The following is a 113,678-nucleotide window of genomic DNA, read 5'->3' as shown; positions in this document are numbered from 1 at the left end:
GACCTTCGCCGCCGCGCTGTACGGTGTACGGTGCCACGCGCGATGATCTGTAGCAGATGTCGGCCGAGCCTGCCCTTATCGATGTATTGAACGCCATGCAGCGGCGCATGCAGTTGCATGGCTACCGGCAGCGCTGGCCGAGGCGCAGCAGTTGCTGATCCGCCTTGGCGTCTACGGCAATAACACGGCCGCGCGCAAGCTGCATCTGCGGCTGGGATGTCAGGTACAGGCGAAAGAGAAGGTGCAAGAGCAGCTGGTGTGGAGTGCGGCGCCATGCCGCTGACCTTCGACGTGGCCCGCATGCAGCACGGCGTACATGCGAAATATGGCACGGCCTTCCACGGCGATCCGCCGGTGAGCAGGACGGCCGCCAACCTGGCCAGGGTACATCTGTTTCACTCGCAGGCAATGCCGGCAGCGGCCTTGCGGATCAGCGACGCCACCGCATGGGCTTGCGAAATGTAAATGGCATGGCTACCGACAACTTCGACCACCTTCGAGCCCGCTCGTTGGGCCATCTCGCGCTGCATCGCCGGTGCAATCATCTTGTCGCTGGTCGCGACCAGATACCAGCTGGGCTTGTTCCTCCAGGCTGGCGTTTCGACCACGCCAGTCAGCGCGGCCAAGCCCCAGGGTACTTGCGATGCCGCCATGAAGTTGGCCTTACCCTTGGGTACATCGGCCGCGAAGGCAGCCGCAAACTTTTTCTGGTCGAGCAACAGGAAACCATCGCGTGGCGGCAAGATTGGCGGCAGCGGTGCGCCAGGCGGGGCATTCTTCAGCAAGGAATCGACAGACTCGCCCTGGTCCGGCACGAAGGCCGCGATGTAAACCAATGCCCTGACCTTGGGGTCGTTCCCCGCTTGCGTGACCACGGCGCCGCCATACGAATGACCCGCCAGGACCACGGGGCCCGGCACTGCGGCGATGACCCGCCGGGTCGCGGCCACGTCGTCCGCCAGCGATAGGGTTGAGTTTTGCACAATGGCAACATGGCAGCCATCGTTACGCAGCACCCGGTAGACCTCTTCCCAGCCCGATCCATCGACAAAACCGCCATGCACGAGCACGATCGTTGCCGACCCAACACTTGTAGTTTCATCCACGTCAGCCTCCCAAGGAAGTTGAAGGCGATGACAGACCCGCCTCCTCCAGCTTATCGCTGGATACCTGGCGGTCCATGCGCTGGATCAAGGGCAGATGACACGGGCACCTCATGCGGGCCCCGAAACGCAAAAAGCCCAACCGTTCAAGGCTGGGCTTTCTGCTACTACATGTTCTGGCTCCCCGACCTGGACTCGAACCAGGGACCTGCGGATTAACAGTCCGTCGCTCTACCAACTGAGCTATCAGGGAAAAGAGGCCGCATTTTATAGGGTAAATTTTGCGATGTCCAGATTTCCCCCGAAAAAGGTGTATTTTCCTGCCTCACCTTGCCCGGCGGTCAGCCAGGATGCTCTTGCGGATAGTAGTCAAATACCAGCACGCGGCCCAGCCATGGCTTGAGCTGTTCGACAAAGGCCAGGTGGGCCGGATGGGTCAGATACACGTCGCGCGCGCCGGCGTCATCGAAGGTCAGGGTAAAACAATCGGTAAAGCCATCATCGAGGCCTTCCGGGCTGACGTTCGGTCCCCATTCAAATTGCCGCACGCCGGGAATGCGGTGTTTCAGCTGGGAGAACTCGTAGACGAGTTCGGCATGCTTGGCGGAGGTGATGCCATCGAGGAAGTCGCACAGGACGATGTGGCGCAAGGCAGAGGTACAAGTCATGGGAAGGGGCTCCTGAAGTGATGCATTCAGGATAGCGCAAAACGCGATCACGCACAGGCCAGCCCTGCTGAGGGCGCCGGAAAACAAAAAAGGCCATGTTTTTCAACATGGCCTTCCGCATTCTGGCTCCCCGACCTGGACTCGAACCAGGGACCTGCGGATTAACAGAACGAGGCTCCGGGAAACCTATGGTCAGGAAGTTCATAATTTACAACAAGTTTTCGGCGCGCCGTCGTACCAGTCCTGAGACACCGACCTGATACCGAAACCGACTGACAGACACCGAAATCAGGGTAGCTAAAACCTGAATCAAGTCAACGGCTTAGCTCCTCCGGTGTTCGTTTGCTCGCAGAATTGACCCACTCTGTTTGAGCCGCCTTCCACTGCCTGGCAAACGCCGCCACGCGGTCGTATGACCCTGCATAGCCCAGCTCTTTCAGGTCCTCATGGATCTGCTTCAAATTGCGCCGCTGCGTACGCGGCTTAAATCGATCAATCATCCGAGACGCTGCCGGCATTCCAGTACCTTACTGCACCGACTATTATATTTTAACCTTGGAAAGCTCAAACGCCCTCTCCAGAACTGACCGTAACGTCGCATTACGTGCATGCGCCTCGTTAGAAGCGTTTTCGGATAACTCCGCGTCGTTGCCACCAGCAGGTTGTTTCATGAGAGCAAGCGGCCCCCACTGTTCTGTCTGCTCTTGATAAAGACTGTCGATACTCTCTCTAAAACCTTCACGATAAGCAGATTTCTCCACAGGAGGTAGTTCATCGAAATAGTCCATAATACCCTTGAATATGTCCCGATTGTCGCCTCCATTCGTTACTTTGGCATACAACTGAGAAAAGTATGTTTCATCCTGCTTGCTCAGCTCACCATAAGCGGCATATCGCTCGGCATCCGTATAGGTACCATTATCACTGTAAACAATCGCGCTTAGGTCGTTTCGTGCCATTCCGCCAAATGGATTCGGAACATTTTTGGTTGGAATTTGAGATAGGCCGATGGCGTAGTTTAATGATTCCTGACCTAATTTCGAACGCTCAGAATCGTCAGTCTTGGGGAGGAGGTCCTCTTTATTGTAGTTCCGGCCTGCAATAAGCTGTCCAAAATTATAAACATCAAGCTGTCCCTTGACGTATGAGTCTTTTAACTCTTTATTGGAGATTTGAACCGGTGGCTCATCCTCGCTATTTAAGCTGTAAAGCGCTCGTGCAGCGTCGGATATTGATAAGGTGACGGCTGCGTTCGAATTGGGGGCCAGCGCAGAAGTGCTGTCGGAATTTTCAGAGGAAAATTTATCTCGTATAGGAATGTAGGCCGGAATAGGCGCCGTATAAGACTTAATCGCTATGCTCATAGTATCCCTAAAAAATTCACCTGGTAAGATCTTTCAACTGGCGATCTTGAGAACTGCAGAATTACGTGATTTCAAAATGGATAGAGTCAGCGCACAAAGCGCTCCGAGCTCTGTGATTTAGGCATCACAAGCAGCGTTAGAAGAGTCAATACTGTTCCCGTGCTGGTCCGGCATGGGACTTTTGAGCTCAGGTTCAACGTCTTGCTGCCAAGGTACTTCTTGCGTCAGAAGATAAGCAAGCTTCATTTTGAAACCAATTCGTCACCCTTACCATTACTTCAGACCGGCCATCGAAACTGGTAGCGCTGCTTTTCAACACAAGACTCATCATGCTTGACATATCAGAACCAAATTTCCAACATTCGGCGCTAAATCCAACCTAGGAGTACCTCTATAACGTCACACGCGTAGATATCTTTAGCCCAGCAGGCGTCATACAGATGTTGGCCACCAGCTGTCGGCAGAAAAGACTATACCGCTGTAACCTAATTTGCTCGGACACCTCGATAGGTGGAAAATATACCACCTGAGGAGTTAGACATGACAACAAGAAAACGTAGGGTATTCGATACCACCCTGAAACTTGAAGTAGTGTGCATGATCGAGGAGCAGTGTCAAAGCGCCCAGAACATCAGCGAGACCATGAGCATCGGCCAGACGGCGATCCGGCGATCCGGCGGTGGTTGACCAATACAGTGATGAACAGAACGGTCAGCCGGGCATTGGCAAACCGCTCACCGCCGTGCAACAAAGGATAAGGCAGCTGGATCAGGAAAATCAGCAACTGCACCAGGACGAATGCAAAAAGCCCAACCGGGTAAGGGCTGGGCTCTAGGTCTTACAAAAATTCTGGCTCCCCGACCTGGACTCGAACCAGGGACCTGCGGATTAACAGTCCGTCGCTCTACCAACTGAGCTATCAGGGAAAAGAGGCCGTATTATATAGGCCAAACCTGGCACTGTCCAGATTTCCATAGGGGAAATCTTATCTTGCCCCAAGCTAAGTAGGTCGCGGGAAATTATTGTGAAGTTATGACAAACAGAACCGGATGCTCTGCAAGGCGCCCGCTGCGACGCAGTGCGAGCACTGCTAGCAGCGGGCAACGCCGCAGAGCGCCGATTATGGAAGTCAGAAAACACAATAATTTATTACGCCCTACCCTACTTTAGGCACTGGCGCCGCAAAAACAAAAAAGGCCACGTTTTTCAACGTGGCCTTCCGAATTCTGGCTCCCCGACCTGGACTCGAACCAGGGACCTGCGGATTAACAGTCCGTCGCTCTACCAACTGAGCTATCAGGGAAAAGAGGCAATATTATATGTCGGTTGCTTCGTATTTGCAAGACTCGTACTGCATCTCGACAAACACGGCCATCGCCGACTTTCCACTGCCATCAGCGCCACACTTGCATGCAGCGCCGAAGAAGCAAGATCTTAAAGCACTTTGGCGATCGCGTCAATGACGATGTCGATATTGCGCGAATTCAACGCTGCCACGCAGATACGGCCCGTGTCGACGGCGTAGATCGATTGCTCGCGCAGGGTCGCCACCTGCTCCTTGGTGAGACCGGAGTACGAGAACATGCCGATTTGCTGGCGCACGAATTCGAAGTCGTGGCCTGGTGCCTTGACCTTCAGTTTTTCCACGAAGGCATTGCGCATTTCACGGATGCGCACGCGCATGCCGGCCAGTTCCTCTTCCCACAGCTGGCGCAGTTCCGGCGTGGCCAGGACGGTGGCGACCACCTTGCCGCCGTGTACTGGCGGGTTCGAGTAGTTGGTGCGCACGACGCGTTTCAATTGCGACAACAGACGGGCCGCTTCGTCGGCGCTCGATGCGACGACGCTCAGCGCGCCCACGCGCTCGCCGTACAGCGAGAACGATTTCGAGAACGAGTTCGACACCAGCAGCGGGCCACCCGCGTCGGCGAAGCGGCGCACCACGGCGCCGTCTTCGGCGATGCCGTTGGCGAAGCCTTGGTAAGCCATGTCCAGGAACGGCACCAGGCCGCGCGACGTAACGACGCTGATGATCTGATCCCACTGGGCCACGCTCAGGTCGGCGCCGGTCGGGTTGTGGCAGCAGGCGTGCAGCACGACGATGGAGCCGGCAGGCATGGCGTTCAGGCTGGCCAGCATGCCATCGAAATTCACGCCATGGGTGGCGGCATCATAGTACGTGTAGTTATTCACGACGAAACCGGCGCTTTCGAACAGCGCGCGGTGGTTTTCCCAGCTCGGGTCGCTGATGTAGACTTGCGCACCCGGCGCGAAGCGCTGCAGGAAGTCGGCGCCGATCTTCAGTGCACCCGTGCCGCCGATGGCTTGCACGGTGATGGCGCGGCGCTCTTGAATAACGGCGCTATCGGCGCCAAATACGAGTTCTTGCACCGCCTTGTCGTAGGCAGCCAGGCCTTCGATCGGCAGATAGGTGCGTGGCGAAGCCTGTTCGATCAGGATGGCTTCTGCCTTGCGTACGCAAGCTAACAGAGGCACTTTACCGTTGTCGTCATAATAGACGCCAACGCCCAGATTGATTTTGGCGGGATTCTGGTCCGCGTTAAATGCTTCGGTGATGCCCAGGATCGGGTCGCGTGGGGCCATCTCGATGGCGCTAAACAGACTGGCAGAAACAGTTGGGTTCGTCATGATAAGATTGGATTCGATTGGAAGCAGGTTCACAGCGGAGTTGTAGACAGCGCCCCAAAATACAACGCCAGGGCCGCCAGCAGAGCACTATTCTAACAAAGGTCTGATTCACATGCCCGAATTATCTACCGCCAGCGAGGCGGAAAGCGCAATTATCTCTTTCCCGGATTCCCCCTTCAAGCTGCACCAGCCCTTCTCTCCGGCCGGTGATCAGCCGGCGGCGATCGCCCAGTTATCCGAGGGGATTGCCGACGGACTGGCCTTCCAGACCCTGCTGGGCGTGACCGGCTCCGGCAAGACCTACACCATGGCCAACGTCATCGCGCGCATGGGCCGGCCCGCCATCGTCTTCGCCCCCAACAAGACGCTGGCGGCGCAACTGTACAGCGAATTCCGCGACTTTTTCCCGCAAAATGCGGTCGAATACTTCGTCAGCTACTACGATTACTACCAGCCCGAAGCCTACGTGCCGCAGCGCGACCTGTTCATCGAAAAGGACTCGTCGATCAACGAGCATATCGAGCAGATGCGCCTGTCGTGCACCAAATCGCTGATGGAGCGGCGCGACGTCATCATCGTCGCCACCGTCTCGGCCATCTACGGTATCGGTAACCCGAACGAATACCACCAGATGATCTTGACGTTGCGCGTAAAAGACAGAGTCAGCCAGCGCGACGTCATCGCGCGCCTGATCCAGATGCAGTACACGCGCAACGAGGTCGACTTCGGCCGCGGCACCTTCCGCGTGCGCGGCGATACCATCGACATCTTCCCCGCCGAGCATGCGGAACTGGCCGTGCGCCTGGAAATGTTCGACGACGAGATCGAATCGATCCAGCTGTTCGACCCGCTGACGGGCCGCGTACGGCAAAAAATCCCCCGCTTCACCGTGTACCCGGGTTCGCACTATGTGACACCCCGCTCCACCGTGCTGCGCGCCGTGGAAACCATCAAGGACGAGCTGCGCGAGCGCCTCGAGTTCTTCCGCAAGGAAAATAAACTGATCGAAGAGCAGCGGCTGGAACAGCGCACGCGCTTCGACCTGGAAATGATGGCCGAAATCGGTTTCACCAAGGGCATCGAGAACTACTCGCGCCACCTGTCCGGCGCGCTGCCGGGCGAACCGCCGCCCACCCTGGTCGACTATCTGCCGCCCGACGCATTGATGTTCCTCGACGAGTCGCACGTGCTGACGGGCCAGCTGAGCGCCATGTACAACGGCGACCGCTCGCGCAAGACCAACCTGGTCGACTACGGCTTCCGCCTGCCGTCGGCGCTGGACAACCGGCCCTTGAAATTCGAGGAATTCGAACAGAAGATGCGCCAGACGGTGTTCGTCTCGGCCACGCCGGGCGACTACGAAAAAAACCATTCCGACCAGGTGGTCGAGCAGGTGGTCCGCCCCACGGGCCTGGTCGACCCGCAGATCATCGTGCGCCCCGCCAGCACACAGGTGGACGACCTGATGTCGGAAATCGTCGAGCGCATCAAGAAGGACGAGCGCGTGCTGGTGACCACGCTCACCAAGCGCATGTCGGAGCAATTGACGGAATACCTGGGCGACCATGGCATCAAGGTGCGCTACCTGCACAGCGATATCGAAACGGTGGAACGCGTGGAAATCCTGCGCGACCTGCGCCTGGGCACCTTCGACGTGCTGGTGGGGATCAACCTGCTGCGCGAGGGCCTGGACTTGCCGGAAGTGTCGCTGGTCGCCATTCTCGACGCGGACAAGGAAGGCTTCTTGCGCTCCGAGCGCAGCCTGATCCAGACCATCGGGCGCGCCGCGCGTAACCTGAACGGTACGGCGATTTTGTACGGCGACCGCATCACGGACTCCATGCGCCGCGCCATCGACGAGACGGAGCGCCGCCGCGCCAAGCAGATCGCTTTCAATACGGCCAACAACATCATCCCGATCGGCGTCAAAAAATCGATCCGCGAAATGATCGACGGCGTCTACAGCCCGCAGGAAGCGCGCGACAACCTGCAAGTGGCGCAGGAAGCGGCGAAGTTCGAAGCCATGAGCGAAAAACAGGTCAGCAAGGAAATCAAGCGCCTGGAAAAACTGATGCTCGACCACGCCAAGAACCTGGAGTTCGAAAAGGCGGCGCAGGTGCGCGACCAGTTGCACATCCTCAAGCAGCAGCTGTTCGGCGCGCCGGGCACGGACAATGTGGCGTCGATACTGGGCAAATGAATACCACGCCATGCGTAGGTCGGATTAGGCCCTGCGGGCCGTAATCCGACAACATTGTTGGCGCTGGTGGTGGTGTCGGATTACGCGCGGAGCGCTAATCCGACCTACGCGGCGACCCGACCTGCCGGTTTTCAACGTTCCTGAACAAACGCCGTCAGCGCGTCGACCAGCGCGGGCGCCAGCGGCAGCGCGGGATCGCCATACGACGGCATTTGCTGCGCCAAATCGCCACTGACCATTTTCAATACATGGTTCATGCCCGGCACAATCACCAGTCTGGCAGCCGGTGCGGCGGCCGACAAGGCCTGCGCGTCGGCCACCGACACCTGCAAATCGGTCGCCCCCTGCAGTATCAATACCGGCATGCGCAAGGCGCCAACCGCCGCGCGCGGATCAACCTTCAGCGACGAAATCAGATACGGCTGCACCGAAGGCCGGTACAGCGCCAGCAAGGCTGGCGGCACGTCGCTTACCTGCTCGCCCCGCTTAAGCGCCAGCAGGATGCGCTCGTTTTGCGCATACAGCTCGGGCGGCAGACGCGGCTTCAATTGCACGCGCAGGATATCGTCGAGCGCCTTGCCGGCGCCGGCAATCAGCACACAGCCATCAAGCTGCGCTTTCTGGCAAGCCACCATCGCGATCAGCGCCCCCTCGCTATGCCCGGCCATCAGCACATTCGTAAAGCGCGGGTCGGCGCGCAACTGACGCAACCACGCAGTGGCGTCATCGATATAGTCGTCCAAGCGCAGGTCGGCTTCGCGCAGCCCAGCCGATGCACTGGCGCCGATCCCGCGCTTGTCATAGCGCAGCGTAGCGATGCCATTGCGCGCCAGCGCGTCGGCCAGCATGCGCAACGTATTATTCTGGCCCGGCAGCATTGCGCTATTGCCATTGCGATCGGTCGGACCGGAGCCCGCATGCAGCAGCACCACTGGTACTTTCCCTTGCCCATCCGGCATCGACAGCGTGCCATGCAAGACGCCGCCAGCCACCGCCAGCGCCACCTCCTGTTCACCTCCGGTGGCGGCGCGTACCGGCAAGCACACCATCAAGACCAGCATTCCCAGCATCCATCGCAACATCGCCCCCTCCTGTCAGTGCATTTCCAGTTGATCTTTATCCAGCCGCTTGTACTGCACGAGCGAGTACAGGATGGCCAGCGGCGCCCAGGCGAACACCAGCACCAGCAGCAGCCAGCCCGGTGCGCCACACGCCAGCGCGGCCAGTCCCAGCAAGCCGCTGCCCACCATCAGCCTGGCGGCCAGCCGGTGCGTGGCATACCAGACGCGCTCACTGGCCAGTGTCCACGGGGTGCGGATACCCAGATAAAAATTGCGCCGCACCTTGCCCATGGGATTACCTGCCAGGATCAGCATCACGCACAGGCCCGCCGGTACCGCCCGGCCGATGGGCACCGCCACGCCAGCGGCACTGGCCAGTACCAGGCCATGTACATACGCCAGCAGGCCCAGCACGACGCCGAAGCTGTAGTAGAAGGTCGACTCGAACGGCTGCACCTCGAAGCGGCGCGGCGACAGCGAGGGCAGCACGAGCGCCAGCATCAGCATGCACGCCATCAGGCCCGGCCCGAGCAACCACAGCACCGCGCGCGGCGCATAGCCGTCCACCTCGCCGCGGTAATTCCAATGCACGGCCACCACCTCCGGCAACTGCGGCCATGCATACAGGGTGGCCGCACTGACAGCCACGATCATCAACAGGCCCAGGGCGATAAAGCGCGCTTTCATCATTTGCTCTCCTTGTGGTCGGTATCGGTCAGGTCCAGCATCCAGGCCAGTACGTCCTGCAGCACCGTCGTATTCAAGCCATACCAGATGGTCTGCCCTTCGCGCCGGCGCGTGATCAGATCGGCATCCGCCAGCACCGCAAAATGATGCGACATGGTCGGCTTGCTCATGTCAAACCGGGCGGCTAGGTCGCCGGCCGTCATTTCACCGGTCCGCAGCAGCCGCAGTATCTCGCGCCGCGCAGGATCGGCGATGGCCTTGAAGGCGCTGTTGGTGGCACTCATATTGAGACAAACATCTAATTAGATAACCATCTAAATATAAAGACAAGTGCGACGGAGGTCAAGCGATTTCCAGCGCCCGCCCCGTCCCTTCGCCTACTCCGGCAGCGAGTAATCGATGTCGTAGAAATGCTGACCGTTTTCAATGCGGATGGCCAGCGTGCCGCTGATGCCCGTCAGCTGCCCCGTGCCGGAATGCGGCACGATGACGATGGACAGCGCCTGCCGGCCCTCGGCCATCGTGCCCGCATGCTGCGCCACGAAGCTGCCCTGCCTGCCCTGCAGCACGCCCGTGATGGCTTCCATCGCGACATAGCCGGCCGCGCCTTGGGTGTCGGTCACGGCATTGAGCATTTCGCCCTTGGCCGTGGCGATCAGGTCGCCCGCATACACCTTGTCAAGCAGCACCCTTCCCAAAATCGTACGCCCCGCGCGCTGCGGCGCCGTGGCCGGCGTCATGCTGATGCTAAAACTTCCCGTAGCGTGCGCGTGCATGCGATGATCTCCCTCTGTAGACGAGGCGGCGCCGGCTGGCGCCACCGATAGACAACATGCGGCCAGCATCAGGCCCGACCAACTGTTTAATTTCATGATTCCCTTCCGATCAGTGCGAGAGGGCCAGCTTAAGGCCGCGCAGGAGACAAATATTGGATAAAACCGACAGCACGATGAATCTGCTCGCCGCGCGCGGCCAGGCGCCGAAAGGCGTCGTCGACCCGCAGGCGGCGGCGCGCCGCATACGCCTGGCAACCTATCCACCGGCTGCCGCGCTGGCGCCGTTTGTCGACTACTTCTGGGTGGTCGAATGGGACAGGCGGGGCTGTGCTCCGGAGACGCAGCGCGTGCTGCCCTACCCAAATGCCCATCTGGTCTTCGACCTTGGGCGCACCGCCATCCATGGCGTGGTGCGCGGCGCCTTTGACCGGCCGTTGATCGGTGCCGGCAAAGTATTGGGCGTGCGTTTCGCGCCAGGCGGCCTGCGCCCGTTCATCACGCAGCCACTGTCAACCTTCACCGACACGACCATCGCGGCCGATGCGCTGCTCGGCATGCCGGCAGCCGAAGCCGAGGCGCGGGTGTTAGGCGAGTCCGACGATCTGGCCATGGTGGCGCAGGCACAGGCACTGCTGCTGGCAAAACAGCCGCAGGTCGATGATGCCGCCCTGCTGGCCGCCCGCTTGACTGCCGCGGCGGCGGCCCACAACGGTCCGGCGAGTGTGGCGCAGCTGTGCGAAACCATGGCCATTGGCGAACGCAAGCTGCAGCGCCTGTTCGCCAACTACGTGGGCGTGCCGCCGAAATGGGTGATCCAGCGCTATCGCCTGCAGGAGGCGATCTGGCGCCTGGCGCAGCCCGATGCGCCCGACCTGGCCAGCCTGGCGCATGCACTGGGGTTTTTTGACCAGGCCCATTTCAGCCGCAGTTTTGCGGAACTCGTGGGCAGCACGCCGTTCGACTATCGCCGCTCGCAGCTGCCCAAGTCAGTCTAAGCAGCCGCGTTGACGTCGTCCATGTACGCTCGGATGATGCTGGCGAAATCCACATCGGCCGTCAAGCCCAGCGCTTCGGCGCGGGCCGTGTCCCAGGCGCCAGGCCAGCTCTTCACGATGCGCTCGATGGCGGGATCGGGCGCGTAGCTGATACGAGCCGTCACGTCGCTGCCGGCCACGTCTTCAAGTGCTGCGACCATCTCACCCACGCTCACGCTCAAACCTGGCAAATTCACCGTGCGGCTGGCGCCAAACATTTCGCCCGCCAGTTCGTGGCCGGCGATCAGGGAGGCGATGGCGCCACGCGGCGACAGCAGCCACAGACGCAGATCGGTGGCCACGGGGCAGACGGCCGCCTCGCCGTTCAACGGTTCGCGGATGATGCCGCTGGCGAACGACGACGCCGCCTTGTTCGGCTTGCCGGGACGCACGCTGATGGTCGGCAGGCGCAGCACGCGCCCGTCGACAAAGCCGCGGCGGCTATAATCGTTGAGCAGCAATTCGCCGATGGCCTTTTGCGCGCCGTACGACGACTGGGGATTCAGGGCCGTCGTATCCTGCACCACGTCCGGCAGCTGGCCGCCATACACGGCCACAGAGCTGGTAAACACGACCTTCGGCTTGTGCCCCAGTTCGCGGCAGATGTCGAGCAGCAAACGCGAAGCGTCCAGGTTGATGCGCATGCCCAGTTCAAAATCAGCTTCCGCCTGGCCACTGACGATGGCGGCCAGGTGGAAAATCGAAGTGGTCTGCGTGTTGATGGTGGCGCGCATCAGGGCACCGTCAGCGATATCGCCCGTGACCACCTTGACGCGCACATCGTTGAAGTCATGCGCGGCCACCACGTCGACCAATACCAGCTCGCTGATGGTCTGCAACTGGCCATGGCTGTCCGTCAGCTGGCCTTGCGCCAGCAACTGGCGCGCCAGGCGCTGTCCCAGGAAACCGGCGCCGCCGGTAATGAGTACTTTCATCTTCATGCTCCTTGTTTGTTGTTGTAAGCGGCAAGCCAACCCAGGCCATCCTCGGTGCGTCCGCGCGGACGGTATTCGCAGCCGATCCAGCCCTCGTAGCCGAGTTCATCGAGCAGCCTGAATAAATACGGGTAGTTGACTTCGCCATCGTCCGGTTCGTTGCGCGCCGGGACGCTGGCGATCTGCACATGGCCGATGCCGTCGAAGTTGTTCTTGAACGTCATGGCGATATCGCCCTCGACGATCTGCGTGTGGTAAAAATCCATCTGCACCTTGACGTTGGGTGCGCCCGACTCCAGGCGCAGCGCATGACCCTGCGCCTGCGTGACGAGGAAATAGCCGGGCATGTCGCGCCCGTTAATCGGTTCGATCAAGAGTTCAATGCCATGCTCGCCCACGGCCTTCGCCGCGTACTGCAGGTTGGCCAGGTAGGTGGCGCGGTGGAGCGCGAGGTCGGCGCCCAAGGGCAGCAGGCCCGCCATCATGTGCACGCGTGACGTACCCAGTGCCAGCGCATACTCGATGCCACGCGTCACGCCGGCACGGAATTCCGCTTCGCGGCCCGGCAGCGAGGCGATGCCACGCTCGCCGGCCGCCCAGTCGCCCGGCGGCAGGTTGAACAGCACATTCTGCAAGCCGTGCTCGCGCAGCCAGCTGGCTACCTCCTGCGGTGCGTAGTCGTAAGGAAACAGGAATTCGACACCCTGGAAGCCCGCTTGCGCGGCGGCGGCAAAGCGCTGCGGGAAAGGCACTTCATTGAACATCATGGTCAGATTGGCGGCAAAGCGGGGCATGCGTATCTCCTGGATTTCTTATATATCGAGTTTGAATGTGTGTTTCAGGTCCGCGATCTGTTCCGCGTCGAGCGGGCGCGTGGGCACGTCGCGCAGCAGCAGGAACAGCTTGGCCGTCTCTTCCAGTTCCTCGGCCGCGTACACGGCCGCTTCCAGGCTGGTGCCCGAGACCACGGGACCGTGATTGGCCAGCAGCACGGCCGAGTGCTTGCGCGCCATGGCGCCGATGGCGCCGGCCAGCGCAGGGTCGCCCGGACGGTGGTAAGGCACGAGCGGCAAGCGCCCCACCTTCATCACAAAGTATGGCGTGAGCGGCGGGATGCAATCGTCATGATTCAGGCCGCACATGCAGGACACGGCCGCCGAATGCGTCGAGTGCAAATGCACGATGGCGCTGGCGCTGCCCCGTTCCTGGTACATGGCGCGGTGCAAAAACGCCTCTTTTGACGGCGGCGCACCGCTGAGCAACTTGCCGTCCCAATCCAGCTTGGACAGCTGGGCGGGATCGAGCCGCCCCAGGCTGGCATTCGTGGGCGTGAGCAGCCAGCCGTCGGACAGGCGCACGCTCAGGTTGCCGCTGCTGCCCGCCGTCAGGCCCCGCTCGAACAGGGACTTGCCGAAATCGACAATCTGCTCGCGCTGGCGCATCTCTTCCGGAGAAGTATGAAACGCAACGGTACTCATGCCAGCACCTGCCAGGCCTTGCTGAAGAAATCGACCGTGCCGAAATTACCGGACTTGAGGGCCAGTGCCAAGGGCGCCATGCCATCGTCGCCCGGCGCCGACAAGGCTTGCGTCCAGGGCACGCCGGGGTCAATCTCTGGCCCGATGCGCAAACCCGCCACGCCCAGCGCCTTGACGACGGCGCCCGAGGTTTCGCCGCCGGCGACGATCAGCTGGCCCACACCGAGGCGCACCAGCCCTTGCGCGATGGCGGCCAGGGCTTCCTCGACGAGGGCGCCGGCCCGCTCCACGCCCAGCTGCGCCTGCACGGCGCGCACGGCGTCCGGCGTGGCCGTGGCATAGATCAAGACAGGGCCTTGCGCCAGATGCGCGCCAGCCCATTCCAGCGCCTGCTCCACCACGGCGTCCACCACTTCGCCTCCCGCGGCAAGCTGCAAGGGGTCGACGTGGAATGACGGGGCGCTCTCGCGCAGGTGCGCCACCTGCTGCTGCGTGGCCACCGAGCAGCTGCCCGAAATCACGGCGCGAAATCCGGAGGCCGGCGGCAAGCGCCCTGCCTGTCCCGCAGGCGATGGCGACAACTGGCCCCGCTGGCGGAAATTCTGCGGCAGTCCCAGCGCGATGCCGGAGCCGCCCGTAATCAGTTTCAGGTCGGCGCAGGCCGCGCCGATGGCTTCCAGGTCGCGGTTCGAGACGGCATCGACGACGGCAAAATGGCAGCCCTGGCCGCGCAAGTCCGTGAAGCGCTGGGCGATGGCGGCGGCGCCCTTCTCCACCACGGAGAAATCGGCCAGGCCCACCTTGGCTTGCACCTGCTGCTGGAGCACGCGCACCAGGTTGGAATCCGTCATCGGCGTCAAGGGATGCTCGCGCATGCCTGACTCGGCCAGCGGCACGTCGCCGACGAACAAATTGCCCTTGTAGATGGTGCGGCCATTCGCGGGGAACGCGGGGCAGGCAATCGTGAAGTCCGTGTCGAGCGCCCGCAGCAGCGCTTCGGCCACGGGACCGATATTGCCGCGTGGCGTGGAGTCGAACGTGGAGCAGTACTTGAAGTAGAACTGGCGGCATCCGGCCTGCTGCAGCCAGGCCAGCGCGGCCAGCGACTCGGCCACCGCGTCTGCAGGTGCATTCGTGCGCGACTTGAGGGCGATGACGACGGCATCGATGTCGCCAGGTGGCGGCCCTTGCGGCACCCCGATCAATTGCACCGTGCGCATGCCGGCCTTGACCAGCATGCCGGCCAGGTCGGTGCCACCCGTGAAGTCGTCGGAGATACATCCCAGTAGTACGGTCATGATTGTTCCTTCTTGATTCAGTTACGCTTTCGCTGGCAATGTAATTCCAGGGAAAAGCTTGATGACGGCGGAGTCGTCCTCGCCGCCAAAACCGGCGGCCGACGCCTGCATGAACATCTGGTGCGCCGTGGCCGACAGCGGTAATGGAAAAACGCTTTTTTTCGCGTAGTCGAGCACGATGCCCAGGTCTTTCACAAAAATATTCACGGCCGACAGCGGCGTGTAGTCGCCCTTCAGGATGTGCGGCACGCGGTTCTGAAACATCCAGGAACTGCCGGCGCTGTTCGAAATGACTTCGTACAGGGCATCCGGATCGCAGCCGGCACGCAGGCCCAGCGCCATCGCTTCGGCGGCGGCGGCGATGTGCACGCCGGCCAGCAGCTGGTTGATCATCTTGACCTTCGAGCCTTGCCCCGGCTGCTCGCCCAGACGGTACAGTTTGGCGCAGATGGCATCGAAAACGCCGGCGCAGACGTCAAACGCATCGGGCGTGCCGGCCGCCATCACCGACATTTCGCCGGCAGCCGCCTTGGCCGCGCCGCCTGAAATGGGCGCGTCGATGAAGCGCAATCCCATGGTCGCCAGGCGCGCGCCGAGCGCTTCGGCAAACTCCGGCGCCACGGTGGCACAGGCGATGACCACGCTGCCCGGTGTCAGGGCGCTGGCCGCGCCCTGCTCTCCAAACAGTACGGCTTCCGTCTGCTGCGCATTGACGACGACGATCAGCAGCGCCTGCACCTGCGCCGCCAGCGCGGCAGGCGACGCGGCAGCCCTGGCGCCCAGCTTCACCAGCTTTTGCACGGTCTCGGGCCGCACATCGCAGGCATGCACTTCAAAACCGGCGCGCAGCAGCGATTGGGCGATGCCCATGCCCATGGCGCCCAGGCCGATCACGCCCACTTTTTCGATTGTTGCAGTCATTGTTTACTCCATTATTTATTTACGAGCTTGGCCGGCACACGCATGATGATGAAGGCGCCAAACACGAGGATGCCGGCCAGCAGGTAGATGGCAATATCGGTCGACTGGGTCAAGTCCTTGATGGAGCCGATCATGTACGGCGCCGCGAAACCGGCCAGGTTTCCCACCGAATTGATGGCGGCGATGCCGGCAGCGGCCGAGACGCCACCGAGGAAGGCCGTCGGCAAGCTCCAGAACATGGGCGAGGCAGCCAGGATGCCACCGGCGGCGATCGTCAGGAAGAAGATGGCCCAGCCCGTGTTGTGGGCGCCGGCCAGCGCGCTGCAGACGATGGCGGCAGCGCCCACCACCAGCGGGATGGCCATGTGCCAACGGCGTTCGCGGTACTTGTCCGAGCTGCGGCCCAGCAGGATCATGGACGCCACAGCTACCGAATACGGAATCGCGGTGAACAGGCCGATATTGAGCACGCCCGTCACGCCGGCCGCCTTGATCAGGCTGGGCAGCCAGAAGGTCAGCGAATACTGGCCCATCACGCAGCAGAAATAAATCAGGGCCATGACCCAGATGCGCGGATCGGCGAACATGGCGCGGATCGACGGGTGCGATACCTTGCCCTGCGCTTCCGTGGCGATACGCTGCTCGAGGATGACTTTTTCGTCTTCCGTCAGCCACTTCGCGGCGCGGATGCTGTTATCCAGATACAGCAGCACGGCCACGCCCATCAGCGCGGCGGGAATCGCTTCAAGCACGAACATCCACTGCCAGCCCGCATAGCCGTGCCAGCCGGCGAAGGTTTCCATGATCCAGCCCGACAGCGGGCCGCCAATCAGGCCCGCCACGGGAATGGCGGCCATGAAGGTGCACACCATGCGCGCGCGGCGCTCGGATGGATACCAGTAGGTCAGATACAGGATAATGCCCGGAAAGAAGCCCGCCTCGGCGATGCCAAGCAGGAAGCGCATGACGTAGAACTGGGTCGGCGTGGTGACGAACATGAAGGCGCCCGAGATGATGGCCCAGGTAATCATGATGCGGGCGATCCACACGCGCGCGCCGATCTTGTGCAGCATCACGTTGCTGGGCACTTCGAACAGGAAGTAGCCAAGGAAGAACACACCCGCGCCCAGACCGTACACGGTTTCGGAAAACTGCAGGTCGGCCAGCATTTGCAGCTTGGCGAAGCCCACGTTCACACGGTCGAGATAAGCGACGATGTAGCACAGCATGAGGAAGGGAATGATGCGCCAGGTCACCTTGCGGTAGACGGCGTCGTCGATGGTTTTCTGGCTTGCGGCGGCGCCGGCCGGCTGCCCGGGCAATGCTTGTGATACTTCCATACTTGTCTCCTGATCGCTGGGGGATCGACCGTGCCGGGTTTTTATGGTCCACCGGAGGTGGCTGGCAACTTGTCTAAAATTTGTATGGATGTATATTATGTGTGTGTTTTGTGTGTGTCAAGCTGTATATTCCATATAATGGCAAGCAGGCAAGCCCCATGAGAACCGTTAGCGCAAGGATGCACCCGATGGACCGCACGTTCAGCTTTACCCTTCCCGCACCGGAGCCCGCCGCGGGCAGTTTCACCACCGGCACCCTGGGTGCCCGCGTGGCGGCCCGGCTGCGCCAGCAGATCCACCACGATGGCCTGGCCGGCGGCACGCGTTTGCCATCGGAGCAAGCCATGGCCAGCCACTTCGGCGTGAGCCGCACGGTGCTGCGCGAAGCCATCGCCCTGCTGCAGGCGGACGGCATCGTCGCCACGCGCAAGGGCAGCGGCACCTTCGTGTGCACGCAGGATGGCGCGAAGACGGGCGAACGGGGCGACGCGCTGACGGAGCAATCCGTGCAATCGCTGCTGAACCTGATCGAGGTGCGGCAGGGCCTGGAGGCTGAAATCGCCGCGCTGGCGGCCGTGCGGCGCACGCCGGGCCAACTGGCCGATATCGAACAAGCGCTAAGGCGCATCGAGGAAGCCGTGGCGGCCGGTGTCGACGGCGTGGAAGAAGACGTGCGCCTGCACCTGTGCATCGCCGAGGCGACGGGCAACCCCTATTGGCCAAAATTCGTCGCCATGTTCGCCGACCCGATCCGCTCTGCCGTCAAGGTGACGCGCGCGAATGAAGCGCGGCGCACGGACTTTTCCATCGAAGTGCGGCGCGAACATGAAAAGATCGTGCTGGCGATCGCCGATGGCGACCCGCAGCGGGCGCGCCAGGCGGCCATGGAACACATGCAGCATGCGGCCGAACGCGTGCGCCTGGCCGACCGCGAATTCTGGCGCGGCGACGGCGGCGCGCTGGCGCGTACCCTGGGGCGCGATCCCATCATGCAGAAATAGCCTGCTTCCGTTCAGGGATAGCTTGGCCGGCGCATCTGGAACAAGCTGTCCGGAGCGATTTCAAAATAATCGGCCGGGCCACCGCCACGCAAGATAGGAGCAGCTGCGGCCGTGTCGTACACACCGTCCACGAGCAGATGGCGCGCGATATGCACGCCCACCACTTCCCCCAGCACCAGCCAGCTGCCGACGCCGTCCCCATTCAATCCTTGCAGCTCGATGATCTGCGTGCGCCGGCATTCGAAGGACACGGGACTTTCGGCCACGCGCGGCACCTTGACAAGACGCGCGGCAGCCGGCGTCAGGCCGGCCAGCGCGAATTCGTCGACCTCGGGTGGCGCCGGCGCGCAGCTGGTGTTCATCGCCTCGGCCAGCGGACGCGTCGCCAGGTTCCACACGAATTCGCCCGTCTGCTCGATATTGCGCAAAGTATCCTTGCGGCCGATGCTGGAAAAACCGATCAGCGGCGGCGTGTAATTGAACGCATTGAAAAAACTGTAGGGCGCCAGATTGAGCACGCCTGCGCTGCTGCGCGTGGCGATCCAGCCGATCGGACGCGGTCCCACGATGGCGTTGAAGGGATCGTGCGGCAGGCCGTGGCCCTGCGCAGGTTCATAAAAGTGAATGGGGTCAAGCACGCGCGCTCCTGAAGTCAAAAGAAATCAAAGGCACCCGGGGATGGAATGCCTGGAACGACAGCTTACTGGAATTGTTTCCGACCAGCCACCCTGCCCCATCAAAGCTCAAGGACATGTTTGACAGCCCATTCATGAGCTTGGGCGATGTCGAGATGCAGGCTGGCAAACGACATCTTCAGCAAGCGCTCTGGCAGCGCCCAATCCCATTTCGCGCGCCGCAAATTATGTTCCTTGTGCAGCAAGATCTCAATAGCGGGCGGTGCCTCGCTGGCGAAGGCCAGCAAGCAACCAGCCACGCGCTGTTCGCTTGCATCGTCGACCTTGACGGCAGGGCCTTGCGCTGTCGCTGCCAATCCCTGCGATTTCAGCACCAAAGCAATCGCCTCATTGGCATGGTCTCCCAGCCACGTAAAAAGAAAAACACAGCCACCGATCGTCAACAGCGGCTTACGCGCCAATCCGCAACGTTGAAACGTTTGACAACCTTCCAACATGAGCTTTTTCGCGCCCTCATCCATAAAGGATGGCGGCAAGCCTGACTGGTACAGTTCGCGCATGCGTTCTCTGACCTTGGTATGGACATATCCGCCACTGCCATTGAACAAGGGCGCACGACCTGTATTTGTTTTACCAACAAGAATAGTCTTGCTATCGTCGTCTATATCTTCCACCACCCAGGTCCTGCCCGCAAAAAGTATGTAGTCGCCCACGCTGACCGAACTCGATACGGGCAGGGAACCAAGTACCCGGCTTGCATTGACGATACGGAACTCATCCTCCGTGGCGAACGCCGCATAAAAAGTGTAGTGATTAACCAGGCGTTCTCCCTTGGAACCATGCAATAGCAGGCCTGATGCCTCCTGCTGTAATAGCTCTATTTTCCCCATGTGGCGCAACAACTCGGCAAAGTCATTTTTTTCGGTACTCGCAAATGGGCCTCTGGCGCAAAGGATACGATAGGCATCGGCTGCCTGGATGCCACCGTGCTGGGCAATCAGCGACAACAACTGCTGAATGAGGGTCGAAAAATGCAAGCCATGCGTTCTTGGCGGCTCGATCCAGCCGTCCAGCATCAAGCTGACCATCGCGCCAAATTCCAGCGTTCCTTCCCTTAATTGGTCCATCAACTCGGATTCGACATGCAATTCACGTTCGGTAACATAACCGCGCAAAATGGCAGATTCCCCCGCACGCCGCCCGGAGCGCCCCATGCGCTGGCGCATGCTGGCCACCGATGGCGGCGAGCCGATCTGCGCCACGCTCTTGACAGCGCCAATGTCAATACCCAGCTCGAGGGTATTGGTACAGATGGCAGTGGCGCAACCTTCCTTGTTTTTCAAGGCAGCCTCTGTTTCCTCGCGAATTTCACGCGACAGGCTGCCATGGTGGGGCCAGAACTCATTCGGTGCCTTGGCGACCTCACATAGCCGGCGCAACGCATATGTGTATTGTTCGACTTTGCCTCGGCTATTCGGAAAGATCAGGTTATTGGATCCTCGCAGCTTTGCGAACAGGTCTTGCACAATCGACAGTTCGGAGGCGGATTCACTATCCGCATCTTCGTCCGGCGGTGGCGCCACGTCGAGATAGCCCTTGATAAGTATGTTTAACGTGCCACGGTCCGCTTGCGATTCGATGATATCGACCGCTGCACCGCTATGCGGACGCAAAAAATCTGCTCCCAGCCGCAGATCACCCAACGTTGCAGACAAGCCTATGCGCGGCACCGTACGCCCCGCCGCCTGCTCGATACGCAGCATCAGCGCTTGCAATTGCTTGCCCCGTTCCGTACCGATAAAAGCATGCAGTTCATCGACCACGATGTAACGCAGGCGTGCAGCGATGCGCGGCATCTGGAAACCGCGATTGCACAGCATGGCCTCCAGTGACTCGGGTGTGATCAGCACCACTCCAGACGGCTGTTTGAAAAACCGTGTCTTTGACGACGATGAAATATCGCCGTGCCATGGCCAGACGGGTATTTCCAGCGTCGCGCACAAGCGCTCCAGCCTGCCGAACTGATCGTTGATTAATGCCTTGAGCGGGCTGATATACAGGCACAGCCCATGCTCTTCGCCAGCCTTCAGCATATTGCTCAGCACAGGAAAAAAAGCCGCTTCAGTCTTGCCTGCGGCAGTGGCGGCAGCAATGATGACATCGCTTCCACCACCGCTGATCGCAGCAATCGAGCGCTCTTGCACATCGCGCAACTCGCTCCAGTTCTCCGCCCAGATCCAGCGCTGGATGCGCTCGTCGAGCAGGAAAAACGACGACGAAAGCTGGCCAGTCATAGGTATCAGAGCTTGAACGACGCGAGCTCGTCGTCAGCCTCGACCTCGCTATCAGACACACCGGCCATATCAGGCACGACCTCAACGGCACCTAACAATTGCCGCCATGAAACGCCAGGATTTTGCTCCAGCACTGCCAGCAAGTTGACAAAGGCTGTGATGGTCGTGCGCGGCGTGCGAAAGTAACTGTCGCCGAGGCGCCGCGCGCAATGCTCCATAAAAGCCGGTAACGCTTCATCGGGCAGCAGATATTTCTCAGCGATGCCATGTGCGTGCACGTGACGCAGCTTGTCCAGCAGCACATAAAAGTCTTCGGGACGCAAGCTCGCCAGCCTCAGCACGGGGCCGCTGTAATCGACCAGGCCGGCAACGGCAAAGGTATTTTCCGCCAGCCGGCTTTGCAGGGCCGGATAGCTGAACAGGCCGCGCCGCGTATCGAGAAGAAATTCCGGCGTACCGCCCAAAATGAATCCAAGTCCTACCGCCGTGCCTTGCAAGGTGTCGTTCAGGATACGCAGTATCTGCTCATAGTTGGCGTTGCGCGCCGGCGTATTGGCCAGCTTGTACAAATTGACCAGTTCATCAAGACAGACGACAAAGCCGGCGTAACCAGCCAGTCGCACGAAGCGGGCGAACAGCTTCAACTGATCGTAAAAAGAGGCATCGTCCACAATGGAACGCACACCCAATGCCTGGCGCGCTTCAGTCTTGGTATTGAATTCACCGCGCAGCCAGCGAATCGCATCGGATTTCAATACCTCGTCACCGGCCTCGAACCCACGACAATATGCCGCGATCACATCAGCAAAATCAAAACCGTTGACCATCTCCGTCAAATGTTCAAGCTTTTGCCGTATCACTTCCTCGGTGCTGGCACCTTGCGCCAGCGCCTCGGTTTTGGCGTTGGCAATGAACCGTTCGACGATGCCTGCCATGGCGCCACCATCAGGCTTGGTGCGGGTCGACAGATTACGCATCAATTCCGCGTACAACGAGCGTGCCTGGCCACCGGTCGCATGCAGGCGCCGGTCGGGATTCAGGTCGGCGTTGGCGGTCACTAGTTTTTTCTCCATCGCTACAGAACGTATCAGGTTAAGAAAGAAAGTCTTGCCAGCGCCGTATTCACCGATGATAAAGCGTATCGTCGAACCACCGTCGGCGATACGCTCAAGATCTGCCACCAGCGTCTCGATCTCTGGTTTGCGGCCAACCTGGATCAGGTGTTGGCCAGCACGTGGCACCACGCCCGCGCGCAAGGACTGGATCACCGCGTCGCGGTCTTTGGGACGAATGGCTGAAGCGTTCATTGAGCAAGTCTTTCAAGAATGTCGGGATTGATGTCGATGGGATCGTCGCCTTCGGTGCAGGGCATGTCGAACGCGTCGAAGCACGCTTCGTTGAGCCGCTCCAGGGCCCCATCAAGCATGACGCCTGCATCGTGGGCGATGAATTCCAGCTCCGAGCGCTGCCACGAAGCGCGCGACAGCAGGTGGCGGGAAAACGCGGCATGCATGGAGTCCAGCCCAGGTAATCCGCCAGGACTGTCGAGCGGCGGCAGCGCGACTTCAGAAGTCGCTTCGTCCTGAAAGATATCGCCCAATAGTGTTGCCACCTGTTGACTGTCTTTTTGTAATGCCGCAATGCGTGCGAGATCCAGCACAAAGCCGCCTGGCGACACACTTGAACCGTTTGCTGGCGGATGTGCTGTCGCGGCTGCATGTACTTGACTGTACATTTTTTCATGCTCAACGCCCAACAGTGTGCAGACCCTTTCCAGCACGGCGATTTCCTGGCGTGTCGCCGGTGCTCCCACCATCGTGATGATGCAGTCAGCACAGGCATTCCGCGCGGCCGGAGAGAGGGCCGCAATACGACGTTTGAAGGAACTCAGCGCGACCGGTTGCAGCAGAATAAGGCGCGCCATCAGGCGGCGCTGCTGGTGGGGCGTCAAGTGGCTCCAGGCGGCGATCTGTGCCTGGCAAAGTGGCCATTTATGGTCGGAATACACGCCTTCCGACTGCGCCATGGCAATCAGCAACTCCAGACTCAGCAAGGCAGTCTCGTAAAACGTCGCCTCGCCCGCTTCTTCGGACGCCGCTGCGCGGTAGAGCGCCACCCGTTCGGGCAAAGCTGCGTTGCCCGTCATGCACAGGATGTCCGGCTCCATGGCAATCTGCTGCGCCAGCAATGCCGCAGTCAAAGCACGCAAACTGTCTTTGCCGATCCCGTCTGATTCACCGAAATGCCGTGCCAGTTCATTGATAGAGATCACCAACACCGTCTCGCCCACACTCGCAATCACGTAACAAAGCGCTTGCTTCGCCGTCTCGGGCCATATTGAATATGGCAATAATACCCAGGCATCCAGCGTTGCTCGCCGGTCTGGACGATGCTCGATGAAACGACTATAAGCGTCCAGTTCCGCCGAACAGGCATCGATCAGCTTTTGCAGCGTTTGTCGCGGAGCACTGGCGACGGTAAGGTCGGAAATATCGCCTAACACTAGCTTCCTGCCAGCGCCGTCCTGCAATCCAGGGGACGCGGGCGAATACGGCAGGCACAGCTTGTGCGACGTCGAAACAAGCGCGATACCATCGCCATGCAGCCGCCTATACATCAGGCGAAACAAGCTTTCAAATTCTGCAGGACAGCGGCTTGCCGCCGTGCGCAATATCAGCGCCGGATCGTAACGTATCCACGCCCAGGCCAGATCTACGGTCAGTAACATCTTGTCACGACATGCTTGCCCGAGCGCCACCTGCAAATGCAGGGGCATGCCATCTTCAGGCGGCAGATCCGGTATAGGCTGCAGATATAACCGCTCAGGGCTGCTTGCCAATTGCAGAACTTGTAAAAGAGACATGCAATGACGCGAAAACAATCCGGACGTACCGCCATAATGTTTATGCAGCCGTGTGAGCTCCTTGATAATCTGCGGTATTTCCGCGTGAATGGCACGGTGATTTTCCGCATCGATCAATACTCGCCGTTCCAGTCCATAAAAGAAGGCGAATACATAAGCGATATCGGCGTCTGGACTACTACGCCCATCGGCAAGCCAACGCAAATAAGCACCACGCTGCTGAGGCAAGACATCCGCATAACTCGACCAGTAGAAATTCACGGAAGTCGCATAGTCGCTCGCGAAATCGACGCTCTTGCGAGGATCGATCAGGGCGGGATCATCCTTACCGTTATTTCCTGGCAAGCTTTGCCCAACATAAATCATCCCACCAGAAATCACCAGGCCGCCAATCTCCACACTTTCATGACGCCCTATCCATTGAGCGACAGGGGTATGCAAGGGCAGCGGCGGGGGAATGCGGTAGCCAGATGGATCACCCAATAGAACCTCGCTTGTTTTTTCCTGACATGTTGTTGCTGGCGGCACAAAATCACTTACGATGCTCGCCGTGGGCAAAGATGCGATCGATGAAACTGGCGCCTCTGTCGGGAGCTGCACTGAACTGGATAGCAACTCAGGCTGCGCAGAGCGCCGCAATTTCGAGTTGCGCGCGAGATAGCGGCACCCCACATACAGCGCACCGGCAATCAACGACAGCAGCAAAGCTGGGCTCATCAAATGGTAAGCGGCTAATGCCAGCAATCCAATGAAAAACATCCAGCGCCATAATGAGACACACTCTAACAAAAACCGGAGTCTTTTCTTCCACGCCACATTCTTCTTTCGGCCATGAATACAGGTAAATTAAAGGTAATTCAATGAAAGTAAGATGCTTTATTGTATAGAAATGTTTGCATCAGCGAATGCTTATCTTGCCTTGCGGATTTTTTTGCAACGTCACATCCACTGCCCGCTGGTTATACAAGCACGCAGCGCCACAATTGTATGGCACGCGGCACGCGGCCTCGCTTATGATGAGGCAACTCAACCCTTATCATTGCGCTACCGCCCATGCATACCCTCACGCTGCACCAGAAAGTATTCTTGCTCCTCTTGAGCATCGTCACCATCGGCTTCGGCACGATACTGGCGCCGTATGCGGGGGCCATCTTCTGGGGCGTCGTCCTGGCGATCCTGTTCGCGCCCGTGTACCGCTGGCTGCTGCGGAAAACCAGGGGCCGCGCCGGCCTGGCGTCGCTGCTGACCTTGCTGCTCATCGTCGTCATCGTCATCCTGCCGCTGTCGCTCATTTCCGTGTCGCTGGTGAACCAGGCGGCCAGCGTCGTGGAGATGGTACGTTCGGGCGAAATCACGGTCGGCATGTTCTTCAATAAAATCATGGCGGTACTGCCGCAATGGTCGATCAACTTGCTCGAGCGCTTCCACCTGAGCAGCTTGGCCAGCCTGCAGGACAAGCTGGCCGAGGGCGCCACACAGGTGAGCCAGGTGGTGGCGGTGAAAGCCATCAATGTGGGCCTGTACACCTTCGAATTCCTCACCAGCCTGTGCATCATGCTGTACCTGCTGTTTTTCCTCATGCGCGATGGCTCCACCCTGTCGGCCCGCATCAAGGGCGCCGTGCCGCTGAGCCGCAAGTACAAGCAGCGCCTGTTTACCAATTTCACGACGGTGATCCGCGCCACCGTGAAGGGCAACATCCTCGTGGCGATCGCCCAGGGTGCCCTCGGCGGCCTGGCATTCTGGTTCCTCGACGTGCCAGCCCCCCTGCTGTGGGCCGTGCTGATGGCTTTCCTGTCACTGCTGCCGGCCGTCGGCGCCGCCCTCGTCTGGGCGCCCGTGGCCGTCTACTTCCTGGCCACGGGCGCCATCTGGCAAGGTGCAGGCCTGGCCGCCTTCGGCGTCTTCGTCATCGGCCTGGTGGACAACGTGCTGCGTCCCATCCTGGTGGGCAAGGACACCAAGATGCCCGACTACGTGGTGCTGCTGTCGACCGTGGGCGGCATGGCCCTGTTCGGCCTGAACGGCTTCGTCATCGGCCCCGTGGTGGCGGCCCTGTTCATCGCTTCGTGGGATCTGTTCGTCTCGGCCAGCGAATTCCAGGCCGAGGATTGAGGCGTGACGGCCTGACATGACGGCTTGACAAGATCCTCGCGCAGGCGCGTTTTACAGTACCCTGGGGAGCACAATCCGCGCTCTGCCCGAAACCTGTTTACAGCGCTGTTGCAAATTTGCATACTAATGCCACCTTCATCACCGTAAGCGTGACACTGATGCGCATCAACCTGGCACCACAGGAACATGATTTCTCTCTCGGCCAGCGTGCCCATGGCCGGTACATCGCCGCGATTATTCTGCTGCACCTGGCGCTGTTCTGGGCGGCCACGCGGCCCGCACACACAGGGATCGAGCACGATGACCGGGTCTGGCTACAGCTGATGCCGCCACTGCCGCCAATGAAAAGGTTCATTCCACCCGCCAAGCCCAATCCGGCGCCGGCGCGTCCGCCAGCCCTTCCATCGAGCGCGGCAAGCGTGTCGCCACCGAAGGAGGCGACGGCACCGGTGCAGGACCAGCCGCAAGACGATGCCCTGCCGGCAGAACCGGTGCCTGCCGCACCCAAGGCCACCCCCCTCACCCTGGCGCAACAGGCGCTGCAGGCAGCCGGCGCCATCGACCGCCAGCTGCGCGCAGAGCATCCGCAGGAGTTCGTGGCGCCGCCCGAGACGGCGCACACGCGCCTGGCGAAAGGCTTCGCGGAAGCGCATGCGGCGGTCAAGCCGAAGTGGTTCGAAGCGGCGCGTATCGAACTGTGGAGCGCACCAAACGATCCCAAGCGCATCTACCGCGTCATCACGGCGACCGGTGAATACTGCATCTATTTGCCGGACAAAGGCAACATGACGCTCAACCTTAGCGCGCGCTCCGGCTACGCCGGTTTTGGCGAAGGGACTGCGGCGCCGTGTCCCATCCGGTTTTAATAGCGGTCGATAGCGGGCAAGGCGCCGTTTCAGCCGAACACGGGGCGGAAAAAACTGCGCTCATAGCTGACGATGCAGCGCGTCTCCTCCGCGTAGCGGAAGGCGGCCTGGCACTCGGCGTCTTGCATGGAGTCGCTGCGGTACTGTTCATACAGGGCCAGGCTGGGAAAAGAGAACATGGCCAGGGCGACGTTGCTGGCGCCTTCGGACGGTAAAAAATAGCCATGGTGCTGGCCGCCGAAACGTTCGACCAGCGGTATCCACAGCTTGCCGTAGGCTTCGAATTCCCGCAATTTATACGGGTCGATGATGTAGCGCAAATAACAGGTGATCATGCGGTTTCCTTGTGAAGGTTCAACTCCATCAACATGCCAGCTTCCCAGGAGCCGATGGCGGCCAGTGGCGAAGCAGGCAAGAAGTCCAGTGCGCAGGGATATATAAAATCTTCCTGCGCCAGCACGCCGAGCCCGGGCCAGCCATAAAACAGCAGCTTGCCCTTGCCGATGCGTCCCAGCGCGCTGCCGTCGGGCAGCCAGCGCAAGGCGTTGCCCGTGCCGCCGCCCGCCTCCACGGGCACCTTGGCCAGACAGCGACCGTCGGCCAGCGCGTACACGGACAGATACTGCGTGCCGCCCGCGTGGTGCAGCACGGCCAGAGACTCCCCGTCCGGTGACGGCGCGCACGACATCATGCCTGGCAGCGACAGCACCACCCGCCCTCCTCCCGCCTGCAGGGGCCAGTCCCACACGCTGCAGTAATCGGGCGGCTGCACCTGCCCCTCGTCCACCGATTTGACGCCATGCTGGAGCAGCAAACGCCGCCCGCCATCGATGGTGTAGACTCCCCGCAGCATCTCGCCCGGATGCTCCTGCGTAAAGAGCGTCTCGCCCGTTTGCGCCGCGCGCATCCGCAGACGGCCATCCCAGCCGCCATCGGCCAGATACTGCCCGCACGGCGACCATGCGGGACCGCAGCCTTCGCCATCCTTCTTGTTCTGGAAGTTCAGCAGCAACTGACCCACCTGCGCATCCACCACGGCCAGCTGGCCCGTCGTGCTCTTGATGGCCAGCCGGCTGCCATCGGGCGAGAAGGCCATGCCCGACATGTGCGCGATGAATTTTCCGCGCCACAGCTTGGTTCGCGCCGCCACGTCCCACAGGACCAGGTCGCGGCCCAGCACGGCCAGGCGCGTGCCATCGGGCGAAAACCGTACGCCGTAGCTGCAGCCCAGCTTCAGGGGTTTCTGCGTTGCCGTCATGGGCGCGCCAGGCGGTACACCACGCTGTCGAGGTCGTAGTGGCGTTCCATGCCCACGTATTGCATACCCAGGCGCGTCATGACCTTGATCGAGGCGGCATTGTCCGGGTGCGCCACGGCCACCACTTCGGGCGCGCCGACGACGTCGAAGGCATGCGCGACGATGGCTTGCGCCGCTTCGCTGGCATAGCCCTTGCCCCAGCCAGAGCGCGCCAGGCGCCAGCCGATTTCATGCGGCTTGGCCTTGTCGCCGCCGATATGCTGCAGGCAGGCCAGCCCCACCAGCACCTCATCTTCGGTACGCATCAAGGCCCACCACGAATAACCCCATTCGACCCAGCGCCCCATGATGCGGGCAACGGCGCCGCGCGTGTGCTCTTCCGTCTCCGGCTGGCCCGCATTCAGGTAGGTCATCACTTCGGTATCCGAGTTCATGGCGTGCATGGCATCGTAATGCTTCTCGGTGACGGGTTCGAGGCGCAGCCGCGCCGTGTGCAAAATGGTCATGCCAGACTCCTTCAGACGAAAAAAAAGACGATACATGATCGTCTTTTTTTTGCAAGAGCGCACGCAATTACTTGCCTGCTTCGCCCTTCTTGATCCACGCCGCCAGTTGGTGCGGACGCAGGCCGTCATAGTCTTCGAACGGCTGATGGATCCACGGGTTGTGCGGCAGTTCGTCGAGGAAGTAGTCTGGACGCACGACGGAGCAGCCTTTCAGCCAGATCACGGCCGATTTGACTTCGGTCACGTCAGGGAAGTTTTCCTTCAGGTGACGCGTGACCTTGTCCAGCGTGACGCCCGAATCGGCCAGGTCGTCGACCAGCAGGATGCGGCCGGCCAGCGGGCCCTTGGTCATGGTCATGTACTTGGCGATATCGAGGTCGCCGCGCACGGTGCCTGCGTCTTCACGGTAGGAGCTGGTCGACAGGATGGCCAGCGGCAAATCAAAAATGCGCGAGAATACGTCGCCAGGACGCACGCCGCCGCGCGCCAGGCACAGTACCTGGTCAAATTTCCAGCCCGATTCGTAGACCTTGAGCGCCAGGCGCTCGATCAGGCGGTGGTACTCTTCCCAGTTGACCCAGAGATGTTGATCGTTCGATTGTGGGGTAGTCATGATAGTGAAATCTTATTATTAGCGTGATTAAAAAAATCCGCCTTGCGGCGGATTGTGTCCAGCAGCTTACTCGAATGGGTGGCGCAGCACGATCGTTTCTTCACGATCGGGACCGGTCGAAACCATGTCCACCGGTACGCCGACCAGTTCTTCGATGCGCTTGATGTAAGCGCGCGCCGTCGCTGGCAAGGCCGCCAGCGATTTCGCGCCGACCGTGCTTTCCGTCCAGCCTGGCATCTCTTCGTACACCGGTACGCAACGTGCGGCTTCTTCAGCGCCCGATGGGAAGATGTCCGTGGCCACGCCGTCGATGGTGTAGCCGGTGCACAGTTTCAGCGTTGCGATACCGTCCAATACGTCCAGTTTGGTCAGGCACATGCCCGTCACACCGTTGATCTGCACGGAACGGCGCAGCAAGGCGGCGTCGAACCAGCCGCAGCGGCGGGCACGGCCCGTCACGGTGCCGAATTCATGGCCGACTTGCGCCAGGTGGTGGCCGACGCCTGCATCCGTTGGCAGTTCCGAAGGGAACGGACCGGAACCGACGCGCGTCGTGTAAGCCTTGGTGATGCCCATGATGTAGTGCAGCATGCCTGGGCCTACGCCCGAACCGGCAGCGGCATTGCCGGCCACGCAGTTCGACGAGGTGACGAACGGATAGGTGCCGTGGTCGACGTCGAGCAGGGAACCCTGCGCGCCTTCGAACAGCAGGTTCGCGCCGGCCTTGTGCGCCTTGTACAGCGCGCTCGACACGTCGGTGACCATCGGACGCAGACGCGGCACATAGGCCAGCGCGTCGTCGAGGGTCTTCTGATAATCGACTTTCGGTGCTTTCAGGTAGTTTTCCAGCACGAAGTTGTGGTAATCGAGGTTTTCGGCCAGCTTTTCAGCGAAGCGCTTCTCGTTCAGCAGGTCGGCGATACGGATCGCGCGGCGCGCTACTTTGTCTTCATAGGCCGGGCCGATGCCCTTGCCGGTGGTACCAATCTTCGCATCGCCACGCTTGACTTCACGCGCCAGGTCGATCGCGGTGTGGTACGGCAGGATCACGGGCGCCGCGTCCGACACTTTCAGGCGCGAGGCGACTTCGACGCCGACAGCTTCGAGCTTGTCGATTTCGCGCAGCACGTCCGGCACGGAAACGACCACGCCGTTACCGATGTAACAGGCGACGCCTGGACGCATGATGCCCGAAGGGATCAGTTGCAGCGCGGTTTTCACGCCGCCGATGACCAGCGTGTGGCCTGCATTGTGGCCGCCCTGGAAGCGCACCACACCTTGGGCGTGATCGGTCAACCAATCGACGATCTTGCCTTTACCCTCATCGCCCCATTGGGTGCCGATGACAACGACGTTCTTTGCCATAATTTTCTTTGACATCACTCAACCTAAGTTTTTAAGAATCCAGCTACTACCATTATCGGCAAGTACCAGCACGCGATCGCACTCGAACTCGTCTTGTTCATTACTGTGACCCGGCATACTCTGGATCACGACCTCGCCCGCCTTGCGCAACTCGGCGATTTTTTCCTTCAATTCTGGCGCGCTGCCCCACGGCGCGCGGATCGAATGCTTCCGTTCCGCGGTCGGCAACAGGCGCGCCAGTTCGCGCAAATCGAGCGAGAAGCCGGTCGCGGGACGTGCCCGGCCGAACGCTTCGCCGACGTGGTCATAACGGCCGCCGCGCGCAACCGCGTTCGGCAAGCCAGGTACATACAGCGCAAACATCGCGCCGCTTTCATATTGGTAGCCGCGCAGGTCGGCCAGGTCGATCGCCACTTCGGCGCGGCCTAAAGCGGAACCGGCCAGCGCGGCCAGCTCGGCCAGCGCCTTCAGCACGCCCGGCAGCGGCGGCAGCACTGCGCGCGCACGCGCCAGCACGTCGATGTCGCCGTACAGGTTCGGCAAGGCCAGCAAAGCATCGCGCGTGACGGGATCGTAGGCGGCAGTCAGCGCACGCAGGCCCGGCGCATCCTTCGCGCGCAGCAAGGTGTACAGCGCAGCCTCGTCGCGCACGGCAGCGGCGTCTTGCGCAATGATAGCGCGCAACAGGCCGACGTGCGACAAATCCAGGCGGACAGAGTCGAAACCGGCCAGTGCCAGCGAAGCGAGCGCCAGTTCCTGGATCTCGGCATCCGCTTCCAGGCCGGCATGGCCATAGATTTCGGCGCCGATCTGCAGCGGTTCGCGGGTGGCATGCAGACCCGACGGACGGGTATGCAGCACGCTGCCGGCGTAGCACAGGCGGGTCACGGTGGCACGGTTCAGCAGGTGCGCGTCGATGCGCGCCACTTGCGTCGTCATGTCGGCACGCAGGCCGAGCATGCGGCCCGACAGCTGATCGACCAGTTTAAAGGTGCGCAGGTCGGTATCCTTGCCAGCGCCGGTCATCAGCGATTCCAGATACTCGAGCAGCGGCGGCATCACCAGTTCATATCCGTACAAACGGAAATTATCCAGCATGAGGCGGCGCAGCTCTTCGATCTTGCGCGCTTCCGACGGCAGAACATCGGCAATATTTTCGGGCAAAAGCCAATTCGGCATGAGGGAGCGAGATACGGAAGAAAGTTGAAAAAATGCATCATGCGAGGCAGCGGCGAGCGCGCCAGGCAAGAGGCCGAACCTGATATTTTACGCGAAAACACGGGCCTTTAGGGACAAGTTCTCCGAATAGCTGCCACACAGCCCTAAAAACACCGCATTTTACGCCTTCCCGCAACAGCCTGGGCGCACCAAAAAAAAACGGGGCCGGCATTGACGCCGGCCCCGCTGCTGCTGCCACCCGTCCTTGCGGCCAGGTGCAGTCTGGATACTGCCTTACTTCTTGGATGGAGCGGCCGTGCCGTTACCCTTGAAGTACTTGAAGAATTCCGAACTCGGATCGACCACCATCACGTCGCCCTTGTCCTTGAAGGTGGCGCGGTAGGCTTCCAGGCTACGATAAAACTTGTAGAACTCCGGATTCTTGCCAAACGCTTCCGCATACACCTGCGACGCCTTGGCATCGCCCTCGCCGCGGATCTTCTCGGCTTCGCGATACGCTTCGGCCAGGATCACCGTGCGCTGCTTGTCGGCGTCGGCGCGGATTTTCTCGGAGTCGGCCGAACCGGTCGAACGCAGCTCGTTGGCCACGCGCACGCGCTCGGACTTCATGCGCTCGTACACGGAGTTATTGATCTGTTCGACGTAATCGACGCGCTTCAGGCGCACATCGACGATGCCCACGCCGATGGCCTCGGCCTCGGCCGCCACCTTGGCCTTGATCGCCTGCATCACCTTGCCGCGCTCGCCCGAGATCACTTCGCGCACCGTGCGCTTGGTGATTTCATCGTTCAGGGCGGCCTTGACGATTTGCGACATGCGGTTGCGGGCGCGGCTTTCATCGCCGCCGAAGCTGCGGAAATAGGTCTTCGGATTGACGATGCGCCACTTCACGTACGCGTCGACGAGGATATTCTTCTTCTCGGCCGTGATGAAGCGCTCCGGCTCCGGCGTATCGAGCGTCAGGATCCGCTTGTCCAGGTAGATGACGTTCTGGAACGGCGGCGGCAGCTTGAAGTACAAGCCAGGTTCGCTGATCTCATCCTTGACTTCACCGAGGGCGAAGACGATTGCATACTTGCGCGCGTCGACCACAAACACGGTCGAAGACAAGAGCATGATCGCGATAAAGCCCGCGATCAGGGCGGCAACGATACGGTTCATTAGCGGCTCTCCCGTTCACGCGAAGAGCGGCTGTCGCGGCGCTGATTGACTTCTACTGTCGGCATGGCTTCCTGTGGCAAAACGGTGTTGGCTGCGGGTGTCGCGGCAGCACGGGCGGCAGCAGCGGCAGCATCGGTGGCAGCCGTCTGGGCGATCAACTTGTCGAGCGGCAGATACAGCAGATTGCTGCCCGTCTTGGCATCAACCATGACCTTGCTGGCACTGCTGAACACTTGCTGCATCGTTTCCAGGTACATGCGGTCGCGCGTGACGGCCGGCGCCTTCTGGTACTCAACCAGCACCTGCTTGAAGCGCGAGGCATTACCTTCGGAGTTCTCGGTCACCATGGCCCGGTAGGCCTCGGCTTCCTGCACCAGGCGGAATGCTGCGCCGCGTGCTTTTGGAATGACGTCGTTGGCGTAGGCCTGGCCTTCATTCTTCTGGCGCTCACGGTCCTGACCTGCCTTGACGGCATCGTCGAAGGCGGCTTGCACCTGCTCCGGCGGCTGCACGGCCTGCATCGTCACGTTGTTAATCAACACGCCAGCCTTGTAACCTTCAAGAATCTGCTGCATCAATTTCTGCGTGTCGAAGGCCACTTTTTCGCGGCCTTCATACAGCACGAAGTCCATCTTGCTGCGGCCGACCACTTCGCGGATCGCCGTCTCGGCGACCTGGCGCAAGGTGTCTTCCTGGTCGCGCAGGCTGAACAGCCATTCCACGGGATCTTTCAGCGTGTACTGCACCGCGAACTGGATGTCGATGATGTTTTCATCGTCCGTCAGCATCAGCGATTCGCCAGTCTGCTTGTTGCGCAGCGACTGGCGGTAACCCACTTCCACCGTGCGCACCTGCGACACATTGACGGTTTCATCGGTCTGGAACGGATACGGCCAGCGCCAGTTGAGACCGGCCGGCGCCGTGCGCGTGTATTGGCCAAACGTCAGCACCACGCCGCTCTGGCCCTCTTGCACGATGAAGGCGCCGCTGGCGAGCCAGATGAAGACGGCGATCACGCCGACCACGCCGGCGGTGATGCCCGCGCCCTTCATGTCGGGACGCGGGCCGCTGCCGCCACCGTTGTTATTGCCGCCGTTGTCGGGACGGTTCTTCTGTCCGAAAAAGGCGTTCAGGCGCTGATTGAAATCGCGCCACAACTGATCGAGGTCCGGCGGACCTTCGCCGGGTTTTTTGCCTTCTTGGGCTTTCTTGCCGTCGTCCTTGCGATTGCCCCAGCGGGGATCGTTCAGGGACAACTTCAAGCCTGTTTTTTTGAGTAGGGAGACAAGCATAACTATCGTGTTCCGACTTGGGAGTGGGTGGAAATCCTATCGTCCTCGCCAGGCTCTTCGTCCTGGTCCGGGGCGGCGCCATCGTGCTGGTCGTACTGACCGTCCAACTGATCTTCCTGCGGTGCTGCATCGTTCTGATACAGGTGCGCCGAACCAGGCGCCTTCCTGGCCATCTCGACTATCGCATCGCGCAGCAGGTCGAGCCCGCTGCCCTTCTGCGCACTCACGAACACGCGACTGATCGTAGCATATTCGTCGCGCTCCACCGAAGGCTCCAGCCCGGCCGCGTCGATCTTGTTCCACACGAGGATTTGCGGAATGTGATCGGCGCCGATCTCTTTCAAGACCAGATTGACCTGCTCGATCTGCTCCATGCGTACCGGCGACGCGGCGTCGACGACATGCAGCAGCAAATCGGCATGGATGGTTTCTTCGAGCGTGGCGCGGAAAGCGGCCACCAGTTGATGCGGCAATTCGCGCACGAAGCCGACCGTGTCGGAGATCACCACGTTGCCCACTTCCTGACCCAGGTAAACCCGGCGCGAGGTGGTGTCGAGCGTGGCGAACAACTGGTCGGCAACATACACGCCGGCCTTGGTCACGGCATTGAACAGGGTCGACTTGCCGGCATTGGTATAGCCGACCAGGGACACCGAGAATGTGTGATTGCGGCCGCGTGCGCGGCGCTGCGTTTCGCGCTGCTTGTGCAGCTTTTCCAGGCGCGCGCGCAAGGCCTTGACACGGTCGCCGATCAGCCGGCGGTCGGTCTCGAGCTGCGTCTCGCCGGGGCCGCGCAAGCCGATACCGCCCTTTTGCCGCTCAAGGTGGGTCCAGCCGCGGATCAGGCGCGTGGCCAGATGCTGCAGCTGGGCCAGCTCGACTTGCAGCTTGCCCTCGTGGCTCTTGGCGCGCTGCGCAAAGATGTCGAGGATCAGGCTGGTACGGTCGAGCACCCGCACATTCAGGCGCTTTTCCAGATTGCGCTGCTGGGCAGGTGAGAGGGCGTGATTGAAGATGACGATTTCCAGGCCATCGTTGACGACGACGTCGCCAATTTCATCGGCCTTGCCGCTGCCGACGAAATACGCGGAATCGGGACTGGAACGCTTGGCCGTGATGGTGGAAATCGGGTCCGCGCCAGCCGAACGCGACAACAGCATGAGTTCTTCCATGCTGGCGTCGAAGTCGCTGTGACCGAAGTCAACCCCGACTAGTACGGCGCGCATGATGGCATCAAACAAGTTGCGGCGGACGCCGACGCCGATGCAAACGCATCAGCGCCGCTGGCGCGGACGGAGGCGATGGAGGGTGAAAGGCGCTGGGCCTTCAAGCTCAACGCTTTACTCCGCTTCAGATTCAATATTGAGATTGACGGCACGGGCCGGCACCACTGTCGAGATGGCATGCTTGTACACCATCTGTGTCACCGTATTGCGCAGCAATACGACATATTGATCGAACGATTCGATATGGCCCTGCAATTTAATGCCATTGACCAGGTAGATCGAGACAGGAACATGCTCTTTGCGTAATGCATTGAGGAATGGGTCTTGTAACAGTTGCCCTTTGTTGCTCATAACAGCTCCGTTGTTTATGTTGTTGTGTAAGAATTGGAGGCGACTCGCTTGATTTCAAGTGCTCTCACACCTTTCAAAGAAAGAAAGATGCGTCATAGCTACTGTAACCTGTTTTCGCGATCGCTGTCGCGCATGGCGCATTAACACTTTATTATTTCCGTGCAAACAGCCATGAATGGTTGTCGGCGCCGCATTATCTCTGCGGCGCCTTAATATGCACTTAATCCAGCAATGAACTCATTACTTGCTTGGCGTGCGTGCAAACGGGTTTTTACCCGTGCGCAGTTCGATGCGCAGCGGCGTGCCAACCAGCGCAAACGTATCGCGGAAATGTTTTTCCAGATAGCGTTTGTACGGATCGCCGACGGCATCGAGCGCATTGCCGTGAATGACGATCACAGGCGGGTTCATGCCGCCCTGGTGGGCGTAGCGCAGCTTCGGACGGATCGAGCCCTTGCGGCGCGGCTCCTGCTTCTCCACAGCCTCGATCAGGGCGCGCGTCAGCTTCGGCGTCGACAGGTCGCACATGGCGGCTGCATACGCGGCGTTGAGCGACTTCATCAATGGACCGATGTTGGTGCCCTTCAGCGCCGAAATGAAATGCATCTGCGCGAACGACAGGAAATCGAGCTTGCGGTCGATATCGATCTTGATCTCGTCACGTTCGTGCGATTGCAAGCCATCCCATTTATTCACGGCCACCACCAGCGCGCGGCCCGACTCCAGAATGAAGCCGGCGATATGCGCGTCTTGTTCGGAAATATCCTGCTGCGCGTCGAGCATCAGCACGACCACGTTGGCTTCGGAAATCGACTGCAGGGTTTTCACCACCGAGAATTTCTCGATCGCTTCAAACACCTTGCCACGGCGGCGGATACCGGCCGTGTCGATCAGCGTGTATTGCTGGCCATCGCGTTCGAACGGAATCTCGATCGAGTCACGCGTCGTGCCCGGCATGTCGAAGGCAATCACGCGCTCTTCGCCCAGCAGGGTGTTGATCAAGGTCGACTTGCCCACGTTCGGACGGCCGACGAGGGCGATCTTGATGCCGCGGTCGGTCTTTTCCAGCTCTTCAGGCTCATCCGGACGCTGCGCGAAGGCCAGGTCCAGCATCACTTCGACGAGGTCGTTGACGCCGTCGCCGTGCGCCGACGAAATCGCATACGGATCGCCCATGCCCAATTCATAGAATTCGGACACGACGGCCGTATAGCGCATGCCTTCGCTTTTGTTCACCACCAGCAAGACCGGGCGACCGCTCTTGCGCAGGAAGTCAACAATGGTCTTGTCATGCGGGGTCAGGCCTTGACGGCCGTCCACGATGAACACCACCACATCGGCCTCGGCCACGGCCTGCTTGGTCTGCAGTGCCATCTGGTGCATGATGCCTTCCTTGGCGACGGGTTCGAAACCACCCGTATCGATGACCAGGAAGGGACGTTCGCCGACACGGCCTTCGCCATAGTGACGATCGCGCGTCAACCCAGGCAAATCCGCCACCAGCGCATCGCGCGAGCGGGTCAGACGATTGAATAAAGTCGATTTCCCAACATTGGGTCGACCTACTAGTGCAATTACCGGCTTCATTGTATTACTCGACCGCGAGAGCGGTCACTGTCCCTGATTGGGTTTGAAAAATCAAATTCGAACCGGCAACAACGGGAGCCGAAACAATCGGGCTACCATCGGTGCTGACACGACCTATTAATGCGCCATCTTCCCGTGACAGGAAGTGGATATAACCTTGATAGTCACCGACGGCGACGCTGCGGCCGAAGGAGGCCGGCGTCGACAGGCGGCGGCGCGCCAGCGCCTCATTCTTCCAGGCGCTCTGGCCGCCTTCGCGGCTGAATGCCACCACGGCGCCCTGGGCGTCGGCGGCAAACACGAAACGCTGGTCGACGGCCACGCCCACATCGGACGAGAACGGCTTGGTCCAGCGCGGCACGCCCGTGGCGGCATCGAAGCAGCCCGCCTTGCCCTGGTACGTGACGGCGCACACTTCGCCCTCGAACACCACCGGCGTGCCGGCGATGTCGGAGACGCGCTCCAGTTCGGTAGCGCCGCGCGGTTCGCTGACGACGATCTCCCAGCGTACCACACCGGTGGCCGCCGTCAGTGCCAGCAACTTGCCGCCCGGCTGGGCCACGTAGACATTCGCGCCGCCCAGCACCATGCCCGGCGCATTGCGCAGGGTCAGTGCCGGCGTGGCACGCTGCACCGTCCACTTGCGCTCGCCCGTCTTGGCATCGAAGCCGACGATGCGGTTATCCACGCTGCGCACCACGACCACGCCCTGCCCCACGACGGGCGCCGCCAATACTTCGCTGGACGCCTGTGCCTTCCACAGCTGCTTGCCATCGGCATCAAACGCCAGCACGACGCCCTTGGCAGCGCCCACGGCCACCACGCTGCCGTCGCTGCCGGCGCTCGACGTGATGTCGCTGCCAGCCTTGACGCGCCAGGTTTCACGGCCGCTGGCCGCATCCAGGCGTGCCAGCGCGCCATCGGCATTGACCACGTACAGGCTGTTGCCGGCCAGCGCAGGCGTAAACGCGTACACACCGGCCTTGCCGATCGAATACTTCCAGGCGTCGCGCACGGCAATGCTCGATTTTAACTCGACCAGCTTGGCCGGCTCGACTTTCGGGTCTTTCGAGGCGAACGGGTTCCAGGACGAGCAACCGGCCATCAGGGCCAACAGACTTGCAGCTACCAGCTTTTCAGTGACACGCATAAGTGTTATCCAACCTTTTTCTTGTACTTGTAAGGGCAAGGCAGGCGGCGCACAACGCCGCGCGGCCGCACCATCAGTGTGCCTGTCAGGCGGCGGCCTTGTCAGCCTTGGCCTTGTCTTCCGGCACCGTACCGCCAATCGCTTCCAGTTTGACCTGGATCAGTTGACGGCCTGGATTATTCTTGTCCGTCGCGGCTATCGCGGCCAGGTAGGCGGTGCGTGCATCGGCCAGCTTGTTTTGCGCCACCAGGATGTCGCCCTTGCGGTCGGCCACGGCGCCGGCAAATTGCGCCACGGAAGCCGTCGCCAGCACTTTCAACGCTTCATCGTAAGCTTTTTCGTCCAGCAAGACACCGGCCAGGCGCAGCTTGGCGATGGCCTTGTACTCTTCCGTGCCATGCTCGGCTACCCATTGCAGCTGGGTCTTGGCCGTTTTCAGGTCATTCGCGTCGAACGCCACCTTGGCCGCGGCCAGCGCGCTCATCTGCGCATACGCCGTGCCGCTGAAACGCGATTGCATGTCGCCGGCCGCGCGCATCACTTTGACCGTGTCCTTGGCGGCGATGGCGTTTTGCAGTTCGTCGTACAGCTGGCCCGCTTGCGCAGCCTGCGTGCGCTGGTAGTACTGCCAGCCAGCCCAGCCGCTATAGCCTGCCAGCGCCACGATCAAGACCCAGGAGGTCAGATTGCCATTGCGCTGCCACCAGGCCTTCAGGGTTGCCAGTTGTTCTTGTTCTTCGTGATCGTATGCCATGGGTCGTCAGTTTTAATGAGTAGTTGATCGAGGGTAGTACGGTCTTGCTTCAAATCAATGGTGGTGATGCACGTGGCCGCCAGGACCGTGGTCGTGGCCGCAATCGTGGTCGCCGATGATCTGGTCCACCACGTAATCGACGACATCGTCGAACGGCACCGTGCTCTGCTGCGCGCCTGCATCGGCTTCGCGCATGGCTTTCACCGTAGCGACGTTATTGGCGATTTCATCGTCGCCCATGATCACGGCGAACGCCGCGCCGCTGGCATCGGCCTTTTTCATTTGCGTCTTGAAGCTGCCGCCGCCGTTGCTCGCTGCGCAATGTAGCACAACGTCGAGGCCCGCATCGCGAATCCGCTCGGCCAGCACGAAAGCTTGCAAGCCTGCCTGCTCGCCCTGGTGCACCAGATACACGTCGCACTGGGCCGGCGCTTCCGGCTCAGCCGCATCCTTCATCAGCAGCACCAGGCGTTCGACGCCCATGCCGAAACCGACGGCTGGCGTCGATTTACCACCGAACATTTCCACCATGCCGTCATAGCGGCCACCGGCGCACACCGTGCCTTGCGCGCCCAGCTTGTCGCTGACCCACTCGAACACCGTGCGGTTGTAGTAATCGAGGCCGCGCACCAGGCGTGGATTGATGGTGAACGGGATATTGTTGTGGTTCAAGATCTTCTGCACGCCGTGGAAGTGGGCCAGCGATTCCTCGCCCAGGTAGTCCAGCAGCTTCGGCGCGCCATTGACCAGGTCCTGCATGGCAGGATTCTTGGTGTCGAGGATGCGCAGCGGATTGCTGTGCAGGCGGCGCTTGGCTTCTTCGTCGAGCAGCTCGCTGTGGCTTTCCAGGTAGGAGATCAGGTCGGCGCGGTGGCGCAGGCGCTCGTCCGCGTCGCCGATCGAGTTCAGTTCCAGGCGGATGCCTTCCAGGCCCAGGTCATCCCACAGGCGGCGCGACAGCATGATGATCTCGGCGTCGATATCCGGGCCCGTAAAACCGATGGCTTCCACGCCGAACTGGTGGAACTGGCGATAGCGGCCCTTTTGCGGGCGCTCGTGGCGGAACATCTGACCCTTGTACCACAGGCGTTTCGGGCCTTCGTAGACGAGGTTGTGCTCGACCACGGCGCGCACCACGCCGGCCGTGCCTTCAGGACGCAGGGTCAGGTTGTCGCCGTTCATCGAATCGGTGAACGAGTACATTTCCTTTTCCACGATATCGGTCACGGCGCCGATGGCGCGCGCGAACAATTTCGTTTCTTCCACGATCGGCGTGCGGATCTGCTGAAAACCGTAGCTTTGCAGCACGGACTGCGCCGTATTTTCAAACAATTCCCACAGCGGGGCGTCAGCGGGCAGCACGTCATTCATGCCTTTCACGCCGGTAATTTTCTCTGCTTTTTTATTTTCGGACATAGTGTTCTTCTTTGCTTTAACTTGATTGTCGGATTACGCGCGTAGCGCTAATCCGACCTACGCTGCTGCGCCATAATGGCTTTTAACATAATTGAGGACGATGTCCTGGAATTCCTCGACGATGCGTTCGCCGCGCAGGGTGATGACTTTTTCGCCGTCGACAAACACGGGCGCGGCTGGCGACTCGCCCGTGCCGGGCAGGCTGATGCCGATGTTCGCATGCTTCGATTCGCCGGGGCCGTTGACGATGCAGCCCATGACGGCCACGTTCATCGCTTCCACGCCCGGATACGATATCTTCCATTCCGGCATCTGCTCGCGCAGATACGTCTGAATGTTGTCGGCCAGTTCCTGGAAAGTGGTCGACGTCGTGCGGCCACAGCCCGGACAGGCGATCACCATCGGCGCGAACTTGCGCAAGCCCATGGTTTGCAAAATTTCCTGGCCGACGATGACTTCGCGCGTGCGGTCGCCGCCCGGTTCAGGCGTGAGCGAGATGCGGATGGTGTCGCCGATGCCCTCTTGCAGCAGCACGGACAGCGCCGCGGTGGACGCCACGATACCCTTGCTGCCCATGCCCGCTTCCGTCAGGCCCAGATGCAGCGGATAGTCGCAGCGCTGCGCCAGCTCGCGGTACACGGCGATCAGGTCTTGCACGCCAGAGACCTTGCACGACAGGATGATCTTGTCGCGGCCCAGGCCCAGCTCCTCGGCGCGCACGGCATTTTCAATCGCCGACGTCACCAGCGCTTCGTACATGACGGCTTGCGCCGGCCATGGGTCGCTGCGGCCCGCGTTTTCGTCCATGATGCGCGCCAACAAGGCTTGATCCAGGCTGCCCCAGTTCACGCCGATGCGCACCGGCTTGTCGTACTTGCAAGCCGCTTCGATCATTTGCGCAAATTGCGTGTCGCGCTTGGCGCCCTTGCCCACGTTACCCGGATTGATGCGGTACTTCGACAGCGCGCGCGCGCAATCGGGGTAGTCGTTGAGCAGGGTGTGGCCGTTATAGTGAAAATCGCCCACCAGCGGCACGTCGATGTCCATCTTGTCGAGCTGCTCGCGGATATACGGCACGGCCGCAGCCGCTTCCGGACGGTCCACCGTCAGGCGCACCAGTTCCGAACCGGCACGCGCCAGTTCCTTGATCTGGATCGCCGTGCCGATGGCGTCGGCGGTATCCGTGTTCGTCATCGACTGCACCACCACGGGGGCATCGCCGCCCACCCAGATCTGGCGCTGGCCGTGCGCGATCAGCACCTTGCGGCTGTCGCGGCGGCCGGAAGGACCGGAGCCGATCGCTGTTTTCGAGGTAGCCATAATATTATCTTCTGAGTTTGCTTGAACGGTTACTGCAATTATTTGATGCTGACACGGGAAATCGTGCCACCGGCAACGGTCGGCAGATCCAGTTTGGCACCGCGCAAGGTTGCCTGCACGGCACCCGGCTTGCCCACCACCAGGGTGGCCGGTCCCGCGATATCGAACGTTTCCGTGCTGCCCGCCTTGACCATGCGCGAAATTAGCGGCGAGCTGCCTGGGCGGCGGATTTCCACCCAGGAATCCTGCTCCACCTTCAACACCAGCGTATTCGCGCCTACGGCAGCGGCGGCAACGGGCGGCGTGACGGCGGCCGTCGTCGCTGGCGGCGTCGCCGGAGCAGCTGCTGGCGGCACGGCGGCGGCAGGCGCCGAAGCCACGTTGTTGGCAGGCGCGCCCGTCTGCGTATCGTTGCCTGGCGGCGGCGGCACGGAAATCAGCGGCACGGACGGCGACTGCACGGGCGTCAAGTCCTGGCCCGGCTTGATCAGGGTCGTTTCCACGGGCCCCACGTCCGCATGCGCGGTTTCTTTCTCGGCGTGCGAGGACAACAGGCTGGCCGGTACATAGCCGAGCTTGTAAGCGCCAAAGGCGGCGGCCACGACGAGGGCCACGGCGCCGGCGATCCAGAGGGGAGTCTGGTTCGACGAGCGCTGCGTCATCGACGGGAAGCGCGATTCGGAAAACGTGGCGGAAATCTCGCGCCGCACGGGCGCGACAGCCGGGTCTTGCGCCGGCGCCGGATGCACTTCGATCATGGCCACCAGCGGCGCCGCGTCGAGCTTGACCACCTTGGCATAGGCGCGCACGAAACCGCGCACCACGGCCAGGTTCGGCAAGGCTGCCATGTCGCCCGCTTCCAGCGCGATCACCTGGCGCGTCGCCAGCTTGAGCTGGTCGGCCACCTGCTCCACCGGCCAGCCCAGCGCTTCGCGCTGCGCCTTCAACTGTGCGCCTGCCAACGCAAGATTGCCCTGGGGCTGCTGCTGAGGCGTTTCTGCCCACTCTGAATTCATTGGTATCCCTGTCTCACTCATCAAACGCCCCATTTTGATAAGCAGCATATTCGGGGGAGCCGGCATGGTGGTTGCGCAAATGCGCCCCCAGGCCAGCTTCCGCACCCGCATCCCCGAGCTTATGCTGCACCTTGATCCCGAGCCACAGCACATCGGCCGTCTGGCTCTCCATTGTCGCTACTTTACCGAGCAGCTCAAGGTAATGAGCCGCTTGCCGGTAGTCTTGCTGTTGGTAATACACGCGCACCAGGCCGGCATAGGTGATTGCCGCACCAGGTGCGATGCGCTCCGCCTTGAGCCAATAGCTGGCAGCGCGCGGGTAATCTTGCATGACCAGGCTGCACGCCGCAGCATTATGCAGCGCAAGTTCAGGCGTGCCATAGGCGGCATCTTGCAATGCGGCATCAAAATACGCCAACGACTGCGCCGCGCGCCCGGTCTGGCACAGAAACTGGCCATAATTATTGCTCAACTCGGGATTGTGGGGCGCGAGGCGCAATGCGTAAAGAAAATCTTTTTCGGCAGCCACAGGTTGGCGCAGGGCAGCAAAAATCAGGGCGCGCATGCCGCGTACCTGGGCGTTGTCCGGCACCAGCTGCACCGCCTGCTCCGCTTCGGCCAACGCCACCACAAACTGGCCTTGCATATAATAGGCGCTGGCCAGCTGCAAGCGCAAGGCGGCACGCTGCTCGACAGATGCGGCTTGCTCCTTGTCTGCGGTGGAAGCACAGCCGGCCAGCAGCACGCCCAGGCTGACAACAGCCGCGGCAAGTACGCCAGGATAAGCCATGCTTCCCCGCATCAGGAGCGGATCTCCACGATCTTGCCGAAATTGGCGCCGAATTTCTGTTGATACTCGGTCATCTTTTCCATGCGTTCCTGCACCCGCGTGCGGTCCTTGACTTCGCCGGCCAATTGGCCGCAGGCCGCATCGATATCGTCGCCGCGCGTCTTGCGCACGGTGGTGATGATGCCGCCATCCATCAGCACCTGGGCAAACGCCTTGATGCGCGGGTTTTTCGAGCGGAACAGGCCCGACTCGGGAAACGGGTTGAACGGGATCAGGTTGAACTTGCAGTTCACACCGAACTCACGATCTTGCACCAGCGCCAGCAGTTCGTGCGCGTGCTCGTCGCTGTCGTTGACGCCATCGAGCATGCAGTATTCGAAGGTAATGAAATCGCGTGGGGCGAATTCCAGGTAGCGCTTGCAGGCCGCCATCAATTCCTTCAGCGGGTATTTCTTGTTCAGTGGAATCAAACCATCGCGCAAGGCATCGTTCGAGGCGTGCAGCGAGACGGCCAGGGCCACCGGCACTTCCTGCGACAACTTGTCCATCATCGGTACGACGCCCGAGGTCGACAAGGTCACGCGGCGGCGCGACAAGCCGTAGGCGTTATCGTCGAGCATCAATTTCAGGGCCGTGACGGTCGGTTCAAAATTCAGCAGGGGCTCGCCCATGCCCATCATCACCACGTTGGTGATCTGGCGCTCGCCTTTCGGGCCCGGTTCGATGCCCTTGGTGCGGCGCAATTCGAATTCCGCCATCCACAGCTGGCCGATGATTTCGCCAACGCTGAGGTTGCGGTTGAAGCCCTGCTTGCCCGTCGAGCAGAAGCGGCAGTTCACGGCGCAGCCGGCCTGGGTCGAGATACACAGGGTGCCGCGGTTTTCTTCCGGAATGAACACGGTTTCCACGGCATTGCCATTGCCCACGTCGACCAGCCACTTGCGCGTGCCGTCCGTCGACGTGTGGTCGCTGATGATGGCCGGGGCACGCACTTCGGCGCGCGTGGCCAGCTTGTCGCGCAGCGACTTGGCCAGGTCCGTCATGGCGTCGAAATCGGAAGCGCCGAACTGGTGTATCCAACGTTGCAATTGTTTCGCACGAAACGGTTTCTCTCCCAACTCGGCGCAATAGGCGATGAGTTGCGCGGGATCGAGGTCCAGCAAGTTGGTGAGGGTCGTCGTATTCATGATCATGTCTATTCTAAAAATCCGTCCCCGCGCGCATCAGGAGCAAAAACTCCACAGCGCAGCGGGAACAGGGGGTGATAAGTTATTTCACAGATAACGCCAGGAAATAACGTTATCTAAGGCAATTAAGCCTTCAGTTCTGGGAAGAAGTAAGCGATTTCCACTTTAGCAGCTTCGACAGCGTCGGAACCGTGTACGGCGTTGGCGTCGATCGAATCGGCGAAATCGGCGCGGATCGTGCCTTTTTCTGCTTTCTTCGGATCGGTCGCGCCCATCAGGTCACGGTGGGCCAGAACGGCGTTTTCGCCTTCCAGGGCTTGGATCATGACGGGACCGGAAACCATGAAGTCGACCAGATCTTTGAAGAAGCCGCGTTCTTTGTGCGCTGCGTAGAAGCCTTCAGCTTGTTCGCGCGACAGTTGGGTCATGCGTGCTGCAACGATTTTCAGGCCAGCGTTTTCAAAACGGGTGTAGATTTGACCGATTACGTTTTTTGCAACTGCGTCTGGTTTGATGATCGACAGGGTGCGTTCGATTGCCATGTGTGAAAACTCCAATAAAAAGTAAGGTTTAAAACGGTAAATTGATAACTCAATCAACCTTTGATTTTACCATACTCCACCCCATATCACCCAGACAGACAGGGGGCATGCTTCCCTGCCGCTTGAGTTTAATGAAATCTTAAGCTGCTTTTTTGGCAAATTCCGGCCCTCATGCTATCCTTGGGTAAAGCAGTAATTTGAATTGACAACACGGAGGCACTATGAATCAGAACATGCAACGCACCTTTGACCTGTCGGGGGGCATGCAGCAAGTCCGCCACCAGGTCTTGCGCAACACTTACTGGCTGCTGGCACTGTCCATGATACCGACCGTGCTGGGCGCCTTCATCGGCGTGCAAATGCACTTGCCGATGCTGACCGGCGGCATGGGCTTCATCATCTTCATGGCCGTCGCATTCGGCTTCATGTACGCGATTGAAAAGACCAAGAACTCGGGCCTGGGCGTCGCCGTCCTGCTGGGCTTCACCTTCTTCATGGGCCTGATGCTCACGCCAATCCTGACGCGCACGCTCGGCTACTCGAACGGCGGCATGCTGATCATGACGGCATTCGGCGGCACGGCCACCATCCTGGCCGTGATGGCGACGATCGCCACCGTGTCGAAGCGCGACTTCTCGGCCATGGGCAAATGGCTGTTCGCCGGCGTGATCGTGCTGATCCTGGCATCGGTGGCGAACATCTTCCTGGGCCTGTCGGCACTGTCGATCGTGATCTCCATGGTCGCCATCGCCATCTTCTCGGCCTACATCCTGTATGACGTGCAGCAAATCATCAACGGCGGCGAGACCAACTACATCTCGGCCACCCTGCGCATCTACCTGGACGTGTACAACATCTTCACCAGCCTGCTCTCTTTGCTGGGTTTCGCTGGCGGCAGCCGCGACTAATCGCTAACGCAAAAACGCCCAGGGCAGCGTTGCAGTGCCTAGCCGTACTAGTCGTACTGTCTTCGGCACCGCGCCTTGCCCTGAACGTTTTATGCACTGCGATGAAAAAGAGAAAAGCCGACCCTCGGGTCGGCTTTTTTACGTCTGCAGCATCTACTTGATCTTCTCCGCCACTTCGCGCAGGCAGGCGCGGGCGCGGTCCAGGGTCGGATTGTCGCGCTGGGCCGCATACACGGCGTAGGCGGAATGCGAGAACTCGGGCGCGTCGCGCACGCGATACAGCAGGCCCGCATCGAGGTAAGGTTGCGCGCTGCCGATGCGAAAGTAACTGGCGCCGCCCACTTCCAGCAGGTACACGAGGGCCAGCGGCCCCAGCGAAATCGACACGGGCGGGCTGCTCAGCTCCGGGTATGCCGCCTGGTGGTTGGCCGCGAAGCTGGGTCCCCAGTCCACATACACATACGTATCGGCATGCATCTGCCCGTCGGCGCGTGTGGTCACCATCACCAGCTTTTCCTCGGCCAGCAATTCGCTGGCCAGGCCCGGGCGCTGCGGCGGGTTGTACAGCACGGCCAGGTCGAGCGAACCGTCGTGCACGGCGTCGAGCAGGCGCGCGGGACTGTCGACTTCCGCGCGCAAGGCGATCTCGGGGCAATCGCGGCTCATGCGTATCAGCCAGTCACCGAGCATCGGCTGCCACAGGCTCAGTTCGCAGCCGATGCTGACGGCATCGTCGCGCCCCGGCGGCAAGGCCACTTGGTGGCGCGCCCGCTCCCACACCTGCACCATGGTGGCCGCGTGGCGCATGAAGCGCTCGCCGGCCGACGTCAGGCGGGCGCCCGCCTTGTTACGCACGAACAACTGGCGCCCCAGTTGCTGCTCCAGGGAGCGGATGCGGGCGCTGACGGCCGTTTGCGTCACGTGCATGCGCTCGGCCGCCATGATGAAGCTGCCGCAGGAAGCCACTTCCAGGAAGGTACGCGCTTGATTGATATCCATCAAGCCATGATATCAGCTGCCGCGCATATCAACTGACACGCTCATAACCACCCAATACGCCCTGCTTCGACAAGACCCATTGCCACAGCTGCAAGTCGCGCGCACGGAAGGCACCGGCGCAAGACAGCAAATAATACGACCACATGCGATGGAAGCGCTCGCCCAGCTGGGCGGAAAACTGCGGCCACGCCTGCTCAAAATTGGCGTGCCAGGCCATCAGGGTCTTGTCGTAGTCGGCGCCGAAGTTGTGCAGATCCTCGGCCACAAACAGATCGTCCATGGCGTCGCCGATTTGCCCGATCGACGGCAAGTCGCCATTCGGGAAGATGTATTTGTCGATCCACGGGTCGCACGCGGATTGGCGCTTGTTCTTGCCGATCGTGTGCAACAGGAACAGGCCGTCGTCTTCCAGGCAGCGGTGCGCCACCTCCATGAAGGTGCGGTGATTCTTGTGACCCACGTGCTCGAACATGCCGATGCTGACGATGCGGTCGAATTTTTCATCGGTGTCGCGGTAATCCTGCAGGCGGAAATCCAACTTGTCTCCACCCGGCATGCCGCGCGCGTACGCAACCTGCTCTTGCGAAATGGTCACTCCCACGCACTGCACCTGGTATTTTTCCGCCGCATACCGCATGAAACTGCCCCAGCCGCAGCCGATGTCGAGCACGCGCATGCCCGGCTCCAGCCTGAGCTTGCGGCAGATCAGATCGAGCTTGGCTTCCTGCGCCTCGGCCAGATTGGCCGCATCCTTCCAGTAGCCGCAGGTATAGGTCATGCGCGCATCGAGCATGGCCGCATAGAAGGCGTTGCCCAAGTCGTAGTGTTCCCTGCCCACCATCCACGCGCGGCGCTCCGTCTGCAGGTTGAACAGGCGCGCAGTCAGCGCATGCAAGGCCAGGCGCATCGGGCGCACGTCGTCGGCCACCCGGGCGCGCAGCAGGTGGCAAAAGAATTCATCGAGCTGCTTCGCATCCCAGTCGCCGTCCATGTACGCTTCGCCCAGGCCCAGGTTGCCGCTGGCGAAAGCCCGCTCGGGCACGCCCGGTTTGCGCAGCTGCATGTCCCAGGCTGCGCGCCCATTCAGGTGGATGCCGGCCCTGGCCAGCAGTTCGGCCGCTTCGCGCGTCAGCCGCGTGTCCAGGTTGAGTCTCGCCGTTTGCTGCAACTGCATTCGTGCTTGTGTCGTTTGCTGCGTGTTCATGCCCTGCCGCCTCCAGATGGTTGTGGGTGCTGGCGCGCCGGCACGTCATTCAGATGCCCGGCGGCGCAGCAGCCATAAAATTATCCGCCCGCCATGGCCATCTGGATAATGAAACATCATGGTCATTCATATCAAAATAATTGCTGCAAAATGATTTCAATAAATTATTTTATGGAAATATCTTATACAAGATACCTACCGTAGAATGAAAAAAGCCACCCGTAAGGCGGCTGTTCGCGGCAAGTAAGCCTTGCGATCAAAAGTCGTGATTCGGTGGATACTTGCTGTAAAAATCGTTATCCCATTTGAAGTTGGTAAACGCCACCGTCATCGATATGTCCAGCGCTTCGACAAAATGCCAGCAGCCGACGGGCAAAAACAGGATTTCGCCCGGCGCCAGCACGCATTCGCGCACCTGCACGTCGGCCATCAGCGGATAGCGCTGCAAGTCGATATCGCACCCGTCGACGGGGGTAAAGCAGTGGCGCTGGTTGTACACGCGCGCCACTTCGCAAGCGGCCATGATGCGCAGCCGCTTGCGCCCTTTTACCTGTGCCATGAAGTTGTTCGTCAGGTCGTGGTGGAACGGCGTCACGGTGCCGGCCGGACCAAACCATAAGAATCCCGTGCGGCCGCCATCGGGCTTCAGGTATTCGGGCAGCTGGCCGATATCGTCCCACAGCTCGCGCAGCGCCTGCCGGTTTTGCGAATTGTTGTTCGCTGTCATATAGAAATCGTTGGTCGTACCGCTGCTCTCGACCAGGCTGGCGTACTCGCCAAAGGCCATCTTGCGCTTGTGCGCCACGCTGTTCATTTCGTACTGGGCGTCCGCTTCGCGGCCGAACTGCACTTCCACCTCGCGCTGTGCGTAGTGTTCGCGGAAATATGCCGGACTCCATTTTCGGAGCGCCGGCCAGTCATCCAGCATGCCGGTGATGATCACGGGCTGATTGGTGGAATAATATTCGTCGAGGAATTCCTGCGCGGACAGTCTCTCGCGGCGGGGAATTTCGGGCGGGCGCAACTGGTTCAGCTTGCGCTGGATGTCGATCACCCAGTCGCGCTTGGCCAGGCGGTTCGACAGGCGCACGGCGCCGGCAAGATACGGGCTATGCAACGCCAGTTCGATTTCGCGGCGCGCCAGGGGCTCCGCGATGCCGGCCTGTTGCAGCACCGGCATCAGCGCCGACGGATGGCTGCCCAGCATGAGGTTTTCCGCGATCCAGCTGCGCCATTCGCGGCTCAGCTCCTGCTCCAGCTGCTTTGCTCCCAATGTCGATACGGCTGCCATTATCTGTCTCCTTTTTATATGCATCAGCGGCCGGACAGCATGCACCGTCCGGCCGCGCCCTACCCTAACGACGCATTACCGTACTTTCCACACCTCCGTCGCCAGCACGCCATTCGCGTCGCCATCGAGTTCCCACGAGAACGCGCCGCGCAAGCCCTGGTCCTTCACGTACTTCACCTTGGTGCCGATGACGGTCGGGTCGTCATAGCTCCACCACTGACCACCCGCGCCCGTGTACAGGTACAGCTGCTTGGTCACGGGATGGTAATAGCGCGTGCCGGTCTTGGCGACGAGGATTTTATAGTCCTCGATGCCCGACTCGTAGGTGCCCGGCGCCGTGCCCGTGGCCGTCTGGTACAGGCCATCGCCGTTCGGTCCTGGCGCCACGCCCGTCCAGCCGCGGCCATAGAACGGAATGCCCAGCAGCAGCTTGTCGCGCGGCACGCCGGCGGCAATCATGTATTGCACCGCCTTGTCGCCCACGTATTCGCGCGCCATGCCCGTCGACGGATCGGCAGGGTCGGCAAACAGCTGGGCGTTGAAGTTGGTACTCGTTTCCCAGCCGCCGTGGAAGTCGTAGGTCATCAGGTTGATCCAATCCATGTACTGCGAGTACAGGGCAGGTTCCGTGTTGTCGATCTTGTCCTTGCCGGCACCGACGGCCGCCGTCAACAGGTAGCGCTTGCCGTTGGCGGCACCCAGCGCATCGAGCTGGCTGCGGAATTCCGCCATCAGCAAGGTGAAATTGCGCTTGTCGTTGGGGCTGACCGTGTTGTACGGCTGGCCGCCGCCCACCGGATACTCCCAGTCGATGTCGATGCCGTCAAAGATGTTGGCCGCCGCACCCGCGCCGCCGCGCCCGCCCTGCACCGGCAAGTTGCCCTTGATGTAGATATCGATGCAGGAACGCACCATCTGCTTGCGCAGCGCATCGGTGGCCGAACCGACGGAGAAGTTCTTCGACCAGCTCCAGCCGCCCAGCGAGATGAACAATTTCAGGTTCGGGTGCGCCGCCTTCAGTTTTTTCAGCTGCAGGAAATTGCCCGACAATGGAGCGTCCCATGGGATGGCCTGGCCATCGACGGTGCGCTTCGGCGTGCGGATGTAGTCGGCCTCGGCATCGCCGCCCGTGCCCGCGTCCGGCGAATTCGGATTCGTCGCGCCCGGCTCCGTCTTGGTGATCATGGCGCACTCGTAGCCACCGTTTTTCGGATAAATGTTGCCGAAAGCGTAGTTGATAAAGGTCAGCTTGTCGGCCACGCCGCTGGAGTGCACGTTCGCCACTTCATAGTCGCGGCCATACACGCCCCACTGCGCAAAGTACGACCCCACTTCGCGGCCCGTTGGCGTTGGCGTTGGCGTCGGTGTTGGAGTCGGGGTTGGCGTTGGCGTCGGTGTTGGAGTCGGGGTTGGCGTTGGCGTCGGGGTAGGCGTGATGCTGCAGATCTCCTGACTGGTCCATGGCTTGCCCGTGCCGGCGGCGCCGCTGCTGGTCGACGGGTTGTCGCCCTGCGTCCAGTAGTTGGCACGGTAATTCGTGCCCGCATAGCTGACGGTGGCGCCCGCGCTGTAGGCCGTGCCGGCTGCCCATGCCAGCGCGCAAGTGCCGCCGGTTGGCGTCGGTGTCGGCGTTGGAGTGGGTGTCGGGGTTGGATTCGGCGTCGGCGTCGGGGTGGGCGTCGGGGTTGGGGTGGGAGTAGGCGTCGGGGTCGGCGTGGTGCCGCCGTCGCAGCTGCCGCCGGCGCTCCACAGGCTAGGCGTGGAGACGGGATTCCAACCCGAGCCCACGTGATCGGTCTGCGTCACCAGAGCCGTGTAGTTGGCGCCCAGGTAGCTGACTACCGTCCCCGCGTTATAGGTGCCACCCTCTTGCCATGGCACGCAGGCGACCACCGTGCTGGCCGCCAGCAATTGCGAGCCGCCTGGTGCGCTGGCGTCGCCACCGCCGCCGCATGCCGCCAGCACGCCACCACTGGCCAGACATACCATCATGTTCCTGATTGTTTTTTTGAGTATTAAATTTTCCACGCTGTCTCCTGTTCAGGTTTGCGGAAATACCACTCTGCTTCAATGAAAAGCTACCCTGTGATTTTGTTTTTTGCAGTTGCAAGAACAGCATGCTGCTGAAAAAATAGGCGGTCAAGTGGTTTTGAAGTGGCCTCAAAGTGGGCAATACCACTTCACGCAGAAAGCGCAGCGGCACAGGTAAACGGCGTGTTGTCCTACTGGACAATGAAAAAACGGCAGAGGGAGGATGCAAAAAGACGCTGGATCGGGAAAAGACAGACCAGTTTTATAACACGATGTAACTGGTATTGGGGGAGCTTGCTGTGCCATTCAATACAGCGGCAGCGGGTGCCTGCCTGGCCACCCGCCGTGTTTTCAATGCTTATTGCGCCAGATCAAACACTGCCATGGATTCCACGTGGGAAGTGTGTGGGAACATGTTCACCACGCCCGCCTTGCTCAGCACATAGCCCGCTTCCAGCGCCAGGATGCCGGCGTCGCGCGCCAGGGTCGACGGGCTGCACGAGACGTACACGATGCGTTTCGGCAGTAGGTCAGGACGCACTTGCGACAGGCCGACCAGCGCCTGGCACAGGGCCATGGCGCCATCGCGGGGCGGGTCGACGAGGATGCGATCAAAACGGCCCAAGGCGATCAGGTCGTCCGTCGTGACTTCGAACAGGTTGCGCGTCGAGAACGAGGTTTTTTCCGCCAGGCCATTGGCCAGCGCGTTTTCCAACGCCCGTTCCGTCAGGGTGGTGCTGCCTTCGATGCCCACCACTGCGCTGCATTGCGTGGCCAGCGGCAAGGTGAAATTGCCCAGGCCGCAGAACAGGTCGGCCACGCGGTCGGTCGGCTGCACTTCCAGCAAACGCAGGGCTTTCGACACCAGCACGCGGTTGATGTGGTGGTTCACCTGGGTAAAATCGACAGGCTTGAACGGCATCTTGACGCCGAATTCCGGCAGCAGGTAGTGCAATTGCTTGTCCAGCGGATAGAACGGCACGGCCGTTTCCGGCCCTTTCACCTGCAGCCACCATTGCACGCCGTACTCGTCGGCAAAGGCCTTCAATTTCGTTTCGTCGTCCGCCGTCAATGGCGCCATGATGCGCAAGACCATGGCGGTGACGTCCTCGCCCACGGCCAGCTCGATCTGCGGCATCTGTTCGAAGATCGACAGCGAAGCAATCAATCCACGCAGCGGCAGCAGCATGGCGGATATGTGCGGCGGCAAGATTTCGCAGCTATCCATGTCGGCGACGAAGGCCGATTTCTTTTCATGGAAGCCCACCAGCACGGCGTCTTTTTTCTTGACGTGGCGCACGGACAGGCGCGCGCGGTAGCGGTAGCCCCACGTCGGGCCATACATGGGGCGCATGATGCTTTGCGGACGCACCTTGCCGATATGCCACAGGTTGTCTTCCAGCACGCGCTGCTTGATCGCCACCTGCGCCGATGGTTCCAGGTGCTGCATCGAGCAGCCGCCGCAGTTATCGAAATGCTTGCACTTGGGCGTCACGCGCATGGACGATTCACGGTGCAGCACCGTCATGCGGGCCATTTCCCAGTTTTTCTTTTTCTTGAACGTCACAAAGCTGACGCGCTCGCCCGGCAATGCGCCTTCGACAAACACGACCTTGCCCGGCGAGCCGTCTTCGTTCTCAATATGGCCAACGCCACGGGCGTCCATGTCGAGCGATTTGATTTCGATGATATTTTCTTGCATAGCGATCAATAGGTAAGAGTGGGCCAGGACGCAGGGCCGCGCTGGAACTTGAAAGAATGGGGGAAAGGTCAGGCGCCGCGAGCGGGGCGTATGATAGCAGATGCGGCCCCGGAAATACCGGGACCGGGCGTCTTACAATAACGAGTCGCGCACCACGCCGCGTGCGGCCATGGCGCGCTTCAACTTAATCAGCGCTTCCTGCTGGATCTGGCGCACACGCTCACGCGTCACGCCCATTTCCTCGGCCAGGGTTTCCAGCGTGGCCGGATCGTCGTTGTCCAGGCCGAAACGGCGCATGATGACCACGCGCTGCTTGTCGGGCAGCTTGGTCAGCCAGTCGCGCACCAGCACCGTCATTTCATGGTGTTCCGCGCGCGCGTCGGGGCTGTCTTCGCTGGCGCCGGGCAGCATGTCCATCAGCGACGACTGCGGATCGTTGTCGAGCGGCGCGTCGAGCGAAGTCGCGTGCTCGGACAGGGCCAGGATATCCTGCACCTCTTCCACGGGACGGCCCACCAGGTGGGCGATGTCTTCCGCAGTGGCGTCCTTGCCATCGTGATGCTGGGCTTCCAGGTGGTATTTGCCGCGCAGAATCTGGTTCAGTTCGCGCACCATGTGCACGGGCAGGCGCACCGTACGCGCCTGGTTCATGATGGCGCGCTCGATGCTCTGGCGTATCCACCAGGTCGCATACGTGGAAAAACGGAACCCCCGTTCGGGCTCGAACTTGTCGATGGCCCGCATCAGGCCGATGTTGCCCTCCTCGATCATGTCGAGCAAGACCACGCCGCGGTTGATGTAATGCTTGGCGATCGACACGACCAGGCGCAGGTTGTGCTCGATCATGGTTTGCCGGGCTTCAAAATTGCCCTGCTTGGCGAGGGTGGCGTAATGCACCTCTTGCGCCGCCGTCAGCAATGGCCGCGTGCCGATCTGGTTCAGGTAGTGCTGCGTAGTATCGGTCGACAGCTCGGCCGCCAGCACCTTTTTCAGTTCATCGACACTTTCGACCAGCACGCTGACGCTGGCCACCTCGCCGCCCTCACCCGCATCGACGGCATCAATACCGTCGAGTTCGCCGGCATCGTCCGTCACGACTTCGTCTGCCCCGTCTCCCGGCAGTTCCGGCTCATCGTCCAGCTGATCGTGCGGCGCGTGTGTCATTGCTTTACCTAACGGTTAGGCAGGAATTTCGAAGGGTCGACAGGCTTGCCCTGCTGGCGGATTTCAAAGTGCAGCTTCACGCGGTCGGCATCGGAATCGCCCATTTCGGCGATGGCCTGGCCTTTGTTGACGTTCTGCCCTTCCTTCACCAGGATGCTGCGGTTATGCGCATATGCCGACAATAAACTATTACTGTGCTTTACGATGACAAGATTACCATAACCACGGATTCCGCTCCCGGCATACATGACTTTTCCCGCGCCGGCTGCCACCACTTGCTGGCCCGCCTTGCCGGCGATATCGACGCCCTTGTTCTTGCCTTCGTCGAAAGTACCGATGACCTTGCCTTCGGAGGGCCACATCCAGCTGATCTTCTCGTCGCCAGGCGCCGATGCCGCAGGGGCTGCCGCAGCGGCGGCCGGCGCGGCGGCGACAGTTGCTGCCGGCGCTGGCGCCGGCTTGGCGTCGGCACTGCCGCCATCGGCGCGCAATTCGGCCAGGGTGGCGTCGGAATACGCGCGCTTCTCGCCGCGCGGGCCGGTTTTCTTCGGCACGACAGGCGCGGCTGGCTTGATTTCCGTGACGGGTGGCATGACGATGGCCGACGTCTGCGCGCCGCCCGTGTCGCCATTCGGCGGCAGCACGCGCAATACCTGGTCGACCTTGATGTCGTTCGGGTTGCTCAAGTCATTCCAGGCCACCAGGTCGCGGTAATTCTGGCCGTGTTCCAGAGCGATGCGCAACAGGGTGTCGCCGCGCTTGACCGTGTAATAGGCCGGGTCGCGGTCGCGCGGATCGCTGGCGGCGGCGCTGTTGCCCGATGGATGGCGCTCCACCACGGGCGCCTGGACACCCGTGGTGCCGCAACCGCTCAACAGGGCGGCCAGCGCAAGGCTGCAGAGGAGTACATTGTTTTTCTTAATCATTCGTTTTCTTAATCATTCGCATATATATTCAGGTCCTGCCTGCTAGCTGATCCGGGGATCATATGGTGCCCGGGCGCAAAGGCACGAAATGGCAGTCTTCCAGGGTCTGGCTGGTCCATTCCATTTTCCCCACCCGGGTAATGAGTTGCAAGTGTTGCAATTTAGCCCCCACCGGCGCAACCAGACGCCCGCCGGGCGCCAGCTGTTCCAGCAAGGCTTGCGGGACTTCCAGGCCGGCTGCGGCAAGGATGATCCCGTCGAAGGGCGCCGCCTGCGGCAAGCCAAGCATACCATCTCCGTACTGCAAGCGCAGATTTGACACGCGCAGCGGACGCAGATTGGCCTTCGCCAGCTCGTGCAGGGGCCGGATGCGCTCGATCGAATACACCTCTTTCGCCACCAGCGACAGCACCGTCGCCTGGTAACCGCAGCCCGTGCCGATCTCCAGCACGCGCTGCAAGTTGCCGCCCTGGCGCATCACTTCGATCATGCGCGCCACGATGTACGGCTGCGAAATGGTCTGATGGTGGCCGATGGGCAAGGAGGCGTCGATATACGCCTGCGATGCCAGCGCCTCGTCCATGAACAGATGGCGCGGCACGGCTTGCATGGCGTCGAGCACCACCTGGTCCTTGACACCCTGTTTCGCGATGCGCGCCACCATGGCCCGGCGTACGGCCTCCGACACCAGCGGATTTTGCCGTGGCGGCGACAGCAGCACCGGCTGCGCCCGCTCATTGGCGATGGCCTGCGCACGCGACGGCGCGATGGGCAGCGCCCCAGCGTGGTACGGCGCGCCTCCCCTGGCCGCATTTTGCGCCGCATTTTGCGTTGCCGTCTGCGGCGTGGCAATGCGCGACTGCGCCAGTGACTGCCCCCCGCCCTGCCTGGCGGGCTTGCCGGCCAGCGAATCGAGAGTAAGGGGGAAGGTACGCGGCTTGTCAGTCATAGTGAGCGGTCATGCCAGGCCTTTTGCCAGTGCATCGAGTTGGGTGGTATGGGTCAGGTCGATCTGCAGCGGCGTGATCGAGACTTGTCCATGTTCAACGGCGTAAAAGTCCGTGCCCGGCCCACCTTCCTTGGCGGCGCCGGCGGGGCCGATCCAGAAGATTTCACGACCACGGGGATCGAGGGCGCGGATCACGGGCTCGGCTGAATGGCGCTTACCCAGGCGCGTGGCCACCACGCCTTGCAATTGTTCGTATGGAATGGCGGGGATGTTTACATTCAGCAAATACGGTTTCTGCAGGGCGTCAAACTGGCGCTCGACGATTTCCCTGGCCACGCGGGCGGCCGCGTCCAGGTTGGCCCAGCCAAACTGCGACTGGGAAAAGGCGATGGCGGGAATGCCGAACAGATAGCCTTCCGTGGCGGCCGCCACGGTGCCCGAATACAGGGTGTCGTCGCCCATGTTGGGACCGTTGTTGATGCCGGAGACCACCAGGTCGGGGCGCTCGATGAGCATGCCCGTCAGCGCCACGTGCACGCAGTCGGTGGGTGTGCCGTTGACAAAATAAAAGCCGTTGGCAGCCTTGTGCACGGACAGGGGTCGGTCCAGGGACAGCGAGTTGGACGCGCCCGAACGATTGCTGTCGGGCGCCACCACGACGATTTCCGCAATGGGCGCGAGCGCGTCAGCCAGGGCCGCCAGGCCTGGCGCCAGGTAACCGTCGTCGTTACTGATAAGAATTCTCATAACGAGATTTTACCTGAAGCAATGCCAACACTGCGCGTGCCATGCGCCGAATGGCGGCATTATTTATGCTGCCGCGCTGACATGGCGCAAGGCGTCAGCGCTGTTCGATGCGCGCTTCCGATAACGCCCCTTCCAGCGCCTGCACTTCATCCTCCTGCAAGGCCAGCAAGGCATTCAGGTCGCCTTGCAATTTATACATTCTTTTCAGCTGCGCCATGCCGCGCCTGCGCAGTTTTCCCGGCACGCCCGGGCGCAGCAGACAGGACTTCAAATGTTCGGCCAGTTCGCCCGCCTGCGCATACTGTTCGCGCTCTATCATGCCTTGCAACATCGAGATCATGCTGGCCAGGGTGTCCGGTTCGGCCCCTTCGTGCCCGTTGGCGCGGCCAGCCAGGATGGTTTCCTGCAAATGCCGGGCGCCGTCCAGCACGCTGTCCGCATGCCCCGTGACGGGCGCATTCAACAGCCGGTCGCTGCCGCTGAGCACCGCGTCTTCCAGCAGGCGCGCCGCCTCGCTCTCGCCCTGCTGCAGCAGGGTGCCAGCCAATTGCTTCTTGCTGTGCAAGGTATCAAGGTGGTCTTCGCCCAGCAGGCGCGCATGCACTTCCAGCACCTGCTCCTGCACGCTGCGCGCCGCATCGAGCTCGCCACGCCGCAGCAGCGCCTCGGCCAGCTTACGCTGGCTCATCAGGGTTTCAGGATGGTCGAGCCCGTGCATGCGCTCGCGCGCCGCCACCTGGTCTTCGTGCAGCTGGCGCGCGCCGGCCCAGTCGCCCTGCCCGGCCACGATATCGGCCAGCAAGTCGCGCGTGGCCAGGGTGGCCGCATGGTCGTTGCCCAGGCGCCGCTCCTGCGCCTGCAGCACGGCAACGAACAGACGCCGCGCGCCTTCCAGGTCGCCTTCGTGCCCCAGCGCCTGCGCCAGGGCCAGCTTGCTGCGCAAGGTATCGCCATGCTCGGCGCCAAACAGGCGCTCGCGCGCCCCTACCACCGTGCCCAGCACTTGCTGCGCCTGCGCCAGCCGCCCCATGCGCAGCAAGGTGGCGGCGCGGCCATCCATCGCCTCCAGGGTCAGCGGATGCTCGCCGCCCAGCTGGCGTGCGTACGTTGCCAGCACGGTATCCTGCAGCAGCAGCGCCGCCGCCAGTTCCCCTTGCAGCAAGAGGGTTTGCGCCAGGCAGGCCCGGGCGGCCAGGGTGTCGGGATGCTCGCTGCCCAGCACGCGCTCGCGCACGTCGAGCACGTCCTCTTCCAGGAAGCGGGCTTCATCGAGCTTGCCCAGCTGGCGCAGCAGGCGCGCCATGCCGCTCTTGCACGCCAGGCTGTCGGGATGTTCCTCGCCCAGCAGGCGCACGCGGATCTCGACGCTCTGGCGGAAGGCCTCCAGCGCCTGCGCGCCGCGCCCGTCCTTGCGGTACAGCTCGCCCAGGCGGGCCAGGTCGCGCGCCAGCGGCAAGGCCACGGCGCGGCCCGGTTCGGCCAGCAAGGCCTGGCGCGCTTCGCTAATGGCGCCCAACAAGGCGATTTCACGGCTCGATTGCCAGGGAAAGTAGCCGCCCGTCAGCCAGTGCAAAAAGGCTTCAAAGGTGCGCGTGAGGGAAAAGCGGTCGCCGCCCTGGTCGATGCGCACGGCCAGCTGCTCGCCATAGGCAAAGGTTTTCGTCTGCTGCAGCTGGACTTCGTCGAAATAGCTGTCGAGGGCAATCTGCGACAAGCCGTAGGAAGTGCGCAGCAGGCGCTCGAACAGGGGCTGGAAGCCGGCGATGCCCTTGTGCGCGTCGCCGCGGCGCCACTCGGCGCGCTGTGCCCCATCGCCCATTTCTATGCGCGAGGGCAAGGGGTAGACGAGCAGCGGACGCTGTTCGTCTTCATGGCTGCGGCGGTACTCGATGGCCCGCGTGACGAGCGCATCGACGCCTTCCAGGCTTTGCCGGTTCGGCGTGAAGACCACCACCAGCTTTTTCGGCAGCAAGGTGGTGCAGATGCCGGCGCTGTCCGTGCGGCCCGTGCGCGAATCGACCAGCACGTAGCGGAAATGCTGGGCCAGGGTATCGGCGAAGCAGCGGAACAAGGCCGGGCAGGTGTCGAACAACTGATCCCAGCGCATCTGCGCCAGGCGTTCGCTGTAGCTGGCATCGAAACGGCCTGCACGCATCAGGTACAGCGGGCTGCCCTGGTCGACGCGCACCACGTATTGCTGCCAGTCGATGGCGTCGAGCACGCGTTGCGCCAATGCCGCATCGTCGCGGCCGGCATCTTCGCGCCCCCTGGCCTGCCCGCCGCCATTTTCCAGGCTGAAGCGCTCGAGCTGCTGGCGGCACGCCTCGAAGAACTCAAGCACGCCCGGCCGTTCCTCGTGCTGCTCGAAATAATGGTGCAGGCCCGGCGCTTCCATGTCCCAGTCCAGCATCAGCACGGGCACGCTGGCGTTTTCACGGCGCGCCAGCAGGACGGCGATGTTCGACAGGGCCATGGTGCGGCCGGTACCGCCCTTGTAGGAATAGAAGGTGACGACTTCGCCAGGGGCGCTCAAAGGTGGCAGGGAGAGGCGTTGGCATTCCATGACAGGACCTTTTACGTGATTAACGCGGAAAGTGGGGAGGCGGAATGGCGCGCCATTCCGGTGGAATATCGGGCAACACGAAACGGCTGCAATCGTGGCCGGGCGGTGTCGACCGCTTGAGCAAGTGGTAATGCGTGGCGATGCGCTGCACGATGCGGTCGATGTCGGGCAGGTATTGCGGATTCGACTTCAGGTCGCCGCTGGCCAGCGTATAGCCGGAGAAGTCGACGTACAGGCCCGACTCCGTGATTTGCGGCGGCAAGCCGTCCGGATGGCGCGTCATGATGATGGGGATGATCAGGTGGCTGGGCAGTTCATACCAGGCGCGCCGCTCCTGTTCGATTAGTTGCATGGCAGCAAATTCACGCCGCGTATAGCCGTGCGCTTCATATTTGGGTGTGTACAGCACGATCATGCAGACGCTCTGACACATGGCGCGCGCCACGCGCAGGTCGATATCGTCGCCACCGCCCAGTTGCTCGCTGTCGATGAACAGCACTTCCTCACGGTCGAGGTGCGGTTCCAGATAGCAAGCCAGCGCCTCGATCAGGTCATTCTTGAACTTGTTCATGAACGCATATTGGCCGTGTGCATAGCTCAAGAAACAGCCGTAGCGGATCTCCATGGCATCCCCCCTGTTCCCCGTGCGGCCCTGCCAACGCCGCGCCTTCATCCTGCAAGGCATGAACTCACTGTAGACCGCCCGGCAATAGCTCAGTTTGCGCTGGCGCAAAGATGTGTCTGGCGTCCTGGACATGCGGAAAAAAGCCAGAAACTGGCGCAATCATGCTCATTTCTGGCATGCCAGGCGCGCAGGCAAGCGCCGCACAGGAAACGCTAGTAGATTGATTACAAAGGGAAATAAGCCGGCGCGCAACTGGCGCCGGCAAGCAGGACTTAAGCGAGGACTTAAGCGCCCTTGGCGGGCAGGTTGCGGAAGAATTCCACCACTTCTGCCGTATCGCGCGTGCGCTTGAACGGTGGCAGGCTTTGCCAGATGCGCTTGCCGTACGGCTTGGAAATGAGGCGCGGATCGCAGATCATCAGCACGCCCCGGTCGCCCTCGTCACGGATCAGGCGGCCCGCGCCCTGCTTCAGGTTGATGATGGCTTCCGGCAGCGAATGATGCATGAAGCCGTTCTTGCCCTGCTTTTCCATCACTTCGATGCGCGCGGCCAGCACGGGATCGTCGGGTGGCGCGAACGGCAGCTTGTCGATGATCACCAGAGAGAGCGCATCGCCGCGCACGTCGACGCCTTCCCAGAAGCTCTGGCTGCCGATCAGCACGCCATTCCCGGCGGCGCGGAACTGGTCCAGCAATTCCGTGCGGCCCTTGTCGCCCTGCACGAACAGGGGGTAGTTCAAGCCCCGCTGCTTGAATTCGTCGGCCAGGCGCTCGGCGGCCCGCTTGACGGCGCGCAAGGTGGTGCACAGGAAGAAGGTGCGCCCGCCCGCCGCCTCGATGATGGGCAAGGCGCAGTCGATGACGGCATCCGTGTAGCCCAGCGAGTTCGGTTGCGGCAGGTTTTGCGGCACGAACAGCAAGCCCTGCTGGCCATAGTCGAAGGGGCTCGGCCAGGTATGCGACGGTTCGCCCGTCAAGCCCATCTGTTCCGAAAAATGCTTGAAATCGTTCTTCACGGCCAGGGTGGCGGACGTGAAAATCCAGCTGCGCGGCGTGCCTTCGCGCTGGTTGTTGAAGATCGGCGCGATCGACAATGGTGTTTTGTGCAACTGCAAGGAGCTGGAAAACGCTTCCACCCAGAACACGGCTTCTTCGCCGGCCGCTACCTTGGCCTTCGGATCGAACTTCCAGCCGCTCAGCTGCTGCGCCAGCTCGACGCCGCGCACTCTGCACTGCTCCAGCGTTTCCGCCCGTTCCGCCTGGGTTTCCAGCACGGCCACCATGCCATCGAGCTCATCTTTGAGCGTGTCGAGCGCGGGGAAAAAGTCGCTCGACGGGGCGATTTGCGGCAGCGACAGGCGCACGATATCCTGCGGGAAGGTCAACCGCAGGTCGCGCGCCGCCTTTTCCACCACCGTCACCGTCTTGGCCCAGTCGATGCCGCGCGCATGCGCCAGGCCCTCGGCCAGCACGTCGCGGCACAGTTCCAGGATTTGCGACGTCGACACCGTGTTACCGAAGAACAAAGTGGCCGTATCGGGCAACTGGTGCGCCTCATCGAAGATGATGGTGTTGGCTGACGGCAGCAATTCGGCCACGCCCGTGTCCTTCAGGGCCACGTCGGCGAAGAACAAGTGATGGTTGACCACCACCACGTCGGCCTGCTGGGCTTCCTTGCGGGCCTTCATGACGAAGCAATCCTGGTAATACTGGCACTCGGCGCCCATGCAGGTGTCGCGCGTGGACGTCACCAGATTCCAGATCATGGCGTTTTCCGGCACCTTGGCCAGTTCCGCCTTGTCGCCGGAGCTGGTCATCTTGATGAAGCGCGAGATTTCGCGCAAATGCCCCACGTCGTCGCGCGAGGTCATGCGCCCGTTTTGCAGGGTGCGCTCCAGGTGATAGTGACAGACGTAGTTCGAGCGGCCCTTCAGCAGCGCCACGGAGACGGGTGCCTGCAGCGCGGCGCGCACGGTGGGGATATCGCGCAGGAACAATTGATCCTGCAAGTTCTTCGTACCGGTAGACACGATGGTCTTGCCGCCCCACATCAGGGCCGGCACCAGGTAGGCGAAGGTTTTACCGGTACCCGTGCCCGCCTCGGCGATCAGGGTGGTCTGGCTGTCGATGGCGTGCGCGATGGCCTTGGCCATTTCCGTTTGCGAACGGCGCGGCTTGTAGCTGCCCACGGCGGGACCAAGCGGGCCGCCCGCGCCGAACAGGCGCTCGATGTCGGCATCGTGCTTGCCAGGGGCCGCCTGGGGTTCGGCTGGCAGACTGGCGTGCAAATCGGCAGGCTGGCCTTCTGGATTTACTGGCAATAAATTGTGGTCGGTCAAAATATACTTAAGTGAAGGCTGGACTGGACGCTACTGGCGCCCCTCAGGCGGGAACGTCGGGCACCAACTGCATTTTCAGCAAGGTGATGTGATCCTTCAATTGCAATTTGCGCTTTTTCAGGCGGCGCAGCTGCAGCTCGTCATGGTGACCATCGAGTATCAGCAACTCGATGACGGCATCGAGGTCACGGTGCTCCACGTTGAGTTCAATCAGGCGCCGCTGTATATGCTGTGCATCGCTCATGTGTTGCGTTCCAGGCAGTGTTGGTAACAGGCGCGCGCAACGTACGCAGGCAGCCATTGAGCCGGCATCACCGGCAAGTGCATAGTTTAACCCGCCGCGCGCGTTAGGGCACGCCATTTCCGGCATGCCCTAAGCACGGCGGTGTTATTTGACAGGCGGCACAGGCACAGCAACGGCCGGCGCACCGGCAGCGGCGGCGGCCGCCTTCGCAGCCTTGGCCTGCGCTTCAGCCTGGCGCTCGGCCAGGCGTTGCGCCACTCTTTTCTGGCGCGCCACGGCGTCAGCCTGCTTGCGCGCATAGTCTGCCTCGCGGGCGGCGCGGCGCGGGGCTTCCGCGGCATCGGCGGCAGCCTGTTTCGCCACCTTCGCCGCTTGCGCAGCCTCGCGCTCGGCAACGCTCTTGCCTTCCGGCTTGGGCGGCGCCGGCTCGGGCGCGACGACCTTCACGGGCTTGGGCATGGCCGCAGCCCGCTGCTCGGCGTCGAGGCGCGCACTTTCCTGCGTCCTGGCCAGGTCGATATCGCGCAGGCGCACGGATTCGGCCCGCTTGAAGTAATTCGCTTCCGCGTCGACGGCGCGCAGGCGCACGAGGATCAGGCGGCGCTTTTCCTTGGCCTGGTCGAGGCAGTTATTCACGAAAAACTTGTCGTAGCACTCCAGTTCGCGCGCGACAAACTCATTTTCCGCCGCCTCGCGCTCGCTGGCTGACTGCTTCAGCTTGGCGTCCGCCTCTTCCACCGACAGGGTCGCGGGCAACTGCGGAGCGCCAACCTCATCCAGTGCCGCAGCACCCTGGTGCGCGCAGGCGGACAATGCCAGGGCCAGGCCCAGCGCCGCACCCAGCTTGTATAGTGTATTTGCCATCATGTTCATGATCCCTGCCTCAAACGATCGCGTCGGCCGCGCCGCGCTGTTCTTTTTCCATGTATTCGCGCGATTGCATCTCGATGATACGCGAAACGGTACGGTGAAACTCGTTGGCCAGCATGCCGTTCGTGTACAGCTGCTCGGGCGCCACTTCAGCCGACATGATCAACTTGACTTTTTGATCATAAAAAACGTCGATCAGCCAGGTAAAGCGGCGCGCTTCGGACGACTGCGCCGCCGACATCGCCGGTATGCCGGACAATATCACCGTATGGAAGCGGCTGGCGATTTCCAGGTAATCATTTTGCGAGCGGGGTCCACCGCACAGGGTGGCGAAATCGAACCAGATGATGCCACCGGCGCGGCGCAGGCAGTGGATTTCGCGGCTCTCGATGCGGATGCGCGCGTCTTCATCGGCCGTCTCGGCGATGCGCGTGTAGGCATCGCGCAGGGCCTTGTCGGTGGCGGCGCCCAGCGGCGTGTAGTAACTTTCCACCTGTTCCAGCGCGCGGCCGCGGTAATCGACGCCCGCGTCGACGTTCATCACGTCGAGCTTGTCCTTCAGCAGCGCGATGGTCGGCAGCATGCGGTCGCGGTGCAGGCCGTCCGGATACAGCAGGTCGGGATCGTAATTCGAAGTCATGATGAAGGACACGCCATTGGCGAACAGGGCCGACAGCAGGTTGTACAGGATCATCGCGTCGGCGATGTCGGAGACGTGGAATTCATCGAAACAGATGAGGCGGTATTTCTTGGCGATGCGCTTGGCCACTTCGTCGAGCGGGTCGGCCACGCCTTTCAATTCGTCGAGCTGCTGGTGCACGCCGCGCATGAATTCGTGGAAGTGCAATCGCGTCTTGCGCACCAGGGGCACGACCGAATAAAAACTGTCCATCAGGAACGATTTGCCGCGCCCCACGCCACCCCACATGTACACGCCTTTCGGCACGGCAGGACGGTTCAGCAGGCGCTTGAAGGTGCTCGAGCGCTGGCCCTTGTAAGCCACCCACTCGTCATAGCACAGCTGCAGGCGGTCGACCGCGCGCCGCTGGGCGGCATCGGCCTTGAAATCACGCTTCTGCAACGCGTGCTGGTAAAACTCTTCTACGTTCATGGGATTCGCTTTAACGCACAAGGGCGCCGGCGGAAAAAATCCGCGAGCGCCCCTGTAGGACTAACTACAATTAAAAGTTCAACGTGCGCTTGTCAACCGCCAGTGCCGCTTCCTTGGTCGCTTCCGACAAGGATGGGTGCGCGTGGCAGATGCGCGCGATGTCTTCGGCCGAGGCCTTGAATTCCATCGCCACGACGGCTTCGGAAATCAGTTCGGAGGCCATCGGGCCGACGATGTGCACGCCGAGGATTTCATCGGTGGTCGCATCGGCCAGGAATTTCACCATGCCCGAGGTGTCGCCCAGCGCGCGCGCACGGCCGTTGGCCATGAACGGGAAGGTGCCAGCCTTGTAGGCGATGCCTTCGGCCTTCAGGGTTTGCTCGGTCTTGCCGACCCACGCGATTTCCGGCGAGGTGTAGATCACCCAAGGAATCGTGTTGAAGTTGGTGTGACCGTGCTGGCCGGCGATACGCTCGGCCACGGCAACGCCTTCTTCTTCCGCCTTGTGCGCCAGCATCGGGCCGCGCACCACGTCGCCCACCGCCCACACGTTCGGCAGATTGGTCTTGCAGTCGCCGTCGACGGCGATGAAGCCGCGCTCGTCCAGCTGCAGGCCGACCTTGTCGGCACCCAGGCCATTCGTGTTCGGCGTACGGCCGATCGAGATGATCAGTTTGTCGAACACGGCTTTTTGCGCTTCGCCCTTGGCGTCCACGAATTCCACGGTGACGTCTTTCTTGCCTGGCGTGATCGCGCCGATCTTGCAACCGAGGTTGATCTTCAAGCCTTGCTTGATGAACAGCTTCGACGCTTCCTTGGCGATCTGCTCGTCGACGGCGCCCAGGAAGACCGGCAGGCCTTCCAGCACGGTGACGTCGGAACCCAGGCGGCGCCAGACGCTGCCCATTTCTAGGCCAATCACGCCGGCACCGATGACGCCCAGCTTGGCTGGTACGGCGTCGATGGTCAGTGCGCCCGTGTTCGACAGGATCAGTTTCTCGTCGAATGGTGCACCCGGCAATTCGCGTGCGTTCGAACCCGTGGCGATGACCACGTGCTTGGCCGTCAAGGTTTCGTTGGCTGCGCCCGTCACGCTGATCTCATACGTTCCAGCGGCGGCGGCAGCGAAAGCGGCGCGGCCGTGGAAGAAGGCGATCTTGTTCTTCTTGAACAGGTACAGGATGCCGTCGTTGTTTTGCTTGACGACGGTGTCTTTGCGCTTGAGCATCTGGCCCAGGTTCAGCTTCAGGCCGGCGACATCGATGCCGTGCTCGGCGAAGCTGTGGCCCGCGTGTTCAAAATGCTCGGACGATTGCAGCAGTGCCTTCGACGGGATGCAGCCGACGTTGGTGCAGGTACCGCCAGGCGCGGCGCCGCCCTTGGCGTTCGACCACTCGTCGACGCAGGCAACGGAAAAGCCCAGCTGCGCTGCGCGGATGGCGGCGATGTAGCCGCCAGGGCCCGCACCGATGACCACTACGTCAAATTGTTTAGTACTCATGTTTTGTTATTCCAATCTCTTCGTCTGGTACGAAAATCCACAATAGAAGGTAAATCACCACGCCGAAGCCGAAGGTCAATGTAAACAGGACGAAAACCAGGCGCCAGATCCACGCTTCCATGCCGGAAGCGCGGCCCAGGCCGCCACAGACGCCACCGAGCCAGCGGTCGTTGCGTGAACGGCGCAGGCGGTTGAATTCCTGCACCAGGTCGTTCGACGGGCCGGAGTCGGAGGGGCTGTCCGATTTGTCCAGGTTGATATTGCTCAGGAGCTTGGCTTTCGCTTGCGCGAATTCCGCGTCGCTCAGGGCGCCCGCCAGGTGCAACTCGTGCAGACGCTTGATTTCTTCAGAGACGTTCATGAGAATCCTCTTTCATTGAGATCAGCCAGCTGCGTCTTCTGGCAAGGGGTATCAGCTACATTGCCCCGGCGGCGACGCCGGGGGACTACGGTGCTTACAGGTCCAGCAACAGGCGTGCAGGATCTTCCAGCGCTTCTTTCATCGCCACCAGGCCCAGGACGGCTTCGCGGCCGTCGATGATGCGGTGGTCGTAGGACATGGCCAGGTAGTTCATCGGACGTACCACGATCTGGCCGTTTTCGACCACGGCGCGGTCCTTGGTCGCATGCACGCCCAGGATGGCCGATTGTGGCGGGTTGATGATCGGGGTCGACAGCATGGAGCCGAAGGTGCCGCCGTTCGAGATCGAGAACGTGCCGCCCGTCAGGTCGTCCAGGGTCAGCTTGCCTTCCTTGGCTTTCGCGCCGAATTCACCGATTTTTTTCTCGATGTCGGCGATCGACAGCTGGTCCGCATTGCGGATGATAGGCACGACCAGGCCGCGTGGCGAACCGACAGCGATGCCGATGTCGAAGTAGCCGTGGTACAGGATGTCGTTGCCGTCAACGGAAGCGTTGATGATCGGGTATTTTTTCAGGGCGGCGACGGCGGCCTTGACGAAGAAGGACATGAAGCCCAGCTTGACGCCGTGCTCTTTCTCGAACTTGTCCTTGTACTTGTTGCGCAGGTCGATGACCGGCTGCATGTTCACTTCATTGAACGTCGTCAGGATGGCGTTCGTCGATTGCGATTGCAGCAGGCGCTCGGCGATACGTGCGCGCAGGCGGCTCATCGGCACGCGCTCTTCCGGACGGTCGCCCAGGCTGGCGATGGTCGGCGTGGCGACTTGCTGCAGCGCTGGCTTGGCAGCGGCTGGCGCCAGTGGCGCGACAGCTGGCTTGGCGGAAGCGGCCAGGGCGTCGCCCTTGGTCACGCGGCCATCTTTGCCGGAACCGGCGACGTCGCCAGCGGACAGGCCTTTTTCGGACAGGATCTTGGCAGCGGCAGGCATGGCGACATCGCCTTTGGTGGCAGCGGCTGGTGCCGACGCGTTAGCGGTGTCTTGCGCGGCGGCAGCCAGGGCTGGCGCAGGCACGGCCGACACTTCCATCGGGCTGACCTTGGCCGAGCCGTCGGTATCGATGATGGCGATGACTTCGCCGGCAACGACGGTGGCGCCGTCAGCCTTGATGATCTGCACGATCACGCCAGCGACGGGCGCCGGCAGTTCCAGCACCACTTTATCGGTTTCGATATCGATCATGTTTTCGTCGCGCGCAACTGGTTCGCCGACTTTCTTGTGCCATGCCAGCAGGGTCGCTTCTGCAACCGATTCCGACAACTGGGGAACTTTGACTTCGATTTGTGCCATGTAAAACTCCGTTTATTTTGTTATTGCGGCGCCGCCCCTGCGTAGCAAGGGCGGCGCTCCGTCACGATGTATGCGAACAGGCGCCATGCATACACATGGCGCCCGTTACCCTGCCACTTACTTGGTCAGGATAAAACCCTTCAGCTTCGAGAATGCCGTTTCCAGCAGATCTTTTTGCTGGGCGTAGTGCTTGTCATAATAACCGACAGCAGGCGACGCCGAAGCAGGACGGCCGGCGTAAGCCAGACGCTGACCCGATTCCAGGCCTTCGAAGATGTTGTGCTGGATCTGGAACCAGGCGCCCTGGTTTTGCGGCTCGTCCTGGGCCCATACGACTTCGACCAGGTTCGGGAACTTCTTCAGTTCAGCAGCGAACGACTTGTGCGGGAACGGATACAGCTGTTCCAGGCGCACGATGGCCGTGTCGGTCTGACCGCGTGTCTTGCGTGCGTTGACCAGGTCGTAGTAGACCTTGCCCGAGCAGGCGACGACGCGCTTGACTTTCTTGGCATCGATTTTGTCGTCGACTTCGCCGATGACGGTCTGGAAACCACCCTTGGCCAGATCGGTCAGCGGCGAACCGGCATCCTTGTTGCGCAACAGCGACTTCGGCGTCAGGATGACCAGCGGCTTGCGGAACTGGCGCACCATCTGGCGGCGCAGCAAATGGAAGATCTGCGCAGCCGTCGTCGGCTGCACCACTTGCATGTTGTTGTCTGCGCACAGCTGCAGGAAACGCTCTGGACGCGCGGACGAGTGCTCAGGACCCTGGCCTTCGTAACCGTGCGGCAGCATCATGACCAGGCCAGAAGCACGACCCCATTTCACTTCGCCGGAGCTGATGAATTGGTCGATTACCACTTGCGCGCCGTTGGCGAAGTCGCCGAACTGGGCTTCCCAGATCGTCAGCGTGTTCGGTTCAGCGGTCGAGTAGCCGTATTCGAAGGCCAGTACGGCTTCTTCGGACAGCACCGAGTCGATGACGGTGAACGGCGCCTGGTTTTCCGAGACGTTTTGCAGCGGAATGTAGGTACCGGCATCCCAGCGCTCGCGGTTTTGATCGTGCAAGACGGCGTGACGGTGCACGAAGGTACCGCGGCCGGCATCCTGGCCCGTCAGGCGGATGGCGTAGCCGGACGAGACCAGCGATGCGTAGGCCAGGTGTTCGCCCATGCCCCAGTCCAGGTTCATTTCGCCACGGCCCATGGTGCCACGGTCGCCCAGTACTTTTTCAACCAGCGAGTGGACCTTGAAGTCTTCCGGCACGCTGGTGATGCGGGTGGCCAGGCGTTTCAGTTCCGTCATCGGCACGGCGGTGTCGGCCGAATCGGTCCATTTCTTGTTCAGGAACGGCAGCCAGTCGACGGCGTACTTGTTCTTGAAGTTCGAGATGACCGGATCGACGGTATGCTTGCCGGCGTCCATGGCGTCGCGGAAAGCGGCCACCATCTTGTCGCCGCCATCGGCAGGGATCACGCCTTGCGCTACCAGCTTGTCCGCGTACAGCTTGCGGGTGCCTGGATGCTGGCCGATCTTCTTGTACATCAGTGGCTGCGTCAGTGCCGGCGTATCTTGCTCGTTGTGGCCAAGTTTACGGTAGCAGATGATGTCGAGGACGATGTCCTTCTTGAATTCCATGCGATAGTCGAGCGCGATTTGCGTCGCCAGCACCACGGCTTCAGGATCATCGGCATTGATGTGCAGGACCGGTGCTTCGATCATCTTGACGACGTCCGAGCAGTACAGGGTCGAGCGGGCATCGCGCGGGTCCGAGGTGGTGAAACCGATCTGGTTGTTGATCACGATATGCACCGTGCCGCCCGTATGGTAGCCACGGGTTTGCGCCAGATTCAGCGTTTCCATGACCACGCCCTGGCCGGCGAAAGCGGCATCGCCGTGCACCAGGATAGGCAGCACCTGCGCGCCCTGCGCGTCGCCGCGGCGATCCATGCGGGCCTTGACGGAACCTTCGACCACAGGGTTGACGATTTCCAGGTGCGACGGGTTGAACGCCAGCGACAGGTGGACCGGGCCGCCTGCGGTGGAGATGTCCGACGAGAAGCCTTGATGATACTTCACGTCGCCGGCAGGCAGGTCGTCGCCATGCTTGCCTTCGAATTCTTCGAACAGTTCCTGTGGCGCCTTGCCCAGGGTGTTCACGAGTACGTTCAGGCGGCCGCGGTGGGCCATGCCGATGACGATTTCCTGCACGCCTTTTTCGCCGGCGCGCTGGATGGTTTCATCCATCGAGGCGATGAAGGTTTCGCCGCCTTCCAGGGAGAAGCGCTTCTGGCCAACGTAACGGGTGTGCAGATAGCGTTCCAGGCCTTCAGCCGCGGTCAGGCGGTCGAGGATGTGGATTTTTTTCTCTGGGGTGAAATTCGGGGTGGAGCGGATCGATTCCAGTTTCTCTTGCAACCAGCGCTTTTCGGCCGGATCGGAGATGTACATGAATTCGGCACCGATCGAACGCGTGTAGGTGTCGCGCAGATAGTTCAGCAGATCGCGCAGGGTGGCGGTCTCGGGGCCAAAATAGGTATTGCTGATGTTGAACACGGTGTCCATGTCAGCGTCGGTGAAACCGTAGAAGCTCGGCTCGAGCTCAGGGATCATCGGACGTTCCTGGCGTTGCAGCGGATCCAGATTGGCCCAGTGCGAACCGAGGTAGCGGTAAGCGGCGATCAGTTGCGTTGCAGCAACACGTTTGCGGCCCATTTCAGCATCGAAGGAAGCGGTCACTGTGCGGATCGGACCAGCTTTTGCGCGCTCGGCGAACGAGGCGACGACGGAGGCATGCGCCACGTCAGGCTTGTTGCTGCCGTCGACTGCAGGCACGTGCTGCATCGCGTCGAAGTAGGAGCGCCAGTTATCGGGTACCGAGCCTGGATTGTTCAGATACGCTTCGTACAGGTCTTCCACGTACGGAGCATTCCCACCAAACAGGTAGGAGTTGGTCGTTAATTGCTGCATATATTGCTCACCTTTCTTCGCGTTTCGCGAGGAATTAGCGGGTTAATCTAACCTTCCGCGACACGGCCTGACCGGTTAGCGGATTGCACATCAAGTTGTGGGGAAGGGCTTTTTTATTGCACCAGCATTCTGCATACCGTCATTTAGAATAGCACGCGGTATTGTAACGCAACAACGGCTAGTTGAATTTATTTGGCAAGCAAATGTAAGCTGGGTGCTTGATTTTCCCGGGCTTGCCAGCCTGTTACTGTTGCGCTTACGGCACTTTCAGGCTCGCGCTGGCGTGCCGCTTGCGCCCGACTGGTCTGCCCGATGACGGCGCCGCCGCGATGGCCGCCAGCCAATCGGCATCGCCGGCAAACCACTCGACCAGGAAGTCGAGCATGGTGCGCAGCAGCGGCGACATGTGCTGGCGCGAGGTGTAGATGCCGTAGATGCCCATGTCCTGCGGCACGTAAGCGGGCAGCAGCTCCACCAGTTGCCCGCTGGCGATCAGCGGCGCGGCCGAATAGCGCGGCTGCATGGCGATGCCCGCCCCCGCCACCGTCGCCACCAGCAGCACCAGCGATTCATTCGCCGACAGGCGGCCGCTGACGGGGACAGTGAGCGCTTCCCCGTCGTGCGTGAACTGCCACAGGCTCTTGCCGAAATACGTATAGGTCAGGCAGTTATGCAGGGCCAGGTCTTGCGCCCGGCGCGGCGTGCCATGCGCCGCCAGATACGATGGTGCAGCGCACACCACCGAGGCGCAACTGGCCAGCTGGCGCGCGATCAGGTTCGGTTCGAGCGCGTTCGTGATGCGGATCGCCAGGTCGATGCGCTGCTCCACCAGGTTGACGGCGCGGTTCTCCATCTGCAGGTCGACTGCGGCGCGCGGGTAGCGCTGCAGGTAAGCGGTCACTGCGCCAGCGAGGGCCGTCTGCGCCAGCGATTGCGAGCAGGTAATGCGCAGCAAGCCGTGCGGCGTGTCGATCTCCCCGGGCGATGCAACGGCCATGGCGCCGGCCACTTCCAGCATCTGGCGGCAGCGCGCCAGAGTCGCCTCGCCCGCATCCGTCAGGCTCAAACGACGCGTGGTGCGATGCAGCAGACGCGCCCCAGCCCACTGCTCCATCTCGGCCAGGTAACGCGTCACCATGGCGCGCGACATGTCGAGCGCCTCGCTGGCGGCCACCATGCTGCCGCGCTCGGCGATGGCGACAAATACCTGTGCGGCGGTTATGCGGTCCATTTGTGCGCCTTCATTGATTCGTCCGATCCGTGCAACTAAGTATTGCAATCTACCCTATTTGTCGCATTTGGTCGAAAGGATAATATGCAGCAAGAGTATCGAATATTGAAAGAATCCTATGCTGGCACGCGCCGCCCGCCCCTCCGGCACCCTTGACGCCTTTCGCCTGGACGTGTTGGGCTGCGCACCCTCCACCTCATTACTGTTAAGTGGGGTGACGGACGCCATCCTGATCAACGCCCAGTTCCTGCGCAACGATGCGGCGCAGTTAGCGCACACCATCGCCGCCAGCGGCAAGCGCCTGACCACCATCTATATCAGTGCGGCCGAACCGCAAGCCTATTTCGGCCTGGGTGTATTGCAGCAAGCCTTTCCGCAAGCCCACATCCTCGCCAGCGGCGCCACGGTCGAGGCGATCCGCCGCCAGGCCGGTGCCAGGGTCGCCCACTGGGGCGGCATCCTCAAACACAATGCGCCGCGCTGCATCGTCATGCCCCAGCCCTATGACGGCACCAGCCTGCAACTCGAGGGGCGGCACGTCGAACTGCATCACCTGGAAGCGGCATTCAACTGACACAAGCCGCCCTACAAGGCGACCAGGAAGCGCTCATACTCTTGCGCGCTGCGCGCCAGCCGCTCGGCATAGCCCTCCTCCTTCGGCCCGTCTTCCGCACCATAAAAAGCAAAGAAGCGGCGGCTGTCAGCGCCGATATACGCCAGAGTGACATCGAACGGCGCCAGCAGCTGCGCCAGGGTGACGTTCCACTTGCCTTGTGGCGTGAAGTCCGCCTGCCGGATGCCGGCCGTGACGGCCAGCGCCACCTTGCGGTCCTGGAAGGCATCGCCGCCCGTGCCGTAGGCCCATCCATACGCCAGCACCTCATCGAGCCACTGCTTCATCATGGGCGGACAGTTAAACCAGTACACGGGGAACTGCAAGACCACATTGGCGTGCGCCTCCACCAGCGCCTGTTCGCGCGCCACATCAATTTTTCCGTCCGGATAAGCCTGGTACACATCATGAATGGTGTAACGCTCAGGATACTGCGCCAGTTCCTGCAGCCAGCGCTTGTTGGCCACCGACGTGGCGATGGAGGGATGGAAGACGATTACGAGGGTTTTCATCATGCTGCTTTCCTGAAGTGAAATGGATGCACCGGCCCGCATGCACAGGAAAGCAGGCAAGCCGGTACCCTGCCCCGAGGCGCGCAGCACGTGACCGCGCCCCCCCCCCAGAGGCAGAAACAGCATAGCCATTGCGAGTACTTTCCACAAGTACGCACATTGACTGCTCATACAGTAAGAAAAGTAAGCTTCAAGACCGCAAAAAATCACTTGAGCAAGCGTATCCGGATCAGACTGGCTGGTGCCGTTCGCCCCACGCGCACAGGGTGTGCAGCACGGGGATCAGCGAGGTGCCCTTGCTGGACAGCGAGTATTCAACCTTGGGCGGCACTTGCGGATATTCCTTGCGAACGATCAGCGCATCGGCTTCCAGCTCCTTCAGCACGACGCTGAGGGTCTTGAAGGCGATGCCACCGAGATGGCGCTTGAGTTCGTTGTGCCGCAGCACCGTGTTTTCCGCCAGCGCATACAGGATCAGCATCTTGTATTTGCCGCCGATCAGCGACAAGGTGTAGCCAAATGCCGTATCGCCCAGGGCCACGCCGCCGGGGGCGCAGGTTTCTTCATTCATCGCGTTGTGCTTCCTGTTGATCCAGGGGTTGAGCATAACAGCCCGGCATAAAAAAACGGGCCGAAGCCCGTTTTTTTATGCTCGATACCGCTCTGGATTAACGCTTGTCCAGTGGCAGTACTTCGCGCGTGGTCGAACCGACGAACAGCTGGCGCGGACGGCCGATTTTCTGTTCTGGGTCGGCGATCATTTCGTTCCACTGGGCGATCCAGCCGATCGTACGGGCCATGGCGAAGATACCGGTAAACAGCGATACCGGGATGCCCAGCGCCGATTGCACGATGCCCGAGTAGAAGTCGACGTTCGGGTACAGTTTGCGCGACACGAAGTAGTCGTCGTTCAGTGCAATCTTTTCCAGTTCCATCGCCAGCTTGAACAGCGGGTCGTCTTGCAGACCCAGTTCTTGCAGCACTTCGTAGCAGGTTTCACGCATCAGCTTGGCGCGTGGATCGAAGTTTTTGTACACGCGGTGGCCAAAGCCCATCAGCTTGACGCCGGAGTTCTTGTCCTTGACTTGCTCGATGAAGGCAGGGATGTTCTCGACGGTGCCGATTTCTTTCAGCATGTTGAGTGCCGCTTCGTTGGCGCCGCCGTGGGCAGGGCCCCACAGGCAGGCGATACCGGCAGCGATACAGGCAAACGGGTTGGCGCCCGACGAACCGGCCAGACGGACGGTCGAAGTCGATGCGTTTTGCTCGTGGTCCGCGTGCAGAATCAGGATGCGGTCCAAGGCGCGCACCAGCACGTCGTTGACCTTGTACTCTTCGCACGGATTGGCGAACATCATGTGCATGAAGTTGGCGCTGTACGACAGGTCGTTGCGGGGGTACACGAACGGCTGGCCGACCGAGTACTTGTAGGTCATGGCGACCAGGGTTGGCATCTTGGCGATCAGGCGGATGGCCGACACTTCGCGGTGATGCGGGTCGTTGATGTCCAGCGAATCATGGTAGAACGATGCCAGCGCGCCGACGGTGCCCACCAGGACCGACATCGGATGCGCGTCGCGGCGGAAGCCACGGAAGAAGAATTGCATCTGTTCGTGCACCATCGTGTGCTTGGTGACGGTGTCGACGAACTTGGCTTTCTGTGCCGCGTTCGGCAGTTCGCCGTTCAGCAGCAGGTAGCACGATTCCATGAAGTCGGCGTTGACGGCCAATTGTTCGATCGGGTAACCACGGTACAGCAGCTCGCCCTTGTCGCCGTCGATGTAGGTGATCGACGAGTTGCAGGCGGCCGTCGACATAAAGCCTGGGTCGTAGGTGAACTTGCCGCTACCGGCGTACAGTTTGCGGATGTCGATGACGTCCGGGCCAACCGTGCCTTTGTAGATTGGAAATTCAAGCGATGGGCTGCCATCGGAGAACGACAGGGTAGCTTTTGTGTCAGAGATATTCATGGGCTCTTCCTTCTCGGGAGTGAGTCGAAATAAAAAATCAAAAATTCTGGCTGCAATTCGCACCGCAATTCGGCAGTGCTACAGCGCGCCACTCGCACCGTTTGCAATATATCGCCCAGGCGTCTAGGCAATGCGCAGTCGTTGCAGCAGTGCGCGCACATGCGGCAGATCGACTTCGCCTTCCGGCTCTTTACGGGCCAGTACCAGATCCATTAACGCATTGTCCGATAAATCCAGCAAACGCGTCAGCGCGTCAACTTCTTCATCGGTCAATTCGGTTTCATACGCATCGAGAAAACGGGTCAGGATAATGTCGTTTTCCAGCAAGCCACGGCGTGAACGCCAGCGCAGGCGGGCGCGGTTGGCCGGGTCGGCCTGATGCGAGGACAAAATTGATTCTGTCATTTGGTTTACCACTTTACGGGTGCCTTGCGGCACGGTACTGCTTTGCAGGCGCCGCCTGCAGGCAAGAGAGGATACCCTCTTCCCGCAAACGGCGCCCGGCGGATGCGATCAGACGAATCAGATCGCGCGGCGGACCATCAATTCCTTGATCTTGCCGATCGCCTTGTTCGGGTTCAAGCCTTTCGGGCAAACGTCGACGCAGTTCATGATCGAATGGCAGCGGAACAGGCGGTACGGGTCTTCCAGGTTGTCCAGACGCGCACCGGTGGCTTCGTCGCGCGAATCGGCGATGAAGCGGTAGGCTTGCAGCAGGCCTGCAGGACCGACGAATTTGTCCGGATTCCACCAGAACGACGGGCACGACGTGGAGCAGCATGCGCACAGGATGCACTCGTACAGGCCATCGAGTTCTTCGCGCTGCTCCGGCGACTGCAGGCGTTCTTTTTCAGGCGGGATCGAATCGTTGATCAGGAACGGCTTGATCGAATCGTACTGCTTGAAAAATTGCGTCATGTCGACGATCAGATCGCGAATGACCGGCAAACCTGGCAACGGACGCAGCACGATAGGCTCCGACAGTTCGTTCAGGTTGGTGGTGCATGCCAGGCCGTTCTTGCCGTTGATGTTCATCGCGTCCGAACCGCACACGCCTTCGCGGCACGAGCGGCGCAGGGCCAGCGAGTCATCGACGTCCGCCTTGATGCGCTGCAGTGCATCGAGCAGCATCTTGTCGGTGTCTTTCAGTTCGACCGTCAGGTCTTGCATGTACGGCTTGGCATCCTGGTCAGGATCGTAGCGGTAGATTTTGAATTTGAGAGTGCGTGCCATGGTATAGCCTTAGAAAGTACGTGGTTTCGGTTTGAAGGTATCAACCGTCAGCGGCTTGGTCACGACTGGCTTGTATGCCAGTCGGTTGCCTTCCGAATACCACAGAGTGTGCTTCATCCAGTTGTCGTCGTCACGTTGCGGATAGTCGTCCTGGGCGTGGGCGCCGCGCGATTCCTTGCGCGCTGCTGCCGAAACGATGGTCGCTTTCGCCGTTTCGATCAGATTGTCCAGTTCCAGCGCTTCCACGCGGGCCGTGTTGAAGACCATCGATTTATCCTTGAAGGAGACGTGCTTGCGGCGCTCGTCGAGCTTCATGATTTCTTCGACGCCCTTGTTCAGCATCTCGTCGGTACGGAACACGCCGCAGTACTTCTGCATCGTTGCGCGGATGTCGTTCGCCACGCCCTGCACGGTTTCCGTGCCGGTCGAGTTTTCCAGGCGCGCCAGGCGGCCCATGGCAAATTCGGCAGCATCGGCTGGCAAAGGCTTGTTTTCCTTGGCTTTCAGGCCACTGTTGACGATGTGGTTGCCGGCCGCGCGGCCGAAGACCACCAGGTCGAGCAGCGAGTTCGTGCCCAGGCGGTTGGCGCCGTGCACCGACACGCAGGCGCATTCGCCGATCGCGTACAGACCGTTGACGACTTGCGCCGAATTATCCGGACCGGTCGGGGTGACGACCTGGCCGTGGATGTTCGTTGGAATGCCGCCCATCTGGTAGTGAATCGTCGGCACGACAGGAATCGGTTCCTTGGTGGCGTCGACGTTGGCGAACTTGTGGCCGATTTCCAGGATCGACGGCAGGCGCTTGGCGATGGTGTCGGCGCCGATATGGCGCAGATCCAGCATCACGTGGTCCTTGTTCGGACCGCAGCCGCGGCCTTCCTTGATTTCCTGGTCCATCGAACGCGAGACGAAGTCGCGCGGCGCCAGATCCTTCAGGGTCGGCGCATAGCGCTCCATGAAGCGTTCGCCTTCGCTATTGATCAGGATGCCGCCTTCGCCGCGCACGCCTTCGGTGATCAAGACGCCCGCGCCGGCCACGCCGGTCGGGTGGAACTGCCAGAATTCCATGTCTTGCAGCGGCAGGCCGGCGCGTGCCGCCATGCCCATGCCGTCGCCGGTGTTGATGAAGGCATTCGTCGAGGCGGCGAAGATGCGGCCTGCGCCACCCGTTGCCATCACCGTCGTCTTTGCTTCCAGGATCATGCATTCGCCGGTTTCCATTTCCAGCGCCACAACACCAATCACGTCGCCTTCGGCGTCACGGATCAGGTCGATTGCCATCCATTCGACGAAGAAGTGCGTACGCGCGCGGACGTTGCGCTGGTACAGCGTGTGCAACAGGGCGTGACCGGTACGGTCAGCTGCCGCGCAGGCGCGCTGCACCGGCTTTTCGCCGAAGTGGGCCGTGTGGCCGCCGAAGGGACGCTGATAGATGGTGCCGTCAGGGTTGCGGTCGAATGGCATGCCGAAGTGTTCCAGTTCGTACACGACTTTCGGTGCTTCGCGGCACATGAATTCGATGGCATCCTGGTCGCCCAGATAGTCGCCACCCTTGACGGTGTCGAACATGTGCCAGAACCAGTTGTCTTCAGCCATGTTGCCGAGCGACGCGCCGATACCGCCCTGCGCCGCCACGGTGTGCGAGCGGGTCGGGAAAACTTTCGACAGGACAGCGACGTTCAGACCGGCTTCAGCCAGTTGCAACGACGCGCGCATGCCGGAACCGCCGGCGCCAACGATGACCGCATCAAAGCGGCGGGTAGGAATTGCAGATTTATATGCTGCCACGATTACACACTCCAGAGTATCTGCACCGTCCAAGCGGCACAAGCGATCAACCACAGCATGGTGGCAATTTGCAGCGTCAGACGGAGGCCAGCGCTTTTCACGTAGTCCATCCAGATGTCGCGTACGCCAACCCATGCGTGGTAAAACAGGGCGACGAAAGTCACCAGGCTGAACAATTTAAACCACTGCTGCGCAAACAAACCGGCCCAGCCTTCATAGCTGAAGTTGCTGCCGGTGAGGAAGGAAATCAGCAGGATGGCCACATAAGCCACCATGACGATGGCGGTGACGCGTTGCGCCAGCCAGTCGCGCAAGCCGTAATGGGCACCGACGACGAGGCGTTTCGGTCCGATGTTATTGTCTGCCATTAAAATACTCCAAACAGTTTCAAAGCGACCAATGCCGTCAACACCACGCTCACGACCAGTACGGACGTCGCGGTCTTGCGTGCCGAATCTTTTTCGATGGCAACGTGCACATCCATGAACAGGTGGCGGATGCCGGCGCAGAAGTGGTGCAGGAAGGCCCAGACCAGAGCCAGGGTGATCAGCTTGACGAACCAGTGCGAGGCGATGCCCTGGAAGTAAGCGTAGGACATTTCGGAACGCAAGCTCAGTTCCAGCATGTACAGGATGCAGGGCAGCAGGGCGAACATGATGAAACCGCTGATGCGATGCAGGATCGAGACGATGGCGCCGACAGCCATGCGGTAGTTCGACAATTCGGTAACATGAATGTTACGGAATTCCGGCCGTTCTTTTTTTGGTACTTCTCTTACGGCTTCAGACATAACAAAAACCTCCCCTTGATAACTAAATATTGAAGCGAAGCCGCGATTTTCGCCGATTTTCGCAACCCACACCAATATCTATTGTTGCATATAACCAAAATGGTTTTTTACTACAAAATATCGCGCTACTTTCCGTAGTTCACGTAATTTAATTACAGAATCGCCGGCAAAGCACGGCCCGCCGGAGCGGGCCATGCTTTAGCTGCGCTTTCTGCTGTCTCCGCTGCCCGCCTTGCGGCAGGCATCTTGCAAGCGATGCACTTCAGCCTTGCTGCTTGTCCGGGCACCCGCAGGCGCCCCGCCGCTTCAGCTGAGTTCATTCTGATAATGATGGCGACTGGTCAGATACAAGCCCCGGCGCAGTTCGACCGGCTTGTCGCCGTAGGTAAACGACACGCGCTCGGAACTGAGCAAGGGCGTGCCGAGGTCAATATTTAACAATTGCGCGGCGCCCGCGTCGGCACACACGGCGCGGATCTGCTCGGACGCGCGGATCATGCGCGTGCCGAATTCCGTTTCGAACAGGCCGTACATGGGCCCCTTGTATTCGACCAGGCGCTCGGCCGTCAGGCCCTTGAAGATCAGGCCGGGCAGCCACAGCTCCTCGACGATGGTCGGCACGCCGTCGAAATACTGCACGCGCTTGATGAAGATGACGGCGTCGCCGGACTTCAGATCCATCAGGCGCGCCACGTCGGCCGGCGCGCGCACGCGCTTGACTTCGATAAATTTACTTTCGGGATAATGCGGCACGCCTTCGTCCGGCACCAGGCGCAGGAAGCGGAAATGCGCGCGCGCCTCATGGTGGGTGGAAACGAAGGTGCCCTTGCCCTGGCGGCGCATGACGAGGTTCTCGGCGGCCAGTTCATCGATGGCCTTGCGCACCGTGCCCTGGCTGACCTTGAAGCGCCCTGCCAGCTCGACTTCGCTGGGAATGAGCTCGCCCGGCTTCCACTCGCCCGATTGCAGGCTCTGCGTAATGAGCGCCTTGATCTGCTGGTACAGGGGACTGAAGGTGGGTGCAGCGCTGGCGACGGGCATCGCCGTAGTGGTATTGCTGCTGGCCACTGCGGTGACGGGCGTGCTGGCCACTGCGGTGACGGGCGTGCTGGCCGCTGCGGCGACGGGCGTGGCCGGGGCGCCCGCGGTCGGACTGACCGCCCCGCTTGCAGCAGTGGCATTGTTGGTCAGATTGGACGAGGCGGGATTCATAGTCCGACATTTCAACACAAATCACTGCCCGCGTCCAGTAAAACACTCGTAGTTATCTGTCTTATATAAGACATAAGATATGATTGACAGATACAGATCGGAGGCCTAAACTGCCCTCGATAAAACTTCTGAGCCAGCGTTTTATGTTGTCGGCCAGCCACTCTGGCCTCGTGCAGCACGAGCGTGACGGCAGCGTACACCAGCAATTCGGTGGCGCGTGCCGGTTTTGGTATCATTATAGTTTTCCCGGATAAGCGTAAGCCCAGCTTCAAGCCCGTTTTCTTTCCCACTTTGGAGATTCATCATGGCTAAAACCCCAATGCGTGTTGCAGTGACCGGCGCCGCCGGCCAGATCGGCTACGCCCTGTTGTTCCGCATCGCCAATGGCGACATGCTCGGCAAAGACCAGCCTGTCATCTTGCAACTGCTTGAAATCCCGGACGAAAAAGCCCAGAAGGCGCTCAAGGGCGTGATGATGGAAATCGACGACTGCGCCTTCCCGCTGCTGACGGAAATGACCGCCCACTCCGATCCGCTGACCGCATTCAAGGATGTCGACGTGGCCGTACTGGTCGGCGCGCGTCCACGCGGCCCAGGCATGGAACGCAAGGACCTGCTGGAAGCGAACGCGCAGATCTTCACGGTACAAGGCAAGGCGCTCGACGCCGTCGCTTCGCGCAATGTCAAAGTCCTGGTGGTCGGCAACCCTGCCAACACCAACGCTTACATCGCCATGAAATCGGCACCATCGCTGCCGGCGAAAAACTTCACCGCCATGCTGCGCCTGGACCACAACCGCGCGCTGTCGCAAGTCGCGGCCAAGACCGGCACCGCCGTCAAGGATATCGAGAAGCTGACCGTCTGGGGCAACCACTCGCCAACCATGTACGCCGACTACCGTTTCGCCACCGTCAACGGCAAGGCCGTCAAGGACCTGATCAACGATCAGGAATGGAATGCCAACACCTTCCTGCCGACCGTCGGCAAGCGCGGCGCGGCCATCATCGAAGCGCGCGGCCTGTCGTCGGCAGCGTCGGCAGCGAACGCCGCCATCGACCACATCCATGACTGGATGCTGGGCACGGCTGGCAAGTGGACCACCATGGGCGTACCTTCCGATGGCTCGTATGGCATCCCTGAAGGCACCGTGTTCGGCTTCCCGGTCACCACCGACAACGGTGAGTACACCATCGTTCAAGGTCTGGAAATCGATGCATTCTCGCAAGAGCGCATCAACCTGACCCTGAAAGAACTGACCGAAGAGCGCGAAGGCGTGAAACACCTGCTGGCATAAATCCAGTATTGGCGGCGCGGCCTGAGCGCCGCCCGCCAAGAAGGCCGCCCCGCGAGATTCGCGGCGCGGCTGTTTTATCAAGTAGTCTTTACCTGCAGAAATGCCTTAAGCATGCACCCTTCCGAGGTTTTATTCCAAGGCAAACGCCAGCCGCTGTTGCTCGCCGCTTGCGACCACTACGCCGGCTCTGAAAAGCTGATGCGTAAATCGATTGCTTTGCAACAAGAGCTTGGGCCCCTGTTCGACATCACGTTCGACTGCGAAGACGGCGCCAGCGCCGGCAATGAAGAGTCGCACGCCCACATGATCGCCGGCCTGCTGGCCAGCGACGAGAACCAGTTCAACCGCATCGGCGTGCGCGTGCACGACGTCGACAGCCCGTTTTTCGCGCGCGACGTGGAAATCATCTGCAGCGCCGCGGCCCGCCTGGCCTACATCGCCGTGCCCAAGGTGGGCGGCGTGCAAGATGCCATGCTGGCCATCGACCTGATCAACCTGCATGCACGCCGCGCCGGCCGCGACAACCTGCCCGTGCACATCCTGATCGAAACGCATGGCGCACTGCGCGACGCCTACGCCATCGCCGCCCTGCCCCAGGTCGAATGCCTGTCCTTCGGCATCATGGATTTCGTCTCGGCCCATTACGGTGCCATTCCCGCCGCCGCCATGCGCACGCCGGGCCAGTTTACGCACCCGCTGGTGGTGCGCGCCAAGCTCGAAGTGGCGGCCGCCTGCCACGCGCACGGCAAGGTGCCGTCGCATAACGTGACGACGGACGTGCGCGATTCGGCCGTGGTGGCGAATGACGCCCAGCGCGCGACGGCCGAGTTCGGCTACACGCGCATGTGGAGCATCCACCCGGACCAGATCAAGCCCATCATCAAGGCCTTCACGCCGCGCCTGTCCGAAGTCAACGAGGCCAGCAACATCCTGAATGAAGCGCTGCGCGCCAACTGGGGACCGATTGCGCAAAATGGCCGCTTGCATGACCGCGCCAGCTACCGATATTATTGGACCGTTTTGCAACGCGCCAAACTGGCGGGCCTCGGCCTGCCCGAGGCGGCCGCTGCATTACTCAACGCCCCCTCTTCCAGCATCACTGAAAACTGACAGGAATTACACGATGTCCCTCTCCAAATTAGCCATTGCCTGCAGCGTCGCGCTGGGCGCCATGACCCTCACGCTGGCGCCAGCCAGCTTCGCCGCCACGGCAGAGGCAAATCCGAAGGCAGTCAAGGCCAAGCCAAAGGCCAAGACCACCAAGGCCAAGGCGGCCGTCAAGGAAGCCCATCCGCTCGCCATGTCGGTCGCCGACAAGGAAGAAGCCGATGAACCGAGCACCACAGGCTCGGCCTCCACCGATTTCAATTGTGAACTTGGTAATAAAATTACCATCTACACCAATGCTACTGACGACAAACACATCGCCCTGCGCTGGAAGAAGCGCCTGCACCGCCTGAGCCGCGTTGGCACCACCACCGGCGCCAACCGCTTCGAGAACCGCTTGTACGGCCTGGTCTGGATCGGTATCCCGGCCAAAGGCATGCTGCTCGATTCCAAGCAGGGCCGCCAACTGGCCAATGAATGCAAGGATGCGGAGCAAGCCAAGCCGGCAGCCTTGGTGGAAGCCCCGCCATCGCTGGGCGTCTTGCCAGTCACCGGCGGCTGATGTGCGTAGCAAGGGCCTCTTCGGGGGCTCAGTCATGTTTTGTAATTTGAATCATCAATAAATAGACGATACCCAACAAGGAGAGGTCATGTCCCGCAACACTCTGAACACGCTCAAGGACTTTAATATTTCGGATAGCAAAAAGGGCAAGCTGTACTCCCTGCCTGCGCTGGAAAAAAGCCTGGGCATCAATGTCTCCCGCCTGCCAGTGTCGATTCGTATCGTGCTCGAATCGGTATTGCGCAACTGCGACGGCAAAAAAGTCACCGAAGAACACGTCAAGCAATTGGCGAGCTGGGGCCCGACCGCCGAGCGCACCGACGAGATCCCGTTCGTAGTGGCGCGCGTCGTGCTGCAAGACTTCACCGGCGTTCCCCTGCTGGCCGACCTGGCAGCGATGCGCAACGTGGCCGCCAAGATGGGTATCGACGCCAAGAAGATCGAGCCGCTGGTGCCGGTCGACCTGGTGGTCGACCACTCGGTGACCATCGATCACTACCGCGAAAAGAAAGCGCTGGACCTGAACATGAAACTGGAATTCTCGCGTAACAACGAGCGTTACCAGTTCATGAAATGGGGCATGCAGGCATTCGACACCTTCGGCGTCGTGCCACCAGGCTTCGGCATCGTCCACCAGGTCAACCTGGAATACCTGGCACGCGGCGTGCACCACGCAGGCAAGAAAGCCGGCGACGTGTACTACCCTGACACCCTGGTCGGCACCGACTCGCACACCACCATGATCAACGGCATCGGCGTGGTCGGCTGGGGCGTGGGCGGCATCGAGGCAGAAGCGGGCATGCTGGGCCAGCCAGTCTACTTCCTGACGCCTGACGTCATCGGCGTGAACCTGACCGGCGCGCTGCGCGAAGGCTGCACCGCCACCGATCTGGTACTGACCATCACCGAATTGCTGCGCAAAGAGAAAGTCGTCGGCAAGTTCGTCGAATTCTTCGGCGAAGGCACCGAATCGCTGACCCTGACCGACCGCGCGACGATCGCCAACATGGCACCGGAATACGGCGCGACCATGGGCTTCTTCCCGGTCGACGATGCGACCATCGATTACTTCAAGGGCACCGGCCGCAGCAAGGCTGAAATCGCCGCGTTCGAAAGCTACTTCAAGGCGCAAAACCTGTACGGTATTCCAAAAGCGGGCGACATCGACTACACCCGCGTGGTGGAACTGAACCTGGCCACGGTCGCACCGTCGCTGGCCGGCCCGAAACGCCCGCAAGACCGTATCGAAATCGGCAACGTCAAGGCGAACTTCGCCGAACTGTTCGCCAAGCCAACCTCGGAAAACGGCTTCAACAAGAATCCAGCCGACCTGAACGCCGTGTACGAAACGACGAATGGCGTGAAAGTGTCGAACGGCGACGTGCTGATCGCCGCGATCACTTCGTGCACCAACACCTCGAACCCGAGCGTGATGCTGGCTGCCGGCCTGCTGGCCAAAAAAGCCGTCGAAGCCGGCCTGAAAGTCGCGCCACACATCAAGACCTCGCTGGCGCCTGGCTCGCGCGTCGTGACCGAGTACCTGACGGCTGCCGGCCTGCTGCCGTACCTGGAAAAACTGGGCTTCGGCGTGACCGCATACGGCTGCACCACCTGTATCGGCAATGCCGGCGACCTGACGCCTGAGCTGAACGCCGCGATTGCCACGCACGACATCGTCGCGTCGGCCGTGCTGTCGGGCAACCGCAACTTCGAAGCACGTATTCACCCGAACATCCGCTCGAACTTCCTGGCCTCGCCACCGCTGGTCGTCGCCTACGCCATCGCCGGCAACATGACGCGCGACCTGATGACGGAACCTGTCGGCAAGGGCAAGGGCGGCAAGGACGTCTACCTGGGCGACATCTGGCCGACCTCGGCTGAAGTGTCGGCCATGATGAAGTTCGCCATGAACGCCAAGGTGTTCAAGGACAACTACGCGGACGTCAAGGGCGCGCCAGGCAAGCTGTGGGAAAAAGTCACCACCGTCTCCGGTCAAGTCTACAACTGGCCGAAATCGACCTACATCGCGGAACCACCGTTCTTCGACAACTTCTCGATGACGCCAGCGGCAGTGGCCACCGGCATCGAAGGCGCGCGCGCACTGGGCGTGTTCGGCGATTCCATCACCACCGACCACATCTCGCCAGCCGGTTCGATCCAGGAAAACGGTCCTGCAGGCAAATGGCTGAAGGAAAACGGCGTCCTGAAAGCGGACTTCAACTCCTACGGCTCGCGTCGCGGTAACCATGAAATCATGATGCGCGGCACGTTTGCCAACGTGCGTATCAAAAACCGCATGATCCCTGCCAAGGCAGACGGTTCGGCGGTCGAAGGCGGCATCACGATCCACCAGCCTTCCGGCGAAGAAATGTCGATCTACGACGCAGCGATGAAATATGTTGCTGAAGGTACGCCAACCATGGTCTTCGGCGGCGAAGAGTACGGTACGGGCTCGTCGCGCGACTGGGCCGCCAAAGGTACGCAACTGCTGGGCGTGAAAGCCGTGATCACCCGTTCGTTCGAGCGTATTCACCGCTCGAACCTGGTGGGCATGGGCGTGCTGCCGCTGCAATTCATCGGCGACGACAGCGTGCAAACCCTGGGCATCACCGGCAATGAAACCTTCGACCTGAAAGGCCTCGAAGGCGAAATCAAGCCACAGCAACTGGCTACCCTGGTGATCCACCGCGCCGACGGCACCAACGTCGACGTGAAAGTGCTGCTGCGCATCGATACGCCGATCGAAGTCGATTACTACAAACATGGCGGTATCCTGCCATTCGTATTGCGTCAACTGCTGGCCGAGTAATCAACCCAGCTGTAAGGCAAGATAAGAGCGCCGGTTCCGACCGGCGCTTTTTTTTCGTCCTGCTGCCCCGTTTTTACTTGAATTTTCGACTATTGGCATGATCTAAGAACAGCTTACGTATTGCGTGCGGCCGAATCCTCTACAATACGGTTATAAGGGTTTATCATTGTTTGACTGATCCATTTTTTTCACTTTCCGAGACTCTTATCCCGCTATGCGTCGTCCTTCCAAAGATTCATCCCATAAACTGACTGCCGACAGCCAGCGCCTGGTCACCTTTGCCCAGGCGATCGTACAAGCAGCCAGCCGTCTCGAAGAGCGGTCCTGGGAACACAGCCTGGATACGCAGCTCCAGAAATTACTCAAAACCGGCCACCAGGACACCATCGACAACACCCTGGGCAGCCTGTTCAAGGAAGACTTGAACGCCTACGACGTGCTGATGGACTGCGTTGAAGCCGTCAGTGAATCGACCGTCGTCACGCATGAAGACGTGCGCTACGACGCCCTGCTGGTGGCCGTGCCCATCCTCGCGTGGACGCGCTTTTCCATCGCTTCCGGCCCGATGGCCGGCGATGCGCACGGCGTATTGTCCGCGCATTTCGCCGCCCACCTGCTGGCCGATGGCACGAAGATGGCCATGGCGCCGACCCTGTACTCGATCGACCAGCTGCCGCGCAGCCACGTCGAGACGTATGTCAAGACGCAGAAGCTGGCACTGGCCGCGCTGAAAGGCACGGCCGTCAAGCCCTCAAGCAAAGAGGCGGAAACGGCGCCCTTCCTGGCCGACACGCGCTACCTGCTGGTGGCCGTGGTGGCCCCAAGCGGCGCACCGCTATTCCGCTGGCAGACGCCATCGAGCCAGCTCGACTTCATCGCCGAGCGCAGCGCCGCCCTGGAACAATGGCGCGAGCAGGCGACGCCGACCATCGCCCGCCTGTTGCCCGGCTGCGGCCTGGAACTGCTGCTGCCGGAAGCGTACTACGTGGCTTGCCGCGAAGCGGACAAGCTGATACGCCCCGTCTCCGTGCGCGCCGCCGTGCACTACCTGACGCACACCTTGGCCGTCGAGCCGTCGGAACTGCGCGCCGTCATCGCCGGCTTCGGCGAAGAAGCGGCCGATAGCCAGGTCGACGAGTACCGCATCGCCTTCACCCTGCGCCAGGCGCCGGACGTCATCTACGGCATCGTCTGGCCACTGTATGGCCAGGAAGACGAGGATGGCACGCCGATCGAAGGCCTGATCCAGGTCGGCATCGCAGCGCTGGACAAGCAAAAGACGCCCGTCGATGAAATCATCGAGCACCTGAACGCCGCCGGCGTGACGCAGATCAAGCGCCACGCGGAACGTTTTGTCGGCGAATACTGCGACGATTGCGGCGCGCCTTTGTTTGCCGACCCCGTCGGCGAGCTGGCGCATGCGGAAATGCCGGAAGATACGCCGCAGGGTACCGAGCATTTCCACTGATGCTGTAACGGTGTTGTCGGATTACGCCGTACCGGCTAATCCAACCTACGCTGCCGGTATGAGCCGTAGGTCGGATTAGCGCGCAGCGCGTAATCCGACAACACCACCAGCGCATGCAAAAAAAGGCGGAACCGAGGTTCCGCCTTTTTCATTGCAACGTCATTTACAACACCATCACCACTGTGAAAACGGGTGGCGGATCAGGTTCGCGTTGTAGTAGCGCGCATCGCCCGATACTTCTGCGCCGATCCACTCGGGTTTCTCGAAAGGCTGGTCTTCCGAAGCCAGTTCGATCTCGGCCACGATCAAACCCGCATTCGCGCCGAGGAACTCGTCGACTTCCCACAGCATGCCCGCGTGCTCGATGCGGTGGCGGACTTTTTCGATCAGCGGCTGTTCGCACAGGCCGTCGAGCAATTCGGCCGCGTCGGCCAGCGGAATCGGATACTCCCACTCGCCGCGCGTCGCGCCCACGTTCGCGCCCTTGATGGTCAGCATCGCCTGTTCGCCCTCGATGCGTACGCGCACCACGCGCTCGCGCGCGGACGACAGATAACCCTGACGCAGCAGCACCGCCTGGCCCAGGCCGCGCCAGGCATCGCCTGCCAGCAAAAATTTACGCTCGATCTCGACGCCCATGATCAACGCCGTTCAATCCAGCGACAGCAGGATAGGCTGCAGCATGGCTGCGCCCAGGGCCGCGCTGCGCGCGCCATTCCAGCCTACGCTTGGGTCCGGCAAGTCGGCGTTTTCCTTGAATGGCATTTCCAGCGTCAGCGCCAGGCAGCCGAAGTGGTGGCCGATGTACTTCGACGCCAGGGTCAGCATGTCCGACTTGTACTTGCTGGCCGCGTAGCCGAACTTGTCCTGGAAGTCGGGGCTGGCCTGCTTGTAGCGCTCGATGAAGGCTTTCTGGTGCGCCGCTTGCGCCGGCGTGAAGTTTTCCAGCATTTCATTGCCGGCCACAAAGTTATACGGCAACGCTTCGTCGCCATGGATGTCGAAAAACATGTCGACGCCCGTTTCGTGGATCTTGTTTTTCACGCACAGCACTTCCGGGCTGGACGCCAGCGAAGGCGTCATCCATTCGCGGTTCAGGTTGGCGCCAGCCGCATTCGTGCGCAGGTTGCCGCGGATGGAACCGTCCGGGTTCATGTTCGGCACGATATGGAACACGGCACGCTGCAGGAGCTTGCGCGCGATCGGATTGGCGTCATCCAGCAGCGAGTCGATCAGGCCTTCGACGAACCATTCGGCCATCGATTCGCCCGGATGCTGGCGCGCGATGACCCAGATTTTCTTTTCCGCCTGCGGGTTGCCGATGGTGACCATATTCATGTCGCGGCCGTCGACCGTGCTGCCCAGGTCGGACACGCGCGCCAGCGGATGCTCGGCCACTTCGCCCAGCAGGCGCAGATGGCGTTCCCACGAATACGGTTCGAAATACGCGTAGTACACGCTGTCGAGTTCCGGCGTATGCGAAATCGTCATGACCTGGCCGTCGAACGAGGTCGGCACGCGGAACCAGTTTTCGCTGTCGTAGCTGGCCACGGCCTGGTAGTCTTCATAGCCGGCCGGATACGTGGCCTGGCCCGCGTTCAGGATGCGCAGCGTGCATGCCTGGTCCCGCGCGCCCTGCAGGCGGAAGTGGAACCACTGATGGATATCGGCGTGGCTATCCTTGCGCAAGTTCAGGTCGATGGCGCCGGCAGTGATGGCGTTTACCACCTCGATGGCGCCCGAGTCGAAGTTCTGGCTGATTTTAATGGTCATGTAATGATCCCGTCCAAATGTAAGAGTTCCGGCGTCGCCTCGTGGGCTGGCGCCGTCGCGCTAAAAACGCAGTGTAAGCTATCCCGCTATTTTCCGCCCTTTGGCCCCGTTAGCAAAGCCTGGGCGGGCGATTTATGCACCAATCCGGGGCATCGATGGCAAAGCGCCGGGCAAAAGGGCGAAAAATCGGTGCTCTGTCGCCTCGACCGGACAAAAAACTGAATTGTAACAATGCCAGACACATTGGCAGCCCATCGCCATCCTATAATTCTTGCTTTCATTGAGTCGCCAGGAAAGAGTCGTGGACAAGAAGTTGACCAATATTCAAGAAAGAAAGCTGCGCGAGGCCCAGGCGCGGCGCGAGCACATCATCGACGTCGTGAAAGACCTCATCAAGAAGGGCGGCGCGCGCGCCGTCTCCATCCGCAAGGTGGCCGAGGCGGCCGGTTTTTCCACCACCGTCGTGTACGCCCTGTTCCGCGACAAGGCTACCCTGATCGCCCAGGCCATGGACAAGGACTTGCTGGAACTGGTGCGCGCCATGCGTGCCGCCTGCGCCAACAGCATTGACCCATGGGAACGCATCAGCCTGGTCGGCCGCGCCTACATCGAGTACGGTTTCCAGCATCCCGACGAATATTCGCTGATCTTCATGGAATTGCGCCCGCATGCTGAAATCGACGCCGTCGAAGTGGAGCACGGCAATATCGAGCAAGACCCGTACGCCTACGCGCTACACCTGTTCGGCGAACTGGCCCAGGCGGGCCAGGTGCGCCAGGACGAGCCGGCGCTGCATACGATGACGCAAATCTTCTGGCAATCGCTGCACGGCCTCGTGTCGCTGCGCATCGTCATGGATGCGGGCGACCCATGGACGCCGCACCCGGAAATGCATGCGCATATCGACGACTTGCTGGCCGTCGTCACGCAAGGCATCCGCCTGCGCTTTGCGCCGGATGCCTGACAACACCATTCGAAACCGACGAAAAAAAGGCAGGCGCGGTACTGCACCGCCCTGCCCTGCCCTGTCTTGCTGTTAGCGCAGCTTGCTACGCTGCCAGCATGCTCTGCGTTTCCTGGTAGCGCGTATGCCACGACAGCGCCTGCTCCAGGAGGTGCGGCGTGTGGCCGCCGCGCTGGCATGCCGCGTCAAAATACGCGCGCAATTGATCGCGGTAGTCGGGATGCGTGCAGCGCTCGATGATCAGCGGCGCCCGCTCGCGCGGCGCCAGGCCACGCAAGTCCGCATAGCCCCACTCCGTCACCAGCACGTCGACGTCATGTTCCGTATGGTCCACATGCGAAACCATCGGCACGACGCTGGAAATGCGTCCGCCCTTGGCCGCCGATTTCGACACGAACATCGATACTTGCCCATTGCGCGCAAAGTCGCCCGAGCCGCCGATGCCGTTCATCATGTGCGTGCCGCACACGTGGGTGGAATTGACGTTGCCGTAGATATCGAATTCCAGCGCCGTGTTCAGGGCGATGATGCCCAGCCGGCGCACGATTTCCGGATGGTTGCTGATCTCTTGCGGGCGCAGCACGATCTTCGAGCGGTAATGGTCGATATTGTCCATCAGCTTCTGGTGCACGGCGGCCGACAGGGTAATCGACGAGGCCGAGGCAAACGCCAGCTGGCCCGAATCGAGCAGCTCGATGGCGCTGTCCTGCAGCACTTCCGAATACATCGTCATGTTCTGGAAGGGCGAGCCGATCAGGCCATGCAGCACGGCGTTGGCGATGGTGCCGATGCCTGCCTGCAGGGGCAGCAATTCCGGACCCATGCGCCCGGCCGCCACTTCGCCTTCGAGGAAGGCGATCACGTGGCCGGCAATCGCCTGCGTTTCCGCGTCGGGCGGCAAGGCGTTCGACGGGCTGTCGGGGCTGTCCGTGATGACGATGGCGGCGATGCGGGCCGGATCGATGGCAATGGCCGTGCTGCCCAGGCGCTGGTCGACGCGCGTGAGGGGTATCGGTTCGCGCCCTGGCAAGGCCTGGGGCACATAGATGTCGTGCAAGCCTTCCAGCGCCAGCGGCGTGGACAGGTTGATTTCGATGATGACCTGCGTTGCCTGCTGGGCGAAGGCGGCGGAGTTGCCCACCGACATGGTCGGGATGATGGCGCCGGCCGCCGTGATGGCCGTCGCTTCGATGACGGCGATATCGACGGCGGCCAAGTTACCCGAACGCAACTGCTCGGCTGTTTCCGACAGATGCTGGTCGATGAACATGACTTCGCCGTTATTGATCTTGCCGCGCAAGACCGGGTCGACCTGGAACGGCATGCGGCGCGCCAGCACGCCCGCCTCGGCCATCAGGCCGTCGCTGCCATTGCCCAGCGAGGCGCCCGTGATCAGGGTCAGGCTCAATGGATCTTGCAGGGCGCGCTCGGCCAACGCGCGCGGCAGGGCCTTGGCGTCGCCGGCACGGGTGAACCCGCTCATGCCGACACGCATGCCGTTGTGGAACAATTTGGCTGCCTCATCGGCGCTCATGATTTTGCTGAGCAAGCCTGGGTGGCGGATACGGTCCTCGTACATCGTGATGCTCCTGATATTCTTAATATTCTCAAACTGGATGGCTGTCATACACCAACCCCATAAGTGGATTCAGTATAAAATCCCGATTACATGCATGGCATGAATTAATTTCGCCAAACCCAGTCGATATTTTCATGCTTCGCCGAGGCGAGCCCCATCTTGGATATCCGTTCCCTGCGCTATTTTGTCGAAACCGTGCGTCTGTCGAGCTTTACGCAGGCGGCAGAATCGCTGCACCTGACCCAGTCGACCATCAGCAAGATGGTGCGCCAGCTGGAAGAGGAAGTGGGCGCCCAGCTGCTGGTGCGCGACGGGCGCAAGCTGACGCTCACCGACACGGGCCGCATCGTCTACCAGCACGGCCAGGAAATGCTGGCGAACATGCGCCAGCTGACCCTGGAAGTGCGCGACACCCAGACCTTGCAGCGCGGCAGCCTGACGGTCGGCATCCCGCCCATGATCAATGTGCTGTTCACGCCCGTATTGAAGGCCTTCCGCGCGCGCCATCCGCACATCAGCCTGACCCTGCAGGAAGACACGGGCCAGCAGATCGAGCGCAAGGTGGCGGCCGGCGAGCTGGAAATCGGCATGACGGTGCTGCCGGCGGACCCGGAACTCGATCTCGTGGCCGTGGAAGTGGCCAGCTACCCGATCTGGGCCCTGGCCGAACCGGGCACGTTCCAGAAAAACCGCACGACACTACCCTTCAAGGCGCTGGCCGAGCTGCCGCTGGTGCTGTTAAAAGATGATTTCGCCCTCACGCGCAGCCTGCGCCAGCATTTCGCGCAGGCGGGCTTCACGCCGACGATTGCGGCGCAGAGCGGCCAGTGGGACTGGCTGGTGGCGATGGCCTCGGCCGGCCTGGGCGTGGCCCTGCTGCCCGAGCCGTTCATCCACCGCCTGGCTGGCGAACCTCTGGAGGCGGTGCGCCTCGTCGAACCGGAAGTGGCATGGCAGGTGGCGCACGTCTGGAGCGGGCGCTATCTGTCGCACGCGGCGCGCGCCTGGCTCGAGGTGTGCCAGGACGTGCTGGGCACGCAGTTCGCGCACTGACGTAAAAAAGGGTGGCCGAGGCCACCCTTTATATTGATAACGCTACCTTGCTTACTTGGCGTCGTCGTTGTACATGCTGGCGTATTTCCAGCCGAAGTACAGAATAAACGTGTAGCACAGGGCCGGCACGAGGAAGGACAGCTGCAGGTTGATGTGGTCGGCCAGGAAGCCCTGGATGAACGGCACGATGGCGCCGCCGACGATGGCCATGCACAGGATGCCCGAACCTTGTCCCGTTTGCGCACCCAGCTTGTTCAGGGCCATGCTGAAGATGGTCGGGAACATGATGGAGTTGAACAGGCCGACGGCAATCAATGCCCACATGGCCGTGTGACCACTGGAGAATACGGCGACGAGGATCAGCGCGATGACGATGGCAGCATTGAAGGCCAGGGTCTTGCCCGGGCTGACATAGCGCATCACGGCAAAGCCGACGAAGCGGCCCAGCATGGCGCCACCCCAGTAATAGCTGACGAAATAGGCGGCGTCGGCGTGGCTCAGGCCTGCGATATGGCTCTCGCCGAGGAAGTTAATCAGGAAGCTGCCGATGCTGACTTCACCGCCCACATACAGGAAGATGGCCAGCGCGCCCAGCACCAGGTGGCGGTGCGACCAGATCGAGACCTTGTGGCCAGCCTGCGCCAGGGCGGCCGCATCGTCGGCATGCGAAATCTTCGGCAATTTTGCCAGCGCGAACAGCACCGCCAGGATCACCAGGGTGGCGGCCAGCACCAGGTACGGGCCTTGCACGGAAGCGGCTTCCTTGGCGCGGTAAGCCAGTTGCTCGGCCGCTGGCAGCAGGTCGAACTGCTGCACCGTCAGCACGGTGCCCGACAGAATCAGCATGCCGCCCAAGGCCGGTGCCACGGTGGTGCCCAGCGCATTGAAGGCCTGCGTCAGGGTCAAACGGCTCGACGCCGTCTGCGGGTCGCCCAGTTCCGTCACGTAGGGATTGGCCGCCACCTGCAGCACGGTGATGCCGGCCGCCAGGATGAAGAAGGACAGCAGGAACAGCGCATAGCTGCCGGTGGATGCGGGGTAGAACATGGCGCAGCCGGCGGCCGCGATCAGCAAGCCCGCGACAACGCCGCGCTGGTAGCCGATTTTCTTGATCAGCATGCCGGCCGGCAACGAGACGATGGCGTAGGCGCCAAAGAAGCAGAACTGCACCAGCATCGCCTGAACATAGGTCAAGGTGTAGATCGAGCGCAGATGGGGAATCAGCACATCATTAAGCGAGGTCAGCAGTCCCCACATGAAAAACAGCACCGTGACAATGATCAGGGCGCCTGTATTGTTTTGCGTGCCGGCCTGTGCGCGCGGTGCGCCTAGGCCCTGCTTTACGTGTTCCATACTTTCTCCATTGTTCTATCCAAGATTGTCGTGCCCTGCCCCGGCCCATCGCTTGCGTGGGCACCGCCAGGCAGCGGTAGCGTTCGTGTTTGAAAGCAACATCTTCGCAAGGCCGAGCGCGTAGTAAAACTACCTTGCTGCGGCCGCATTATGCCCGAAAGGCCCCGGATTGCGCAGGTTTCCCATCAGTTATTTGATAATTGAATAGCTGACATTCGAAATCAAAAGTAGCCTTATAACTTGAAACCGCTATACTTATATTGCAGTGCAGCACAACGCGGCACGCCACTCAAAGGAGTCTGCCATGTCTACCGCATTTACTTACCACACCACGCAAAACAGCAATATCATCGCCACCCTGGTGCACGCCGCGAAGCGCGTCGGTGCCTGGCTGAACCACAGCAGCGACCGCCGCGAACGCGCTTACGAAGAAGCCTACCTGGCCGAATCGACCGACCGCTACGACCTGGAATACCGCATGCGCGAACTGGCCCGTGCCAACCCGCAGCCTAGCTGGATGAGCGGCCTGAGCCGTTGAATGTCGCAATACCCAGCCACGCATCGCAGCCAATCGTCGGCTGTTGCAATATCCATAGCGCCATCCTGCTCGCCTTGCGCTTGAGCACAGGATGGGCTATACAGGCGCAATGAAAACGCCCATTACCATCCTTGCCATCGCCGGCAGCCTGCGCGCCGCTTCCCTGAACACCGCCCTGCTGCACGCCATCGCCCGGCTTGCCCCAGCGGAATATGCCATCCGCATCTATCCGGGACTGGGAGAATTACCCCTGTTCAATCCCGACCTCGACGCCGACAGCCTGCCGGCCGTGACGGGCCTGCGCGACGCCATCCTGGCGGCCGACGTGCTGCTGCTGGCCAGCCCCGAGTACGCGCACGGCGTGAGCGGCCCGATGAAAAACGCGCTGGACTGGATGGTGGGAAATGAATCATTCATCGACAAGCCGCTGGTGCTGCTGAACGCCTCGCCGCGCGCCACGCATGCGCAGGCGGCCTTGCGCGAAACGGTGCGCACCATGTCGGCGCGCCTGATCGACGAGGCCTGCATCAGCCTGCCTTTACTGGGCTCGGGTCTCGATGCCGACGGCATCGCTGCGGACCCGGCATTGCGCCGGGCCATCCTCAATATGCTGCAGTGCATCAGGTCATTTTCATGACCTGATGCACGTTTCACTATCAGTTCATCTAGTTTTACTACGTACTTCTACGGAACGCTCAGTGCGGGATCATGCCGGTGAAAACGTAGGCCTGCAGCATGGTGATGATGCCGATGATCACGGCAAACAACAGGCTGTGCTTCAAGGTAAAGCGGAACAGGTCCGATTCCTTGCCCACCAGGCCCGTTGCGGCGCAGGCGACGGCGATCGATTGGGGCGAGATCATCTTCGCCGTCACGCCGCCCGTCGTATTGGCCGCCACCAGCAAGGTGTCGGACACGCCGATCTGGTGCGCCGTGGTGTTTTGCAAGGAGCAGAACAAGGCGTTCGAGGACGTGTCGGAACCCGTCAGGAAGACGCCCAGCCAGCCGAGGAATGGCGAGAAGAACGGGAAGGCGGCGCCGCTGCCGGCCAGCAGCAGGGCCAGGGTGGACGACATGCCCGAGTAATTGGCAACGAAGGCAAACGCCAGCACCAGGCCAATCGACAGCACGGGACGGCGCAATTCCACCACGGTTTCCACGAAGGCCTTGATGCCATCGCGCGGCTTCATGCGCAGCATCAGCATCGACAGCACGGCCGTCAGCAAGATCGCCGTGCCCACAGCCGACAGCAGGTCCAGCTTGAACACGGCGTCATACGCCTTCGGCACTGTCACGATGGGCATGCTCTTGATCACCAGCTGGTCCAGGTACGGCACGTGGATCTTGATGACCAGGCTCGATAGCGCCCCGCCGGCGGCAAACAGGGCCTTGAAGCCGGGCAGGCTCCACACGGTGACGATGGCCGTCAACAGGCCGAACGGCGCCCACGCGCGCATGGTCTGCGCCATCGTATAGGGCGAGGCGGCGCGGTTACCGCTGCCGCGCACGTCCGCATTACCTGCGCCGCCGCCAAAACCGGACAGCGCGGCCGTGCCGCCGCCGACGGCATGGGCCACTTTCGCATTCTTCGGCTGCCACACTTTCAGGAACAAGGTCAGCGACACCAGGCTGACGAGGGCCGAAGTGATGTCCGGCAGTTCAGGGCCGATATGGTTGGACGTGAAGTACTGGGTCACGGCAAAGCTCAAACCCGTCACCAGCGCGGCCGGCCATACTTCGCGCACGCCGCGGAAACCATCCATCATGAACACCAGCCAGAACGGCACCAGCAGCGACAGCAGCGGCAACTGGCGGCCCGCCATGGCGCCGATCAGGAACGGGTCGATGCCCGTCACCTGGCCCGCCACGATGATGGGGATGCCCATGGCGCCAAAGGCCACGGGCGCCGTGTTGGCGATCAGACACAGGCCCGCCGCGTACAACGGGTTGAAGCCCAAGCCCACCAGCAGCGCCGAGGTGATGGCCACGGGCGCGCCGAAACCGGCCGCCCCTTCCAGGAAGGCGCCGAAGGCAAAGCCGATCAGCAGCACCTGCAGGCGCTGGTCGTCCGTGACCGACAGCACGGAGGCGCGGATGATGTCGATCTGCCCCGTCTTGACGACAATTTTATACAGGAAGACGGCGGTGACGATGATCCAGGCGATCGGCCACAAGCCGTAGGCGAAGCCATAGCCGGCCGCCGCCAGCGCCTGCGGCACGGGCATGCCGTAGGCGAAAATCGCCACGGCCAGCGCCAGCGCCAGGGTGACAGCGGCCGCCACGTGGCCCTTGATGCGTAGCGCCGCCAGGGCGATGAAGAAGAAGATGATGGGCACGGCTGCCGCCAGTGACGACAGCCACAAGCTGCCGAGCGGGGTGTAAAGTTGGGTCCAGGTTTGCATGTCGGGTCTCCTCCGGTGGATGCGGGTTAAGTGAAAAAACGGCTTTTGATGTAATTTTGTGTAGCGTGTTTTTTGCGGTATGGCGGAGCGTCGCTATTCTTCCTGCCCGCGCGCATTGAGCAGGTCGGCCAGGCTGCGCGGCGCCGGCGTCAACGGCTTGCGGTGCTGCGTCCAGCCCAGTTGCGCGCGCGGCGTCAGCAGCCGCAGGCGCGTGGCGGCCCAGCGGAACAGGCGGTAGCTGGCAGGGCGCGCAAAGGCGCCGCTCCAGAAACGCCAGATCAGGCTTTCGCCGCGACTGAACTTGGCGCCCTGGCCGCGCAACGGATGCGTCACTTCCTCATGCGGATTGCGGTTGGCCTCCGTGCGCAGGCGCACCAGCAACTGCGGAATCGGGATGCGCACGGGGCACACCTCGCCGCAGGCGCCGCACAGGCTCGACGCGGTGGCCAGGTCGGCCGTCGCGTCCAGCCCCAGCAAGTGCGGCGAAATGATCTTGCCGATCGGTCCCGGATACGTGGTGCCATAGGCGTGGCCGCCGATGCGCGTGTAGACGGGACAGTGGTTCATGCAGGCGCCGCAGCGTATGCATTGCAGGGTGGCGCGCAGCTGCTCGTCCGCGTAGGCCTGGCTGCGGCCGTTATCGAGCAAGACCAGGTGCACTTCGCGCGGCCCATCCTTTTCACCGTCGCGGCGCGGGCCGGAAATCAGGTTGAAATAGGTGGTGATGGCTTGCCCCGTGGCCGAGCGCGTCAGCAAGCTGGCCAGCGGCACGATGTGTTCGAGCTTGGCCACCACTTTTTCCATGCCCATGATGGCGATGTGCACCTCCGGCACGGACGTGGTCAGGCGGCCATTGCCCTCGTTTTCCACCAGCCACAGGGTGCCCGTGTCGGCCGCCGCGAAATTCACGCCCGACAGGCCGATGTCGGCCTCGACGAAGGCCTGGCGCAGCGCGCGCCGGCCCGTCTGGATCAGGCTGTCGACGTCTTCCGTGTAGGGCGCGTCGGGAATGTGCTCGGCGAACAGGCCGGCGATGTCCGCCTTGGTCTTGTGTATCGCCGGCATGACGATGTGCGACGGCTTTTCGCCGGCCAGCTGCACGATGTACTCGCCCATGTCCGACTCCAGGCAGGTCATGCCGCGCGCTTCCATGTAGTGATTGAGCTCGATCTCCTCGCTGGCCATCGACTTGCCCTTGATGAAGCGCGTCGCCTGGTTGCGCTGCGCGATGGCATGGATGATGGCGTTGGCCTGCTCGCCATCCTCGGCCCAGTGCACCTGCACGCCGGCCGCCGTCAACTTGTCTTCCAGCTGCACCAGTAGATCGGGCAGGCGCGCCAGCGCGTGCTGGCGCACGGCTTCGCCGATGTCGCGCAGGCGTTCCAGCTCGTCGCCGTCGGGGAACTGGGCGCTGCGCTTGTCCTGCAAAAAATCCATGGCGCCGCGAAAGCTCTGGCGCAGCTTCGGATCGTCCAGCGCGGCGCGGGCACGCGCGTGGAAGTCTGCCGGTTTGACGAATTGCAAGGGCTTGGCGTTCATGGCTGGCCTCCTTCATGGGCTGACAGATCATCGATGATCAGCACCCACAGCCAGCGCGGGCCGTGCGCGCCATAGGCGAGGGTTTGCTGGATATCGGAGGTTTTCGAGGGGCCCGACACCAGCACCAGGTTCGCTGGCATGCCGTCGGCCCAGCGCTCGGCGCGCGCCGCCGCATGCAGATCCGCGTGCAGCGTGCTGGTGTATACAAGGCAAATGTGCAGCGATGGCGCCAGCGACACCGTGCGCGGCGTGGCCGCGTCGGGCGCGATGACCAGGGTGCCCGTGGCGGCGATGCCGGAACGCGCGACGGTGAAACCCGCATCGACGCTGTCGAACAATTCACCCTTCCACTGCGCCAGCGGACGCTCAAAAGACAGCGTTTCCACGCCAGCGGGCAAAGCGGCGCGCAAGGCCTGCCCTTCGGCACTGGCGCTATCGATCAGCAGGCGGCGCACGCCGTGCGCACCGAGGCGCTGCGCCAGCAGGGCGGGCCAGGCATCGCTACTCACGCAATCGACTTGCGCATGCGAGGCGCGCAGGGCCGCCTGCATGGCGTCGAGCTCCTGGCGCGGCGACTGCGGCGCTGCAGCGCGGCGCGCCTGGTAATGGCTGTCGATGGCCGTATCGATGGCCTCCACCGCTGCGGGCGCGGAAGGCGCGGCGGCACGCAGGCGTCCCAGCATGCGTTCGCGGGCAGTCAATGCCGTACTCATGCCGCACCTCCCGTGCGGCGCCACAAAAAGCTGGCCAGGTGCTCGACGGGCAGCGGTGCGCCCTGGTGCTGCGCGGCGTGGCCGATATTGAGCAGGCAGCCGCAGTCGGCCGAGACGAGCCGGTCACAGCCCGTGGCGCAGGCCGAGGCGATCTTGTCGCTGACCATGGCGCCGGAAATGTCCGGGTGTTTCAATGAAAACGTGCCGCCAAAACCGCAGCATTCCGATTCGCGCTGGTGCTCGATGCGCGTCACGCCGGGCAAGGCGTCGACCAGCGCCACACCATGCAGCCGGGTGCCCATTTCGCGGCGCGCGCCGCACGAGGTATGCAGCACCACGCTTTCATCCGCCTGCGCGGCGGCGGCCATGCCGGCCAGGTCGAGTTGCAGTACGCAGACAAGAAATTCGCTCAGTTCATACACGCGTTCGGCCAGTTCCAGCGCCTTGGGACCGGCCACGGGGTCATCCTGGAACAGCTGCGGCCAGTGGTGGCGCATCATGCCGGCACAGGAGCCGGACGGCACGATCACGGGCCACGGTTGCGCAAACAGGTCGAGCTGGGCACGCGCCACGGCACGCGCCTGCTCCGGGTTGCCGCTGCTGTAGGCAGGCTGGCCGCAGCAGCTCTGGCCGCGCGGGTAATGCACCAGCAAGCCTTCCCGCTCCAGCAGGCGCACCGCGTCGAGCCCAGCCTGCGGCACGAACAGGTCGACCAGGCAGGTGGCGAACAGGTACACCTGGAGCGGTGCGGGTGGGTAGTGGCGTGGCTGGCGCGGGTCTGGCTGCATGAGTGTGTCTCCCCGGCGCTCTGTGTGTTGCTGCGGCGCCGCTGTGTGTTGTTAAGAATGACTGGTTCACGCATAATTCCAGCTTCTTCGAGCCACTTCAAATTGCTCGGACCACTTGAAAACAACAAACGAGACAACAGCGATGGCGACAGGCATGCAAACGCGGGGCAGGGTCGAAACGGTGATGCGCAGGCTGGAGACGGCCCTGCTGGACGGCAGCTTGCCGGCGGGCGCGCAGCTGCCAGCCGAGCGCCTGCTGGCGCTGCAATACGGGGTCTCGCGCAATACCGTGCGCGAAGCGGTGCAGCGGCTGGCGGCGCGCGGGCTGGTGCGCAGCCGGCGCGGCGCTGGTGTCTTTGTGACGGATCAATTACGCACCGGCATGGCTTCGCCGTGGAGCCAGCTGGTGGCCGACCACCCCGCCCTGCGCGACGACATCCTGGAATTTCGCCGCGTGCTGGAAGGGGCGACGGCCTATTTTGCGGCGCAACGGGCCAGCACGGACGAGCGCACGCAGATCATGGCGCTGCTGGCCGAGCTGGAACAGGCGCGCGCCAGCGACGACAAGCACGGCGAAGCGCAGGCCGACGCGCGGCTGCACGAAGTCATCGCGCAAGCGTCGCACAACACCATGTTTTTACACTTGCACACCAGCATCATCGGCATGCTGCGCGAACATATCACCCTCAATGGCACGGGCTTGCGCCAGCAGGACGACGCCACCTCGCTGCAACTGCTGTCGCAGCACCGCACCCTGTGCGAGGCCATCTGCGCCAGCCAGCCCGAGGAAGCGCGCACGGCCATGCAAAGCCACATCGATTTCGTGCGCACGCGCGTCACCAGCGACGAATAAGGCGACTGGTAGGACCAATTTGATATGCAGCATGGCGGGGCAATGCGTCGTGGCTTGTCGCAGGGGCGGGCAAGAATGGGGGCCCGATTCGCTATCCGACAGGTTTCCATGCATTTGCACCATGCCACTGACGCTATCCGCGGGCCTGCGCCGCATTCCTTACTGGCCCTGCATGCCGGCGCCAGCGCCATCTTTGCCGTCGCGCTGTTGCCACCGGCCGGCTGGCCGCTGGCCCTGGCCTGCTGCCTGGCCATCCTGGCCATGCTGCTGCGGGCCTGGCGCGCATCAGCATCACAGCCTGGCCGCAGCACCGCCTCCGGCAGCGCGCTGCTGGCGCTGGACCTGGCCGTATTCCTGCTCTGCTATGCCTTGCGCGAAACCGATGCCGGCTGGCATGCGGCCGCCTTTTGCATCCTGCTCGCCGCTCCCTATGCCGGCATCACGCGGCACCTGCTGGGCGGCGCCAGCCTGGCCATCGTGGCGAGCCTGGCCTGGCTCGGCCTGCAGGACGAACTCCAGGCCGGCAGCGCCGCCACTTTGCTGCTGCTCAACCTGACCGGCCTCTGTGCCGGCCATGGCCAGCAGCGCCAGCACCGCGAGCACTTGCTGCAACACGCCATCCTCGCCGAACAGGCCGTGCGGGACCACCTGACCGGCTGCTACAACCGCCGCTACCTCGATGAACACTTGCTGGGCGCCGAACTTGCACGTTCACAACGCCATGGCCTGTGCCTGACGGCCATCCTGTGCGATCTCGACCACTTCAAGCGCATCAACGACGCCCACGGCCATGCCGCAGGCGATGCCGTGCTGCGCACCTTTGCCACCCTGCTCGGCAACGCCACGCGCCGTGGCATCGACAGCGTGGTGCGCCACGGCGGCGAGGAGTTCCTGCTGATCCTGCCCGAAACGGACCTGGCTGGCGGCGTGCGCCTGGCCGAACGTCTGCGCGACGGCCTGGTACAGCACATCGGGACAACGGCCAGCTTCGGCGTCGCCTCCCTCGCGTGCGCACCCGGCAGCGAGGCGCCCGGCGCCGCCGCCCTCGTCGCGGCGGCCGACCGCCTGCTGTACCAGGCCAAGCACGCGGGACGCAATTGCGTCAGGGCGACCATGCTCGACACCCTGTAATTGCCATCGAATCAATGTTACCATTCGTTAACTTATGTACTCATCAGTACACATCCTGCCACTGAAACAGAACGGAATCACCATGCCCGAACACGCGCCCCGCCCTTCCACCATCATGCGCCAATGGCAAATGCTGCGCCTGATACCGCAGGCGCCCCGCACCATCACCGTCGCCGAATTGCACGACAAGCTCAAGGCCATCGACTTTGCCATCGGCGTGCGCACGATCCAGCGCGACTTGCTGGACCTGGCCACGATTTTCCCGCTGACCAATCCAGCCGACAGCAAGCCGTTTGGCTGGTGCTGGATGGAAAATGCGGCGCGCATGGACATGCCGGGCCTGTCGACGCCTGCCGCGCTGACCCTGGCCCTGATGGAACAGCACATGCGCCATGCGTTGCCGCCGTCTACCCTCGACAGCATGCAGCCGTATTTCAGCGCTGCACGCCAGACCCTGAACGCGGCCAGCGAGCGGGCCAGCGCGTCCGCCTGGCTGGGCAAGATACGCGTCATCGCCCCCATGCAGCGGCTGCTGGCGCCCCACATCGACGAAGCTTGCCAGCGCACCGTGTATGAAGCGCTGATGCAGAATCGCCAGCTCAAGCTGAGCTACAAGAAGCGCGACAACGATAAGCTCGTCAGCTATGACGCCGTCCATCCGCTGGCCATCGTGCAGCGCGGCCAGCTGCTCTACCTGGTATGCCTGTTCGCCGACTACCACGACGTGCGCACCCTGGTCTTGCACCGCGTGCAGCAGGCGGAAATGCTCTTCCTTTCCGCGCGCGCGCAGCCAGGCTTCGACATCGACGCGTATATTGCCTCCGGCGCCATGGGCATCCGCGAGGGCGAACCGCTGCGGCTGGAAGCCGTGTTTGCCCGGCGCAGCGGCGAACACCTGTACGAGACGCCGCTGAGCGCGGACCAGCAAGTGCAGGCACGCGCCGATGGCTCGCTGCACCTGACCGCCACCGTGCCCAGCACGCGCGAACTGCAATGGTGGCTGCTGGGCCTGGGCGATGGCGTGGAAGTGCTGGCGCCCGCCGCGCTGCGTGAACAGATGAAAAGCACCATTGCCAGCATGGCCAGCCGCTACACCAGTTGACGACAGCCCCCGGCGGCGGCAAAAACTGCTACCATCGCGCGCCGCCACTTACTTCACCCTCGCATGACCGTCCTCGCCCACACGCATCCGCTGGTACTCCAGCTGGAAAACGACTTGCTGCCCCTGTTCCGCGCCGCCCTGCCGCCACTCGCGGCCGCCGCGCCGCAAGTGCTCGCCTCCGTCTTCGCCTTTTCCAGCGGTACGGCCAGCGCTTTCGAGGATTATCATTTCGGCATTTCCTGCCTGCTCGCAGACGTGTCCGAAGTGCCCGAGGACGCTCCGGAAGAAGTCGCCCTGCTGGTCAGCGTCACGGGACTCGACGCCGGCGCCCGGCTGAGCGCACAGGTCGTCTGGGGCCAGCCATCGGGCCTGGTGGAAGCGCAGACCGAGCTACTGGATGGCGACCTGCCTGCCCTGCATGCGGCCCTGCCCGGCTTGCTGGCCAGCTTGCAACAGGCAGCCAGCCGTGGCGCGCCCGCAATATGACAAGCGCATGAAAAAGTTCCAGGAAACAACAACTTACGATTTCCGTAGCGCAACTTTATTGACTTCCACTAGCCCTAGCCCCTATCCTTTCAGTTACGTTTGGTGAGAATGTGTGCATGTTGCTGTGAACATGCAAACGGCGTCGCCTTGCTTGCGCAAAGTCCATTCCGCATTTATTTATTGCAACCATCAGGGCAACGTGCCTGGACGGCCGCTGCCAGCAAATACGGAGCCGACTGCCATGCCATCGAACCGCCATTTTCCTGCAACATCCTTGCTGGGCTGTGTCTTCCTGCTCGCCGCCCTGCCCGTGCAGGCGCAGACCACGGACAGCACTGCCGCCACCTTCAGCGCGAATGCCAGCCTCACCTCGCAATACATTTCACGCGGCTTTCGCCAGACCTGGGGTAAGCCGGCCCTGCAGGCAGGTGCCGACTACGCGCACCCGAGCGGCTGGTCGCTGGGGACGTGGGCGTCCACCGTCAGTGACCGCTATATCGAGGATGCAACCGTCGAATGGGACCTGTACGGCGGCTACAGCGGCACGCTGGGCGAGCTGGGCTACAGCGTACTGGCGTATTATTACAAGTATCCGGGCGCCGTCTACCGCGCCACAGGCGTCAAGTACGACTATGGCGAACTGTCGCTGGGCCTGAGCTACAAGATGCTGTACGCCAAGTACAACCATACCGTCACGCGGGACTTTTTCGGCATCACGAATGCGCGCGGCACGGGTTATTTGGACGTGGGCGCGAATGTCGACCTGGGCAATGCCTGGACCTTGAATCTGCACGCCGGCAATGGCCGGGTGGCGGGCACGGGCAATGCCATCTGGAACTGGCGCGACGCCAAGGTCGGCGTCACCAGGGCCTTCGATGGCGGCTGGAGCCTGAGTGGTACCGTGACGCGCGCCTGGGGCGCCACCGATGCCTACGATCATTACACGCTGGGCATCCCGAATGCGGCGGGCCAGTTCGACACCTCGAACCCCGCCGCGACGACCTTCGTGCTGGCCATCAGCAAGACGCTCTAGGCGCGCCACGCGCGACGCCCGAGACACCGATTTCCTCTCTACCAAGGAACAGCCTCATGCAACTTTCTCTCAACAGCAAAATCTGCGTCGCCGCCACCGCGCTCGCCATCCTCAGCCTGGGCGTCACGGCGGCGGTGATCGGCTACAAGAGCAGCGCCAGCGCCGAGGCGGCCGCACTGGAACTGGCGCGCACGTCGGCACGCGAAGTGGCAGGCGCCCTGCAGGCGCGCATCGCCAGCAACCTGGCCAGCGTTTCCAGCCTGGCTGGCGCCATGCGCGGCACCAAAAGCGCCAGCCTGCCCCTGCAGCGCGAGCAGATCAATGAACTGACCAAGGCCACCCTGAGCAGTTCGGAAGACTTGCTGGGCGCTGCCGTGACGTGGGAACCTAACGCGCTCGACGGCAAGGATGCGGAATTTGCCAACCAGAAGCCTAACTACGACGCCAGCGGCCGCTTCATGCCCTACTGGACGCGGGGCGCCGGCGGCAAGCTGCAAGTCGAGCCCATCGTCTTCGACCCGAAGCCGGGCGCCAACGACTGGTATGACGTCCCCAAGCGCACCGGCAAGACGTACTTTACGGAACCGTATATCTACCCCGTCGATGGCAAGGATGTGCTGATGGCCTCGCTGGTGGCGCCCATCATGATCGATGGCGGCTTCAAGGGCACGGCCAGCGCCGACTTCATGCTCACGCGCCTGGCGAAAATCCTGGCCGGCCTGAAAGTGATTGAGGGCGGCAAGCTGGCGCTGATTTCGAACGGTGGCCTGTACGCCAGCCACCCAGTACCTGAGCGACTGGGCAAGAAGGCCGACGACGTGCCGGCTGCCGGCCTGGAAAAGGTACGCCAGGGCCAGCCGTATGAATACGAGGATGGCCAGGGCTACATCCATTTGCTGCAGCCGCTGCAGATCCACCCCGATATCGCACCATGGAGCGTGGAACTGAATTTCCCGAAAAGCGTGGCTACGGCTTCGGCACGCGACCTGATGATCTACACCCTGATCGTCGCCCTGCTGTGCGCGGCCGCCACGGCCGGCATTTTGATCCTCGTCGTCAACCAGCTGACGCGACCGCTGCGCACCCTGGGCCGCACCATGACGGACCTGTCCAGCGGCGACGCCGACCTGCGCGTGAAGCTGGAAGTCAAGGGCACAGACGAGCTGGCCGTGATCGGCAAGGGCTTCAACGCTTTCGTGGAAAAGATCCACGCCGTACTGCTGCAAGTGCAAGCCAGCGCCGACAACGTGGCCCGTGCCAGCGCGGAAATTGCGCAAGGCAATAACGACCTGTCGGCGCGCACGGAACAGCAAGCCAGTTCGCTGGAAGAGACGGCCGCCTCGGTGGAAGAGCTGACGGGCACGGTGAAGGAAAATGCCGACCATGCGCGCCAGGCGAATCAACTGGCCGCTTCCGCATCGAGCGTGGCGCAAAAGAGCGGCGAAGTGGTCGGCAAGGTGATAGCGACCATGACCTCGATCAATGACTCGTCAAACAAGATCGTCGACATCATCAGCGTCATCGATGGCATCGCCTTCCAGACGAATATCCTGGCACTGAACGCGGCCGTGGAAGCGGCGCGCGCGGGGGAACAGGGACGCGGCTTCGCCGTCGTCGCCACGGAAGTGCGCAACCTGGCGCAACGCTCGGCGGCGGCGGCCAAGGAAATCAAGCTGCTGATCGACGATTCCGTAGGCAAGGTGGCCGCCGGCAGCAAACTCGTCGATGAAGCGGGCGCCACCATGGAGCAGGTGGTCGACAGCGTGCGCAAGGTCACCGCCATCATGGCCGACATCAGCGTCGCCACCACCGAGCAAAGCGACGGCATCGCCCAGGTCAACCAGGCGCTGGCGCAGATGGATGGCGTGACGCAACAGAACGCGGCCCTGGTCGAGGAAGCGGCAGCCGCCGCCGAAAGCCTGCAAGACCAGGCCAGCCATCTGGCCCAGGTAGTGAGCGTGTTCAAGCTGGGCGAGCAGGTGCGCCAGACGGCACCGGCAGCAAGCGTGGCCACGCCGCGCACCGTGACGCCAACAACACCAGCGCCCGCCAAGCGCCTGGCAGTTGCCAAGCCGCAGGCAACGCCGCGCGCGGCCGCCAAGGCACCGGCTGGCGACGACTGGGAAGAGTTTTAAGCGTGCCTGCCTGCAGGCAGGCAGCGAGTTGCTCTTGATTTAAATCAAGTCACCAATAGATTCGGTGAGAATTGAACCCCATCCGTCCTCCTATAATCGGGCAGCGCTTACGGCACGCGCCGCTGCCGGATGAAAAGGAAGATGCATGAAAAAACTATTGGCAGTATTGACCGGCTCGGCCACGGCACTCCTGGCTGGTTGCGGTGGCGGTGGCGGCGGTACGACGCAGCAGCTTGCCGGCGATTCCGCCAGCGCCTCGCCGCTGGCCGCGTATATCGGCACCTGGCAGTCGGCCTGCGACCATCATGACCGTCAAACGCTGGTCATCGCCTTCAAGAGCGATGGCAGCGGTTCGCTGGAACTGACGCCAACCGGCGAAACCTACTTCAAGGCCGATTGCTCCGGCCCCGTGGTCGCGACAGACAGCATGAATGCGAAAATCACCGGCAAGCCGGATGGCTCCGCTGACATGCTGATCAAGCTGGCGGAAAACGCCGCCGCAACGAGCTTGCGCGTCGACAAGATCACCTCGTCGGCCCCGGCCTATACCTTCCAGCGGACCGGTACCACCGTGCAATATGTACTGAGGGATGGCAAGAACAACTGGTGCGTCGACGTGGACAAGGGCGAGTCCTGCATGCAGGACGACGGCATGCAGGCTGCACAAAGCATCCCCGGCGGCCTGTCCTTGCGCGGCAACGACCTGTACACGGTGATGCTGGACAAGGAAAAGGGCGTGTACGTGCTGGACATGCACTACATGAAAAAATAAGCGCTGGATCTGCTGCGGGGCCGCCCGGCCCCGCAGCTTGCCGCAGCCGCGCCATAGACTTGAGGCCGTTAGCGAGTGTATGTGCAGAATCGAACATACATTGCGAAAACAGAAAGCTATTCTGTTGAAAAACAGGAGCTTGCCATGTCGCCCAACGCCTTTCCCCTGCCATCCAACACTGCGCTGGCCGCCCTGCTGCAGCCACAGGACGGCGCTTTCCACCCGATAGAAGGCTTGCGGCGTTTGCGCGACGCGGGACTGGACCAATTACCCCTGCCCGGCCACGGCGCCACGCTGCAGCGCTGGCAAATGCTGGCCGCCATCGCCGCCATCGACCTTTCCCTGCTCAAGCTGTACGAGGGCCATACCGATGCGCTGGCCATCCTGGCGGAAATCGACGGCCCCGGCGTACTGGCCGGCAGCAGCTGGGGCGTATGGTGCGCGGAAATGCCGGGCGCGCGCGTGCAGTTACAGCAGGCGGCCGATGGGCGCCATGTGCTCGAGGGCCGCAAGGCCTGGTGCTCCGGGGCGAATGGACTCAGCCATGCCTTGATCAGCTGCTGGAACGAGGACGGCCAGGCTTGCCTGGCATCCGTGGCGCTGTCGCAGCCCGGTGTGCACGTCACGGATGAAGGCTGGCAAGCCGTCGGCATGCTCGCCTGCGCCAGCGTCGACGTGACTTTTTCCGGCGCGCGGGCCTTTCCCGTGGGCGCTCCGGGCTCCTACCTGGAGCGCCCCGGCTTCTGGCATGGCGGCGCCGGCATCGCGGCCGCCTGGTATGGCGCGGCCTGCGCCGTCGCCAGCCACCTGCATGCGCGCGCGCAGCACGCCGCGCCCGATCCCGTGCGCCTGGCGCAACTGGGGCAGATCGACTGCGCACTGCGCGCCGCCGGCGCCCTGCTGCGCGAAGGCGCCGCCGAGATTGACAGGCATCCGCAAAGCGATGCGATGGCTCTGGCGCTGCGCCTGCGCCTGACGGTGGAAGACGCTGCCACCCAAGTCCTGCACCTGGCCACGCGTGCGCTGGGCGCCGGCCCCCTGTGCCGCGATGCCCGCTTCGCGCGCCTGGCGGCCGACCTGCCTGTGTTCCTACGCCAGAGCCATGCGGAACGCGACCAGGCCGTGCTGGGCGGTATCGTCGCCGGCGCCGAAGACCATCCGTGGGCGCTCTGACATGCTGGCCCAATCCGATAAGCAAGCGCGCCGCATCGAAGGCAGCGGTACGCCGGACCAGGTATGGCTATCCTGGCCGGGGCTGAACGACCTGCCCGCCATCGGCGCGCATGCCCTGGTGCCGCCAGGGACGCGCGCCGTCATCGTCGCGCCCCATCCCGACGATGAAATCCTCGCCTGCGGCGGCTTGCTGCAACTGCTGGCGGCGCAGGGCAGCCAATTGCTGTTCATCGCCGTCACCGATGGCGACGCCAGCCACCCGGACTCGCCCCTCTGGCCACAGGAACGCCTGCGCCAGGTGCGTCCGCAAGAATCCGCGCAGGCGCTGGCCACGCTGGGACTGGCGTCGCCCGCATGGCTGCGCCTGCACCTGCCCGATGGCGGCGTGGCCGGCATGACGCCGCAGCTGAGCGCCACATTGGCAGCCCAGCTGCGTCCCGGCGACAGGGTCTTCACCACCTGGCGCCTGGACGGCCATCCGGACCATGACGCATGCGGCCGGGCCTGCGCTGCGGCCTGCGCGGCCAGCGGCGCCACCCTGGTGGAAATGCCCGTCTGGGGCTGGCACTGGGCAGTGCCGGGCGACATGCGCGTGCCGTGGCACCGCGCGCACCGCCTGCCCTTGCCGGCCCCCATCCTGCAGCGCAAGCGCGCGGCCCTGCGCTGCTTCGCCAGCCAAATGCAAGACGACCCGTCGACGGGCCGCCCCGCCATCGTCGCCGGCGACGCCTTGCAGCGCCTGCTGCATGCCTGGGAGGTGTATTTTCTATGACCCCATCTTCCACACCGGACGACCAGCGCGGCAGCTATTTCGAACAGCTGTACCGCCAGGATAGCGATCCGTGGCGGGTGCGCCAGCGCTGGTACGAGGAGCGTAAGCGCGCCCTGCTGCTGGCCAGCCTGCCGCAGCAGCGCTACCGCCACGCCTATGAACCGGGCTGCGGCAATGGCGAGCTGACGGCCGAACTGGCGCGGCGCTGCGAGCGCGTGCTGGCGGCCGACCTCTCGGCCGAAGCGCTGGGGCTGGCGCAGCAGCGCCTGCTGGACGCGGGGTGCGGCGCCAACGTCAGCCTGGCGCAGCACCGGCTGCCGCAGGACTGGCCGCGCATCCTGCCGGGCGCCGAGAAGTTCGACCTGATCGTCCTGAGCGAGATCGCCTATTACCTGTCGGTGCAAGAGCTGGCGCGCGTGGTCGAACACAGCATCGCCAGCCTGGCGCCGGGCGGCAGCATCGCCCTGTGCCACTGGCGCGCGCCGTTCGCGCAGCGCATCGTCTCGACCGTGCGCGTACATGCGGCCTTCCAGGACGCGCCCGGCCTGCACCGCGTGCTGCGGCACGAAGAAAGCGACTTCCTGCTGGGGATCTGGTCGAACGATGCGCGCTCGGTGGCGCAGCGCGAGGGTTTCGCATGATCGGCGTGGTGGTGCCCGTGCATAACGAGGAAGCGTGCCTGGGCGCCTGCCTGGAAGCGTTGCGCCTTGCCGCCACCTGTCCCTTGCTGCATGGCGAGGCGGTGTGCATCGTCGTCGTGCTCGATGCCTGCAGCGACCAGTCGCAGCGCATCGTGCTGGCGCATGCCATGCAGGCGGACCTGCGCTGGCGTCTCGACTGCCTCGCCATCCATGCGCAGAACGTGGGTAGCGCGCGCGCCGCCGGCGCGCAGCTGCTGCTGCAGCGCGGTGCCCGCTGGCTGGCCTTTACGGATGCGGATACGCGCGTGTCGCCCTCCTGGCTGAGCACACAGCTGGGCCTGGACGCCGATGCCGTCTGCGGCACGGTGGCGGTGGACGACTGGTCGCCGCACGGCCCCAGTGCCGCTGCGCTGCGCCAGCACTTCGCCCAGACCTATACCGATGCCGACGGCCACCGCCACATCCATGGCGCCAACTTCGGCGTGCGCGCCAGCGCCTACCTGCGCGCCGGCGGCTTTGCCCCATTGGCCTGCAGCGAGGACGTGGCCATGGTCAACGCGCTGCAAGAATGCGGTGCGCACATCGCCTGGAGCGCCGCACCGCGCGTCACCACCAGCGCCCGCCGCCATGCCAGGGCACGCGGCGGCTTTGGCGATACCTTGCTGCAGGTGGTGGAGGCGATGGCAGGGCAGACGGCAACGTGCACTCTCGCCATGCTGCCAGAGCATCAAGGATAAGGGATCATGCGCTTGCCTGCTCTGCGCGGCCCGCCTCGTCCTCCAGCTTTTGCCGCCGCGCCTCCTGCTCCGCCTCATCCTTCTCCTTCTCCTTCTCCTTCTCCTTCTCCACGAGCTGTTCACCCAGACGTACCCTTACCTCTGCCCAGGCCACTGCGACCTTGGACGACACCGCTAAACTGGCAAATAGCAGGATCACCAACGGCAAGAGGCTAAAGGCATATGTCAGCAGCCCATCCTTCAAATCAACCACTTTCAGTTTGGAAACGCCCTCATCCAGCGCATTGGCCTTCGCACTTGCGGCGGGTAAATCGAGTAATTTTATCTGCAAGATAATTCCATCGATATTTTTCGTGACTTCTTCCCCCGTATCCAGCATTACATTTTCATACAGCGCAGCTATTTCTTGAGTGATGGTGTCACAACTCTTTTTCAACTGCGGGCGTGACAAGCAATACTCAGGAGGAAGATGCTCCTTGAAAATAGCCGAGGCGGCGTTGAGATGATGGCTCCGCTCATTTCTTGCCAATTTATCCAGGCTCAAGCCGATCTGATAGTAGGGTCCGATGAATACGATGAGGGCAAACGCGGCCATGACCTCGGCGCGAAATTTCATTCTGGCGACAAACACATTGCGTTCCGTGCCCTGCTTGGCAAGCACCTCGTCACGCTTGCGAAATGAATGAATAATTGTCCCCGCGACCACTAGCAGGCACGCTACAACATAAAAATACCTGAGCCAGATCACTTTGACAGCCAAGGAAAATAGAAGAAAAACCACGCCCGGAATGACCACCACGAGCCCTACGACAATCAGAGCGCGGTTCCAATTAATTTGTTTGTACATTTTCACTTTACAAAGACAAGACCAAGATACGGGATACGCCGGAGCACCGGCGTAATTGATGAGAACTATTACCAAATAGAAATTATATTGAGGCAAATTTGATGTCAAGCGAAAATCGCTATTAACTAAAAATTGAGCAACTGCAGCAAAAAATATCACCCGCGCAGCATCGTCGAAGCAAGCAGCACTCGCTATGCCGGCGGCACGAGGAACCAAACCGTTCGTCTGTCCCTGCGCGCCGCCTTTGCTACTTGACTAGCGTTTGTTACATCGCTTCCTTCAGCCCCGGCGCAAACTCGGCGCCATGCTTGACCTGCGCGGTGGATGCCTTCAAGGTGGTGCCGATCGGCTCGGCGCGGCCAGCCAGGCACTGCCCCAGGAAGTTTTCCGTCACCGCATTGAAGGCGATGTTGTTGACGGGCCGGGCAAAGCCATGGCCTTCATCGGGGAACAGCACATACGTGACGGGGATATTCTTCGCCGCCATGGCCGCCACGATCTGGTCCGATTCAGCCACGTTCACGCGCGGGTCGTTCGCCCCCTGGCCGATCAGCAGCGGGCGCTGGATATTCTGCGCAAAGTTCAGCGGCGAGCGCTCCTTCAGCAGCGCGCGGCCGTCTTCCGTGGTCGGGTCGCCCATGCGCTTGTAAAACTGCTGCTTGCCCGCTTCCCAGTACGGCGGAATCGTTTGCAGCAGGGTAAACAGGTTCGACGGGCCAACGATATCGACGCCGCAGGCGAACGTGGTGGGCGTGAATGCCATGCCGGCCAGGGTGGCGTAGCCACCATACGAGCCGCCCATGATGGCCACCTTGTCGGCTGTGGTCACGCCGCTCTTCACGGCC

General features: G+C 61.8%; 105 protein-coding genes and 3 tRNA genes (1 of these 108 only partly in view). 29 read left to right on the top strand and 79 right to left on the bottom strand.

What is annotated here, in order from left to right; translation table 11 throughout:
* Window positions 1-151: 151 nt before the first annotated feature.
* A complete protein-coding gene (locus ACP7EG_RS02530; protein ID WP_426086290.1) occupies window positions 152-283 on the top strand; it encodes a hypothetical protein in 132 nt (43 codons plus the stop codon).
* A 112-nt stretch (window positions 284-395) separates the two neighbouring features.
* Here the strand turns inward: ACP7EG_RS02530 and ACP7EG_RS02525 are convergent, their stop codons facing one another.
* The 4 genes from ACP7EG_RS02525 to ACP7EG_RS02510 all read right to left on the bottom strand — a co-directional run bounded on the left by ACP7EG_RS02525 (window position 396) and on the right by ACP7EG_RS02510 (window position 3,135).
* Complete coding sequence (locus tag ACP7EG_RS02525; RefSeq protein ID WP_426086289.1) at window positions 396-1,106, bottom strand: alpha/beta hydrolase; 711 nt, start codon at window positions 1,104-1,106, stop codon at window positions 396-398.
* A 174-nt stretch (window positions 1,107-1,280) separates the two neighbouring features.
* A tRNA-Asn gene (locus ACP7EG_RS02520) sits at window positions 1,281-1,356 on the bottom strand.
* Between the two features lie 88 nt (window positions 1,357-1,444).
* Window positions 1,445-1,771 carry a Dabb family protein gene (locus tag ACP7EG_RS02515; protein WP_116745121.1) on the bottom strand — a complete coding sequence of 109 codons (327 nt, stop codon included), beginning with the start codon at window positions 1,769-1,771 and terminating at the stop codon, window positions 1,445-1,447.
* A gap of 542 nt (window positions 1,772-2,313) precedes the next feature.
* Window positions 2,314-3,135: a hypothetical protein gene (locus ACP7EG_RS02510; RefSeq protein WP_426086288.1), complete on the bottom strand. Its 822-nt coding sequence runs from the start codon at window positions 3,133-3,135 to the stop codon at window positions 2,314-2,316.
* Between the two features lie 540 nt (window positions 3,136-3,675).
* On the opposite strand from ACP7EG_RS02510, the gene ACP7EG_RS02505 reads away from it, so the two are divergent.
* Window positions 3,676-3,822, top strand: a complete 147-nt coding sequence (locus ACP7EG_RS02505; RefSeq protein ID WP_426086287.1) for a hypothetical protein — start codon at window positions 3,676-3,678, stop codon at window positions 3,820-3,822.
* A 163-nt stretch (window positions 3,823-3,985) separates the two neighbouring features.
* Here ACP7EG_RS02505 and ACP7EG_RS02500 read toward each other — a convergent pair.
* The 3 genes from ACP7EG_RS02500 to ACP7EG_RS02490 form a co-directional block, all read right to left on the bottom strand.
* Window positions 3,986-4,061 (bottom strand) — tRNA-Asn (locus ACP7EG_RS02500).
* A 301-nt stretch (window positions 4,062-4,362) separates the two neighbouring features.
* A tRNA-Asn gene (locus ACP7EG_RS02495) sits at window positions 4,363-4,438 on the bottom strand.
* Window positions 4,439-4,569: 131 nt separating this feature from the next.
* Window positions 4,570-5,784, bottom strand: coding sequence for an aromatic amino acid transaminase (locus tag ACP7EG_RS02490; RefSeq protein ID WP_426086286.1), 1,215 nt, complete (start codon window positions 5,782-5,784; stop codon window positions 4,570-4,572).
* A 112-nt stretch (window positions 5,785-5,896) separates the two neighbouring features.
* Between ACP7EG_RS02490 and uvrB the strand changes: the two genes are divergently transcribed.
* Window positions 5,897-7,984, top strand: coding sequence for an excinuclease ABC subunit UvrB (uvrB, locus tag ACP7EG_RS02485; protein WP_141170193.1), 2,088 nt, complete (start codon window positions 5,897-5,899; stop codon window positions 7,982-7,984).
* 131 nt (window positions 7,985-8,115) lie between these two features.
* On the opposite strand, the gene ACP7EG_RS02480 is transcribed toward uvrB, so the two are convergent.
* The 4 genes from ACP7EG_RS02480 to ACP7EG_RS02465 all read right to left on the bottom strand — a co-directional run bounded on the left by ACP7EG_RS02480 (window position 8,116) and on the right by ACP7EG_RS02465 (window position 10,604).
* Window positions 8,116-9,066 (bottom strand): alpha/beta hydrolase, encoded by a 951-nt coding sequence (locus ACP7EG_RS02480; protein ID WP_426086285.1) that lies wholly within the window; start codon window positions 9,064-9,066, stop codon window positions 8,116-8,118.
* Between the two features lie 12 nt (window positions 9,067-9,078).
* On the bottom strand, window positions 9,079-9,735 hold the full coding sequence (locus ACP7EG_RS02475) for an SdpI family protein (protein WP_426086284.1): 657 nt from the start codon (window positions 9,733-9,735) through the stop codon (window positions 9,079-9,081).
* Window positions 9,732-10,016, bottom strand: coding sequence for an autorepressor SdpR family transcription factor (locus ACP7EG_RS02470; protein WP_096236809.1), 285 nt, complete (start codon window positions 10,014-10,016; stop codon window positions 9,732-9,734). The genes ACP7EG_RS02475 and ACP7EG_RS02470 overlap by 4 nt, the downstream gene beginning before the upstream one ends.
* A 93-nt stretch (window positions 10,017-10,109) precedes the next feature.
* On the bottom strand, window positions 10,110-10,604 hold the full coding sequence (locus ACP7EG_RS02465) for a DUF3224 domain-containing protein (RefSeq protein WP_426086283.1): 495 nt from the start codon (window positions 10,602-10,604) through the stop codon (window positions 10,110-10,112).
* A gap of 56 nt (window positions 10,605-10,660) precedes the next feature.
* Here ACP7EG_RS02465 and ACP7EG_RS02460 point away from each other — a divergent pair, with 56 nt between their 5' ends.
* Entirely contained in the window at window positions 10,661-11,503 is an 843-nt protein-coding gene (locus ACP7EG_RS02460; protein ID WP_426086281.1) for an AraC family transcriptional regulator, read from the top strand.
* Here ACP7EG_RS02460 and denD read toward each other — a convergent pair.
* From denD to ACP7EG_RS02430, 6 genes are read right to left on the bottom strand one after another with little or no spacing between them, the layout of a single operon-like run.
* Window positions 11,500-12,477: a D-erythronate dehydrogenase gene (gene denD, locus ACP7EG_RS02455; RefSeq protein WP_426086280.1), complete on the bottom strand. Its 978-nt coding sequence runs from the start codon at window positions 12,475-12,477 to the stop codon at window positions 11,500-11,502. The two genes, ACP7EG_RS02460 and denD, sit on opposite strands and share 4 nt — an antisense overlap.
* A 2-nt stretch (window positions 12,478-12,479) precedes the next feature.
* Window positions 12,480-13,271: a 2-oxo-tetronate isomerase gene (gene otnI / locus ACP7EG_RS02450; RefSeq protein WP_426086279.1), complete on the bottom strand. Its 792-nt coding sequence runs from the start codon at window positions 13,269-13,271 to the stop codon at window positions 12,480-12,482.
* A gap of 18 nt (window positions 13,272-13,289) precedes the next feature.
* Complete coding sequence (otnC, locus tag ACP7EG_RS02445) at window positions 13,290-13,955, bottom strand: 3-oxo-tetronate 4-phosphate decarboxylase (protein WP_426086278.1); 666 nt, start codon at window positions 13,953-13,955, stop codon at window positions 13,290-13,292.
* Window positions 13,952-15,253: a 3-oxo-tetronate kinase gene (otnK, locus tag ACP7EG_RS02440; RefSeq protein WP_426086277.1), complete on the bottom strand. Its 1,302-nt coding sequence runs from the start codon at window positions 15,251-15,253 to the stop codon at window positions 13,952-13,954. The genes otnC and otnK overlap by 4 nt, the downstream gene beginning before the upstream one ends.
* Window positions 15,254-15,274: 21 nt before the next feature.
* Window positions 15,275-16,174 (bottom strand): L-threonate dehydrogenase, encoded by a 900-nt coding sequence (gene ltnD, locus ACP7EG_RS02435; protein WP_426086276.1) that lies wholly within the window; start codon window positions 16,172-16,174, stop codon window positions 15,275-15,277.
* Between the two features lie 11 nt (window positions 16,175-16,185).
* Complete coding sequence (locus ACP7EG_RS02430; protein ID WP_071076292.1) at window positions 16,186-17,514, bottom strand: MFS transporter; 1,329 nt, start codon at window positions 17,512-17,514, stop codon at window positions 16,186-16,188.
* Between the two features lie 158 nt (window positions 17,515-17,672).
* On the opposite strand from ACP7EG_RS02430, the gene ACP7EG_RS02425 reads away from it, so the two are divergent.
* Entirely contained in the window at window positions 17,673-18,515 is an 843-nt protein-coding gene (locus tag ACP7EG_RS02425; RefSeq protein WP_426086275.1) for a FadR/GntR family transcriptional regulator, read from the top strand.
* Window positions 18,516-18,526: 11 nt separating this feature from the next.
* Here the strand turns inward: ACP7EG_RS02425 and ACP7EG_RS02420 are convergent, their stop codons facing one another.
* The 4 genes from ACP7EG_RS02420 to ACP7EG_RS02405 all read right to left on the bottom strand — a co-directional run bounded on the left by ACP7EG_RS02420 (window position 18,527) and on the right by ACP7EG_RS02405 (window position 25,066).
* Complete coding sequence (locus ACP7EG_RS02420) at window positions 18,527-19,153, bottom strand: flavin reductase family protein (RefSeq protein ID WP_426086274.1); 627 nt, start codon at window positions 19,151-19,153, stop codon at window positions 18,527-18,529.
* A gap of 98 nt (window positions 19,154-19,251) precedes the next feature.
* Window positions 19,252-21,444, bottom strand: a complete 2,193-nt coding sequence (locus tag ACP7EG_RS02415; RefSeq protein WP_426086273.1) for a DEAD/DEAH box helicase — start codon at window positions 21,442-21,444, stop codon at window positions 19,252-19,254.
* Window positions 21,445-21,449: 5 nt separating this feature from the next.
* The gene (locus ACP7EG_RS02410) at window positions 21,450-22,751 is read right to left on the bottom strand and encodes an ATP-binding protein (protein WP_426086272.1); all 1,302 of its coding nucleotides are present in this window, start codon (window positions 22,749-22,751) and stop codon (window positions 21,450-21,452) included.
* Window positions 22,748-25,066 (bottom strand): TerB N-terminal domain-containing protein, encoded by a 2,319-nt coding sequence (locus ACP7EG_RS02405; RefSeq protein ID WP_426086271.1) that lies wholly within the window; start codon window positions 25,064-25,066, stop codon window positions 22,748-22,750. Before ACP7EG_RS02405 ends, ACP7EG_RS02410 begins: the two co-directional genes overlap by 4 nt.
* Before the next feature lie 294 nt (window positions 25,067-25,360).
* On the opposite strand from ACP7EG_RS02405, the gene ACP7EG_RS02400 reads away from it, so the two are divergent.
* Complete coding sequence (locus ACP7EG_RS02400; protein WP_426086270.1) at window positions 25,361-26,422, top strand: AI-2E family transporter; 1,062 nt, start codon at window positions 25,361-25,363, stop codon at window positions 26,420-26,422.
* 116 nt (window positions 26,423-26,538) lie between these two features.
* On the top strand, window positions 26,539-27,288 hold the full coding sequence (locus ACP7EG_RS02395; protein ID WP_426086269.1) for a hypothetical protein: 750 nt from the start codon (window positions 26,539-26,541) through the stop codon (window positions 27,286-27,288).
* Window positions 27,289-27,317: 29 nt separating this feature from the next.
* On the opposite strand, the gene ACP7EG_RS02390 is transcribed toward ACP7EG_RS02395, so the two are convergent.
* The 19 genes from ACP7EG_RS02390 to ndk form a co-directional block, all read right to left on the bottom strand.
* On the bottom strand, window positions 27,318-27,623 hold the full coding sequence (locus ACP7EG_RS02390) for an NIPSNAP family protein (protein ID WP_034789018.1): 306 nt from the start codon (window positions 27,621-27,623) through the stop codon (window positions 27,318-27,320).
* Entirely contained in the window at window positions 27,620-28,546 is a 927-nt protein-coding gene (locus ACP7EG_RS02385; protein WP_426086268.1) for a WD40 repeat domain-containing protein, read from the bottom strand. Before ACP7EG_RS02385 ends, ACP7EG_RS02390 begins: the two co-directional genes overlap by 4 nt.
* Entirely contained in the window at window positions 28,543-29,052 is a 510-nt protein-coding gene (locus ACP7EG_RS02380) for a GNAT family N-acetyltransferase (RefSeq protein WP_426086267.1), read from the bottom strand. The genes ACP7EG_RS02385 and ACP7EG_RS02380 overlap by 4 nt, the downstream gene beginning before the upstream one ends.
* A gap of 67 nt (window positions 29,053-29,119) precedes the next feature.
* On the bottom strand, window positions 29,120-29,665 hold the full coding sequence (locus ACP7EG_RS02375) for a phosphoribosyltransferase (protein ID WP_034752020.1): 546 nt from the start codon (window positions 29,663-29,665) through the stop codon (window positions 29,120-29,122).
* Between the two features lie 66 nt (window positions 29,666-29,731).
* Entirely contained in the window at window positions 29,732-31,045 is a 1,314-nt protein-coding gene (locus ACP7EG_RS02370) for an adenylosuccinate synthase (protein ID WP_426086266.1), read from the bottom strand.
* Between the two features lie 3 nt (window positions 31,046-31,048).
* The gene (locus tag ACP7EG_RS02365) at window positions 31,049-32,209 is read right to left on the bottom strand and encodes an ATP phosphoribosyltransferase regulatory subunit (RefSeq protein WP_219133695.1); all 1,161 of its coding nucleotides are present in this window, start codon (window positions 32,207-32,209) and stop codon (window positions 31,049-31,051) included.
* A 273-nt stretch (window positions 32,210-32,482) separates the two neighbouring features.
* Window positions 32,483-33,370 carry a protease modulator HflC gene (gene hflC / locus ACP7EG_RS02360; RefSeq protein ID WP_426086265.1) on the bottom strand — a complete coding sequence of 296 codons (888 nt, stop codon included), beginning with the start codon at window positions 33,368-33,370 and terminating at the stop codon, window positions 32,483-32,485.
* Window positions 33,370-34,662: an FtsH protease activity modulator HflK gene (gene hflK / locus ACP7EG_RS02355; RefSeq protein WP_426086264.1), complete on the bottom strand. Its 1,293-nt coding sequence runs from the start codon at window positions 34,660-34,662 to the stop codon at window positions 33,370-33,372. Before hflK ends, hflC begins: the two co-directional genes overlap by 1 nt.
* Before the next feature lie 2 nt (window positions 34,663-34,664).
* Complete coding sequence (gene hflX / locus ACP7EG_RS02350; protein WP_141170201.1) at window positions 34,665-35,888, bottom strand: GTPase HflX; 1,224 nt, start codon at window positions 35,886-35,888, stop codon at window positions 34,665-34,667.
* 114 nt (window positions 35,889-36,002) lie between these two features.
* Window positions 36,003-36,239, bottom strand: a complete 237-nt coding sequence (hfq, locus tag ACP7EG_RS02345; protein WP_008450615.1) for an RNA chaperone Hfq — start codon at window positions 36,237-36,239, stop codon at window positions 36,003-36,005.
* Window positions 36,240-36,479: 240 nt separating this feature from the next.
* The gene (der, locus tag ACP7EG_RS02340) at window positions 36,480-37,826 is read right to left on the bottom strand and encodes a ribosome biogenesis GTPase Der (RefSeq protein WP_034752028.1); all 1,347 of its coding nucleotides are present in this window, start codon (window positions 37,824-37,826) and stop codon (window positions 36,480-36,482) included.
* 4 nt (window positions 37,827-37,830) lie between these two features.
* A complete protein-coding gene (bamB, locus tag ACP7EG_RS02335) occupies window positions 37,831-38,976 on the bottom strand; it encodes an outer membrane protein assembly factor BamB (protein ID WP_426086263.1) in 1,146 nt (381 codons plus the stop codon).
* 85 nt (window positions 38,977-39,061) lie between these two features.
* Window positions 39,062-39,730, bottom strand: a complete 669-nt coding sequence (locus ACP7EG_RS02330) for a YfgM family protein (protein WP_426086262.1) — start codon at window positions 39,728-39,730, stop codon at window positions 39,062-39,064.
* A 54-nt stretch (window positions 39,731-39,784) separates the two neighbouring features.
* The gene (gene hisS / locus ACP7EG_RS02325) at window positions 39,785-41,146 is read right to left on the bottom strand and encodes a histidine--tRNA ligase (RefSeq protein ID WP_426086260.1); all 1,362 of its coding nucleotides are present in this window, start codon (window positions 41,144-41,146) and stop codon (window positions 39,785-39,787) included.
* Between the two features lie 57 nt (window positions 41,147-41,203).
* Window positions 41,204-42,466: a flavodoxin-dependent (E)-4-hydroxy-3-methylbut-2-enyl-diphosphate synthase gene (gene ispG, locus ACP7EG_RS02320; RefSeq protein ID WP_426086259.1), complete on the bottom strand. Its 1,263-nt coding sequence runs from the start codon at window positions 42,464-42,466 to the stop codon at window positions 41,204-41,206.
* Between the two features lie 38 nt (window positions 42,467-42,504).
* Window positions 42,505-43,428 carry a helix-turn-helix domain-containing protein gene (locus ACP7EG_RS02315; RefSeq protein WP_426086257.1) on the bottom strand — a complete coding sequence of 308 codons (924 nt, stop codon included), beginning with the start codon at window positions 43,426-43,428 and terminating at the stop codon, window positions 42,505-42,507.
* A gap of 67 nt (window positions 43,429-43,495) precedes the next feature.
* On the bottom strand, window positions 43,496-44,227 hold the full coding sequence (gene pilW, locus ACP7EG_RS02310; protein ID WP_426086256.1) for a type IV pilus biogenesis/stability protein PilW: 732 nt from the start codon (window positions 44,225-44,227) through the stop codon (window positions 43,496-43,498).
* A 56-nt stretch (window positions 44,228-44,283) separates the two neighbouring features.
* Complete coding sequence (gene rlmN, locus ACP7EG_RS02305; RefSeq protein ID WP_071076956.1) at window positions 44,284-45,459, bottom strand: 23S rRNA (adenine(2503)-C(2))-methyltransferase RlmN; 1,176 nt, start codon at window positions 45,457-45,459, stop codon at window positions 44,284-44,286.
* A 125-nt stretch (window positions 45,460-45,584) separates the two neighbouring features.
* Entirely contained in the window at window positions 45,585-46,001 is a 417-nt protein-coding gene (ndk, locus tag ACP7EG_RS02300; RefSeq protein WP_070223377.1) for a nucleoside-diphosphate kinase, read from the bottom strand.
* 221 nt (window positions 46,002-46,222) lie between these two features.
* On the opposite strand from ndk, the gene ACP7EG_RS02295 reads away from it, so the two are divergent.
* Window positions 46,223-46,909: a Bax inhibitor-1/YccA family protein gene (locus ACP7EG_RS02295; RefSeq protein WP_034752039.1), complete on the top strand. Its 687-nt coding sequence runs from the start codon at window positions 46,223-46,225 to the stop codon at window positions 46,907-46,909.
* A gap of 153 nt (window positions 46,910-47,062) precedes the next feature.
* On the opposite strand, the gene ACP7EG_RS02290 is transcribed toward ACP7EG_RS02295, so the two are convergent.
* The 20 genes from ACP7EG_RS02290 to ACP7EG_RS02195 form a co-directional block, all read right to left on the bottom strand.
* Entirely contained in the window at window positions 47,063-47,908 is an 846-nt protein-coding gene (locus tag ACP7EG_RS02290; RefSeq protein WP_426086255.1) for a LysR family transcriptional regulator, read from the bottom strand.
* Between the two features lie 28 nt (window positions 47,909-47,936).
* Window positions 47,937-49,082 (bottom strand): cyclopropane fatty acyl phospholipid synthase, encoded by a 1,146-nt coding sequence (gene cfa / locus ACP7EG_RS02285; RefSeq protein ID WP_426087121.1) that lies wholly within the window; start codon window positions 49,080-49,082, stop codon window positions 47,937-47,939.
* Window positions 49,083-49,368: 286 nt separating this feature from the next.
* Complete coding sequence (locus ACP7EG_RS02280; RefSeq protein WP_426086253.1) at window positions 49,369-50,403, bottom strand: cupin-like domain-containing protein; 1,035 nt, start codon at window positions 50,401-50,403, stop codon at window positions 49,369-49,371.
* A gap of 75 nt (window positions 50,404-50,478) precedes the next feature.
* A complete protein-coding gene (locus ACP7EG_RS02275) occupies window positions 50,479-52,395 on the bottom strand; it encodes a glycosyl hydrolase family 18 protein (protein WP_426086252.1) in 1,917 nt (638 codons plus the stop codon).
* A 397-nt stretch (window positions 52,396-52,792) separates the two neighbouring features.
* The gene (gene rlmD / locus ACP7EG_RS02270; RefSeq protein WP_426086251.1) at window positions 52,793-54,136 is read right to left on the bottom strand and encodes a 23S rRNA (uracil(1939)-C(5))-methyltransferase RlmD; all 1,344 of its coding nucleotides are present in this window, start codon (window positions 54,134-54,136) and stop codon (window positions 52,793-52,795) included.
* 132 nt (window positions 54,137-54,268) lie between these two features.
* Window positions 54,269-55,300, bottom strand: a complete 1,032-nt coding sequence (rpoS, locus tag ACP7EG_RS02265; RefSeq protein WP_071076272.1) for an RNA polymerase sigma factor RpoS — start codon at window positions 55,298-55,300, stop codon at window positions 54,269-54,271.
* Window positions 55,301-55,308: 8 nt separating this feature from the next.
* Window positions 55,309-56,226, bottom strand: a complete 918-nt coding sequence (locus ACP7EG_RS02260) for a peptidoglycan DD-metalloendopeptidase family protein (protein ID WP_071076271.1) — start codon at window positions 56,224-56,226, stop codon at window positions 55,309-55,311.
* A 58-nt stretch (window positions 56,227-56,284) separates the two neighbouring features.
* Window positions 56,285-57,175 (bottom strand): protein-L-isoaspartate(D-aspartate) O-methyltransferase, encoded by an 891-nt coding sequence (locus ACP7EG_RS02255; RefSeq protein ID WP_426086250.1) that lies wholly within the window; start codon window positions 57,173-57,175, stop codon window positions 56,285-56,287.
* Between the two features lie 9 nt (window positions 57,176-57,184).
* Entirely contained in the window at window positions 57,185-57,922 is a 738-nt protein-coding gene (surE, locus tag ACP7EG_RS02250) for a 5'/3'-nucleotidase SurE (protein WP_071076269.1), read from the bottom strand.
* 94 nt (window positions 57,923-58,016) lie between these two features.
* Entirely contained in the window at window positions 58,017-60,485 is a 2,469-nt protein-coding gene (locus ACP7EG_RS02245) for a tetratricopeptide repeat protein (RefSeq protein WP_426086249.1), read from the bottom strand.
* Between the two features lie 19 nt (window positions 60,486-60,504).
* Window positions 60,505-61,110 carry a toll/interleukin-1 receptor domain-containing protein gene (locus tag ACP7EG_RS02240; RefSeq protein WP_100873878.1) on the bottom strand — a complete coding sequence of 202 codons (606 nt, stop codon included), beginning with the start codon at window positions 61,108-61,110 and terminating at the stop codon, window positions 60,505-60,507.
* A gap of 284 nt (window positions 61,111-61,394) precedes the next feature.
* Window positions 61,395-63,449: an ATP-dependent DNA helicase gene (locus ACP7EG_RS02235; protein WP_426086248.1), complete on the bottom strand. Its 2,055-nt coding sequence runs from the start codon at window positions 63,447-63,449 to the stop codon at window positions 61,395-61,397.
* A 43-nt stretch (window positions 63,450-63,492) separates the two neighbouring features.
* On the bottom strand, window positions 63,493-63,693 hold the full coding sequence (locus ACP7EG_RS02230) for a YdcH family protein (RefSeq protein WP_071076266.1): 201 nt from the start codon (window positions 63,691-63,693) through the stop codon (window positions 63,493-63,495).
* 144 nt (window positions 63,694-63,837) lie between these two features.
* A complete protein-coding gene (locus tag ACP7EG_RS02225) occupies window positions 63,838-64,560 on the bottom strand; it encodes a hypothetical protein (protein ID WP_426086247.1) in 723 nt (240 codons plus the stop codon).
* Window positions 64,561-64,576: 16 nt separating this feature from the next.
* Entirely contained in the window at window positions 64,577-65,674 is a 1,098-nt protein-coding gene (gene zapE, locus ACP7EG_RS02220) for a cell division protein ZapE (protein ID WP_071076265.1), read from the bottom strand.
* A gap of 70 nt (window positions 65,675-65,744) precedes the next feature.
* Entirely contained in the window at window positions 65,745-67,175 is a 1,431-nt protein-coding gene (lpdA, locus tag ACP7EG_RS02215) for a dihydrolipoyl dehydrogenase (RefSeq protein ID WP_219888685.1), read from the bottom strand.
* Window positions 67,165-67,536 (bottom strand): PspC domain-containing protein, encoded by a 372-nt coding sequence (locus ACP7EG_RS02210; protein WP_096236908.1) that lies wholly within the window; start codon window positions 67,534-67,536, stop codon window positions 67,165-67,167. Before ACP7EG_RS02210 ends, lpdA begins: the two co-directional genes overlap by 11 nt.
* 94 nt (window positions 67,537-67,630) lie before the next feature.
* The gene (odhB, locus tag ACP7EG_RS02205; protein WP_096236911.1) at window positions 67,631-68,887 is read right to left on the bottom strand and encodes a 2-oxoglutarate dehydrogenase complex dihydrolipoyllysine-residue succinyltransferase; all 1,257 of its coding nucleotides are present in this window, start codon (window positions 68,885-68,887) and stop codon (window positions 67,631-67,633) included.
* Window positions 68,888-69,004: 117 nt separating this feature from the next.
* Complete coding sequence (locus ACP7EG_RS02200) at window positions 69,005-71,857, bottom strand: 2-oxoglutarate dehydrogenase E1 component (protein WP_426086246.1); 2,853 nt, start codon at window positions 71,855-71,857, stop codon at window positions 69,005-69,007.
* A 256-nt stretch (window positions 71,858-72,113) separates the two neighbouring features.
* Window positions 72,114-73,088: a LysR family transcriptional regulator gene (locus ACP7EG_RS02195; protein WP_426086245.1), complete on the bottom strand. Its 975-nt coding sequence runs from the start codon at window positions 73,086-73,088 to the stop codon at window positions 72,114-72,116.
* Between the two features lie 118 nt (window positions 73,089-73,206).
* Here ACP7EG_RS02195 and ACP7EG_RS02190 point away from each other — a divergent pair, with 118 nt between their 5' ends.
* Window positions 73,207-73,662 (top strand): hypothetical protein, encoded by a 456-nt coding sequence (locus tag ACP7EG_RS02190; protein WP_426086244.1) that lies wholly within the window; start codon window positions 73,207-73,209, stop codon window positions 73,660-73,662.
* A gap of 11 nt (window positions 73,663-73,673) precedes the next feature.
* Here ACP7EG_RS02190 and ACP7EG_RS02185 read toward each other — a convergent pair whose 3' ends face one another.
* The 9 genes from ACP7EG_RS02185 to ACP7EG_RS02145 form a co-directional block, all read right to left on the bottom strand.
* Window positions 73,674-74,216: an NAD(P)H-dependent oxidoreductase gene (locus tag ACP7EG_RS02185; RefSeq protein ID WP_426086243.1), complete on the bottom strand. Its 543-nt coding sequence runs from the start codon at window positions 74,214-74,216 to the stop codon at window positions 73,674-73,676.
* A 226-nt stretch (window positions 74,217-74,442) separates the two neighbouring features.
* Window positions 74,443-74,784 carry a winged helix-turn-helix transcriptional regulator gene (locus ACP7EG_RS02180; RefSeq protein WP_282406456.1) on the bottom strand — a complete coding sequence of 114 codons (342 nt, stop codon included), beginning with the start codon at window positions 74,782-74,784 and terminating at the stop codon, window positions 74,443-74,445.
* A gap of 97 nt (window positions 74,785-74,881) precedes the next feature.
* Window positions 74,882-76,183: a citrate synthase gene (gltA, locus tag ACP7EG_RS02175; RefSeq protein WP_071076256.1), complete on the bottom strand. Its 1,302-nt coding sequence runs from the start codon at window positions 76,181-76,183 to the stop codon at window positions 74,882-74,884.
* A gap of 123 nt (window positions 76,184-76,306) precedes the next feature.
* A complete protein-coding gene (locus ACP7EG_RS02170; protein ID WP_034752073.1) occupies window positions 76,307-76,588 on the bottom strand; it encodes a succinate dehydrogenase assembly factor 2 in 282 nt (93 codons plus the stop codon).
* 117 nt (window positions 76,589-76,705) lie between these two features.
* Window positions 76,706-77,416 (bottom strand): succinate dehydrogenase iron-sulfur subunit, encoded by a 711-nt coding sequence (locus tag ACP7EG_RS02165; protein ID WP_034752075.1) that lies wholly within the window; start codon window positions 77,414-77,416, stop codon window positions 76,706-76,708.
* A 9-nt stretch (window positions 77,417-77,425) separates the two neighbouring features.
* A complete protein-coding gene (gene sdhA / locus ACP7EG_RS02160) occupies window positions 77,426-79,207 on the bottom strand; it encodes a succinate dehydrogenase flavoprotein subunit (RefSeq protein WP_096236929.1) in 1,782 nt (593 codons plus the stop codon).
* A 2-nt stretch (window positions 79,208-79,209) separates the two neighbouring features.
* A complete protein-coding gene (gene sdhD, locus ACP7EG_RS02155; protein ID WP_071076254.1) occupies window positions 79,210-79,575 on the bottom strand; it encodes a succinate dehydrogenase, hydrophobic membrane anchor protein in 366 nt (121 codons plus the stop codon).
* Window positions 79,575-79,997 carry a succinate dehydrogenase, cytochrome b556 subunit gene (sdhC, locus tag ACP7EG_RS02150; protein ID WP_096236932.1) on the bottom strand — a complete coding sequence of 141 codons (423 nt, stop codon included), beginning with the start codon at window positions 79,995-79,997 and terminating at the stop codon, window positions 79,575-79,577. The genes sdhD and sdhC overlap by 1 nt, the downstream gene beginning before the upstream one ends.
* 306 nt (window positions 79,998-80,303) lie before the next feature.
* Entirely contained in the window at window positions 80,304-81,038 is a 735-nt protein-coding gene (locus tag ACP7EG_RS02145) for a GntR family transcriptional regulator (protein WP_426087120.1), read from the bottom strand.
* A 475-nt stretch (window positions 81,039-81,513) separates the two neighbouring features.
* On the opposite strand from ACP7EG_RS02145, the gene ACP7EG_RS02140 reads away from it, so the two are divergent.
* The 5 genes from ACP7EG_RS02140 (at window position 81,514) to ACP7EG_RS02120 (ending at window position 88,449) form a co-directional block, all read left to right on the top strand.
* The gene (locus ACP7EG_RS02140; RefSeq protein WP_034789110.1) at window positions 81,514-82,503 is read left to right on the top strand and encodes a malate dehydrogenase; all 990 of its coding nucleotides are present in this window, start codon (window positions 81,514-81,516) and stop codon (window positions 82,501-82,503) included.
* A 111-nt stretch (window positions 82,504-82,614) separates the two neighbouring features.
* Entirely contained in the window at window positions 82,615-83,613 is a 999-nt protein-coding gene (locus tag ACP7EG_RS02135) for an HpcH/HpaI aldolase/citrate lyase family protein (RefSeq protein WP_426086242.1), read from the top strand.
* Window positions 83,614-83,626: 13 nt separating this feature from the next.
* The gene (locus ACP7EG_RS02130; RefSeq protein WP_426086241.1) at window positions 83,627-84,172 is read left to right on the top strand and encodes a hypothetical protein; all 546 of its coding nucleotides are present in this window, start codon (window positions 83,627-83,629) and stop codon (window positions 84,170-84,172) included.
* Window positions 84,173-84,260: 88 nt separating this feature from the next.
* Window positions 84,261-86,981 carry an aconitate hydratase AcnA gene (gene acnA / locus ACP7EG_RS02125; RefSeq protein ID WP_426086240.1) on the top strand — a complete coding sequence of 907 codons (2,721 nt, stop codon included), beginning with the start codon at window positions 84,261-84,263 and terminating at the stop codon, window positions 86,979-86,981.
* A 214-nt stretch (window positions 86,982-87,195) separates the two neighbouring features.
* The gene (locus ACP7EG_RS02120; protein ID WP_426086239.1) at window positions 87,196-88,449 is read left to right on the top strand and encodes a DUF2863 family protein; all 1,254 of its coding nucleotides are present in this window, start codon (window positions 87,196-87,198) and stop codon (window positions 88,447-88,449) included.
* 174 nt (window positions 88,450-88,623) lie between these two features.
* Here ACP7EG_RS02120 and ACP7EG_RS02115 read toward each other — a convergent pair whose 3' ends face one another.
* The gene (locus ACP7EG_RS02115; RefSeq protein WP_426086238.1) at window positions 88,624-89,088 is read right to left on the bottom strand and encodes a CYTH domain-containing protein; all 465 of its coding nucleotides are present in this window, start codon (window positions 89,086-89,088) and stop codon (window positions 88,624-88,626) included.
* A gap of 12 nt (window positions 89,089-89,100) precedes the next feature.
* On the bottom strand, window positions 89,101-90,222 hold the full coding sequence (locus tag ACP7EG_RS02110; RefSeq protein WP_426086237.1) for a M14 family metallopeptidase: 1,122 nt from the start codon (window positions 90,220-90,222) through the stop codon (window positions 89,101-89,103).
* A gap of 301 nt (window positions 90,223-90,523) precedes the next feature.
* Here ACP7EG_RS02110 and ACP7EG_RS02105 point away from each other — a divergent pair, with 301 nt between their 5' ends.
* Complete coding sequence (locus tag ACP7EG_RS02105; protein ID WP_426086236.1) at window positions 90,524-91,186, top strand: TetR/AcrR family transcriptional regulator; 663 nt, start codon at window positions 90,524-90,526, stop codon at window positions 91,184-91,186.
* Between the two features lie 85 nt (window positions 91,187-91,271).
* Here the strand turns inward: ACP7EG_RS02105 and ACP7EG_RS02100 are convergent, their stop codons facing one another.
* Complete coding sequence (locus ACP7EG_RS02100) at window positions 91,272-92,765, bottom strand: acetyl-CoA hydrolase/transferase family protein (protein WP_426086235.1); 1,494 nt, start codon at window positions 92,763-92,765, stop codon at window positions 91,272-91,274.
* A 159-nt stretch (window positions 92,766-92,924) separates the two neighbouring features.
* Between ACP7EG_RS02100 and ACP7EG_RS02095 the strand changes: the two genes are divergently transcribed.
* Complete coding sequence (locus ACP7EG_RS02095) at window positions 92,925-93,818, top strand: LysR substrate-binding domain-containing protein (protein ID WP_426086234.1); 894 nt, start codon at window positions 92,925-92,927, stop codon at window positions 93,816-93,818.
* Between the two features lie 51 nt (window positions 93,819-93,869).
* On the opposite strand, the gene fucP is transcribed toward ACP7EG_RS02095, so the two are convergent.
* Complete coding sequence (gene fucP, locus ACP7EG_RS02090) at window positions 93,870-95,171, bottom strand: L-fucose:H+ symporter permease (RefSeq protein WP_426086233.1); 1,302 nt, start codon at window positions 95,169-95,171, stop codon at window positions 93,870-93,872.
* Between the two features lie 304 nt (window positions 95,172-95,475).
* Between fucP and ACP7EG_RS02085 the strand changes: the two genes are divergently transcribed.
* Window positions 95,476-95,709: a DUF3563 family protein gene (locus ACP7EG_RS02085; protein WP_096236965.1), complete on the top strand. Its 234-nt coding sequence runs from the start codon at window positions 95,476-95,478 to the stop codon at window positions 95,707-95,709.
* Between the two features lie 109 nt (window positions 95,710-95,818).
* On the top strand, window positions 95,819-96,346 hold the full coding sequence (locus tag ACP7EG_RS02080) for an NADPH-dependent FMN reductase (protein WP_426086232.1): 528 nt from the start codon (window positions 95,819-95,821) through the stop codon (window positions 96,344-96,346).
* Between the two features lie 58 nt (window positions 96,347-96,404).
* On the opposite strand, the gene ACP7EG_RS02075 is transcribed toward ACP7EG_RS02080, so the two are convergent.
* The 4 genes from ACP7EG_RS02075 to ACP7EG_RS02060 form a co-directional block, all read right to left on the bottom strand.
* Entirely contained in the window at window positions 96,405-98,111 is a 1,707-nt protein-coding gene (locus ACP7EG_RS02075; protein ID WP_096236968.1) for a lactate permease LctP family transporter, read from the bottom strand.
* A 93-nt stretch (window positions 98,112-98,204) separates the two neighbouring features.
* Window positions 98,205-99,650, bottom strand: coding sequence for a LutB/LldF family L-lactate oxidation iron-sulfur protein (locus ACP7EG_RS02070; protein ID WP_426086231.1), 1,446 nt, complete (start codon window positions 99,648-99,650; stop codon window positions 98,205-98,207).
* On the bottom strand, window positions 99,647-100,363 hold the full coding sequence (locus ACP7EG_RS02065; RefSeq protein ID WP_426086230.1) for a LutC/YkgG family protein: 717 nt from the start codon (window positions 100,361-100,363) through the stop codon (window positions 99,647-99,649). The genes ACP7EG_RS02070 and ACP7EG_RS02065 overlap by 4 nt, the downstream gene beginning before the upstream one ends.
* The gene (locus ACP7EG_RS02060) at window positions 100,360-101,151 is read right to left on the bottom strand and encodes a (Fe-S)-binding protein (protein WP_426086229.1); all 792 of its coding nucleotides are present in this window, start codon (window positions 101,149-101,151) and stop codon (window positions 100,360-100,362) included. The genes ACP7EG_RS02065 and ACP7EG_RS02060 overlap by 4 nt, the downstream gene beginning before the upstream one ends.
* 154 nt (window positions 101,152-101,305) lie before the next feature.
* On the opposite strand from ACP7EG_RS02060, the gene ACP7EG_RS02055 reads away from it, so the two are divergent.
* The 11 genes from ACP7EG_RS02055 (at window position 101,306) to ACP7EG_RS02005 (ending at window position 111,986) form a co-directional block, all read left to right on the top strand.
* Complete coding sequence (locus ACP7EG_RS02055) at window positions 101,306-102,004, top strand: FadR/GntR family transcriptional regulator (RefSeq protein WP_257225021.1); 699 nt, start codon at window positions 101,306-101,308, stop codon at window positions 102,002-102,004.
* 108 nt (window positions 102,005-102,112) lie between these two features.
* Complete coding sequence (locus tag ACP7EG_RS02050) at window positions 102,113-103,135, top strand: diguanylate cyclase (protein WP_426086228.1); 1,023 nt, start codon at window positions 102,113-102,115, stop codon at window positions 103,133-103,135.
* Window positions 103,136-103,217: 82 nt separating this feature from the next.
* Window positions 103,218-104,237: a helix-turn-helix transcriptional regulator gene (locus tag ACP7EG_RS02045; protein ID WP_426086227.1), complete on the top strand. Its 1,020-nt coding sequence runs from the start codon at window positions 103,218-103,220 to the stop codon at window positions 104,235-104,237.
* A gap of 63 nt (window positions 104,238-104,300) precedes the next feature.
* The gene (locus ACP7EG_RS02040; protein ID WP_426086226.1) at window positions 104,301-104,723 is read left to right on the top strand and encodes a hypothetical protein; all 423 of its coding nucleotides are present in this window, start codon (window positions 104,301-104,303) and stop codon (window positions 104,721-104,723) included.
* 241 nt (window positions 104,724-104,964) lie between these two features.
* A complete protein-coding gene (locus ACP7EG_RS02035; protein WP_426086225.1) occupies window positions 104,965-105,756 on the top strand; it encodes a TorF family putative porin in 792 nt (263 codons plus the stop codon).
* A 56-nt stretch (window positions 105,757-105,812) separates the two neighbouring features.
* A complete protein-coding gene (locus ACP7EG_RS02030) occupies window positions 105,813-107,891 on the top strand; it encodes a methyl-accepting chemotaxis protein (protein WP_426086224.1) in 2,079 nt (692 codons plus the stop codon).
* A gap of 145 nt (window positions 107,892-108,036) precedes the next feature.
* A complete protein-coding gene (locus ACP7EG_RS02025; protein WP_426086223.1) occupies window positions 108,037-108,663 on the top strand; it encodes a hypothetical protein in 627 nt (208 codons plus the stop codon).
* Between the two features lie 144 nt (window positions 108,664-108,807).
* On the top strand, window positions 108,808-109,836 hold the full coding sequence (locus ACP7EG_RS02020) for an acyl-CoA dehydrogenase (protein ID WP_426086222.1): 1,029 nt from the start codon (window positions 108,808-108,810) through the stop codon (window positions 109,834-109,836).
* Window position 109,837: 1 nt separating this feature from the next.
* On the top strand, window positions 109,838-110,608 hold the full coding sequence (locus tag ACP7EG_RS02015; RefSeq protein WP_426086221.1) for a PIG-L deacetylase family protein: 771 nt from the start codon (window positions 109,838-109,840) through the stop codon (window positions 110,606-110,608).
* Window positions 110,605-111,249, top strand: a complete 645-nt coding sequence (locus tag ACP7EG_RS02010; RefSeq protein ID WP_426086220.1) for a class I SAM-dependent methyltransferase — start codon at window positions 110,605-110,607, stop codon at window positions 111,247-111,249. Before ACP7EG_RS02015 ends, ACP7EG_RS02010 begins: the two co-directional genes overlap by 4 nt.
* Window positions 111,246-111,986: a glycosyltransferase gene (locus tag ACP7EG_RS02005; protein ID WP_426086218.1), complete on the top strand. Its 741-nt coding sequence runs from the start codon at window positions 111,246-111,248 to the stop codon at window positions 111,984-111,986. Before ACP7EG_RS02010 ends, ACP7EG_RS02005 begins: the two co-directional genes overlap by 4 nt.
* Before the next feature lie 4 nt (window positions 111,987-111,990).
* Here the strand turns inward: ACP7EG_RS02005 and ACP7EG_RS02000 are convergent, their stop codons facing one another.
* On the bottom strand, window positions 111,991-113,049 hold the full coding sequence (locus ACP7EG_RS02000; RefSeq protein ID WP_426086217.1) for a hypothetical protein: 1,059 nt from the start codon (window positions 113,047-113,049) through the stop codon (window positions 111,991-111,993).
* 49 nt (window positions 113,050-113,098) lie between these two features.
* Window positions 113,099-113,678, bottom strand: partial view of a S9 family peptidase gene (locus ACP7EG_RS01995; protein ID WP_426086216.1) — the final stretch only. 1,430 nt of this gene lie beyond the right edge of the window; the window shows 580 of its 2,010 coding nt (coding positions 1,431-2,010); the start codon falls outside the window, past its right edge — the gene reads right to left on this strand; the stop codon is at window positions 113,099-113,101.

It is taken from the genome of Janthinobacterium sp. PSPC1-1, assembly GCF_049897625.1.
Taxonomy (GTDB): domain Bacteria; phylum Pseudomonadota; class Gammaproteobacteria; order Burkholderiales; family Burkholderiaceae_D; genus Janthinobacterium; species Janthinobacterium tructae.
The sequence above is the reverse complement of the archived record's forward strand: the minus strand, read 5'-3'. Positions and strand labels throughout refer to the sequence as shown.

Bases quoted from the DNA above. Each gene is read 5' to 3' on its own strand.
- ACP7EG_RS02515 (WP_116745121.1), bottom strand. From the start codon at position 1,771: ATGACTTGTACCTCTGCCTTGCGCCACATCGTCCTGTGCGACTTCCTC.
- ACP7EG_RS02510 (WP_426086288.1), bottom strand. From the start codon at position 3,135: ATGAGCATAGCGATTAAGTCTTATACGGCGCCTATTCCGGCCTACATT.
- ACP7EG_RS02505 (WP_426086287.1), top strand. From the start codon at position 3,676: ATGACAACAAGAAAACGTAGGGTATTCGATACCACCCTGAAACTTGAA.
- ACP7EG_RS02490 (WP_426086286.1), bottom strand. From the start codon at position 5,784: ATGACGAACCCAACTGTTTCTGCCAGTCTGTTTAGCGCCATCGAGATG.
- uvrB (WP_141170193.1), top strand. From the start codon at position 5,897: ATGCCCGAATTATCTACCGCCAGCGAGGCGGAAAGCGCAATTATCTCT.
- ACP7EG_RS02480 (WP_426086285.1), bottom strand. From the start codon at position 9,066: ATGTTGCGATGGATGCTGGGAATGCTGGTCTTGATGGTGTGCTTGCCG.
- ACP7EG_RS02475 (WP_426086284.1), bottom strand. From the start codon at position 9,735: ATGATGAAAGCGCGCTTTATCGCCCTGGGCCTGTTGATGATCGTGGCT.
- ACP7EG_RS02470 (WP_096236809.1), bottom strand. From the start codon at position 10,016: ATGAGTGCCACCAACAGCGCCTTCAAGGCCATCGCCGATCCTGCGCGG.
- ACP7EG_RS02465 (WP_426086283.1), bottom strand. From the start codon at position 10,604: ATGAAATTAAACAGTTGGTCGGGCCTGATGCTGGCCGCATGTTGTCTA.
- denD (WP_426086280.1), bottom strand. From the start codon at position 12,477: ATGAAAGTACTCATTACCGGCGGCGCCGGTTTCCTGGGACAGCGCCTG.
- otnI (WP_426086279.1), bottom strand. From the start codon at position 13,271: ATGCCCCGCTTTGCCGCCAATCTGACCATGATGTTCAATGAAGTGCCT.
- otnC (WP_426086278.1), bottom strand. From the start codon at position 13,955: ATGAGTACCGTTGCGTTTCATACTTCTCCGGAAGAGATGCGCCAGCGC.
- otnK (WP_426086277.1), bottom strand. From the start codon at position 15,253: ATGACCGTACTACTGGGATGTATCTCCGACGACTTCACGGGTGGCACC.
- ltnD (WP_426086276.1), bottom strand. From the start codon at position 16,174: ATGACTGCAACAATCGAAAAAGTGGGCGTGATCGGCCTGGGCGCCATG.
- ACP7EG_RS02430 (WP_071076292.1), bottom strand. From the start codon at position 17,514: ATGGAAGTATCACAAGCATTGCCCGGGCAGCCGGCCGGCGCCGCCGCA.
- ACP7EG_RS02425 (WP_426086275.1), top strand. From the start codon at position 17,673: ATGAGAACCGTTAGCGCAAGGATGCACCCGATGGACCGCACGTTCAGC.
- ACP7EG_RS02415 (WP_426086273.1), bottom strand. From the start codon at position 21,444: ATGACTGGCCAGCTTTCGTCGTCGTTTTTCCTGCTCGACGAGCGCATC.
- ACP7EG_RS02410 (WP_426086272.1), bottom strand. From the start codon at position 22,751: ATGAACGCTTCAGCCATTCGTCCCAAAGACCGCGACGCGGTGATCCAG.
- ACP7EG_RS02405 (WP_426086271.1), bottom strand. From the start codon at position 25,066: ATGTTTTTCATTGGATTGCTGGCATTAGCCGCTTACCATTTGATGAGC.
- ACP7EG_RS02400 (WP_426086270.1), top strand. From the start codon at position 25,361: ATGCATACCCTCACGCTGCACCAGAAAGTATTCTTGCTCCTCTTGAGC.
- ACP7EG_RS02390 (WP_034789018.1), bottom strand. From the start codon at position 27,623: ATGATCACCTGTTATTTGCGCTACATCATCGACCCGTATAAATTGCGG.
- ACP7EG_RS02385 (WP_426086268.1), bottom strand. From the start codon at position 28,546: ATGACGGCAACGCAGAAACCCCTGAAGCTGGGCTGCAGCTACGGCGTA.
- ACP7EG_RS02380 (WP_426086267.1), bottom strand. From the start codon at position 29,052: ATGACCATTTTGCACACGGCGCGGCTGCGCCTCGAACCCGTCACCGAG.
- ACP7EG_RS02375 (WP_034752020.1), bottom strand. From the start codon at position 29,665: ATGACTACCCCACAATCGAACGATCAACATCTCTGGGTCAACTGGGAA.
- ACP7EG_RS02370 (WP_426086266.1), bottom strand. From the start codon at position 31,045: ATGTCAAAGAAAATTATGGCAAAGAACGTCGTTGTCATCGGCACCCAA.
- ACP7EG_RS02365 (WP_219133695.1), bottom strand. From the start codon at position 32,209: ATGCCGAATTGGCTTTTGCCCGAAAATATTGCCGATGTTCTGCCGTCG.
- hflC (WP_426086265.1), bottom strand. From the start codon at position 33,370: ATGAACCGTATCGTTGCCGCCCTGATCGCGGGCTTTATCGCGATCATG.
- hflK (WP_426086264.1), bottom strand. From the start codon at position 34,662: ATGCTTGTCTCCCTACTCAAAAAAACAGGCTTGAAGTTGTCCCTGAAC.
- hflX (WP_141170201.1), bottom strand. From the start codon at position 35,888: ATGCGCGCCGTACTAGTCGGGGTTGACTTCGGTCACAGCGACTTCGAC.
- hfq (WP_008450615.1), bottom strand. From the start codon at position 36,239: ATGAGCAACAAAGGGCAACTGTTACAAGACCCATTCCTCAATGCATTA.
- der (WP_034752028.1), bottom strand. From the start codon at position 37,826: ATGAAGCCGGTAATTGCACTAGTAGGTCGACCCAATGTTGGGAAATCG.
- bamB (WP_426086263.1), bottom strand. From the start codon at position 38,976: ATGCGTGTCACTGAAAAGCTGGTAGCTGCAAGTCTGTTGGCCCTGATG.
- ACP7EG_RS02330 (WP_426086262.1), bottom strand. From the start codon at position 39,730: ATGGCATACGATCACGAAGAACAAGAACAACTGGCAACCCTGAAGGCC.
- hisS (WP_426086260.1), bottom strand. From the start codon at position 41,146: ATGTCCGAAAATAAAAAAGCAGAGAAAATTACCGGCGTGAAAGGCATG.
- ispG (WP_426086259.1), bottom strand. From the start codon at position 42,466: ATGGCTACCTCGAAAACAGCGATCGGCTCCGGTCCTTCCGGCCGCCGC.
- rlmN (WP_071076956.1), bottom strand. From the start codon at position 45,459: ATGAATACGACGACCCTCACCAACTTGCTGGACCTCGATCCCGCGCAA.
- ndk (WP_070223377.1), bottom strand. From the start codon at position 46,001: ATGGCAATCGAACGCACCCTGTCGATCATCAAACCAGACGCAGTTGCA.
- ACP7EG_RS02295 (WP_034752039.1), top strand. From the start codon at position 46,223: ATGAATCAGAACATGCAACGCACCTTTGACCTGTCGGGGGGCATGCAG.
- ACP7EG_RS02290 (WP_426086255.1), bottom strand. From the start codon at position 47,908: ATGGATATCAATCAAGCGCGTACCTTCCTGGAAGTGGCTTCCTGCGGC.
- cfa (WP_426087121.1), bottom strand. From the start codon at position 49,082: ATGCAGTTGCAGCAAACGGCGAGACTCAACCTGGACACGCGGCTGACG.
- ACP7EG_RS02280 (WP_426086253.1), bottom strand. From the start codon at position 50,403: ATGGCAGCCGTATCGACATTGGGAGCAAAGCAGCTGGAGCAGGAGCTG.
- ACP7EG_RS02275 (WP_426086252.1), bottom strand. From the start codon at position 52,395: ATGATGGTATGTCTGGCCAGTGGTGGCGTGCTGGCGGCATGCGGCGGC.
- rlmD (WP_426086251.1), bottom strand. From the start codon at position 54,136: ATGCAAGAAAATATCATCGAAATCAAATCGCTCGACATGGACGCCCGT.
- rpoS (WP_071076272.1), bottom strand. From the start codon at position 55,300: ATGACACACGCGCCGCACGATCAGCTGGACGATGAGCCGGAACTGCCG.
- ACP7EG_RS02260 (WP_071076271.1), bottom strand. From the start codon at position 56,226: ATGATTAAGAAAAACAATGTACTCCTCTGCAGCCTTGCGCTGGCCGCC.
- ACP7EG_RS02255 (WP_426086250.1), bottom strand. From the start codon at position 57,175: ATGACTGACAAGCCGCGTACCTTCCCCCTTACTCTCGATTCGCTGGCC.
- surE (WP_071076269.1), bottom strand. From the start codon at position 57,922: ATGAGAATTCTTATCAGTAACGACGACGGTTACCTGGCGCCAGGCCTG.
- ACP7EG_RS02245 (WP_426086249.1), bottom strand. From the start codon at position 60,485: ATGGAATGCCAACGCCTCTCCCTGCCACCTTTGAGCGCCCCTGGCGAA.
- ACP7EG_RS02240 (WP_100873878.1), bottom strand. From the start codon at position 61,110: ATGGAGATCCGCTACGGCTGTTTCTTGAGCTATGCACACGGCCAATAT.
- ACP7EG_RS02230 (WP_071076266.1), bottom strand. From the start codon at position 63,693: ATGAGCGATGCACAGCATATACAGCGGCGCCTGATTGAACTCAACGTG.
- ACP7EG_RS02225 (WP_426086247.1), bottom strand. From the start codon at position 64,560: ATGATGGCAAATACACTATACAAGCTGGGTGCGGCGCTGGGCCTGGCC.
- zapE (WP_071076265.1), bottom strand. From the start codon at position 65,674: ATGAACGTAGAAGAGTTTTACCAGCACGCGTTGCAGAAGCGTGATTTC.
- lpdA (WP_219888685.1), bottom strand. From the start codon at position 67,175: ATGAGTACTAAACAATTTGACGTAGTGGTCATCGGTGCGGGCCCTGGC.
- ACP7EG_RS02210 (WP_096236908.1), bottom strand. From the start codon at position 67,536: ATGAACGTCTCTGAAGAAATCAAGCGTCTGCACGAGTTGCACCTGGCG.
- odhB (WP_096236911.1), bottom strand. From the start codon at position 68,887: ATGGCACAAATCGAAGTCAAAGTTCCCCAGTTGTCGGAATCGGTTGCA.
- ACP7EG_RS02200 (WP_426086246.1), bottom strand. From the start codon at position 71,857: ATGCAGCAATTAACGACCAACTCCTACCTGTTTGGTGGGAATGCTCCG.
- ACP7EG_RS02195 (WP_426086245.1), bottom strand. From the start codon at position 73,088: ATGGACCGCATAACCGCCGCACAGGTATTTGTCGCCATCGCCGAGCGC.
- ACP7EG_RS02190 (WP_426086244.1), top strand. From the start codon at position 73,207: ATGCTGGCACGCGCCGCCCGCCCCTCCGGCACCCTTGACGCCTTTCGC.
- ACP7EG_RS02185 (WP_426086243.1), bottom strand. From the start codon at position 74,216: ATGATGAAAACCCTCGTAATCGTCTTCCATCCCTCCATCGCCACGTCG.
- ACP7EG_RS02180 (WP_282406456.1), bottom strand. From the start codon at position 74,784: ATGAATGAAGAAACCTGCGCCCCCGGCGGCGTGGCCCTGGGCGATACG.
- gltA (WP_071076256.1), bottom strand. From the start codon at position 76,183: ATGAATATCTCTGACACAAAAGCTACCCTGTCGTTCTCCGATGGCAGC.
- ACP7EG_RS02170 (WP_034752073.1), bottom strand. From the start codon at position 76,588: ATGACAGAATCAATTTTGTCCTCGCATCAGGCCGACCCGGCCAACCGC.
- ACP7EG_RS02165 (WP_034752075.1), bottom strand. From the start codon at position 77,416: ATGGCACGCACTCTCAAATTCAAAATCTACCGCTACGATCCTGACCAG.
- sdhD (WP_071076254.1), bottom strand. From the start codon at position 79,575: ATGGCAGACAATAACATCGGACCGAAACGCCTCGTCGTCGGTGCCCAT.
- sdhC (WP_096236932.1), bottom strand. From the start codon at position 79,997: ATGTCTGAAGCCGTAAGAGAAGTACCAAAAAAAGAACGGCCGGAATTC.
- ACP7EG_RS02145 (WP_426087120.1), bottom strand. From the start codon at position 81,038: ATGCCCGTCGCCAGCGCTGCACCCACCTTCAGTCCCCTGTACCAGCAG.
- ACP7EG_RS02140 (WP_034789110.1), top strand. From the start codon at position 81,514: ATGGCTAAAACCCCAATGCGTGTTGCAGTGACCGGCGCCGCCGGCCAG.
- ACP7EG_RS02135 (WP_426086242.1), top strand. From the start codon at position 82,615: ATGCACCCTTCCGAGGTTTTATTCCAAGGCAAACGCCAGCCGCTGTTG.
- ACP7EG_RS02130 (WP_426086241.1), top strand. From the start codon at position 83,627: ATGTCCCTCTCCAAATTAGCCATTGCCTGCAGCGTCGCGCTGGGCGCC.
- acnA (WP_426086240.1), top strand. From the start codon at position 84,261: ATGTCCCGCAACACTCTGAACACGCTCAAGGACTTTAATATTTCGGAT.
- ACP7EG_RS02120 (WP_426086239.1), top strand. From the start codon at position 87,196: ATGCGTCGTCCTTCCAAAGATTCATCCCATAAACTGACTGCCGACAGC.
- ACP7EG_RS02115 (WP_426086238.1), bottom strand. From the start codon at position 89,088: ATGGGCGTCGAGATCGAGCGTAAATTTTTGCTGGCAGGCGATGCCTGG.
- ACP7EG_RS02110 (WP_426086237.1), bottom strand. From the start codon at position 90,222: ATGACCATTAAAATCAGCCAGAACTTCGACTCGGGCGCCATCGAGGTG.
- ACP7EG_RS02100 (WP_426086235.1), bottom strand. From the start codon at position 92,765: ATGTACGAGGACCGTATCCGCCACCCAGGCTTGCTCAGCAAAATCATG.
- fucP (WP_426086233.1), bottom strand. From the start codon at position 95,171: ATGGAACACGTAAAGCAGGGCCTAGGCGCACCGCGCGCACAGGCCGGC.
- ACP7EG_RS02085 (WP_096236965.1), top strand. From the start codon at position 95,476: ATGTCTACCGCATTTACTTACCACACCACGCAAAACAGCAATATCATC.
- ACP7EG_RS02080 (WP_426086232.1), top strand. From the start codon at position 95,819: ATGAAAACGCCCATTACCATCCTTGCCATCGCCGGCAGCCTGCGCGCC.
- ACP7EG_RS02075 (WP_096236968.1), bottom strand. From the start codon at position 98,111: ATGCAAACCTGGACCCAACTTTACACCCCGCTCGGCAGCTTGTGGCTG.
- ACP7EG_RS02070 (WP_426086231.1), bottom strand. From the start codon at position 99,650: ATGAACGCCAAGCCCTTGCAATTCGTCAAACCGGCAGACTTCCACGCG.
- ACP7EG_RS02065 (WP_426086230.1), bottom strand. From the start codon at position 100,363: ATGAGTACGGCATTGACTGCCCGCGAACGCATGCTGGGACGCCTGCGT.
- ACP7EG_RS02060 (WP_426086229.1), bottom strand. From the start codon at position 101,151: ATGCAGCCAGACCCGCGCCAGCCACGCCACTACCCACCCGCACCGCTC.
- ACP7EG_RS02055 (WP_257225021.1), top strand. From the start codon at position 101,306: ATGCAAACGCGGGGCAGGGTCGAAACGGTGATGCGCAGGCTGGAGACG.
- ACP7EG_RS02050 (WP_426086228.1), top strand. From the start codon at position 102,113: ATGCATTTGCACCATGCCACTGACGCTATCCGCGGGCCTGCGCCGCAT.
- ACP7EG_RS02045 (WP_426086227.1), top strand. From the start codon at position 103,218: ATGCCCGAACACGCGCCCCGCCCTTCCACCATCATGCGCCAATGGCAA.
- ACP7EG_RS02040 (WP_426086226.1), top strand. From the start codon at position 104,301: ATGACCGTCCTCGCCCACACGCATCCGCTGGTACTCCAGCTGGAAAAC.
- ACP7EG_RS02035 (WP_426086225.1), top strand. From the start codon at position 104,965: ATGCCATCGAACCGCCATTTTCCTGCAACATCCTTGCTGGGCTGTGTC.
- ACP7EG_RS02030 (WP_426086224.1), top strand. From the start codon at position 105,813: ATGCAACTTTCTCTCAACAGCAAAATCTGCGTCGCCGCCACCGCGCTC.
- ACP7EG_RS02025 (WP_426086223.1), top strand. From the start codon at position 108,037: ATGAAAAAACTATTGGCAGTATTGACCGGCTCGGCCACGGCACTCCTG.
- ACP7EG_RS02020 (WP_426086222.1), top strand. From the start codon at position 108,808: ATGTCGCCCAACGCCTTTCCCCTGCCATCCAACACTGCGCTGGCCGCC.
- ACP7EG_RS02015 (WP_426086221.1), top strand. From the start codon at position 109,838: ATGCTGGCCCAATCCGATAAGCAAGCGCGCCGCATCGAAGGCAGCGGT.
- ACP7EG_RS02010 (WP_426086220.1), top strand. From the start codon at position 110,605: ATGACCCCATCTTCCACACCGGACGACCAGCGCGGCAGCTATTTCGAA.
- ACP7EG_RS02005 (WP_426086218.1), top strand. From the start codon at position 111,246: ATGATCGGCGTGGTGGTGCCCGTGCATAACGAGGAAGCGTGCCTGGGC.